Origin of the sequence: Streptomyces sp. NPDC091682 (genome assembly GCF_044756625.1) — a bacterium.
Classification (GTDB): domain Bacteria; phylum Actinomycetota; class Actinomycetes; order Streptomycetales; family Streptomycetaceae; genus Streptomyces.
Genome location: NZ_JBIVTH010000013.1, coordinates 1 through 108,999, shown reverse-complemented (window position 1 = coordinate 108,999; position 108,999 = coordinate 1). Strand labels below are relative to the sequence as shown.

Genomic DNA, 108,999 nt, shown 5'->3' with positions numbered 1-108,999 from the left:
ACAACCCGTGCCATCGCGAGCGCACTCGCCGACACCCTCCAGAAGGGCACCCCGCATGACCAGTGACACCGCCGCCGCGCTGCGGCTTCGACTCGTCGAGCAGCTCGTCGCCGAGGGCGTACTGCACGACCCCGAAGTGCGACGGGCGGCCGAGACTGTCCCCCGCGAGGTGTTCCTCGGCCCCGCGATCTACAAGCCGAGCAGTCCCCCGGGCGTCACGGTCTGGACGCCCACCCGCCGCGACGACACCCCCGCCGACGAGTGGCTGCGCCTCACCTATCAGGATCAGACCTGGGTAACCCAGATCGACGGCGTGCTCGCCGAGGACGCCTCCGGTCCCGTGACCGGAGGTAGCCCGACGTCGTCCTCGACCCTGCCGGGCGTCGTTCTCTGGATGATCGAGCAGGCGGGCGTCGCCCCGGGGAAGCGCGTGCTGATCATCGGCGCCGGAACGGGTCTCTCGACGGCCTACGTCTGCGAAGTGGCCGGCGAGGACAACGTGACCGCGATCGAGACCGACGCCGCCGCGGCAGAGCGCGCTCGAAAGGCTCTCGCTGAGGCCGGCTACGCCCCGACGCTCATCACGGCCGACGGCCTGCGCGGCTACCCCGACCGAGCCCCGTACGACATCGTGATCGCGTTCTGCTCGATGCGACACGTCCCCTACGGCCTTCTGCAGCAGATCAGGACCGGGGGAACCCTGCTCGTCACCCTCTCCGGGTGGGGAGTCGCACACGGCCTCGTTCACCTCAAGACTGAGGCGGCCGGCTTCGCGGAAGGCCGCTTCCTTCCCGGATACACCTCGTTCATGATCGCCCGCCCCCACGATCGGCCGACACACGGACCGTTCGAGCTGCTGTCTGGCGGTGAACGCCCGAGCCGGATCGACCCCACTTTGCTCGACGACTGGACCGGTCGATTCGTCGCACAGCTCGCCGCGCCCTCGGCCGAGCGCCTCGGCGCAGGAGTCGAGCAGGTCCTGCTCGACGTAGCCACAGGTTCGCAGGCACGGACTCGCGTGGCGGACGACGGGGAGGGCTGGACCGTTGTCCAGCGTGGACCGCTCAACCTGTGGACCGCGATCGAGGACTCGCTCATGGCGTGGCAGAGCTACGGCTCACCGCACCTGTCCGGCTTCGGAATGACGATCACGCCGGACACCCAAAGGGTCTGGCTCGACGTGCCGCACGGGCCGAGCTGGACGCTCCCCATCTAGTACGCAGGTAGACAGGGCTCCACCCGCCGGCGCAGCACGCGCTCGGCGGGCGGAGTCATGTCTACGGCGCAGGAGTCATTGCGCCGTAGACATAGACCGGACACGGGCGACTGACCGGTCGGCTCAGGCCTTCGGGGTCACCTTCGAGAGGCCGTTGATGATGCGGTCCATCGCGTCGCCGCCCGTCGGGTCGGTCAGGTTGGCGAGCATCTTCAGGGTGAAGCGCATCAGCACCGGGTGGGTCAGACCGCGCTGGGCGGCGATCTTCATGACCTTCGGGTTGCCGATCAGCTTCACGAAGGCGCGGCCCAGGGTGTAGTAGCCGCCGTAGGTCTCCTTGAGCACCTTCGGGTAGTTGTGCAGCGCCAGTTCGCGCTGGGCCGGGGTGGCACGGGCCTGGGCCTGCACGATGACGTCGGCCGCGATCTGGCCCGACTCCATGGCGTACGCGATGCCCTCGCCGTTGAACGGGTTGACGAGGCCGCCCGCGTCGCCGACCAGCAGCAGGCCCTTGGTGTAGTGCGGCTGCCGGTTGAAGGCCATCGGCAGGGCCGCGCCGCGGATCGGCTGCGTCATGTTCTCGGGGGTGTAGCCCCAGTCCTCCGGCATGGAGGCGCACCAGGCCTTGAGGACCTCGCGCCAGTCCAGCTCCTTGAAGGCGGAGGAGGAATTGAGGATGCCGAGGCCGACGTTGGAGGTGCCGTCGCCCATGCCGAAGATCCAGCCGTAGCCGGGCAGCAGCCGGTCCTGCGCGCCGCGCCGGTCCCACAGCTCCAGCCAGGACTCCAGGTAGTCGTCGTCGTGCCGCGGCGAGGTGAAGTACGTCCGCACGGCCACGCCCATCGGGCGGTCCTCGCGCCGATGCAGGCCCATCGCGAGAGACAGCCGGGAGGAGTTGCCGTCGGCCGCGACGACCAGCGGGGCGTGGAAGGTGACCGGGGTCTTCTCCTCGCCCAGCTTCGCGTGCACGCCCGTGATGTGACCGGTGCGCGCGTCGCGCACCGGCTCGCCGACCGTGCAGCGCTCGTACAGTCGGGCGCCGGCCTTCTGCGCCTGGCGGGCCAGGGTCTCGTCGAAGTCGTCACGCTTGCGGACGAGTCCGTAGTCCGGGTAGGAGGCGAGTTCCGGCCAATCCAGCTGGAGCCGCTGCCCGCCGCCGATGATCCGAAGACCCTTGTTCCGCAGCCAGCCGGCCTCTTCGGAGATGTCGATGCCCATCGCCACCAGCTGCTTGGTGGCGCGCGGGGTCAGTCCGTCGCCGCAGACCTTCTCGCGCGGGAACGCCGTCTTCTCCAGCAGCAGGACGTCCAATCCGGCCTTGGCGAGGTAGTAGGCGGTGGTCGAGCCGGCGGGCCCGGCCCCGACGACGATCACGTCCGCGGAGTGTTCGGAGAGGAGCTCGGTCACTGCGGGATCTCCCGAAGGCTCGATAAAGGGTGCCAGGCGGCACCGGACATGTGCAGTCTATGCAGCAAGAGAGATCACGATCCGAAGGGTGCCTCCGATGACCACCTCGCCGACCCGGCCGCTTCCGGCCGTACAGCTCCGCGTGCCCACCGACGAGGACGCGCACGCCTGGCACACGGCCTTCGCCGACCCCGACGTCATGGAGTTCCTCGGAGGTCCCGCGGAACTGTCCGCGTACGAGGAGATCACCGCGCGCCAGCGCATGCACGACGCCCAGCTCGGCTACTGCCTGTGGACCCTGCTGGACGGACAGGGTGCGGTGATCGGCTTCACCGGCGCGCAGCCGTGGCCCCGGGAGAAGGGGTGGGGGCCGGTCGGCGAGATCGAGATCGGCTGGCGGCTAGGCCGCTCCGCGTGGGGCCGGGGCTACGCGTACGCCGCCGCGCTCGCCACGGTGGAGCGGGTCCGCGCGGCCGGTGTCCCGCACGTGGTGGCGATGATCGACGCCCGGAACGCACGTTCGGTGGCGGTGGCGGAGCGTCTGGGCATGACCCTGGCCGAGGAGTTCACCACGCCGGCGGGGAATCCGGGGCGCCGTTACGTGCTGGACCTGCAGAGCGGGGTGCACTAGCCGATGTCCGACGACGGCAACGCTCCGCTGCGCGAACCGGCCGGCGGCCCCTCCACCACCGTCAGGCGACTGATCACCGGCCTTTCCCTGTGGTGGACGGCCGTGCCGGTGGTGTTCGTGGCGCAGGCGTACATCTGGTCCGCGGGGGTCCGCGGCCCGCTGGGGGAGGGTGTCGTCTTCGTGCTGCTGTGGGCGTGCATCGGCGGGGTCGTGCTCGCGCCCGTCCTCGGCTTCGCGGTGGCACAGGTCGCCGGGCACACCGAGGCGCGAAGGCGGTTCGTCACCATGGGCGCACTGTCCCTGGGCTTCTGCGTCCTCGTCGCCCTCTTCTTCCAGTTCGCCATGGAATGCGCTCCGGGGGACGGCGCCTGCCGTTAGAACACCGAAAGCCCCGTCAGGGTCGTGAACCGGTCGAGGGCGGCCACGCCCGCCACCGAGTTGCCGCGGGCGTCCAGGCCCGGGCTCCACACCGCGAGGGTGCACTGGCCCGGGACGACCGCGACGATGCCGCCGCCCACCCCGCTCTTGCCGGGCAGCCCGACGCGGTAGGCGAACTCGCCCGCCGCGTCGTACGTCCCGCAGGTCATCATCACCGCGTTGATCTGCTTGGCCTCGCTGCGCGTCAGCAGCCGCGTGCCGTCCGCGCGGAGCCCGTGCCGGGCCAGGAAGCGTCCGGCGCGGGCCAGGTCGGCGCAGCTCATCTCGATGGAGCACTGCCAGAAGTAGTGCTCCAGCAGCGCGGGCACCGGGTTGTCGATGTTCCCGTACGAGGCCATGAAGTGGGCGACGGCCGCGTTGCGGTCGCCGTGCTCCTGCTCGGAGGCCGCGACGTCGGCATCGAACCCTATGTCCGGGTTCTGGCTCTCCTGCCGCAGAAACTCCAGCAGCTCGCTGCTCGCGTCGCCCGTCAGGGTCTGGAGCCGGTCGGTGACCACGAGGGCGCCCGCGTTGATGAACGGGTTGCGCGGGATGCCGTTTTCGTACTCCAGCTGGACGAGCGAGTTGAACGGGTTGCCGGAGGGCTCCCGGCCCACCCGCTCCCACAGGCTGTCGCCGCCCTCCGCCAGGGCCAGGGCGAGCGCGAAGACCTTGGTGATGGACTGGGCGGAGAAGGGGACCCGCCAGTCGCCCACCCCGAAGACGTTGCCGTCGAGGTCGGCGATGGCCATCCCGAACTGCCGCCGGTCCACGGCGGCGAGCGCCGGGATGTACTCGGCCGGAGTACCGCTGCCGATCAGCGGAGCGATGTCGGCGGCGATCCGCTCCAGCAGGGGTCCGTAGTCCGTGGGCGCGACGTCTGGCACGGCCGTCAGTCCTTGATGCCCCGGTGCAGCGCGACGATGCCGCCGCTGAGGTTGCGCCAGGCGACCTTGGACCAACCGGCCTTCTGCAGCAGGGCGGCCAGCGCCGGCTGGTCGGGCCATGCGCGGATGGACTCGGCGAGGTACACGTACGGGTCGGGGTCGGACACCACCGTACGGGCCACCGGCGGCAGCGCCCGCATCAGGTACTCCGTGTAGACCGTGCGCAGCGGCGCCCAGGTGGGCTGCGAGAACTCGCAGATGACGACCTGCCCGCCGGGCTTCGTCACCCGGTACAGCTCGCGCAGCGCAGCGTCGGTGTCCTGGACGTTGCGCAGCCCGAAGGAGATCGTGACGGTGTCGAAGACGTCGTCCTTGAACGGCAGCTTCGTCGCGTCACCGGCGGTCAGGGGCAGCCAGGAGTGCTTCTTCTTGCCCTCCATGAGCATGCCCAGGGAGAAGTCGCAGGGGACGACGTACGCGCCGGTGGCGGCGAAGGGCAGCGAGGAGGTGGCGGTTCCGGCGGCCAGGTCGAGGACCACGTGCCCGGGGCGCGCGCCGACCGCCTTGGCGACCTCCTTGCGCCACAGCCGGGCCTGGCCCAGCGAGATGACGTCGTTGGTGAGGTCGTATTTCGCCGCGATGCCGTCGAACATGGAGGCGACTTCGTGCGGCTGCTTGTCCAGGGAAGCCCTTGTCACTGGCGTTCGCCCCTCGGTGTGCGATGCGGATCGGCGGGTACGCGCCCCATCCTCTCAGGCCCCGCCCCCCGCGAGCCGCGCGGGCTCCGCCACCCCCGGCCCCCCTTCCCATCGGACAGGTGTCGGAAACTGTTCCGAAGGACAGTTACGCCGCGCCCCGGCGGACACGTTGACTGACACGGTGCGGCCCGGTGAGGGTCACCCCCCGGATCGGTGACCGAATCGTGGCCGATCCGGTAGTGGCCGCCGCGAACAGGAAGCTTCACGATGCCGCCAGGCCATTCCACCGGTCGCTCCAGCCGCACCAGCCCGCGCGCCCAGCGCCGGGCCGAGCGGCGCAAGCGGCTGCGGCGCACGGTCCTCCTCGGCTCGGCGGCACTGGCCGTGGTCTCGGCCACCGCGTACACGCTGCTGCCCCAGGACGACGACGCGAAGGCCGCCGCGGGCCGGGCGGCGGCCAAACCGGACCCGACGACCGGGGAATCCGGCGACGGTTCCGCGAACGCGCTCCCCCAGGGCGGCCAGAAGTCCACCGCCCCCGAGCCGTCCACCTCACCCGCGGCGTCTCCCCCGGCCTCGCCCACGCCGTCGACCGACGCCGCGACACCCACCCAGCCGGGTGCCTTCAAGGCTTCCACCACCGCCGGCAAGGCGCAGGGCAAGGGGGCCGCGCGCCGCTGGCGGGTCGAGGTCGAGGAGGGCAGCGGGGTCGACCCGGAGTCGGCCGCCCGCTCGGTCGAGGCGATCCTCGGGGACCGGCGCGGCTGGACCCAGGACCCGAAGTACGGCTTCCAGCTCGTCGGGGCGGGCCAGCCGGTCGATTTCACCATCAAGATCGCTACGCCCAAGACCACCGACCGCCTGTGCAACGTGGAGACGCCCGAGCTCATCGGCGAGACCAACTGCAGCACGGCGGGGCACACCGTCGTGGTCAACCTCAAGCGCTGGAACGAGGGTTCGCCGCAGTTCGACGGCACGCCCGAGGAGTACCGGGCACTGATCGTCAACCACGAGGTCGGACACGAGCTCGGCCGCGGTCACGAGAGCTGCCCGGGCCCCGGAAAGCCCGCTCCCGCGATGATGCAGCAGATCAAGGGGCTCCTCGGCTGCAAGTCCAACGCCTGGCCGTACGACGCGAAGGGAACCTACCTGTCCGGTCCGTCCGTCCTATAGGGCGAGAGCCGACCACCAGGGCATGTCGGCCGGGGGCTAGGAGAAAACACGTGCGCGTCGTCAGCTTCAGCGTCCCGGCGTGGTTCCCCTCCTACGAGGAGCCGGGCGCGGGGGAACGGGCGCCGCACGAGGAGGCACCCGACTGCTCCGTGCCAAGCAGCTCCGTACCGGACGGCTCCGTCCCGGACGGGGACCGGCCCGCCGACGCCCAGCTCACCGAGCAGGAATCGGCGGTGTTCCTCTGCCTGGCCACCGGCGCCTCCAACCGGGAACTGGCCGGCGAGCTCCAACTCTCCGTCAGCACGGTGAAGTTCCACGTGGTCAACATACGGGCCAAGCTGGGCGGCATCAGCCGCCTGCAGGCCTGTCTGCTGGCCGCCCTCGCCCGGGAGGACACCCGGCGCGCCGAGGACACCGCCCGCGGCGGACGGAGCGGGCTCAGCGACGACGGTGGAGCAGCCGCCCGCCGATGACCGTGGCCACGCACGTGGTCGCACCCTGCGCCAACAACTCGGCCTCGTCCGCCACCGCGAAGACCGCGAAGCGCGCCGGAACCCCCGCTTCCAGGATTCCGTGGAAAGCCTCCGCCGCAGCGCCCCGCCCGGCGAACGGGTCCAGCGCGGGCAGCCCCTCGTAGGCGGTGGGCGGCAGGATCGTAAGCCCGGACCGGGACACCGCCGTGCGCACCGCCGGGCTCGTGAAGCGGCCGCAGACCGCCACCACTCCACGGGCCAGCAACCGCTGCGTGCCGCGCCGGGCGCTGTGGCCCCACCGCGGCTCGGTCATCTTCAGCGCCTCCAGCGCGGCCGCCCCCCGGATCGGGTCGGCGCCGAGCTCGGCGACCTCGTACGGGTCGTCCGGGTAGTACGTGCGCTCCAGCAGCTCGTCCACCCCGCGCACCACCAGCCCCGGGGTGATCGTCCCGGGCCAGCGGCGGGTCCGGGCGTGCGGGTGGGCCGCGGCGACCTCCTCGTACGGTCCCGTGCGGGCGATCCGGTCGCCGTCGACGAGGACCGCGCCGCCCGGCAGCGGCGCGGATCCCGGCCCGGGTACCAGGAGTTCGGCGGTGTGCAGCGTCAGCATCGGTCGGCGGGCGTCGTCAGTTCGTGGAGATGAGCTTCAGTTCGGGGTGCGCCGTTCCGCCCTCGATGGCGGTGGAGGAGATGTGCGAGACCACGCGCTCGTCGACCGGGTCGTTCGCCGGGTCGTCGTGCACGAGCAGGTGTTCGTAGGTCGTCGCGCGCTGCGCCGGGGTGCGGCCCGCCTTGCGGATCAGGTCGATGATCTCCTGGCGGTTGGAGCGGTGCTTGGCACCGGCCGAGGAGACGACGTTCTCCTCCAGCATGATCGACCCGAGGTCGTCGGCGCCGTAGTGCAGCGAGAGCTGGCCCGCTTCCTTGCCGACGGTCAGCCAGGAGCCCTGGATGTGGGCGATGTTGTCGAGGAAGAGGCGCGCGATCGCGATCATGCGCAGGTACTCGAAGATCGTCGCCTGGGTGCGGCCCTTGAGGCGGTTGTTCTCGGGCTGGTAGGTGTACGGGATGAAGGCGCGGAAGCCGCCCGTACGGTCCTGCGTGTCGCGGATCATCGCGATGTGCTCGATGCGCTCGGCGTTGGTCTCGCCGGTGCCCATCAGCATGGTGGAGGTGGACTCCACGCCCAGCTTGTGGGCGATCTCCATGATCTCCAGCCAGCGCTCGCCGGACTCCTTCAGCGGCGCGATCGCCGTGCGCGGCCGCTCCGGCAGCAGCTCGGCGCCGGCGCCCGCGAACGAGTCGAGGCCGGCCGCGTGGATGCGCTGGATGGCCTCCTCCGCCGAGACGCCCGAGATGCGGGCCATGTGCTCGACCTCGGACGCGCCGAGGGAGTGGATGACCAGCTGCGGGAAGGCCTGCTTGATGGCCGAGAAGTGGTGCTCGTAGTACTCGACGCCGTAGTCCGGGTGGTGTCCGCCCTGGAACATGATCTGGGTGCCGCCGAGCTCGACGGTCTCCGCGCAGCGGCGCAGGATGTCGTCGAGGTCGCGGGACCAGCCCTTCTTCGCGTCCTTGGGGGCCGCGTAGAAGGCGCAGAACTTGCACGCTGTGACGCACACGTTGGTGTAGTTGATGTTCCGCTCGATGATGTACGTCGCGATGTGCTCGGTACCGGCGTAGCGGCGGCGGCGCACGGCGTCGGCCGCCTGGCCCAGCGCGTGCAGCGGCGCGTGGCGGTAGAGGTCGAGCGCCTCTTCCTTGGTGATCCGGCCCCCCGCGGCGGCGCGGTCGAGGACAGACTGGAGAACGGCCTGGTCGGTCACCGGTGAGTCACCTTTCGGCGGTGTGTCTGTGTCAAGGTCCGGACCGATCCAGCCTACGCCAGGGTGTCGCGACGGGATTCAGGGGCTTCGGGTGAGATCGCCTTCGGGGTTTCCGGCCGGGGCGTCGGCCGACTTGTAGTGCAGTGTTCCGTTCTCGTTGAGGGTGAAGCGCTCGTCGGCGGAGCCGTTGGAACACATGCCGGGGGCAGGGTTGGGTCCGGCGGAGGTGTCCAGGACGAGGGACCGGTCGGTCGCCGCGGCGAGCCTCCAGTCACCGCTGCAATCGGTGCCGAGGACGGGGACGACCGACTTGTCGCGGGCGACGACGTCACCGACCTTGCCGGCCTTGATGGTGATCTCGAACTCGGTGGCCAGGCGCGTGTGCGCGGTGGTGACGGTGCCCTTCCACGTGCCGATGAGCTCCTTGGGAACGTCGGTGCGGGTCCCCTTGGGGGCGGCGCTCCCGCTCCCGGTCGGGGCCGAGGAGGGCGTGGCCGCCGGGGCCGGCGCGGACGCCGAGACGGAGGGGTGCGCTCCGGCGTCGGCCAGGTCCCGCTGGTCGCCACCCTGGCCCGGCAGCAGGTCCAGGAAGTAGATCCCGCCGGACAGCACCGCGAGGACGGCCGCCGCGGCCAGTACGACGGTGCAGCTGAACCGGCGCCCGGCGGCCCTGACGGTGACCTGCCGCCCGTCGGAGGGGGTCCGCTGCCCGGGCAGCCCGCTGCCGGCGGTCTCGGTCGGCGAACCGTAGGGGCCGGCCGCCGGGCCGGAGCCGCCCGTGGGAGTGCTCGCGTAGGGACCAGCCGCCTGGCCGGAACCGCCGGTGGGCGCGGTCCCGTAGGGGCCGGCCGTCCCGGGCCGGGCGCCGGGCGAGCCGGGCGGGGCGTACGGGGCGTACGGGCCGGCGGCGCCACCGTAGGAGGGGTCCGGCGCCCCGAAGCCCGCACCGACGGGGGTGTAGGACCCGGCGGTGAAGGGGACCGGGCCCGAAGCGGCCTCCGGTGCGGCCGCGCCCCCGGCTCCGGCCGGGGCCGGCCCGCCCCCTCCCGCACCGCCCTCGGCGGAATCGGCGGAATCGGCGTCCAGGTCCAACAGGGCCACGGCGGCCCGACTGGCCTCCTCCACCAGCGGCCCGGGCAGCCAGCCGGGGGCGCCCAACGCCCCGCCGAGGGCCGCCGCGACCGCCTCGGGAGCCGGCCGCTCTGCAGCCGTCTTGGCCAGGCAGGCCTCGATCAGCCCGCGCAGTTCCCCGACCGGGATCGCGCTCAGCTCGGGCGGCTCGTGGACCACCTTGTAGAGGAGGGTGGCCGAGTTGTCCCCGGTGAAGGGCGGCTGCCCGGTCGCCGCGAAGGCCAGGACCGCGCCGAGCGAGAACACGTCGGCCGCCCCGGTGATCCCCTTGCCGAGGATCTGCTCGGGCGACATGTAGCCGGGCGAGCCGACGGACACTCCGGTGGAGGTCAGCGAGGCGGTGCCGTCCGTGGCCCGCGCGATCCCGAAGTCGATGAGCCGCGGCCCGTCGAGGGTGAGCATCACGTTCGACGGCTTCACGTCCCGGTGGACCAGGCCCAGGCCGTGCACGGCCACCAGGGCGCGGGCCAGCCCCGCGCCGATGGCCCGTACCGACGCCTCGGGAAGCGGGCCGTGCGCGGCCAGCGCACGGTCCAGGGAGGGCCCCGCCACGTATCCGGTGGCCACCCACGGAACCGGGGCCCCGGGGTCCGCGTCCAGCACCGGCGCGGTCCACTCGCCGCCCACCCGGCGGGCCGCCTCCACCTCGCGGCGGAACCGGGCCCGGAACTCCTCGTCGGTGGCGAAATGCGGGTGCACGATCTTGACGGCGACGGTCCGGCCGCCCGCGCTGCGCCCCAGGTAGACGCGGCCCATGCCACCCGCGCCGAGCCGGCCGAGCAGCCGGTAGGCGCCGATGGTCCGCGGCTCACCGGCTTCGAGCGGCTGCATCGCGTCCCCCAATTCCCCGTGATCCCGGGCGCCTTGTGCCGCCCGACCGAGCAGCAGCCTAGGCGGTGCCGGGGCGGGGCGGGGGAAGGAGCGCAGTCACCCTTTTGCATTTCCACCTCAAGGCGAGAAATGCAAAAAGGGCGAGAATTCCCGGTAAACCTCACATTCGCCCGTCCACCCTTTGGACTACCGCGGGGTAAACGCGGTCAGCACTCCTGGACCACCGTGCTCAGCAGCTCCACGTCGACATCCGCGGCATACCCGGTCGTCGATCCCGTACGACGCGCGAATTCACGTACGCCGGCCAACTGTTCGGGACCGAAGCGGAAGTCGAGCGTCGTGAAGTACCGCTCCAGCAGCTCCGCGTCGAAGGCCTCCCAGCGGGCCGCCTGTTCGGCCACCTTGGTGACCTCTTCCAGGGAGACGTCCCGGGAGGAGAGGAAGGCCTCGTGGACCTCCCGCACGACGGCGGGCTCGCGGGCGAGGTAGTCCTTCCGGGCGGCCCAGACGGCGAAGACGAACGGCAGCCCGGTCCACTCCTTCCACATGTGCCCCAGGTCGTGCACGGTCAGCCCGAGGCGGGGCGCGTCGTGCAGGGAGGCCCGCAGCGCGGCGTCCCCGATCAGTACGGCCGCGTCCGCTTCCTGCATCATCACGCTCAGGTCGGGCGGGCAGGTGTAGTAGTCGGGGCGTACGCCGTACTGCTCGGAAAGCAGCAGCTGAGCGAGGCGTACGGACGTACGGGAGGTGGAGCCGAGTGCGACGCGGGCTCCGTCGAGCTGCTCCAGGGGGACCTGCGAGACGATCACGCAGGACATCACCGGACCGTCGCAACCGACGGCGATGTCGGGGAAGGCGACGAGCTGGTCGGCGTTGCGGAGGAACTCCACGAGGGTGATCGGGGCGATGTCCAGGTCCCCCTGGACGAGGCGCTCACTGAGTTTCTCGGGGGAGTCCTTGGTCAGCTCCAGGTCCAGCAGAGTGCCGGTTCTGGCCAGCCCCCAGTAGAGGGGCAGGCAGTTCAGGAACTGAATGTGGCCGACGCGGGGCCGGCTGCGATAGACGTCCACATCGCGAGACTAGCTGCCGGGTCTGCGTCAGCCTTGCGGCGGGTCTCAAACGTCCGGGTGACGTGATCTTTCCCTCTGGTCTCGGCCGCAGGGTGCGTGCTAGGCTCGACGCAAGTTGCAGTTTGGTTTCCCTTGCAGTACGAGGCCTGCGGAGAATGTGACCCGCAGGCTTTTGTAGTTTTCAGACTTCTTAGCAGGTTCTGGAGCAGGGCGACCCTTTGGCCCATAGGAGGGCTCATGGCTACCGGAACCGTGAAGTGGTTCAACGCTGAAAAGGGCTTCGGCTTCATCGCCCAGGACGGCGGCGGCCCGGATGTCTTCGTCCACTACTCCGCGATCAACGCCTCTGGCTTCCGCTCCCTCGAGGAGAACCAGACGGTGAACTTCGACGTCACGCAGGGTCCGAAGGGCCCGCAGGCGGAGAACGTCACCCCGGCCTAGTCGCCTGGGCCAACTCTCGCGGGTTGGAAAAGCAGTAACCAAGGAGCCCTGTCCCCTCTGCGCGAGCAGATCCGGCAGGGCTCCTGCCTTTGCGCCCCGGCCGCCCAGCGGCCAGGAGGGGCGACGCAGTGGCCCCCGGCACCGTTCGCACGGTGCCGGGGGCCACTGGCGTACGGCCTCAGGGGCGGGCCGGCCCCTTCGCGGGAACCGGGACCGGGTCCGGGGTCGGGTCCGGGGTCTGAGTCGGGGCGGGGGTCGTCGCCGGAGCCGTGACCTTGAGCTCCAGGACCAGGGTCACGTTCTCCTTGGTGGTCAGGCGCACGAAGTACGTGCCCGGGGCCGCGTCCGTGGTGAACAGCTCCGGCAGGACGATCTTGCCGTCGGCGCCCGCCTTGGGCAGCAGCCGGCCGAAGACCGGCTTCCCGGTCTCGTCCTTGAAGAACGGGCCCTTCGCGGTCTTCGGGTCCACCGGGACCCACTTGCCGTCCGCGTCCTTCACGACCAGGTCGGCGACGGCCTCCGTACCCGCGACGGCCTTGCCGCCGGCGGTGGCGAAGACCTCCACGCCGGTGAAGCTCTTGCCGGCGACGGCCTCCAGCGGCTTCGCGTCACCCGCACGGGCCAGCTTGTCCGCGACCGTCACCGTCACCTTGCCCTCGAACTTCACGGTGATCCTGCCCTGCGGGTCGTAGGCAGAGGCCCGCAGCGTGAAGGTGCCGGCCTTGGGGCCTGCCTTGAGTCCGGGCGCGGCGGCGATGCCGTCGGCGCCGGCCTTGACCACCAGGGAGTCCGCCGTCCCGAAGAGGGTGCCACCGGTGGTGTCGCCTTCGACCGCGAAGACCACCTCCTGGTTGACGGCGGGCTTGCCGTCGCTGAGGAGCACCTTGACCCGCGGGACCTCCGCGAAGGCCGCACCGGCCTCGGCCGTGAGCCCGGGGCCGCCGAGGACCGTCAGCTCCGCCAGGCGCGGGGTGGCCGGCTTCGGCTGCTCCGGGGTGGGGGTCGGCTTCGGCTGCTCCGGCGTCGGGGTGGGGGTGGGAGTCGGCTTGGGGGTGGGGGTCGGCGTGGGCGTGGGCGTGACCGGGTTCGACGGCGTGACCGGCACGCGCGGGGTGGGTAGGGTGCCCGGCGGCTGCGTCGGGTAGTCCCCGACGGGCGGGTTCGGCACCTCGCCGGCGCCACCGGCCTGGTACTGGCGCATGTACCCGAGCACGGTGTTGACGTACTCGCGGGAATTGTTGTAGCTGAGGATCGCCTCGTCGAGCTTGGCCGCGTTCGACAGGTCGCGGTCACCCGCGCACAGGTAGAGACCCGCGCCCAGGGCCGCGTCGTAGATGTTGTTCGGGTCCCGCTTGGAGTCACCGTTGCCGTCGGCACCCCAGGTGGCCCAGGTGGACGGAATGAACTGCATCGGGCCGACGGCACGGTCGTACACCGCGTCCGCGTCCCATTCGCCCTTGTCCGTGTCACGGATCTCGGCGAAGCCGTTGCCGTCGAGTCGGGGGCCGCGGATGGCCTTCTCGGTGTAGCCGTCCGCCTTCAACCCGTAGCCCGAGGCGTGGACGGACTCCACCCGGCCGATGCCCGCGAGCAGCTGCCAGGGCAGCTTGCAGCCGGGGAGGGCGGCGGCCACCGACAGCTCGGCGCGGTGATAGGCGTCGAGGGCGGTCGCGGGTATCCCGCTGGCCCCTTCCGGAGCGCCCACCCCGGTGGGCGGCGGGTCGGCGATGATGTCGGGCAGATCCAGCCGGGCGTCACCGCGGTCGGCGGCCTGCGGACTGTCCGGAGTGGGCTCGGACTCTCCCGCGTCGGCGGTCGACGGACTGGTCACGACCGCGGCGGTGGTCAGGCTGGCCGCGAGCGCGGCCGTGCACAGGACCTTGCGCGAGGTGTTGACGAGGTGGCGGTGAAGCGGCTTCACAGTGCGGCGATCCCCCCAAGGAGCCGTCGAACGTACATGGCTGGTCGAGCCGTGAATATCCACTGTCTATCAGGTATTCGCCCCCGACTCGCCGTCGCTCCGCGAGATGTGACGCACCATTCGTCTCGGCTTCACCCGGGTCTCATGACCGAATGGACAGGCGCCCCGAACCCCCGCCCGAATCACCCCGAAGACAGATCATTTCTACCACCTCTCGTTGATGATGTGACCCAGCTCACTCAACAAGGTTCGGCCGGGTGCGATGAATTGTGGGGAGCGTGGCGGTCTCCCTTGCGTACACACCGGCCCGAGGCAGAGGAACAGACCCATGCGCATCGTCATCACCGAGTTCATCAGCCTGGACGGCGTCGTACAGGCTCCGGGCGGTCAGGGCGAGGACAACGACGGCGACTTCGCCCACGGCGGCTGGTCGCACCCGTTCTTCGACCCGGAGGTGGTCGGCGGCTCCTTCACCGAGGCGATGGAGAACGCCGAGGCCCTGCTGTTCGGGCGCCGTACGTGGCAGACGATGGCCGCTGCCTGGCCGGAGCGGGCGGGCGACCCGTTCGCCGACCGGATGAACTCCGTACCGAAGTACGTGGTGTCCCAGACCCTGGGCGAGGCCGATCTCACGTGGAACAACACCACGCTCATCACCGGCGACAAGGCCGTCGACCACATCCGGGAGCTGCGCGGGGCCGAGGGCGGCGACCTGGTGGTCATGGGCAGCCCCACCCTCGTACGCACCCTGCTGGGCGAGGGCCTGGTCGACGAACTCCGGCTGATGGTCATGCCGGTGCTGCTCGGCGGCGGCAAGTCGATCTTCCCCAGCGACGGCGGGCTGCGCACGCTCGAACTGGTCTCCACGGCGATCAGCCCGGCCGGCGTGCACGTGTGCACCTACCGCCCGGCCGCCCGGGCCTAGTGCTGTGGCCGGAAAGGTTTGCCGGTTCGCGGCGTTCGGTGCGGTGCATCGCAAGGCGGAAGACCGCGGCTCGTACTGGACGTACTTGCGCGGTCCGACAACGCGGCGAGGTGCCGTACCGGGCGTCGTGAGCCGGTGAACCTTTCCGGTCACAGCACTAGTCAGAAGATCAGCATGCCGATCTCGACCAGGACTCCGGCGACGGCGGCCGGCACGATGGCGATCACCAGGCCGGCGAGGGCCACGAAGACGTAGCCCTCGCCGTCCGCCACCCGGCCCTGGCGCGCGCAGGCGAACAGCCAGGCCGCCAGGACCAGGAACGGCACGAGCAGCAGGCCGATGACGCTGCCGAAGCGGAACACGGCGCCGCCCGACAGTTCGTACGCCCGCCCCCGCGCCGTCCTGACCTCCACCCGGGTACCGGGCCGGTAGTCGTCGGCGGCCGTGTCCAGGACGATGTCGCGGGGCGGCCCGGCCGACCGCCGGGGGGTGTACCGGCCGGTGCAGTCGGTACCCGTCGCATAGCCCTCGGCGTCGCTCGCCTCGTAGCACTCCTGGATGGAGACGACCCCGTCGACGGGCCCGAACCCGAGCACGGCGGCCATCTGTGGCCCGGGCAGCAGCCACGTCAACCACCCGGCGAGGGCAAGGGTCACCACGACCCCGACCCCGGCGGCCCCCCGCCCCACCACCCGCACACCCCGTCGCACCACGCCCCGCCCCCTCGGTCCGTCGAATGGCGCATACCCACGCACGCGCGAGCCGACGCGGGGGGGGGCTCCACCGGGCAGGACCCGGCCGGTCGGGGGCAACGGGCCCCGCGGACAGCGGCTCGGCAACGCTCGCAGAAAGAGAAGGAGTTGCTGCGCTGCGCGTTGGTGAGCGAGTCCTGCGGAAGGGCCCGCTGCTGCTACCGTCATCCGTTCGCCGAGGAGGTCATGATGGCTTTTCCCCTGCCTTTCGCTACCCGAGTGGACCTGCGCCGTCAACCGGCCGACGACGTGCTGGCCCGTGTGGAGGAGGCGCTGCACACGCGGTTGGACCGGGAGACCCTGGTGCGCAAGCGCCGCTCCTTGGGAGGCCGTACGGAGCGGGGTACGTGGGTGCGTATCGAGCGGCGGGGATTCGAGCGGATCGGCCCGCAGGGCTGGAACGGAACCGAGGCCGCTGCCGTGCTGCAAGGGGTCGCGATGCCCGAGTGGTACCAGGGTGTGGCGTGGCGTGAGCCTGGGCAACCGGTGATGTGGCGTGCGGATGAGCTGGAGCTGCTTGCGTCGCCGTCTGTGGCCAAGGGCGCCTTGGTGCTCGACGACCCGGGCCTGCCCGATGCGTGGTGGTCGGCCCTGAACTCCTCTTTGGACGCCCTCGCTGGACAGCAGACGCCGCGAATCGCGACGCCGGACACGGTGACGATCACCCAGGAGCAGGTGACGCAGACACTCGGCGAGGTCTTTCCCGGCATCACTGATACGCGGATCGAGCGGTGGGTTCCCGCTCATGCCGATCTGACCTGGGCCAACGTGATGGGGCCGGAGTTCTCCATCATCGACTGGGAGGACTGGGGCATGGCACCCCGGGGCCTGGACGCCGCCACCCTGTGGGGTAACGCGCTGGCCGTCCCGGCGCTCGCGGACCGCGTCCGCCATGAGCGACGTGCGGACTTGGACAGCCGGGACGGCAAGCTGATGTCGCTGTTCTTCCTGTCGAAGATCGTCGGGCCTCACGCGTACGAGGAGGATCCGCTGCTGGCGCCGGCCCGGAAGGACGCCGAGCGCTTGGTGGCCGACCTTCAGGTCTGACGGTGTCCTTGGTACCTGTCGTGGCTGGCATCGGCGTACCTGGACGCGGGAGAGGTCGAGCACTCGACCGCGATCACGGCGCGGGTGTTCGACCTCTCCGAGGGACTGGCGTCGATCGGACCGATGGCGCGGGCCCGTCTGATGGCCGAGCGGTTGGAGCCGCACCGGTCCCTCACCCCGGTCGGCGCGCTGCTGGAGCGTGCCAGGGGCTAGCGGGTGGCTCGGGTGATCCAGTCAAGGTACTCGGCACGGCCGGCGTCGATCGTGAACGCGATGACCTCAGGCGAGTCGTAGGGGTGGTTGTCGACCAGGTGCTTCTCCAGTGCCTCGCGCCGGTCACCGGTCGTACGGAACGTCACCTGATACTCGGTGCCCTCGGAGACCTCGCCGAGGTGTCGGTACGTCGTTTCGATGGGCCCGGTCACCTGCCCGGAAGCGGCTAGGCTCGCCTCCACCGCCGAGCGCGACAGCTTCCGCGCAGCGTCCTGATTGTCCACGGTCGTGATCACGATCAAGAAGTCAGCCATGGGGGCAACGTACCCGCCCAGGCGTCGCGCCCACATGGGTCCAGTGGACCAGGCGTGGATCGCCGGAGGACCCGAGGGGCCGGGAGGGCGGGGAACGAGCAGGTCGGGCGGGGAACGAGCAGGTCGGGCACACAGCGAACGCGCCTCCCGCAGCACTCTCTTGAAAGCCGTCGTGGCAGCGGATCGCGGCGGGTCAGTCTTCGGCGGGGCAGGAGCGGGTTCCGGACGGGAGGCGGCCGTGGAGGAGGAAGTCGTCGACGTACTCCTGGACGCAGCGCGAGCTGGAATAGCCGGTGTGGCCCTCGCCCTTGTGGTCCACGATCACCGCCGAGCCCAGCCGCTCGGCCGTCTCCTCCGTCCACTCGTACGGCGTCGCCGGGTCGCCGCGGGTGCCGACCAGGAGCATCGGCGGTGCTCCCGGGTGGTCGATCTTACGGATGAAGTCGGTGCCGGCGGGCCGCCCGTAGCACGTGAGTACGGACAACAGCTGTGGCACCCCGAACACCTTCGAGACCTCGAAGAACTCCTGCGCCCGTTCGTCGAGCTCCTTCTCCAACGCGGCCGGGCTGAACTTTTCGATCGACCGGTCCGGGTCGTCGGCGCAGTTCACGGTGGCGAGGGCGGCGGCGAGGTTGTCGGCGGGCACCGGGTCGGATCCGCCGGCCTCGGGTGGATCGGTCGGGTCGGTGGGATCCGTGGGGTCCGTGGGGTCCGTCGGCTCTGCCGCCAAGCCGAGTAGCGCCAGCAGCCCGGCCGGGTCGTGCTCGCGCTCCGCCTGCGCCAGCGCCTTGGCCAGCGCGGGCCACGTGCTCGTCGAGTACAGGGCCTGGCCTATCGCGAGGACGGTGACCAGGCCGCCCACCTCCGTGCCGTCGTCGCCGACCAGCGGCTCCGTGTCGGCCCGCTCCACCAGGGCGGCCACCTTCTCCTTGGCCGTACGGGTGTTCGTCCCGTAGACGCAGTCGCTCTGGTGGGCGCACCAGGTCAGGAAGTTGTCCAGGGCCCGCTGCTGACCGCGGGCCGACACCAGGGCCTGCTCCATCAGCGGTTCGGTGAGCGTGTCGACGCCGTCCAGGACCATGCGGCCGGTGTCCCGGGGAAACAGGGCCGCGTACACGGCCCCGAGCCGGCTCCCGTAGGAGAAGCCGAGGAAGTTGAGCTTCTCGTCCCCGAGGACTCGGCGCATCACGTCCATGTCGCGGGCGACGTCCACGGTTCCCATGTGGGCGAGGACCGGGCCGGAGTTGCGCTCGCAGCGCTTGACCTCGTCCCGCAGGGCGGCCATCGCCGTGGCGGTGTCGGCGTGCGGGTCTCCTACGGTTTCGCCGGCGCCGGCGCCGCAGGAAACGGGGTCGCTGTGGCCGACGCCGCGGGGGTCGAAGCCGATCAGGTCGTAGCGTTCGCCGAGGTCGGCGAACGCCTTGGGATCCATGGCGAGGCCGGCCAGGCCCGGGGCGCCGGGGCCGCCGAAGTTGATCAGGAGCGAGCCGATGCGTCGGTCCGGGTCGGTGGCGGGGAGCCGGCCGAGGGCCAGCTTGACCGTGCCCTTGCGCGGGGCCGCGTAGTCGAGCGGGACCTCCACGACGGCGCACCGCATCTCGGCGGGCACTGGCTTCTCCGGGCAGACGCCCCAGCGGACGCGCTGGGCGTGGAACCGGGCCAGGGGGTCGTCGCCCCCGGTGGGCGCAGGGCTCGACCCGGGCGCGGGGATAGGAGTGGGGGCCGGGGCCGCCCCCAGTGAGGCCAGGAGCATCGCACCGGCGGCCACGCCCGCGGCCATGGCCCTACGGACTCGGGAACGGTGCACTGCGCCCTCCTCGGGCGGCCCCCCGGACCCATCTGTTCACCATAGACCTGCTCCTCGGTGGCCGCCGCTCAGGCTTCGCGCGGCCCCCGGTACAGCTCCTGGACCTGCTCCGCGTAGTCCCGGGCGATCGCGCCCCGCCTGAGTTTCAGCGACGGGGTCAGGTGGCCGCGCGCCTCGGTGAAATCGCCCGGCAGGACGGCGAAGCGGCGGATCGACTCGGCCCGCGAGACCAGCCGGTTCGCCTCGTCCACCGCCCGCTGGAGGTCCGCCCGCAGTTCCTCGTCCCGCACCAGCTCGCGCATCGGCACGTTCTGCTTCTTGTGCATCTGGCGCCAGTGCTGCAGACCGTCGGGTTCCAGGGTGATCAGGGCGGTGATGTAGGGCCGGTTGTCGCCGACCACCATGCACTGGCCGACCAGCGGGTGGGCCCGCAGCCAGTCCTCCAGCGGCGCCGGCGCCACGTTCTTGCCGCCGGAGGTGATGATCAGGTCCTTCTTGCGGCCGGTGATGGTGAGGTACCCGTCGGCGTCGAGCTCCCCGATGTCGCCGGTGGCGAGCCAGCCCCCGTACGGGGCCGCCTGCGCGGCGTTCCAGTAGCCGGCGAAGACGTGGCCGCCGCCCAGCAGCACCTCCCCGTCGTCCGCGATCCGTACGGCCGTGCCCGGCAGCGGCCAGCCGACCGTGCCGAGGCGGGGCCGCAGCGGCGGGGTCACGGTGCTCGCGCCGGTGGTCTCCGTCAGCCCGTAGCCCTCGAAGACCTCGATGCCGGCGCCGGTGTAGAAGGCGGCGAGCCGCCGGCCCAGGGGCGAGCCGCCGCTCAGGACGTAGCGGACGCGGCCGCCGAGCGCCGCCCGGATGCGCCGGTAGACGAGCGGGTCGTAGAGGGACCGGGCGAGGCGCAGCACGAGCCTGGGGCCCCTGGCCTCGGTGGTCTCGGCGAAGCGCTGCGCGATGCGGGCGGCCCGGTCGAAGGAGGAGGCCCGGCCCATCTTCTCGGCGGTGGCCCGGGCGGTGTTGTAGACCTTCTCCAGTACGTAGGGGATGGCCAGGAGGAAGGTGGGCCGGAAGCCGGCGAGGTCGGCGAGGAGGTCCTCGGTACGGATGCTGGGCGCGTGCCCGAGCTTGACGCGGGCCCGCATGCAGCCGACGGCCACCATCCGCCCGAAGACGTGGCTGAGCGGCAGGAACAGCAGGGTGGAGGCGGGGTCCTTGCTGACGGACTTGAAGACGGGGTGCAGCAGCTCCACCGCATTGTCCACCTGGGCGAAGAAGTTGCCGTGGGTGATCACGCATCCCTTGGGCCGCCCGGTGGTGCCGGAGGTGTAGATGAGGGTGGCGACGGAGTCCGGGGTGCGGGCGGCCCGGCGGTGGTGGACCAGCGCGTCGGGGATGCGTTCCCCGGCCTTGATCAGGCGGGCCACCGCGCCGGTGTCGAATTCCCACAGGTGGGTCAGCCAGGGCAGGTTGCCGCGCTCGGCGCTGATCAGGCGGGCCTGCGCGGTGTCCTCGACGGCGCAGGCCACGGCACCGGAGTCGTGGATGATCCAGCGTGCCTGGAGGGCGGAGGAGGTCGGGTAGATCGGTACGGTGACCAGGCCGGCGGCCCAGCCGGCGAAGTCGAGCAGGGTCCACTCGTAGGTCGTACGGGCCATGATGGCGAGCCGGTCGCCCTCCCGGAGCCCTTCGGCGATCAGTCCCTTGGCCACGGCGAGCACCTCGGCCGCGAACTGTTCGGCCGGGACGTCGTGCCAGACTCCGTCCTGGTCCTTGCGGGCGAGCACCGCCTCCCCGGGGGCCTCCCAGGCGTTCTGGAAGGGGATGTCCCCGAGGGATCCCCGGTCCGGAGGGCCCACCAGCGCGGGCACCCGTACCTCGCGGACCACCCCGTCGATCATGGTCTTGACGGGTTCGACCGGTTCTACGGCCCGGACCGGCCTCAGCTCGGCTCCCACGGCGCACTCCTTGGCTCGGCACGAGGTTACCGCCGGTAATTTACGTAGCAGTAACCCGCTCCGACCAGCCCCTGGAGCCGTTCTTCACGGACGCTCCACGCCACCGCCACCGCCACCGCCACCGTCACTGACACCGTCACCGCCACCGCCACCGGCCCATACCCCGGATGCGGCAGCAGTCCGCACGTAGTCGTTGAAGTCACGGGGTTCCCGGCCGAGCACCCGCTGCACGCCGTCGGCGAGGGTGGCGAAGCGGCCCTCCGCGATCCAGCCGTAGAGCAGGTTCAACAGGCCGACGAACTCCTCCGGCACGTGCTGTCCCACGGCGTGGGCGGCGAACTCGTCCGGCGGGAGCGGACGGTAGGTAATGACCCGGCCGGTGGCCCGGGCGATCTCGTCGGCCACGGAGTCCAGGCTCAGTAGCCGCGGCCCGGACAGCTCGTAGGCCTGCCCGCCGTGCCCCTCTTCGGTGAGAGCGGCCACGGCGACCTCCGCGATGTCCTCAGCGTCGATGAACGGCTCGACGCCGTCCCCGGCCGACATCACGAGCTCGCCGCCCTGGACCTGCGCCCGGATGAACGGGTCCTCGCTGAAGTTCTGGAAGAACCAGGACGGCTTGAGGATGGTCCACTGCGCGCCGGACTCGCGAACCGCGCGCTCACAGGGGAGCTTCTCCTCGCCTTCCGGCACCACCCAGTCGCGGGCGGACAGCAGCACCAGCCGCTCGATACCGGAGGCCACGGCCAGCTTGCCGAAGGCGCGCATCGACTCGGCGGCGTCGGGGAGCTGCGAGTCGACCAGGTAGGCCGCGCCGACCCCTTCCAGCGTCCGCTCCCAGGTGTTCTCGTCGGTCCAGTCGAAGGCGACCGGCCCCTTGCGGGAGGCACCCCGGACCCGGTGGCCGCGCTGCCGCAGCTGCGCGGCCACCCGGCTCCCCGTCTTGCCGGTGCTGCCCAGGACCAGGATCGGCTTGGTCGTCGTGCCGGCCGTCGTGTTGGTCGTCGTCGTGTTCTTCGGCGTCGTCATGCGACCAGTCAATCCGGCGGCGCCCGGACGCGACATGGTCGTCCCGCTCAGTTACATGTCCGAGCGTCTAGGCTCGGTCTTCATGGATGCGCTGGCGAGCCTGCTGTACGAAGTGCGCTCCGACGGCGCCCTGTTCAGCCGCAACCTCCTGGCCCCGCCGTGGTCGATCCGCATCGCCGACCCGACGCCGATCACCCTGGCCACCATGCTGCACGGCACGGGCTGGATCGTTCCGGGCGGCGGCGAGGAGCCCGTCGCGCTCGGCGAGGGCGACGTGGCCATCGTGACGGGATCGCGCCCGTTCACCCTCACGGACACCGCCGACGGGGACCTGCGGACGCCGGCGCTGTGGGTGGTGCACGGGCCCGACCGCTGCACGACCGCCGACGGCGCGGAGATCAGCGAAGGGGTCCTGCTGGGCCTGCGCACCTGCGGGAACAGCACGGACGGCCCGAACGGCCGTGGACGGTGGCGGCCCTGGCCGAGGAGGCCGGGGTCTCGCGGGCTACGTTCGCGCGCCGCTTCGGCGAGCTGGTCGGCAGGCCGCCGATGGCCTACCTGGCCCACTGGCGCCTGGTGTTGGCGGCTGACCTGCTGGTACGCACCGAGGACACGGTGGAGTCGATCGCCCACCAGGTCGGCTACCGCAGTGCGTTCGGCCTGAGCGTGGCCTTCCACCGCGTCCACGGGACCCGCCCCGGCCATCACCGGGCGGCGGCCGCCGCCCGACGGGCCGGCCAGGAGGGCGGGACCACGGGGAAGGGCAGTCCGCGGACTGTCGGCGGCGGAAGGTAGCGTAGGGGCGACGTAAAGACCACGGGCAGGCATGCGTCGGTGCGTTGCGACTGCCGGGCCGTTGTTGCGTTCCACCCTCTGAGCAAGGAGCTCCACGCGCATGTCCATACCACCGCAGCCCCCGTCGTCCCCCGGTCCGTACGGACAGCCCGGACAGCCCGGATCTTACGGATATCCGGGACAGCCCGGACAGCCGGGACAGCCCGGACAGCCGCCGAACGCCGGCGGGCCGCAGGGCTGGTACCCGCAGCAGCAGAAGACCAACGCGCTGGCCATCGTCGCGTTCGTCATGGCGCTCGTCTGCGGGATCCCGCTGGTCCCGCTGATCCTCGGCATCGTCGCCCTCTCCCAGATCAAGTCCCGCGGTGAGAAGGGCAAGGGCTTCGCCATCGCGGCGATCGTCGTTCACAGCCTGAGCCTCGTGTTCATCATCATCGTGGTGGCCCTCGGCCTCACCGGATCGCTGGGCGACGACGACGCCCCGCTGAAGCGCGACACCACCGGCCAGTTCACCGGCCCCGCCGCCACCGGACCGGCGACCACCGGACCGGCCACCAAGGGACCGGCCTCCGCCGGCGTGACCGAGATCCGCAAGGGCGACTGCTTCAACACGAAGGACGATCTGGCCCAGTACGGCGACGAGGACGGCACCCAGGCCGCCCGCTCGGTGAGCATCGTGCCCTGCACCCAGCCGCACAAGGGCGAGGCGTACGCCGTCTTCAACCTGGACGCCGGAACGTACCCCGGCACGGAGAAGGTCACCGCGACCGCCGAGGAGAAGTGCAGCGGCACCGCGCTCACCTCGTACGTGGGCAACGGCCCCAAGGTCTCGGACAAGCTGGAGATCTACTACTACTACCCGCAGGCGGCCAGCTGGCTCCTCGGCGACCGCGAGGTCACCTGCTTCGTGGGCGACCCCAGCGGTCCGACCACCGGCTCGATCCGCACCGCCGGCTGAGGAAGCCGGCGGGAGCGGACCCGCTCACGCCGCCGCGTCCTCCTCCGGCGGGCAGTCCCGGCAGCGGCCGGGGTGGGGGGCGCGGAAGGCGCGGTCGCAGCCGCTGCAGTTCTGCAACGGGTCGGGCCGTCTGTCGTCCCGACCCACCCGGTCCGCCGGCGCCGCCGGGGCCGGGGGTAGGTGCGGTGGGAGCAGCTCGGCGAGGCGGTACGCGAGTACGGACGCGGGGCGCCGCATCCTTTCGGGGAGGTCCGCGGACAGCACCCTCGCGACCACCGCGGGGGTGACCCCGCGCTCCAGCCAGGTCGACACGTCCGGCGCGAGCCGGCGTACGTCGCGCTCGGAGAGCAGGAGCCGCGAGTCGTAGCGCCGCAGCCCGACGAGCAGTTCGACCGCATCGGGGTGCACGGGCCGGCCGGGCGGCGGGGCCACGGCTTCCGGCCCGGGTCCGCACCCGGGCGTCGGCTCGACTTCCGGCCCGGGCGCGGATTCCCCGGCCGGCAGCGGAGGCGGGGGCAGCGGAGCCAGGGGTGGCTGAGGTGCCGGGGGCGGGGTCGGCTCGACCCAGGTACTCCCCGGCTTGTTGTACGAATACGTCCGGGTCACCACCCGCCCGGTCGCCAGCCGCTCGCGCCGCCGCTCCAGGTATCCGTGGCGCTCCAGCTCCCGCAGGGCGGACCCGATCCGGATCTCCCCTTCCGGGAACCGTGCGGTCAGGGTCTTGATGCCGATCGGCGCCCCCTCCGGCAGCGACTGGATGTACGCCGCGACCCCGATCGCCGTTGCCGACAGCTCCCGGTGCTGGAGGAGGTGGTTGCCGACCACGGTGTAGTGACTCGCGTGCCGCGCGTTGACGTGGATGACACCGGATCGGGGGATCGCGGAGGGAACAGCGGACGAGGAGCGCGCGTGCGCGCTAGGGTTCTGGTGAGCCATGGGGAAGTGGGTAGCTTCCTTCGTTGGTCAGGCCCTCGGCCGGGATTGCGAGTCCCGCCGGGGGCCGTCTCATGTCTGCGGTGGTCGAGGCGAGCATATGCCCGCCAACCCGTATGAAATCCAGCCCAGTTGGCACGATTCACCCGACCGAGCGACACGCTCCCCGGCTGCCGGGGTGGGGTTGGGTCGGTTGGTTCTTTCCCCAGGTCCTTTGGATCCTTATGCGTCTAAGCACTCCGGATCGCGGTTTCCCGGGACCCGGTCCAGGGGCCGTCGTCCCCACATCGCCCGTGGGCCGCGTCGCGGACTCCCACGACCCGGCCCGAGCAGCCGGAAGGCGCGAGCGGAACGGGAGTTGGGCGGGGAAGGCGGCGGCCACGGTGCGGCCGGCCACCAGCGAGGCGGAACCGGACGATCGCCCACCGCGTCTCCGGTCCATATCGGCACCGCGAGGTTCCGTATGCGGAAATCCCCGTATTAGCATGCACATGACCAGCTGATTCTGGCCATGTTCAGTTATCAACTATTCAGGGGATACATGTCGTTCGACGCGGAATGGGCCGAACACAAGGCCGCCGTCCTCGCACAGCAGTCACCCGTCATGCGCCTCAACCACGCGCCGGCGAACGGCGGCGTTCCGGGGAGCCCCGCCGGGAGCCTGGTGGCCGGGGCCGCCTCCATCAACGGCAACGCCAACCTGCTGATCGAGATCGCCGCCCTCCTCCACGAGGGCCGGCCCGACGGCGACGCCGGCACGATGGCCCGCGCCCCGCGCGCGCACGCCGACGTCTCGGCGCAGGTCCTGCGCTTCGCCCAGTTCGCCGACGACCAGTTCAAGGACACGATCGGCCTGTTCGCCGCCCTGGCCACCCGTCTGAAGACGACCGGCACCGACTTCGCCCGGGTGGACGACGGCACCGCCCGGTCCTTCCTCGCGGGCCTCCTCGAATCGGGTCAGTACGTGAAACCGGAGGCCAAGTGAGCGGGCTCAGCCACCGCAAGGACGTCCAGTTCCTGGAGGAGTGCAACCCGGCGCTGGTGGAACGCAACGCCGCCGAGTTCAAGCGCTTGCGCGATCTGCTCGTTCAGGTCGAGGAGCCCGCCCGGCGCGCCGAGACCGGTACGGAGTGGCACAGCGACGGCAGCCACGCCTTCACCGCGCGCCTGTCCGAGGCGCGGCAGCTCGTGCAGCACATCGCCGAGGGCTACGACAAGGCCGCGAGCGCCCTGCACGCGTACGCGGCGGCCCTGACCACCGCCAAGTCCCACTACGCGAACGGCAAGGGCTCCGAACGCAAGCTCGCCGCCCTGATCGCCACGAAGGGCACCGCGATCACCCGCACGGCCCAGGAGGCGGAGCCGATGTGCCAGTGGGAGGACATGCGGGCGACGACCGGGTTCCTCGACGGTCTCGCCGAGCTCACGATGGACGTGGACGACATCCGTGACGAGGCGAACCGCCTCCACGACGACGCGGGCGGCAACTTCCAGCTGGCGAAGACCACCGAGCAGGAGGCGCGCGCCTCCTGCGTCCACGCGCTGAAGCAGGCGTACGAACTGCTGCCCGAGTTCCGGCTGAAGGGCGGTGCGAGCGGGGTCGACCTCTACGCGGCCATGGCAGACATGCGCCGCGAGGCGGCGGAGGCCCGCACCAACCCCCTGACCCGTCTACCGGGCAGCGGCCCGAAGAAGGACATGACCGGCCCCGTGGGGCCGGACACCCCGATCTCCCCGCAGCTGCGCGACATCCGGGTGCGGGTCGCCGGGCTGCCGGGGGACGCCGCCGACAACTATTGGATCCCGCTGGTCTCGGACGGCCAGCACGCCGACTGGATCTCCCAGAACAAGGAGGTCCTGCGGGCGGCGGCCAAGAACGCCGGGCTGCCGGAAGAGCTGGTCGCGGGCGTGGCCTGGCAGGAGATCGGCGGCTACCAGCCCGGGCTGCTGGACGACGTGACCGGCACGATCCGCGAACAGGCCGCGGCCCCGTGGGGGCTGAGCCCGGTCGCCCCCGAGAACCTTCCGTGGCGGCTCGGCGGGAAGCTGGACGAGACCTCGTACGGGCCGATCGCCATCCAGCTCCGGCGCGGCGCCGAAGTGCTCGGCTACGACCCGGCGAACCTCACCGACCACCAGCGGACCCTGGTGGAAGAGGCGCTCCAGGACCCCAAGCAGAATGCCTTCATAGCGGCCGGTTTCCTGGCCCAGATCAAGGCGGAGAGCGGTCTCGCCGACGTGCCGGCCGATCAGATGACGGAGGCCCAGATGCGGGAGATCGCCGCCCGCTACAACGGAGGTCCCTACTGGGACCTCCCCAAGGCCCAGGGCTACGGTGACCGGTTCGTCGGGAACCTCGCCCAAGCGAAGGACGCAATGCGATGACGTACCCCCGTGAGGGCATCGACCTGCCCGAGGACCAGGGCTGCCTGCGGTGGGTACTGGGCGTTCCGCTCGGGATCATCCACCTGCTCAACGGTGCTGCCGTGTTCGGGGCCCTGTTCGCCGGGCCCCGGGGCGACTGGGACGACCAGGGCTACGAGAACGTCGGCGCGCTGTGCCTCGTCTCCGTGTCCCTGAGCGTGCTCGGCCTGCTCATCACCGCCGTACCGAGCGTGCGCCGGGCCATGGGTCCGTGGTGGTTCGCGCCGCCCCTCCTCCTCGGGCTGACCGCGTTCCTGCGCGGCTCGACGCTCGGGTGAGGTCCGGATGAGGCTCCCGCGCGAGACCATCGACCTGCCCGAGGACCGCGGCTGCTTGCAGTGGGTCCTCGGCATACCGCTCGCCCTCTCCTACGTCCCCGCGGTGTTCACCTGCTACGCCGCGCTGACGCTGCGGCCGGAGCCCGGTGACGGCCTGCTGCGCGAGGACGTCCGCTTCCTGTCCGGCTGCTGCCTGGTGCTGTGCCTCGTAGGACTCCTGATCACCATCACCCCGCTGTACCGGCGGACCATGGGCCGGTGGTGGTTCGCCCTGCCGTTCCTGCTGGCGACGGTCGCCTACGTGCGCGCGCAGACGGTCTGACCGAAGGACGGTCGCAGCTCCGCGCCCGTCGGCGCACGGCATGTCATCCGATGCTGATCACGGCGTAGCCCTCCCCGTTCGCCGGCGGCCGCCGCCACGAGCGGGTGGTGAACGTGTGCAGCCGTCCGACCGTCAGGGCGTGGCGCGGCAGTCGGACACCGAACTCGCCGGCCAAGGCCTCCATCAGCGACCGTCCCGCCCGGGCGCGGTCCTCCCGGGAGCCGAAGAACCGGTCCGGGTCCAGTGCCCCCGGTATCTCCCCGGTCCGGTGGACCTCGCCGTCCGTGTACGTGAACGCGTACTGCTCGGCTCCGTCCTGTGCCACGGACAGGTGGAAGAACGGGTCCCCGCGCCAGTCCCGCAGACCGTTCCACACGACCACCGCGCGCGTGTCCGCGCCGGTGGCCGCGGCAGCAGCCGGGGAGACGAACCGCTGCGGGTCGAAGTACGGAGGGTTGCCGTCGAAGGCGAAGCTCCACCGGGTACCGGCCCGGCCGACCGCGACGTGGGCCTCGTCGTCGTAGGACGAGAACTCCCGCTGTCCGTTGATCTGCCGCAGGCGCGCTTCGTCGTTGGTCACGGGAGCGCCGAGGACTGCCCCGTCGCCGTCCGCGAGGCGTCCGGGAAGTTCCTCCGGCTCCACGCCTTCGACCAGGACGAACCGGTAGGACGTGAGGCTGCCGTGGGGGTCCAGGTCCGCGAGCCACGCCAGGCCGTCCGGGTCGAGGCCGGCGCTCGGGCTCGGCGCCGCACCCGACTGCCCGCCCCTGGGGGTCGACAGCAGCTCGCGGCCCCGCTCCGGGGTCAGCAGGGCGCCGAGCAGGGGGTCGGCCACCCACCCCAGCGGCGCCAGGAGGTCGGGGCCCGGCGGCTGCCACACCGGCAGGGCGTCCAGCAGCGTCCGCCACGCCCCGTCGGTGTCGCCCCACCGCGCCAGCTCCCGGGCCCGCTCGACCGCTTCCCCGAACGGTCCGGCCGCCGTGTACCGGTACGTGCCGCCGCGCACCTGCTCCAGCGTCGCGTGCGCCTGCGCCAGGACGTCGTCGCCGGCTCCCCGCAGGTGGTACTCCAGCGTGGCGTCGTCCCTGTACGACTGGGCCGCGTGGTCGGCGACCAGTACCGGCAGCAGCTCGGGCGCGTACCGCGGGTCGATCACCACGTCCTCGAAGTACACCATGTAGTTCTGTCCCAGCAGGCGGCGCATCTGGTCACCCAGTCCACGGGCCCGCGGTCGGCCGTACTCCTTCGCCTCGGCCAGCTGACGCCCGGCGCGCTCCCACTCGCCGCGCAGCGCCTCCAGTCGGGCCTGCTCCATCAGGGCGTCCAGCTCGCGCGTCGTGTCGTTGGCGAACTCCGGCTCCCCGTTGACCGGACGGGCGTGCAGGCTGTGGAACTCCCGGTACATGTCCCGCATGAACTCGGCGAAGTTCGCGTGCCGCTCGGGTGCCTCGCCCCGCCAGCTCGCCCACGTGTAGACGGCCCACTCGCCGTCCTCGTCCACGTCCTCGGGGTCCAGGAGGACGTGGGTGATGTCGGACTCGACGTCGAGCTGGAGCCCGCGCCGCCAGATGTCCGCGTTCCGCCGCTCGTCGGGTCCGGCATCGTCGTCCAGGTACTCCTCGAACAAGTCCGCGAGCCCTGACTCGTTGTCGTGCCGACGCACGTCCGCGGTCCCCGCCAGCAGCCAGACGAACCCGCCGGCGTGCCGCCACCCGTCGCTGACTTCGAGGAACTCCCGGTACGACGGGGGCATCCGTCGGCCGAGGCGCTCCTCCAGGGCCGCGATCCGCTCTTCGGACGCGGGCGGGAACCCCAGCCACCGATCCTGCCGGGCGGCTTCGTCCTCCTTGCTGAGTCCGGCGTCGTCGGGCAGGGAATCCGCCCACTCCCCGCTCCAACGGAGCAGGAACGGGCGCCAGTCGAACGGTGTCGCATCCGTCTTGGTCATGCTCCCGATGCTGCCATCCGCCGCTGACAGTGCTCCCGAGCTGGCCGTCGCGGGAACGCGGGAACGCGGGAACGCCGCAGCCCCCGCCCGGTCGGGGCGGGGGCTGCGGCAGGCGGTGTGCGGTGTGCGTGCGCGGTGTGCGTGTGCGTGTGCGGTGCGGGTCAGGCAGCGACCGCGACCGGCTCGGCGGCCGGGGCGGGCTCGTCCAGCGGGGAGGCCGAGGCGGAGGCGTAGGCCTCCTTGTCCAGGATCCCCTCGCGGGCCGCGACGATGACCGGGACCAGGGCCTGGCCGGCCACGTTGGTGGCGGTGCGCATCATGTCCAGGATCGGGTCGATGGCCAGCAGCAGGCCGACGCCGGCGAGCGGCAAGCCCAGGGTGGACAGGGTCAGCGTCAGCATGACGGTGGCGCCCGTCAGACCGGCCGTGGCGGCGGAGCCGATGACCGAGACGAAGACGATGAGCAGGTACTCCTTGATGCCCAGCTGCACGTCGAAGATCTGCGCGATGAAGATGGCGGCGAGGGCCGGGTAGATCGCGGCGCAGCCGTCCATCTTGGTGGTGGCGCCGAACGGGACGGCGAACGAGGCATATTCCTTCGGGACGCCGAGGCGCTCGGTGACCTTCTGGGTGACCGGCATGGTGCCGACCGAGGAGCGGGAGACGAAGGCCAGCTGGATGGCGGGCCAGGCGCCCTTGAAGAACTGGAGCGGACTGACCTTGGCGACCGTGGCGAGGAGCAGCGGGTAGACGCCGAACATCACGAGGGCGCAGCCGATGTAGATGTCGGCGGTGAAGGTCGCGTACTTGCCGATCAGGTCCCAGCCGTACGTGGCGATCGCGGTGCCGATGAGGCCGACGGTGCCGATCGGGGCGAGGCGGATGACCCACCACAGGGCCTTCTGGAGCAGTTCCAGGGCGGACTCGGCGAGGTCGAGGACCGGCTTCGCCTTGCCGCCCAGCTGGAGGGCGGCGATACCGGCGACGACGGCCAGGAAGACGATCTGAAGGACCTTCAGCTCGGTGAACGGCGTGACGATGTCCGTCGGCACGATCCCGGTGAGGAAGTCGATCCAGGAGCCGGTCTTCTTCGGGTCTTTGCCGTCGGCCGCGGTGAGGCCGGTGCCGGAACCGGGGTCGGTCAGCAGGCCGATGGCGATGCCGATGCCGACCGCAATCAGCGAGGTGATCATGAACCAGAGGAGGGTGCGGGAGGCGAGGCGCGCCGCGTTGTTCACCTTCCGCAGGTTGGTGATCGACACCAGGATCGCGAAGAAGACGAGCGGGGCGATGGCCAGCTTCAGCAGCTGGACGAAGAGGTCGCCGGTCTTCTCCAGCGTGGTGGCGAGCCAGCTGACGTCGTAGCTGCGGGCTATCCAGCCGAAGAGGACACCGAGGGCGAGACCGGCGACGATCTGGGCCCAGAAGGGGAATTTGAACGAGGCCTTGGCAGGGGCCTGGGGGGTCGCGGACACGGACACTCTCCGGAGGTGGCGCACGAAGACAGGGGGGGAAGTACTGCGGTGAAGCGGTGCGGCAGCAGCCAGAAGGGCCGGCCGGGACGGCTGCTGTATCGATTCAGCTCAACAGCAACGGGCCGCGGGCGCGCGGCGGCAGAGGTCGACGTGCAGGCGCATCGCGAGCGGAACGCTCGTGATCATGGGGTGCGCAACTGTGGTCAACATGTTGAACACGCTAACACTTCCCCTTTGGGAATCTCAAAGGGGTGCTTTGAGACAACGGCGCACGAGGCCCTCTTGCGCCGACCCGAAAAACACCACCGCCCCAGCGGTTACGGGCGGTATACCCGATGCTGGGGCGGTTCGATGTGTGATGAAGCCAACTGCGGCGTTATGAGGTGACGCGCGCCGCGTCGTCAGCCTGGTCCTCCTGGCTGCGGTTCGCGGCGAGCCGCTCCTTCGCACCCGCGACGCGCCCGGAGATCTGCGTGGACATCTCGTCGCGCTGCTTGCGCAGGAGGACGAAGGAGAGCGGGGCGGAGATCACGATGGCGAGCAGCACGACCCAGGCGACGTTGGCCTCCCCGAGCCCCGCGGGCACCCAGCCGAGCCGGACGAGGCCCGCGACGGCCACGAGGCATCCGACGAAGATGCCCAGGCGCATCGCGGTGTAGCGGATCGTTGCGCTCGGCTTGAGGGACACGGTGACCCCTTCTCTCTCGTCGTGGTCTGCGGCGGCTGGTGCCCGTCCAGTGAAGCACGCCGGAACCCGCCCCCCGCCCTCCGGGGTCCGGCGGCGGGCCCGACGGCGGGCCCGGCCGCACGTCAGTGCAGCGGCAGCAGCATCGTGATGTCGTCGCGGTCGTCGCCCGGGGCCACCCGGACAGCGCCGGGGACGCGGCCGACCTCCTTGTAGCCGCAGGAGGCGTAGAAGTGCTCCAGGCCGAGACCGCCGCGGCAGCCGAGGCGGATCGCGTCGATGCCCTCGATGGAGCGGGCCGCGGCTTCGGTCCGGGCCATCAGCTCGCGCCCGTACCCCTTGCCCTGGTGCCGCGGATGGACCATCACCGTGTAGGCCCACAGCCAGTGGAGCTGGAGCCGGTGCGCGTTGAGGGCGAGGAACGCGGTCGCGGCGACCGCCCCGTCCCCGTCGTGCCCGACCAGCAGGCGGCAGCTCCCGTCGGCGACGCCGGCGAGGTGCCGGTCGAGCGAGGGGCGGATGTCGTCGGGGGTGACCGGGGGCACGAAGCCGACGGCGCCCCCCGCGTTGGAGACGTCGGCCCACAGCGTCAGGATCCCCTCGCGCAGGGAGGGGTCGACCACCGGATCCAGGGTGAAGGTAAGGGCCATCGAGGAAGTTTATCTATTACTCGATCGGCTCGTCCAGAAAAAGCCGAACCCCGGCCCACGGGCCGGGGTTCCACTCACCTGGTACGGGTCGGACGAGGCGTCAGACGCGCATAGCCTGCGGGGTCTCGCGCAGGTTCGCGTCCGGGCCGGGGTACTCGCGGATGATCTCGTAGCGCGTGTTGCGCTCGACCGGGCGGAAGCCCGCTTCCCGGATCAGGTCCAGAAGATCGTCACGGCCCAGCTTGTTGGGGGTGCCGTAGTTGTCCGCGTCGTGCGTGATCTTGTACTCGACGACCGAGCCGTCCATGTCGTCCGCGCCGTGCTGCAGCGCGAGCTGGGCGGTCTGCACGCCGTGCATCACCCAGAAGACCTTGACGTGCGGCACGTTGTCGAAGAGCAGTCGCGAGACGGCGAAGGTCTTCAGCGCCTCGGCGCCGGTCGCCATCGTCGTGCGCGCCTGGAGCTTGTTTCGCACCTTGCCGTCCTGCATGTCCACGAAGTCGTGCTGGTACCGCAGCGGGATGAAGACCTGGAAGCCGCCGGTCTCGTCCTGGAGCTCGCGCAGCCGCAGCACGTGGTCCACGCGGTGGCGCGGCTCCTCGATGTGCCCGTACAGCATGGTCGAGGGGGTCTTGAGACCCTTCTCGTGCGCGAGCCGGTGGATGCGCGACCAGTCCTCCCAGTGGGTGCGGTGGTCGACGATGTGCTGCCGGACCTCCCAGTCGAAGATCTCCGCGCCACCACCGGTGAGCGACTCCAGGCCGGCCTCGATCAGCTCGTCGAGGATGTCGGAGGCCGACATCCCCGAGATCGTCTCGAAGTGGTGGATCTCGGTCGCTGTGAACGCCTTCAGCGAGACGTTCGGCAGCGCCTTCTTCAGCTCGGAGAGCGAGCGCGGGTAGTAGCGCCACGGCAGGTTCGGGTGCAGACCGTTGACGATGTGCAGCTCGGTGAGGTTGTCGTTCTCCATGGCCTTGGCCAGGCGCACGGCCTCCTCGATGCGCATCGTGTACGCGTCCTTCTCGCCCGGCTTGCGCTGGAACGAGCAGTACGCGCACGAGGCGGTGCACACGTTCGTCATGTTGAGGTGCCGGTTGACGTTGAAGTGGACGACGTCACCGTTCTTGCGCGTGCGCACCTCGTGGGCGAGGCCACCGAGCCAGGCCAGGTCGTCCGACTCGTAGAGGGCGATGCCGTCCTCACGGGTCAGCCGCTCGCCGGAGCGGACCTTCTCCTCCAGCTCACGCTTGAGCCCAGCGTCCATGTGCCGGTCGCCTCCTCTAGATGCCTCTGCCTGTCCTGCGAACCCTGGTCAACCGTACTCTCAGGCTTCCTCGGGAAGTTCCCCGACCCGGTTCTCCCACTTGGTGGAGAGCACGATGGTGGTCCGGGTGCGCGAGACGCCCTTGGTACCGGAGAGCCTGCGAATGATCTTCTCCAGGCCGTCCACGTCGTTGGCGCGCACCTTCAGCATGAAGGAGTCGTCGCCCGCGATGAACCAGCAGTCCTCGATCTCCGCGAGGTCGCGCAGCCGCCGGGCCACGTCCTCGTGGTCCGCGGCATCGGACATGGAGAGTCCGATCAGCGCCGTGACACCGAGGCCGAGCGAACGCGAGTCCACCGTCGCGCGGTAGCCGGTGATGACGCCGGCCGTCTCCAGCCGGTTGATGCGGTCGGTGACGCTGGGGCCGGAGAGGCCCACGAGACGGCCCAGCTCCGCGTACGAGGCACGACCGTTTTCCCGGAGTGCCTGGATGAGCTGCCTGTCCACCGTGTCCATTTACGTGGAGCCTTCCATTATTCGGCGATCCTGCAAGTCTAGGTATAGAATCTAAGGTACACAGGGTCAACACCCTGTGAAATCTTATCGCTGATCAATGACGATCTTTGGAGTGGTTCACCGTGTTCACGATCGAGATGGCCTACGCACACATGCGGGAGCTCCAGGAGCTGGCCAACCGATCCCGTGCCCACCAGCCCGCCGCCGCCCTCCGCGTCGACAAGGCCCGCAAGCCGCTCGGCCGCAAGAAGAAGGCCTAGTCACCGGCGCTTGCCTCCCGGGCAGTACGGGAGCCTCCCAGCTCCCCCTCCCAGCGGCGGTACAGCTGGTGCGGCACCCCTGCCGCGTCCAGCACCCGCCCCGCGACGAAGTCCACCAGATCCTGGATGTGCGTCGCACCCGCATAGAACGCCGGAGAGGCGGGCAGCACGATCGCGCCCGCCTCGTCCAGCGCCACCAGATGCCGCAGCGTCTGCCCGTTCAGCGGGGTCTCCCGCACCGCGACCACCAGCCGGCGCCGCTCCTTGAGCGTCACGCTCGCCACGCGCTGGAGCAGGTCCTTCGACAGTCCGAGCGCCACCCCCGCCACACAGGCCGTGGACGCGGGGACGACGAGCATTCCCTTGACCGGATACGAGCCCGAACTCGGGCCCGCCGCCAGGTCCCCCGCACCCCAGTACCGGACGTCGTCCAGTTCCGGCCGCGCGAAGGTCCCCGGCTTCCCGTCGGCTCCGCGCCCCAGCCACTCCCCCAGGTCCTCGCGCCAGTGGGCGTCACGGAAGGCGATCCCCGTCTCGTCCAGCAGGGTGAGGCGCGAGGCGCGGCTCACCACCAGGTCGACACTCTCCCCCGCGGCCAGCAGCCCGCGGAGCACCGCCGCCGCGTACGGCGTCCCGGACGCCCCGGAAACCCCGACCACCCACGGGGTGCGCTTGCGCTCAGTCATACCTCCGAGACTATCCGGCCACCACCGATGGGCACTCAGTAAGGTGTCGGGACGTTCCCCTGACGGGACGCGGCGAGGGGGCAAAGATGAGCACGACGGTGGAACAGAGCTGGACGCAGGCCGACCGGGCCGGGGCGGCGGCCAAGCTGATGCTGGGCTGGGTGGCCCTGCTGTGGGCCCTGGAGGCCGTCGACCACGCCACCGGCCACGCCCTCGACCAGTACGGGATCGTCGCCCGCGACCCCGACCGGCTGGTCGGCATCGTCGCCCACCCCTTCCTGCACTTCGGCTTCGACCACGTCGCGTCCAACAGCCTGCCGCTGCTCGTCCTCGGCTTCATCGCCGCCCTCAGCGGCATCCGCCGCTTCCTGGCCGTGAGCGCCCTGAACATAGCCGCCGTCGGGATCGGTTGCTGGCTGATCGCCCCGCCGCACACCGTCGGGGCCGGCGCCTCGGGCCTGGTCTTCGGCCTCTTCGGCTACGTGGTCGTCCGCGGCTTCGTCGAGCGCAAGCCGCTGAACGCGGCGGTGGGCCTGGTCGTCGGCGGTCTTTGGGGCAGCACGGCCCTCCTGGGCATCCTCCCCACGGACCCCGGCATCGCCTGGTACGCCCACCTCATCGGCCTCGTCGCGGGCGTCGTCACCGCCCTGTACTACCGCCGCCCGGCCCGCCGGCAGCCGGCCCTCACGGGCTGACGACGGCGCCCTCAACCAGCTCCGTCCGGTGCCCCGGGAACATGTCCTCGAAGCGGCTGAGCCGGGAGGGCGGGCCGTCGGCGTCCGGGTCGTGCATGCCGGCCTCCCTGTTCACGCACGTGATGGTGGGCCGGACGATACCTACACGGTCAGACCGCGGACCACCAGATCGGCCAGGGCGCACACGAACAGGGCGATGCCGATGAAGCCGTTGACCGTGAAGAAGGCCCGGTTCAGGCGGGACAGGTCGTGCGGCTTGACGATCGTGTGCTCGTAGAGGAAGGCGGCGACGACGACCGCCAGACCGGTCCAGAACAGCACGCCCGCGTCGGTCGCCAGCGCGTACCAGGCCAGCAGGGCCGTGGTCACGACGTGCGCGGCGCGCGCGCCCCAGAGGGCGGCCGGGACCCCGAAGCGGGCCGGGACGGACTTGACGCCCTCCGCACGGTCGGCGGCCACGTCCTGGCAGGCGAAGATCAGGTCGAAGCCGCCGATCCACACGCCCACCGCCAGGCCCAGGAGGACCGCGTCCCAGGACCACTCGCCGGTGACCGCGAGCCAGGCCCCGACCGGGCCCATCGCCTGGGCCAGCCCGAGGATGGCGTGCGGGAAGTTCGTGAACCGCTTGCCGTACGGATAGACCACCATCGGGATCACGGCGACCGGCGCGAGCGCCAGGCACAGCGGGTTCAGCAGCGCCGCCGAGCCGAGGAAGACCAGGAGCGCGATCCCGGCCCCGGTCCAGGCCGCGCGGACCGACACCGCGCCGGTGACCAGTTCACGGCCGGCCGTCCGCGGGTTACGGGCGTCGATCTCGCGGTCGATGATCCGGTTGGCGGCCATCGCGAAGGTCCGCAGCCCCACCATGCAGATGGTGACGAGCAGCAGGACGCCCCAGTGGACGCGCCGGTCGAGCTGGAACATGGCGGTGAACGCCGCGATGTAGGCGAAGGGCAGCGCGAAGACCGAGTGCTCAATCAGTACGAGTCTCAGGAACGCCTTGACCTTGCCGGTCGGCTGTGGCGCCGGGTCCCGCCCGATCACCTCGTCGGCGGTCGTCATCATGCGAGGGCTCTCCGGAAGTCTTCGAGGTCGGCCAGCAGTTCCGCGGCGGGGAGCGGGCCCAGGTCGAGGGTGTGCGGGGCGCCGTCGCTGTCCTCGGGCGGGGTGACGTGCACGGTCAGCCGCCAGGCGTCGGCCGCCGGGCCGGCGTCGATGCGCAGGAAGTCCCCGGCCTCGACCGCGAACGGCTCACCCGATGCCAAGGCGGCCTGGAGCTGCTCCGCGAAGCCGTCCGCCTCGACGTCCCGGGCACCGGGGAGCTCGAACTCGCCGTAGCCGGAGCCGTCCTCGTACATCAGCGCCCAGACGTCGCCGGGTCCGGCGAACTCCTCGGGCGAGACGCCCGCCTGCTCGGCGGCCTGCCGCACGCCCGGGTCAGCCGGGTCGATCTCCGGGCGCAGCAGGGCCACGTAGACGCCGCCGGTGCCGAGGAAGAGCTCGGGACCTCCGACCACGATGGGGCTCACAGGCCGTACTCCTTCCAGCGTCGGTCCACCAGGGCGGCGGTGTCCGGGTCGGACTCGACCATGTCGGGCCAGCCGCCGTCGCGGGTGTAGCCCTCCTCGGGCAGCTTCTTGGTGGCGTCGATGCCCGCCTTGCCGCCCCAGAACTGCTGGTACGAGGCGTGGTCCAGGTGGTCGACCGGCCCCTCGACGACGGTGAGGTCGCGGGAGTAGTCGGTGTTGCCCAGCGCCCGCCAGGAAACCTCGTGCAGGTCGTGGACGTCGCAGTCCTTGTCGACCACGATGATCAGCTTGGTCAGCGACATCATGTGCGCGCCCCAGATGGCGTGCATGACCTTCTGGGCGTGCTTCGGGTACTTCTTGTCGATCGAGACGATCGCGCAGTTGTGGAAGCCGCCCGATTCCGGGAGGTGGTAGTCCACGATGTCCGGCACGATGATCTTGAGCAGGGGCAGGAAGAACCGCTCCGTCGCGCGGCCGAGGGGGCCGTCCTCGGTCGGCGGCCGGCCGACGACGATCGACTGGATGAGCGGACGCTTGCGCATCGTCACGCAGTCGATCTTCAGGGCCGGGAAGGGCTCCTGCGGGGTGTAGAAGCCGGTGTGGTCGCCGAAGGGACCCTCCGGGAGCATCTCGCCGGGCTCCAGCCAGCCCTCGATCACGACCTCCGCGTTGGCCGGGACCTGGAGCGGGACCGTCTTGCAGTCGACCATCTCGATCCGCTTGCCCGCGACGAAGCCGGCGAAGAGGTACTCGTCGATGTCGCCCGGCAGCGGCGCGGTGGACGCGTACGTCACCGCGGGCGGGCAGCCGAAGGCGATCGCGACCGGCAGCCGCTCGCCCTTCGCCGCGGCGACGGCGTAGTGGTTGCGGCTGTCCTTGTGGATCTGCCAGTGCATGCCGATGGTGCGCTTGTCGTGGCGCTGGAGCCGGTAGAGGCCGAGGTTGCGCACGCCGGTCTCGGGGTGCTTGGTGTGGGTCAGGCCGAGGTTGAAGAAGTCGCCGCCGTCCTTGGGCCAGGTGAAGAGGGCCGGGAGCTGGTCGAGGTCCACGTCGTCGCCGGTGAGGACGACCTCCTGGACGGGCGCGGAGTCGCCCTTCACCTTCTTCGGCGGCACGTGCACCATCGAGCCGAGCTTGCCGAAGGCCTCGCGGACGCCGATGAAGCCCTGCGGGAGCTCCGGCTTCAGCAGGCCGCCGATCTTCTCGCTGATCTCGCCGTACGACTTGAGGCCGAGGGCCTTCAGAAGGCGGCGGTCGGTGCCGAAGACGTTCATGGCCAGCGGCATCGCCGAGCCCCTGACGTTCTCGAAGAGGAGCGCCGGACCCCCCGCCTTGTTCACTCTGTCGACGATCTCCCCGACCTCCAGGTACGGGTCGACTTCGGCCTTGATGCGCTTGAGGTCGCCCTCTCGCTCCAGAGCCCGGAGCAGCGAGCGGAGATCGTCGTAAGCCATAGGGGTCAGTATCCGTCACCAACTACCCTGGAGGCGTCACCGGGGCCCTGACGCGGGCCCCCCGTCACTGACCTGGGAGTCGGTCCCACACCGTGCTGCGCTATCTGCCGTTCCTGCTGATCCTCGCGCTGACCATCTACGCCTTCATCGACTGCCTGAACACTCCGGAGCCGGAGGTCAAGCACCTCCCCAAGGTGGTCTGGGTGATCATCATCCTGCTCTTCTCCATCGTGGGGCCGGTCGTGTGGCTGTTCGCGGGCAAGGACCGGGTGGCCGCGGGCGGGAACCGGACGCGCCGGGCGCAGTGGGTGGCGCCCGACGACAACCCGGAGTTCCTGAAGTCGCTGCGCGACGATCAGGAGAAGAAGGACAAGGACCAGGACAAGGACCAGGGCCAGGGCTAGGCCCTCCCCTCCGGGTCCGCGAGGTGGGCGGCCTAGCGGGCCCACGGCAGTACGCGGGTGCCCTCCTCCCCCGGGACCGAGGCCACGCCGTCCGCGCGCATCACGACGTGGGCCTCGAAGGCCTCGGCGGCGTGGATGCGGCGCAGTGCGTCCGGGGGCAGGACGAGGGTCTGGCCGGCGGCCACCTTCTCGATGCGGCCGGCGCAGGTGACCTCCAGGGAGCCGGCGGTCAGGGTCCACACCTGCTCGCGGCTGACGGAGTGCTCGGGGCCGGTGCTGCCGGCGGGCATGGCCACGTGCCAGCTGCTGAGCTCGGAGCTGCCGCGGCTGGGGGCGGCGAAGCCGGTCATGGTGGCGTTGGGGGTGGCGGTGACATTCTCGGGGGAAGCGCTGATCACGTGCAAGGCGGGTCCTCGTCTTCTCGTGGCATGCGAGTAAAGCTGCTTTACTTCTAGCGAGTAAAGCAGCTTGACCCAGCCGTGTCACCATGTTTGCGTGACGAGAGACGAGAACGAGGGCGTCGAGCTGCTGTTCCTGCTCGGCCTGGGCTTCCAGACGCTGCTGGGCGAATTCACCCGGCGCGTCGCCGAGGCCGGCTATCCGGACCTGCGGCCGGTGCACGGCATGGCCTTCCAGGCCCTCCAGGGCGACGGCGCCACCGCCACCGAGCTCGCCGAGCGGCTCGGGGTGACCAAACAGGCCGCCGGACAGATCGTGGACGACCTGGAGAAGCGCGGCTACGTCCGCCGGGAGCCGCACCCCGGGGGCGGCCGCCGCAAGCTGGTGGTCCTGACCCGGGCGGCCCGTGACCATCTCGCCGTCGCGGGCCGGATCCTGCACGAACTGGAAGCCGAACTGGGCCGTGGCACCGACCTCACCGCCCTGCGCGAGGGCCTCGGGGAGGTCGTGCGCACCTTCCACGGGGAGGGCCCGCTCCCGCCGCTGCGCCCGGTGTGGTGAGGGTCTAGGCCCGGGCGAGGGAGGCGTAGGCCTCGCGGAGGGTCGCCCAGCGGATGTCCGTCCAGGTGGACCAGTCCGCCGGCCGGCCGGCCAGGGCCGCGTCCAACAGCTCGAAGTGCTCGTGCCAGCCCGCCAGGCAGTCCAGGCGCTCGTCCTCGGTCCCGCCGCGCTCGTTCACGAACCGGATCACGGTCGAATCGGTCCCGACCGGCTCCAGGTGGAAGCGGATCCGCCCGTGCTCGGTGACCGTGTACTCGGCGACCCGCTCCACGTCCCAGGCGGTGACCCGCCCGGCCGCCACGGTGCCGGTGTTCAGCCAGCGCAGCGTGACCGCCCCGCCGAGCCTGCGCTCCAGGACGTCCGCCGCCGCCAGCCAACCGCGCAGCCCGTCGGGTGTGGTCACGGCGGGCCACAGGCCGGCGTAGGCGTGCGGCAGGTGCAGTTCGAAGCGGAGCAGCCAGTGGTCCTCGCCGCGCTGCTCGCTGGTGGCATGGCTCACGAGGGACATGCCACCAGCGTCCCACTCCCGCCGGTCAGACGCCCGCGTACGAGTGCTTGCCGCTGAGCAGGATGTTCACGCCGTAGTAGTTCCAGATCCAGCAGGCGAAGGCGAAGAGCGCCAGGTAGGCGGCCTTGCGGCCCTTCCAGCCGGCGGTGGCGCGGGCGTGCAGGTAGCAGGCGTAGGCCACCCAGGTGACGAAGGACCAGACCTCCTTGGGGTCCCAGCCCCAGTAGCGGCCCCAGGCGTCGCCGGCCCAGATCGCGCCCGCGATGATCGTGAAGGTCCACAGCGGGAAGACGGCCGCGTTGATGCGGTACGAGAACTTGTCGAGGGAGGCCGCCGAGGGCAGCCGCTCCAGCACCGAGGTGCGGAACTTGCCCGGTGTGCGGCCGGCCTCCAGCTGGCTCTCGTAGGAGTCCCGGAAGAGGTAGAGGACCGCGCCCGCGGCGCCGATGTAGAAGACGGCGCCGCAGAAGATCGCGGTGGAGACGTGGATCCACAGCCAGTACGAGTGCAGGGCCGGGACCAGCTGGTCGCTGTCGGTGTAGAGCCAGGTGACGGCGATGCCGAGGTCCAGCAGGACCGTGGTGACGAGGATCAGGCCGAGCCAGCGGACGTTCTTCTTCAGGGCGAGCAGCACCAGGTACGCGCCGACGGCCACCGTGGAGAAGGTGATCGAGAACTCGTACATGTTGCCCCAGGGGGCACGCTGCACCGACAGGGCGCGGGCGACCACCCCGGCCGCCTCCACGAGGAAGGCGAGCGCGGTCAGCGAAACCGCGATCCGCCCGTACAGGTCGCCCTGCACGGTGCCGCCGGCGGCGCCGGGGCCGTCCGGGACGTCGCGGGTGCCGGCGGCGGAACGGGTGGTGACCTTGGGCCGATCCAGTACGGCGGTGGCGCCGCCCTTGCCGCGCACCTGCACGGCCGGGGCCGCGGCCGCGTCGGCGCCGGCGCCGGTCAGCGCGGCGGCCGTGCGCCCCACCTTGCTGCGGCTGCCGAAGGTCCACTCGGCGATGTGCGCGAAGAAGGCGAGCATGTAGACCGCCATCGACGAATAGATCAGGTAGTTGCTGATCTCAGCCAGGCTCTCGTTGGCTGCGGCTGCGAGCGGCGTCATTCGCGCTCTCCTTCAAGGGTTTCTTCAACAGGATCAGACGCCGTGGGCGCCTGCTGGTGCAGCGTGGCGGCGAGGTCCGCCAACTCCTCCGGGAGCTTGGCGGACTCGCTGCGGCCCAGGCCCGCCATCTCCACGACGGTCACGCCGTCCTTGCCCGCCACCGCGCGCACCCAGATCCGGCGGCGCTGGATGAACAGCGATCCGGCCAGGCCCGCGATGGCGGCGATCGCACCCGCGAGGGCCAGGCCGCTGCCGGGCTGGTGGGTGACGGAGAAGGTGGCCCAGCGCTCGATGCCCTCGAACTTCACGGTGCCCGCGCCGTTCGGCAGGGTCATCGTGTCGCCGGGCGCCAGCTTCTGCTTGAACTGCTGGCCCGACTCGTCCTTGAACATCTCCATCTTGGAGGTGTCGAGCCGGTAGACGTTCTGCGGCAGACCCGAGTCCACGCCGAGGCTGCCGTGCCAGGCGTTGAGCATCAGCTGCGGGTTCAGGAGGGCGGGGAACTGCGAGAACATCGTCCCCATGCCCTCGCCGGCGAAGCTCGGCACGAAGACCGCGTTGAAGCCGAGCTGCTCCTTCTTGCCGTCCTTGTCCTTGTATCCGTCGGTGACCTTGACGGCTCCGGTGGAGGTGAGGTTGGCGTCCTGCGGGAGCACCGGGACGGCGTCCTTGAAGATCACCTTCCCGGTGGGGTCGGTCACCGAGAGGATCGGCGCGTAGCCGTGGCCGAGCAGGTAGACCTTGGACCCCTCGATCTCCAGGGGCTTGTTGACCTGGATCTCGCGCTTCTGCGGCGTTCCGTGGGCGCCCTCGCTGAGGGTGACGTACGCCTTGAAGTCGCGCGGGGTGCCCCGCTGCGGCCCGGTCATCTCGTAGGTGGCGTCGAAGCGGTCCAGCGTGAAGCTGAACGGCGGCAGGTCGTCCGGGTGGAAGAGCGTGCCGGGCTTGAAGTCGTCGTACTGGGTGAGCGTGTTCGAGAAGCCGGTGCCGCGCAGGACCAGCTTGCCGCCCTCGGACTTGAAGTACTGGCCCCAGGCGAAGGCCACCAGCATCACGATCAGCGCGACGTGGAAGATCAGGTTCCCGGCCTCGCGGAGGTAGCCCTTCTCCGCGGCGACGTGGCCGTTGCCCGCCTCGATGCGGAAGCGCTTCCCGCCGAGCAGCGTCCTCGCGTACGAGAGGACCTCGTCGGGGGTCCTGTCGGTGCGCCAGGTGGTGTGGGCCGGCAGCCGGTCGAGCCGCTTGGGGGCGGCCGGCGGGCGGCCGCGGAGCTGGCCGACGAACTGCCAGGCGCGCGGGACGATGCAGCCGATCAGCGAGATGAACAGCAGCAGGTAGATCGCGGAGAACCACACCGAGCTGTAGACGTCGAAGAGCTGGAACGCCTCCGCGACGCCGACGTAGGACGGGTTGTCCCGCTTCCATTCGGCGACCTTCATCGCGTCGACGTTGGTCTGCGGGACGAGGGAGCCGGGGATGGCGCCCAGGGACAGCAGGAAGAGCAGGATCAGCGCCACCCGCATGGAGGTGAGCTGCCGCCAGAACCAGCGGGCCCAGCCGATCACGCCGATGCCGACGGGACCGCTGTCCTCGACGGGTGCGGTGGAGAGCTGGGAGCCGGCCGCGGTCTCGGCGGGGTCCGCCGGTGCGGGCTCGGGCGATGCCTCGGTGGGCGCTTTGTCTGTCGTACTCATGTCCGTCGGTTCCTCAGATCCCCACCGTGAAGCCTTGGGTCCAGCTCCGCATGTCACCGACGATGCTGTCCCACAAACCTGTGACGAGCAGCAGGCCGGTGAGGACCAGCATGCCTCCGCCGATGCGCATCACCCATGCATAGTGCTGCTTCACCCAGCCGAATGCACCGAGCGCCTTGCGGAAGGCGATCGCGGCGATGATGAAGGGCACGCCGAGGCCCAGGCAGTAGACGACCGTCAGCAGGGCGCCGCGGCCGGCGCTCGCCTGATCGAGGGAGAGCGTGCTGACGGCGGCGAGGGTCGGGCCCATGCAGGGGGTCCAGCCGACGCCGAAGAGCACGCCGAGCAGCGGAGCGCCGAGCAGGCCCGCCGTCGGCTTCCGGTGGAAGCGGAACTCCCGCATCGTCAGGCCGGGGATCGCTCCCATGAAGAAGAGGCCCATGAGGATCACCACGCCGCCCAGGACGCGGGAGATGATGTCGGTGTTCTCCCGGAGGGTCTGGCCGAAGTAGCCGAAGAGCGCGCCGGTGGAGACGAAGACGGCGGTGAAGCCGGCGATGAACAGCAGCGCACCCGCCAACATCCGCCCGCGGCGGGCCTCGGCGAGGTCGGCGCCGCTGACGCCGGTCACGTAGGAGAGGTAGCCGGGGACCAGCGGCAGGACGCAGGGCGAGAAGAAGGAGACGAGTCCCGCGAGGAGCGCGATCGGCATCGCCAGCAGCAGTGCGCCGTTCAGGACCGTCTCGTTCACACCCGTGGCCTCGGCGGCGAGGACATACTCGACCACGAGGTCACTGCTCCGCGAGGACGGGGTCGATCATCGAACGCAGATTGTCCTCGCCGAGGGGGGCCAGGGTGCGTGCCGCGATCTTGCCCTCCCGGTCCAGGACGAGCGTGGAGGGGATGGCGTTCGGGTTGAGGCTGCCCTTGGGGAAGCGGAGCAGCAGCTTGCCGTCCGGGTCGTAGAGGCTCGGGTAGGTGATCCCGAAGGTCTCCTCGAAGGAGGCGGCGTTCTGCTTGCTGTTGTCGCGGACGTTGACGCCCACGAAGACGACGTCCTTGCCGGCGTCCGCGAGCTCCTTGGACACCTTCGCGAAGGCCGGGGCCTCGCCACGGCACGGCGGGCACCAGGAGCCCCACACATTGAGGACGACGACCTTGCCCTTGAGGGTCGTCGTGTCGAGGCTCTTGCCCTCGACGGTCTCGCCGTCGAGCTTGGGGGCCTCGGTGCGCTCGCCCTTGGCGGAGGTGGAGATGCCGCTCGCGCCCGTGACGTAGTTGCCGCCGGAACCGGTCGGCTTGCCGCTGTCCGAACCGCTGCACGCCGTGAGCGTGAGGGCGCCGGCGACGGTCACCGCGGTCAGCAGGAGGGTGCGGCCGCTGGGTGAGCGGCGTCGGGGGGCGCGGCTAAGGCTCATGTGAAAAGTTTCGCATGAGCAATTCGCGGATTTTCCGCACCCCCCGGCCGGGAGTCAATGCCCTGGTCAGGCGATGGTTCAGGCGGCGGTCATGTACGCGCTCCAGCCGCCGGCCGGTGGCTGGCCGGGGCCCAGGCCCCGGAGCCTGGCGAGCACCTTGGGGTCCTGGACCTCCAGCCAGTCGGTGAACTGCCGGAACGATACGAGCCGTACATCCCTTTTGTCCGCCATACCCTTGAGCGCCTCCTCGACGGCGTCCATGTAGATGCCGCCGTTCCACTCCTCGAAGTGGTTGCCGATGAACAGGGGTGCTCGGTTGGTCTCGTAGGCCCGCCGGAAGCCGCCCAGGTAGGTGGCCGTGGCCTGGGTGCGCCACCCCGGGTAGTGGGCGGGCACGCCCCTCGTCGTGCTCTTCGACTGGTTGGCCAAGATGTTGTAGTCCATCGAGAGGACCTCGAAGGAGTGCCCGGGGAACGGCAGGGACTGCAGCGGCAGGTCCCAGACGCCGGACCTGCGCACCGGCCAGACCTGGAGGCCGCCGGGAGAGCTGGAGTCGTAGCGCCAGCCCAGCCGCTGGGCCATCGGCAGCAGGGCGTCCCGGCCGAGGAGGCAGGGGGTGCGGGCGCCCTTCAGCTCCTTGCCGTAGTCGAAGGGCAGGGGTTCGAGGTCGGTGAATCCGGTGTTCGTGCGCCAGTTGGTGACGAACGACACGGCCTGGTCGATCTCGCTCTGCCAGTCGTCCGGCGTCCACCTGCCGACCGAGCCGGAGCCGGCGCAGAAGTGGCCGTTGAAGTGGGTGCCCACCTCGTGCCCGTCGAGCCAGGCCTGACGGACGCAGCCGAGGGTGGAGCGGACGTTCTCGTCCTTGAGGTAGCCGATGTCCGAGGCCCCGACGGGGTTGTTCGGCGGCCGGTAGAGGTGCCGCTTCGACTCGGGCAGCAGATAGATGCCGGAGAGGAAGAAGGTCATGGACGCGCCGTGGTCCTTGGCGAGCTTGAGGAAGCGCGGGAAGAGACCGTTGCCGATCTCCCCCGCGCCGTCCCAGCTGAAGACGACGAACTGGGGCGGGGTCTCGCCCGGCTGGAGCGGCACGGGCGCGTCCGGCTGGTTCGGCTGCGGGCCGGTGTCGGCGGTGGAGCCGTCACCGATGGGCCTGGCCGCCGGCTTCTCGCCGGGCTTCGGGTTCTTCGGGTTCCTGGCGGGTCCGGGAGCGCCGGGACCGGACGTGTCCGGTGCGCCGCAGCCCGCGGTTCCCACCGCGGCGGCCGCACCGAGCCCCAGTCCCAGCAACCCCCTCCGACTGACTCCCCTGATGTCGCGCATGTCACCGTCCCCACTGTCGATCACCCATACCGACCTGAAGCCCATATAAACGGACAATCAGATGAGATATGCGAGCTGACACGGTGATTCCCGCGCGACCCCTCTTTAGTTGGGCAGAAACGTAACGCCCCGTAACAGTCGGTCGATCAAGACCCGATCAGGGAGCCGCGCCTCCGATCAGGCGCCGAACGCCTTGGACGCACCCTTCACCGGCTTGGCCCCGGCCAGCAGATGGGCCGGGACCAGGTCCCGGGCCGGCTCGCTGTAGCCCACCGACACCAGCTTGTCGCCCTGGAAGGTGAAGGAGGTCATCGAGGCCAACGTGCACTGCCGGCGCCGCGGGTCGTGCCACAGCCGGCGCTTCTCCGCGAAGCTGCGCACGATCCAGATCGGCAGCTGGTGGCTGACCGCCACCGCCTCACGACCGCGGGCCGCGTCGCGCGCCGCCTCCAGCGCGCTCATCATCCGGACCACCTGCTCGACGTACGGCTCGCCCCAGGACGGCTTGAACGGGTTCGTCAGGTGCTTCCAGTTGCCGGGCTTGCGCAGCGCGCCGTCACCGACACCGAAGGTCTTGCCCTCGAAGACGTTCTCCGCCTCCAGCAACCGCGCGTCGGTCGCCAGGTCCAGGCCGTGGACCTTGGCGATCGGCTCCGCCGTCTCCTGCGCGCGCTCCAACGGGGAGGACACCACGTAGGCGATGTCCCGGCCCTTCAGGTGCTCGGCGACCCGGTCCGCCATCTGCCGGCCCAGCTCGGACAGGTGGTAGCCGTCACGGCGCCCGTAGAGCACGCCCTCGGGGTTGTGCACCTCCCCGTGGCGCACCAGGTGCACGACGGTGAGCTCGGGCGTGGCGGGCGTGGCGCTGTTGCTCATGCGGTGGCCTCCGCAGCGGCTCGGGCGGCGGCCGGCAGCGCCGCCGCGATGCGCTCGATCGCCTTCTCGTCGTGGGCGGTGGAGACGAACCAGGACTCGAAGGCGGACGGCGGCAGGTAGACGCCCTGCGCCAGCATCGAGTGGAAGAACCCGTTGAAGCGGAAGCTCTCCTGCTTCTTGGCGTCGTCGTAGTTGCGCACCTCGTCCTCGGTGAAGAAGACGGAGAACATGTTGGACGCGGTCTGCAGCCGGTGCGCCACGCCCTCCTTGGCGAGCGCGCCGGTGACCAGGCCCTGGATCTCCTTCGAGACCGCGTCGACCTTCTCGTACGCGGCCGCGTCCAGCAGCCGCAGCTGCGCGAGACCGGCGGCGGTGGCGATCGGGTTACCGGAGAGCGTACCGGCCTGGTAGACGGGGCCGGCGGGGGCCAGGTGGCCCATCACGTCGGCGCGGCCGCCGAAGGCCGCGGCGGGGAAGCCGCCGCCCATGACCTTGCCGAAGGTCATCAGGTCGGGCTTGACCCCGTCGACGCCGAACCAGCCGGCGCGGCTCGTGCGGAAGCCCGTCATGACCTCGTCGGAGATGTAGAGCGCGCCGTTCTCCCGGCACAGGTCGGCGAGCCCCTGGTTGAAGCCCTCGGCGGGGGTCACCACGCCCATGTTGCCGGGCGCGGCCTCGGTGATCACACAGGCGATCTCGCCCGGGTGCGCTGCGAAGGCCGCCCGTACCGCTTCGAGGTCGTTGTAGGGCAGGACGATCGTGTCGCCGGCCTGCGCACCCGTCACACCGGGGGTGTCCGGAAGCGCGAAAGTCGCCAAACCGGAACCGGCGGCGGCCAGCAGAGCGTCCACGTGACCGTGGTAGCAGCCGGCGAACTTCACGACCTTGGCGCGACCGGTGAACCCACGGGCCAGCCGGATCGCCGACATGGTCGCCTCCGTCCCGGAGGAGACCAGGCGGACCTGCTCCACGGGCTCGATGCGCGCGACGATCTCCTCGGCGAGCGCCACCTCTCCCTCACCGGGCGTACCGAAGGAGGTACCGCGGGCGACGGCCGCCTGGACGGCCTCAATCACCTCGGGGTGCGAATGACCGAGGATCATCGGCCCCCACGAGCACACGAGGTCGACGTACTCACGCCCGTCGGCATCGGTGAGGTACGGACCGGTCCCGGACACCATGAACCGGGGCGTACCGCCCACGGCGCGGAAGGCGCGCACGGGGGAGTTCACGCCGCCGGGGGTCACGAGGGAGGCGCGCTCGAAGAGCGTCTGCGAAACTGGGGCTTCATACGGGTACGGGTAGCTCACACCAGCCATGGTCTCAGAGGCCGCGACAGACTTGCGGGCGGGCGTTTCACCGCGTCGCCGCGGGGGAGGTCACTGCCATGATGATCAGGCTGCGTGGCGGGGGCCGCGGGGCCGGGGCGAGCAAGACCAGTCGGGTGGAGATATGCAACGCGGTGGTGGACCGGGCGAGGGTACGGACGGCCTCGATCCGCAGCGCGCCCGCGAGGCCCGCCGCCGGGGCAAGCACCGCCGCCACGGCATGGAGGCGGCCGACGCCGCCCCCGGACCTGCGACCCCGCCCGAAGACCTGCCCAAAGGCCGCGGCATGGGAGTGACGTACAAGTACTTCGGCGCCCCCGACGGCGCCACGGCGGCCCGGGTCCCGGTCACGATGCGGCCGGAGGAGCTCGGCGGCGACGAGCTCGGCATGGGCGGCCTCTTCACCAAGATCAAGCCGGAAACGGTGGCCGCGATGGTCCTGACCGGCATCGAAGGCATACCCCTCCACAAGGTGCCCCCGCTGGAGCTGGTCGTCCTCCACCCCGACTACGCGGTGGTCAAGCTCCCGATGACCGTGGTCGACCCGCTGCGCGGGATCGGCGAGGAATCGGTGGGCGCGGCGGCCTTCATCTGGTCCACGGTCCCGGACCGCGGCGGCCCGAGCGACGCCTTCAACGTCTACCAGCTGCTCCACGAGTGGCAGGATTTCAGCCACCGCCTCCACGAGGCCGGCCACCAGCCGTACTGCCTGGTCTGGCCCTGACCTGGCCTTTCGTCAGCCGCGGGCGGCCCTCTGAGAGGCCTTCCCGGCCGCGCGGGCCTGGACCAGCGGGCCCCGCCCGTCGAGGGCGAGCGCGATCGGGCGGACCATGACGAGGCTGACCGGCTGCTGGACGGCGCCGGGTGGTGTTCACCCGATCCGGCGGCCTCCTTGGCCAGGCCGAGGAGTTCGGCGAAGGCGCACTCACGCCCGGCGCCGGAGAACGTCACCGTCTCGGCGTCTTGGTCCACCCGAGCGCGGGGCACGGTGACCCGATGAACTGGACGATGCCCCGCCGGTTCTCCAGCGGGTCAACTGCCGTACGCGTTTGGACGGATGGGCCAGAAGGCATGGCCATTCCGGGAACACGGCCAGGTTTATGGCCACGCTGGGATCCGGGCTCTGCGAACGGTCGAGGGATGGTGATGATGACCACGAACGAGGGCGACGGCGTGGAACCGATCGGGCCGTTGCTGCGGCGCATGCGGATGGCCGGCGGGCGCACGCACGAGGGGCTGGCGACCGATCTCCCGCCCGGACCACGCCGCGCAGGACGGCGCGCTGGAAGTGCCAGGTCAGCCCGAAACCGATGCGACGTTCATCGATCGATTGGTATGCACCCAGCAGCACGGCCACAGCGGCGACCACCAAGACGACCTTGAGCGGACCTGGCAGCAGGCGGATCTTTCGGTCTGACCTTGCGATTCCTCCGGCACCTTGCTGGACCGGATACTCGTCGCGAACCCGTCAAGCCTCGGCCCTTAAAGGGGTGGCCCGCCTTCCGACGCTGACACACAGGGGCGGGGCGTCATCCGTGTGCCTCGCTTCGCGGTCGACATGATGCAGACCGTCGCGGCGCGTGTCAGCGTGAACGAAGGGGGAATCCGTACCCCACGCATGAAGAGGAGTCACCGTCATGGACGGTAGGCAGGACAAGCGCCAGGAACCGGGCAAGGGACGCGAGGCGCAGGAACACCGTCGTCCCGGCGACCCTGCGCAGCCCCAGCCGGGCAAGGCATCCCGCGAGAAGGGACAGAAGTCCGGCCCGAAGGAGACCTCGCGCCGCCGCGAGGACGACCTGTTGCGCGAAGAGGACCTGCACGACGAGGGGCTCTGACCGGCGCACCGCTCGGCCACTCGGGACTCCGGTCAGCCCGCCGCCTCGGCGGCGCCGTCCTCAGGTTCGGGTGTGGTGGCGATGAGGATCTGAGTGGCCTGCGTGATGTTGTCGGCGCGGACAGCGCGGGCCATCGCTTCGCGGGCGGCGTCGGCGGTGGTGTCCGGGGGGACCACCAGTAGGGCGAAGTGGTCGTTGTGGCCGCGAGTGACGAGGACCGTGTCGTCGCCGACGGGGTCGGCGTCGAGGTGCACGACCTGGCCGTCGATGACCAGACGGGTCGGGACGTCCTGCCAGGCGGAGGTGTCCAGGCCGACCCGCGTGATGGGCCCGAGGTGCGCGGTCAGTGCCGTGATCAGTGCGGGCAGCTCGATCGTGACGTCCCTGGAGCGCGGCCACCAGGCGCCGTCCAGGAGCCCTTGGCGGGACCGTGTGGTTTCCAGCCGGAGCAGGGCGGCGCCCGGCTTGACCGCTTGGTGGATGGCGTCCGGGAGGAGCTTCAAAGGGTCGGGGTTGTCGGATGCGGCCATGGTGATTCCGCCTGTCTCGTGGTGCGGCGGCACCCCGTTCGATGGCCGGCAGCGGCGTCGAAAAGGCTGTTGAGCTGTGGAACGTCTCCGTCGTTTCACGGTACTCCGCCCACCCGCACGGTGCGGCGCGGGGAACCGACTGCGCCGCGCTCTCCGTCTGCGCCGGAAAAATACCTGGTCAGAAGCGGCTTCCTGGATCGCGAACCGGAGTACGGTGAAGGGACCGGGAGTATTTCGCACACCCGCTCCCACGCGGACGTCGTTTCCGGCGATCACTGCACCGGGCCGTTCGCGAACGGTCCGGGGACGGGTCCGCGACATGACCAAGACCCTCGACCGCGCTGCGCAGCCGGCTGTTGTCCTGCGCCCGGCCCGCCTGTCCCTCACCCCGAAGACCACCCTCGCAGGTCAGCTGGACGGCGCCTGGTGGCCGTACTCACGTGACCTCGAAGCCGAGCTCCCCGCTCTCGCCGCCGCTCTGGACGAGACCTGGGGGCGCATCACCCGCGTCAGCGTGAACCCCAGCCGCTGGCCGGTCGTCCCGCGCACGGTTGCCGTGGCCGGGCACCTGTTGCACGTGGGCTGGTTCACCGAACAGGACCCCGACAAGCTGATCCTGCTCTCCTACACCGTCGGCCGCTGGGACCTCCTGGTCATCCCGCCCGAGACCGAGCCCGCGGCCGCGGCCCGGCTGATGGCCGCCGCCGCGATCCCGGGCAGCGTCCTGGCCGCAGACGTCCTGATGGCCAACGAGACCGTCATCGGGCGCGGCATCCGCGACGCCCGCCGCCGGGAAGCCACCTGGGAGGGCGAAGGCGGGGCCTGCATGTCCCCCTTCGGGGAGCCGATGGAACGAAGCGCCCTGCCGCTGCCGGGAAACGGCTGGAGGTGAGCTCCGTGGAGACCATCGTCCTCATCACGGTGATCATCCTCATGATCGGCATCGGAATGCGCTGGATCCACCTGCTGAACGCCCAGCACGACGCACGGATCGAGGCCTACCGCTTCAGCGACCCCCTGCCGAGGCCTCCGGGCCTGCCGGACGACACCGGTCGTCGAGCCCACCACACGGGTGCCGACCGGTGAGGAACAGACCGTCCTCCGACCGGGGGCAGCGGGCGGGACGCCTCGGCGCCCCGCTCCGCCGGCCTCTCACCCACTCAGAAAGGGAACACGCCTACGTGAAGTACATCGAGCCCCAGACACTGCCCTCGCTCGGGCACGCCGAGGTCCGGATCATCGCGCGCACTCCGGAAGCCGCCCGTGCGGTCGCGGAGGCGCTCCGCCGCTGTTTCGCAGGCGCGGAACAGCGAAGTTATCCCGCCCTCGACGGCGACACCCGCCTCCACCTCACCGTGGACACGGCGACACCCGCCGGCCCCGCCCGCTCGTGGCTGGCCGCCAGCAGGACCCCCGCCGGCACCGGCGCGCACTCCGACGAGATCTGAGAACCCCGACCGGCCCCGGAGCCCACGCCACCCCACACACGAAAGGACGCGGTCATGGCCACACTGCGCGAACGCAAGACCTACCGCGACCAGGTGCTCCGGGTCCTGTACGAAGCCGTCGAGGGCAACCGCCTCCTCGGCATCATCGGAGCACAGCTGCGGCGCGACCTCCACGTACCGGAACAGGACCTGGCCGCCGCCTGCACCTACCTGGCGGGCGAAGGACTGATCACCGTCGACTGGGACCCCGGCAACACCCCCGCGATGGTCACCCTCACCCACGAGGGAATCCGGCGCATGGAGGCAGAGGAGGAGACGGCCACGGGCCCGGCCTGATCCGTACGGCACACCTAGATGCGGGCGAACTTCTCGGTCTGCTGGGCGAACTCCTGGGCCATGGCCGAGCTGACCGTGGGCCTGGTTTCGCCGATCGTGCGCAGGTAGTCCTCGGTGGTGGGGCGGGCCCGGGTTCCGGTGTCGAAGGTGTGCTCGAACTGGACCTGGGAGACGGTGCGCGCCACATGGGCGATGTCGGCGGGGGTGAACCCCTCGCTGGCGTCCGCCAGCGCCGCGCTGTCGGCCCGCGCGCCCGCCCGGGCCAGGTAGCTCTCCCACAGCGCGGTCCTGGCGCGGTGGTCCGGGGGGCCGATCGGCAGTACGTAGTCGAAACGGCCGTGCCGCAGGAACGCGGAGTCGAGCGTGGTCACGTCGTTCGTGGCGCAGACGAGCAGCCGCCCGTCCTGGCCCCGGAACCGGACGATCGCCTTGAGCAGTTCGTTGACGACGCCGACCGCGGTCGCGTCCGCGCCGCTGCGGGTCCCGGCGATCTCCTCGACCTCGTCGATGAAGACCAGGACGTGGTCGAGCCCGGCGATCTCGTCGAAGCGCCGGTTCAGCCCGCTCGCCAGTCCGTACTCGGCGGCCAGCCGGGCGGGGAACAGTTCGAGGAAGGGCCATTGCAGGCGGCTGGCGATGGCGTGCGCGAACGTGCTCTTGCCGGTTCCGGGCGGCCCGAACAGCATCACGGCCCGCGGCAGCTCCACGCCGTGCTGGGCGGCCATTTCGGGATGGGCCAGTGGCAGGACCAGACGCCGCTCGATGAGCTCCTTCTCCCGCTGCATGCCCGCGACCTTCTGCCACAGCCCCCCGGGCGGCAGCTCCGCTCCCAGCGACGCGAGCGTGCTGACCGCCTGAGGGGTCACTCGCCCGCGCTTCTCGAAGAAGACCAGGCCCGGACGGGCGCCGAAGCCGCAGTTGTACAGGGCGGCGGCACCGGTCTCGCCGTCGGGCAGGACCGCGTGCACCGTTCGGACGCCACCGGCGAACAGCCGGTGCTCCAAGGCCGTGATCAGGCCACTGCCCAGCCCCTTGTGCCTCCAGGCGGGCGCCATGCTGATGCGCAAGATCCACGCCCGGTCACCGTCCACCCTGCTCACCGCGGCACCGACCACCACGTCGTCCGCCGTGGCCACCACCGCCGGATGGAGGGCCTGGAGGGCCGCCACGGCGTCCGAGAGCGGAAAGAGCGGTGGCTCTTCGGTCGTGCCGCTCTCGGCGTCGACTCGGAGCACCGATTCGAGATCGTCCTGGGTGTAGTCCCTGACACGCCACCCCGTCATGGTCAGCTCCGCGTGTTCGGCCGTACTCCCATCATCAGCCGATGCGAGCCGGGGCGCGCGCGGCAGCGACGGCGCGCGCCCCGGCAGTGCCGTTGAGGACGGAGCATCGAAGCCGTGTGGCGTGCCCGGTCGCCGGGGAGCATCCTGGAAGCCACGCCGCCCGCGCAGCCGGACGCCGCCCGCCGCCTGGTTGGAGGCAACAGGATGACCGCTGGAGGCCGCGCGTATCCGGACCGCTCGGAGAGCTTCGGGGAGGAACTGCTCGGGGTGCTCCTGGACGGGGCGCACGAGCTGCCACCCCATCTGGTCGGCCCGCTCGTCGCCGAGACGGTGGCCCGGATGGGGGGACGTGACCCGCAGATCCTGCTTCAGGACTACGGACAGCAACAGCTGGTCCCCCTGCCCGCCGACGGCGTGGCCGCCGGTGATCCGCTGCCCATCGACCGGTCCGAAGCCGGCCGGTGCTTCCTGGAGTCACGCCCCGTCGAAGTCCTGACGCCCGATGGCGTACGGGTCCACCTGCCCCTGCTGGACGGCGGCGACCAGGTGGGGGTGCTCGCGGTCACCCTGGACAGGGTCGACGACGACACCCGCCGCCTCCTGTGCAGGATCGCGGGCCTGGCGGCCGACCTGCTGCAGACCAAGAACGGCTACACAGACCTCTTCTTCCGGACCCGCCGCGGTGAACCGATGAGCGTGGCTGCGGAGATCCAGTGGTCCCTGTTGCCACCGCTGTCGATGGTGATGCCGCACGTCGCGGTCGCCGGAGTTCTGGAGCCCGCCTACGCCGTGGCGGGGGACAGCTTCGACTACGCCCTGAACGGCGACGTCCTGCACCTCGCCATGGTCGATGCCATGGGGCACGGCCTGGACGCGGCCACGATGGCCACGGTGGCCATCGGCGCGTACCGCCACGCCCGCCGGATCAGCATCGAACTGTCCGAGATCTACCTCTTCATGGACCGGGCCGTCGCGGAGCAGTTCGACCCGGACCACTTCGTGACCGCCCAGATGATGCGCCTGGACACGGACACGGGGCGTCTCCAGTGGGTCAACGCGGGGCATCCCGCACCGATGCTGATCCGCGCACACCGCGTCGTACGCCGCCTGGACAGCCCCACGACCCTCCCCGTCGGCTTCGGAGGGGCCCAGCCGCAGGTCAGCGCGGTGGCGCTGGAGCCTGGCGATCGCGTCCTCTGCTTCACCGACGGCCTGATCGAAGAACACGAAACCGGGCAGGAACAGTTCGGCGAGAAGCAGCTGATCGACTGGGTGAACCAGCTGGAGCAGGCCGACCACGGGATCCGCGCGGTGGCCCGGGACCTGTCCCACACCCTCAAGAGGGCACGCGGCGAAACCACCTCGGACGACGCGTCGCTCGTCCTGTTCGAATGGCGTGGATGACGGAAGGCCGTGCCACAACATGCCAGCAGGAGCGGCGAACGGTGGGCAACCTCGATGACCACAGCCGGCGCCCAGAGCCCGGCACCTTCACCTACGACCAGGCCCCGGCAGCTTGCGCCTCACCCGCAGAGCCGACCCTCTCCTGAGCACCGGCGAATGGGCGCAGGCCAGATCGTGCCAGAGGGCGCACCGGTCTGCTGCCCCGCCCCCTCCGCACGAGTGGCAGGATTTCAGCCATCGCCTGCACGAGGCCGGCCACCAGCCGTACTGCCTGGTCTGGCCCTGACCTTCGAAGGCATCCGACCGCGGGCATCCCTCAGACACCCGCGCGCAGGGTTTCGGCGGGCAGGATGCGGGCGGCCGCCAGGGCCGGGTAGAGGCCTGCCGCCAGGCCCACCACCAGGCCGACCAGCGGTCCCGCGGTGGTGAGGGCGGGGTCGAGGACCACCAGCCAGTTCTTGGCCAGGCAGGTCACCGCGGTGATCTGGATGCCGAGCACCGTGCCCACCACGCCGCCGGCCAGCCCGACCAGACCGCTCTCGATGCAGAACTGTCCGGCGACCGCCCGCCGCGAGGCGCCGAGCGCCCGGCGCAGGCCGATCTCGGAACGCCGCTCCAGCACGGACACGTAGGCGGTGTTGCTGACACCGAGCGCACCCACGCCGAGGGAGACGGCGGCCAGGCCCAGGAACAGGGCCCGGGTCTGCGACTCGACCCCCCGGCGCAGCGACCGGGGGTCCGGCGGCACCAGCGCGACGAGCTTGTCCGGGGCGCCCGGGGCCAGGGCGAAGGGGGCCTCGTCGCCGACCTGGTCGGCGGCCCCCAGATCCGTACGAATGATCATTTCAGCGGGGGCGAAGCCCAGCCCCGCCGGGTCCTGCAGGGCGGCCCAGTAGGGGATGACCACCGAACCGGTGAGGTTCGTGTCGCCGGTGGGGGCCCGGAAGACGCCGAGCACGCTGAAGGCCACCCCGTTCACGTGGATCACGGAGTTGCCGGCCCCGCCGTCCACGGTCAACCGGGAGGCGGCGGCCGTGTCGATCAGGGCCACCCGTTCGCGCCGGGCGTCGTGCCCCGTGTCGAACCAGCGGCCCTGCGTGAGCTCGGCCGACATGGCGAGCAGCGCTTCGGGCTGCGCGGCCATGACCGTGCCCTCGGGCAGGTCGTTCTCCTTGCCGCCGGGCAGCCGCGAGAGCGCCGGCTGCTCGCCGGCCCTGCTGACCAGACCGGCGCTGCGGACGCCGTTGAGGTCGCGCACCCGCTGGGCGTCGGCGCCGTCGGGCCGCGGCCGGACCCCGGCCACGGCCTCCGACGGGTACTTGACCGTCACCCGCGTCGCCTTGAGGGCGTCGAACTGGTCGGAGACGGCGCCGGCCGCACTGGCCGTGATGCCGAGCGTGGCGAGGGCGGCGGCCAACCCCACGGAGATGCCCACCATGGTGAGCAGCGTGCGGAACCGGCGGCCGAACAGCGCGAGGAACGCCTGGACGAGCAGGTCCGCCGCCGACGTACGGGGGTGCCCGGGCGGCCGGCCCTCGGCGCGTCTACGCAACACGGCCGTCCACCACCTTGAAGACGCGGTCGGCCCTCGCCGCGACATCGGGTTCGTGCGTGACCACGACCACGGCCCGGTCCTGCGCGACCAGTCCGGTCAGCAGGTCCATGACGCGGGCCGAATTGGCGGTGTCCAGGTTGCCGGTCGGCTCGTCGCACAGGACGACCGCGGGCCGGTGGACGATGGCCCGCGCGACCGCGACCCGCTGGCGTTCTCCGCCGGAGAGGGTGGTGGGCTTCACGTCGAGCCGGTGCCCGAGCCCCACGGACTCCAGCGCCCGTACGGCCTGCGGCCGCCGCTGGGCGCGCGGCACGCCCAGGTGCACCAGTGGCAGGGCCACGTTCTGCACGCAGGTCAGGTGCGGGACCAGGTGGAACGCCTGGAAGACGAAGCCGAGCGTCTGGGCCCGCAAGGCGGTGCGGGCCCGTTCGGACAGGGCGATGGTGTCGTTGCCCTGGAGCAGGTACCGGCCGCGGGTCGGGACGTCGAGCAGCCCGAGCACGCTCAGCAGCGTGGACTTCCCGGAGCCCGAGGGGCCCACGATGGCCGCGAGCCGGCCGGGCCGGATGTCGAGCGTGACGTCGGCCAGCGCGTGCACGGGAGGCGGCCCCGGATACGTCTTCGCGATGCCGGTCATCTCGATGACCGGGGGCGGAGCGTCTCCGGTCGGCGGAGCGTCCTCAGCCATCGGTACCGCCGGAGGCGCCGTCGGAGGTGCCGTCCGAGCCGCCCGCCGGGTTTCCGCGGCGGACGAGGACGAGCGTCTGGCCGACGGCGAGGTTCTCGTCGAGCGCGCGAACCGCACTGAGGCCCTCGTGGGTGAACAGCACCTCGACCGGAATGTTCCGCTCCTTGCTGCCCTCGGCGACGGTGACCGTGGACGAGCCGCCGAGGTCGGTCCAGACGGCCGACACCGGAACGGTCAGCGCCCCCTTGGGGCTGCGCCGCAGTTCGACGCTGATCTGCTGGGTCGAGCCCTCCTTGGCCTCCGCGCCGGTGGGCACGAACAGCGCCTCGTGCTGGCCGCCGGAGCCGCCCGCGCCACCGCCGCTGCCGCCGGCACCCGCTCCCGTGCCCGCCGTACCCGCCGTGCCCGCCGTGGCCGCGCCGTCCTGGCCCCCGCTCTTGCCCTGCTGGTCGCCGCTCTTGCCGTCCGAGGGGCTGGTGAGGGAGCCCAGGGTGCCCTCCCGGCCCTCGTACGGGCCGGTGCCGAAGCGGATGACCGCGTCGGCCGGCAGATCGCGCAGCTGCGTGCGCTGGTCCGCGCTGACGGCGGCCCGCACCTGACGGCCGCCGCTGCCGAGCACGACGAGCGGCTTGTCCGCCGCGTCGCCGACCGCCGCGGTGACCTGCACCACCGCGGCCGGCAGGGCGCTGACGTACGCGACCTCCGCAGCCGGCAGCAGCTCGCCGGGCTTGGCCGGACCGGTCCCGGCGGGCGGCGCGTCCGGACCGCGGGCGGGCGGCGCGCTCGTGCCGTTGCCGCCGCTCGTGCCGTTCGTACCGCTCGCACCGGGGGCCGCCCCGGTGCCGCCGTCGGTCTCTGCGCCGCCCCGGGGAGCCGTGCCGCCTCCCGGGGACGCCCCGCCCCCGCGGGCCGTACCGGAGGTGGAACCGCCACCCCCGGGGGTGCTCTGCCCCTGCCCTGCGGGCGCCTCGTACCCGGCCGCCGCGTACAGCTTGCGCACCGCCTCGACGGTGGCCGGGCCGTACGTGCCGTTCACCGCCGTCCCGTACAACGGCTGCAGCGCGCGCTGCAGTTGCTGCACGTCCGGCCCCTTGTCGCCCGCCTTCAGGTCCCGGTAGGCGGGGAAGCGCCCCGGGAGCAGCAGGACCGGGCGGCCCGACACCTCCGCGACGACCGCCCCGGCCTTGAGGCTCTTGCCCGCGGCCGCGGGCAGGGCCGTGACGACCGCACGACTGGTGCCCTGCGGCTGGACGCCGGTGATGGTGGTGCGGGAGGCCGTCTCGACCTTCCCGGTCAGTTCCATCTTCTCGACAAGCTGCTGGTCGGAAACCTTCCCCGTGATCTGGGAGGGCGGGGGCGCGGCGGCGTTCGAGGCACGCTGCTCCGGGGTCCTGGCCTGGGAGGCGATCCACCAGACGGAACCGGAACTGCCGAACAGCACGACGGCGACGGCGGCGACGACCAGGCCCCGCCTGGACCTCTGCCGCGCACTCGTCGCCCGCCCGCCGGACGGCCGGGCCACCTGTGTCTCCACCTGTGTCTCATCGGGGTGTTCGAGGCTCATGACAGTATTAGGACGTCTCTCGCAGTAGATCCTGGGCCTTGCCCTTGGCCTTCGTGATCAGTTCCAGCCACGCCGTGATCTCCGCTTCGTGCTTCACCAGCGAAGCCGCCGAGGCCTTGCTCTTGGCCTCCCGCGCCTTCGTGTTGAGACCGACCTTCGTCGCGCACTCGGCATCGGTGGTGGCCTGCTTGATCTCGGCACGCTGGGCATTGTCGAGCGCCGCGGTGTCAGCGCCGGGAATGTTCGCGTAATGCGAGAGCGCCGATTCCCTGGCCTTCTCCGGCGTCTTTATTTCCGGATAGCCGCCGGACTTCATGCAAGAGGCCCATTCGGAAAGCGACTTCTGATATCCGTCGTCATCGGCGAGGATGTGCGCGCTGTTCTGCTTGACGCTGTTGTAGACCGTCCAGTTGAGCCGGAGGTATTCCTTCACGTCCCCGTACACGGCCTTGAGCGTTTCACCGCGACAGCCCTTCGACGGCACCATGACCTTGCCACCGCCGAAGTCGAACTCCACACCGCCCTCGGGCTTGTCGACGTACCCGTCCATGGCCATGCTGTGGGCCCGCTTGACGTCCTCGGGCAGCGCGTCGAAGTCGTCCGGGCCCTCCTGGGCCTTCTGGTTGTCCGACCTGCGCGGGTCCGCCCCGTAACCCACGGTGCGCGCGGTCTCGGCCGACGGGGAGAGGTCCTCGCTCCGCTTCTTGCCGCTGTTGGTACCGGAGCCGCCCGCCGGGAAGACCTTGAAGCCCTTGTCGTTCATGCACTTGCGGATCAGTTTGAACTCCGCGTCGCGCTCCTGGTCCAACGCCGCGTTGGCACTGTCGAGGGCCGTCTGCGCCCTGCGGGCCGTCTCCAGGTCCTGCGGGGCTTCCTCCGAACAGGCAGCGGAGGCGGCGCCCAGCAGCACCGTCACCGCGATGGCCGTCATGCCCCGGGTGCGCTTATTCAATGTCCGTGTCCGTGTCCTCTTGAAGGTGCGGCCGGGCCGCCTCCGCGACGCGGGGCGACCCGGCCTTCAGGCGTTGATCAGCAGCCGTTGCCGTCGTTCAGGGTGTTGCTCGCTCCGTCGTCATTGGCGTCCCAGTAGTAGTTCACGGAACCGCCGGGGATGAGGCAGATCTCCACGCCCCACGACATCCAACGACCGCCGTAGGTCTTGGAGGACTGGCTGCGGCGGTTCCACCAGGAGCTGTCGTTCTCGTAGACGGCCGGCATGTCGATGTCCCAGCGGGCGGACTCGTACTTCGTCCGGTACATCGAGTTGTTGGTGCTGTAGTTGCTGTCCTTGTAGATGCAGAAGTTGCCGTCGTAACACGTGCGGTCCACGGCCGCTGCGGACGGCGCCGCGGCGATGACGCCGGCCACGGCCGCCATCGCGATGAATCCGGCCGAAATCCTCTTACTGAGCACTCGTGACTCCCCCTTGTCGGGTGGTGACTGATGCTGTGAGAGGGCAGGGCAGCCGAAGCCCTTCCCCCCGGTCGGCTGAGATCAGGCTAGGCCACGCCCACCGGAAACAAAAGGTCAATTCCCTTTAACCAAAGGGCTGTTGGCGATTGGAAGTGATCATTCAGTGGCCAATTCCCGATGCGTGAATCCATCATTCCGGCGCACCGCCACCTCACTGGAAAGGCGGTCGGTGCAGGTCAGCCCGGCGGACGCCGGGACGGGGTGGCTGAGCGGTGCCGGAGCCGCGCCGCCCGGACCCCCACGGTCCGGATGAACCCCGAACACGGCCTGAAAATCGACGCGTTCGCGACCGCGCCACGCCCTGGAGGCCGAAACCCGTGGGCCGGCCGCGCCCGCCTCCGTAGGGTGGCCCGATGGAGACCCACGTACGGCTGGAGCCCTGGTCCGCCGGCGACTTCTGGCTGCTGGAGCGCAAGAACGAGCCGGCCATGACCCGGTTCCTGGGCGGCCCCGAGCCGGCCGCGAAGCTCGTCGACCGCCAGCGCCGCTACGAGGCCCTGAGCGCGCGGGAGCCGGCCGCCGGCCGGATGTTCCGCGTCGTGTGGACCCCGGCCGGAGCGGGCCCCGGCGACAACGGACGCACCGGAAGCGGCGGACGCACCGGAAGTGTCGGACGCCCCGAGAGCGTCGGATCCGTCGGCTTCTGGGAGCGGGAGTGGCGGGGCGAGCCGGTCTACGAGGCCGGCTGGGGCGTCCTGCCCGAGTTCCAGGGCCACGGTCTGGCCGTGGCAGCGCTCACGGAACTCCTGGCGTACGTCAGGGCCCACGGCTCCCGCAACAGCGTCCACGCCTTCCCCGGCACCGACCACCCGGCGTCCAACGCGGTGTGCCGGCGGGCCGGTTTCGAGTACCTGGGCGACGTCGACTTCGAGTACCCGCCCGGCGTGCCCCACCCGAGCTGCGACTGGCGCTACCGGGTGGGCCGTCCGCAGGACGGCCTCACGCCGTCAGGATGATGCGGCCGCGGACCCCGGACGCCCCGAGGTGGGCGTGGGCCTCGGCGGCCTCGCCGAGCGGGAAGGTGTCCGCGACCCGGAGGGTCAGCGCGCCCGCGTCGACCAGGGCCACCAGACGGGCCAGGTGCGCCCCGTCCGCCGCGACCTCCTGCTCCACGACCCGGACACCGCGCTCCGCGGCCGGGGCGTGGTTCGGGATCAGGCCCACGTAGACCCCGCCGTCACGTACGGAGTCCAGCGCGGCCGCGCCCAGCACCGCCGCGTCCAGGACCCCGTCCACGGGCCCGGCCGGAGCCTCGCCGCGCGGGACGAACCCGGTCGCGCCCAGGGACCGTACGAGCTCCTCGTCGTCGGCGCCCGCCAGGGCCGTCACCGCCAGACCGGCCCGGGCGGCGAGCTGGACGGCCAGGCCGCCCACGACGCCCGCGGCTCCGGTGATCAGCACCGAGGAACCGGGGGCGAGCCCCAGCAGGTCCACGGCGCGGGCCGCGGTGAGACCGGCGAGCGGAAGCCCGGCCGCGGTCACCGCGTCCACGGCGGTCGGGGCGGACGCGACGGCGGTGGCGTCGAGCACCACGTACTGCGCGTGCGTGCCCAGCGGCTTCACCGGCCCGTAGTGCAGGCCCACGACCCGGTCACCGGCGCTCCAGCCGGTCACCCCGGCGCCGACCTCGTCGATCTCCCCGGACACGTCCCAGCCGAGGCCGAGCCGCTGTCCGGCGCCGCCGAAGATCCCTGCGACGACCGCGCCGTCCACCGGGTTGAGCCCGGCGGCGGCGACCTTGACGCGGAGCTGGCCGGCCTCCGGGCGGGGTACCGGGACCTCGGCCAGTTCGACCCGCTCCGGGCCGCCGAACTCGCTGACCACGGCCGCCAGCATCGTCTGCTCGCTCATCTTCATCTCTCCCGTTCGCTGCTTCGCTCGTTCGCTGCTTCGCTCGTTCGCGTGCTCTCGCGTTCTCGCGTTCTCGCGTTCTCGCGTTCTCGATGAGCACTAACCTAGGGAGAGGTACTCTCTTTTCGTAAGTACGCACTCCAAGGTGCGTACCCGACCCGGAAGTGGGGCACCCATGGCCACCAGCACCGCCGCGGACCGCCGCGAGGAAGCCCGCTCCGCCTACGATGCCTTCCTCAAGGAATGCCCCACCAGCCAGCTCCTGGCCCGCATCAGCGACAAGTGGGTCGGCCTCATCGTCAGCGCCCTCGGCCAAGCCGAAGACCGCTCCATGCGCTACAGCGACCTCGGCCGCAAGATCCCCGGGGTCAGCCAGAAGATGCTCACCCAGACCCTCCGCTCCCTCGAACGCGACGGCCTCGTCACCCGCACCGTCACCCCCACCGTCCCCGCCCGCGTCGACTACCGCCTCACCGACCTCGGCAGCAGCCTCGGCTGCCTCCTGTCCTCCGTGAAGCTCTGGGCCGAGAACCACTTCGACGAGGTCAGCACCCACCGCAACACCTACGACCACGCCACCGCGACGTCATAATTCGGCCGCGGCCGCTGGCACGGAACTGGCATGCTGAACGGGTGAACGGACCCGGCATTCAGCTCACCCTCGCCCCCGAACTGCGCCTCTTCGCCCCGCCCAGCCGGCGCGCCGAACGCGTACCGACCGCGACCGACGGCGCCTCCAGCCTCGGCCACGTCGTCGAATCGGCCGGCGTCCCGCTCACCGAGGTCGGCCGCCTCCTCGTAGACGGCCACGAGGTACCCGTCTCCTACGTGCCCCAGGACGGCCAGAACGTCGAGGTGTACGGCGTCGAGCGACCCCAACAGGTCCCCGGCGCCCCGCTCCGCTTCCTCCTCGACGTCCACCTCGGCACCCTCGCCCGCCGCCTGCGCCTGCTCGGCGTCGACGCCGCCTACGAGAACGAGGACATCGGCGACCCCGCCCTCGCCACCCGCTCCGCAGCCGAACGGCGCGTACTGCTCTCCCGCGACCGCGGACTGCTGCGCCGCCGCGAACTGTTCGCCGGCGCGTACGTCTACAGCGACAACCCCGACGAGCAACTGCGCGACGTGCTGGGCCGGTTCGCACCCGCCCTCGCGCCGTGGACCCGCTGCACCGCCTGCAACGGCCCGCTCCACGAGGCGGACAAGGAGAGCGTCGGCGACCGCCTGGAACACGGCACGCACCGCTCCTACGACGTGTTCGCGCAGTGCACCGAGTGCGAACGCGTCTACTGGCGCGGCGCCCACCACGCCCGCCTGGAACGGATCGTCGACGAGGCCCTCGTGGAGTTCGGCACGGCCTGAGCCGTGCCCGGGCGGGCCGGGGGCGGACGGGACCGGCCGACCCGCGGTGCCGTACCGGGCGTCGCAACCCGGTGGACCCGGCCGGTCACAGCGCTAGAACGCGTAGGCGTCGCCCGTGTCCAGCGCCAGCACCACGTGCTCGTTGTTCGCGCGGTTCCGGTCCGTCGCACCGCCGTTCCACCACGTGTCGACCCGCACCGCCACCTCCGGCGCCCGATCCCGCAGCCCCAACAGCAACCCGATGTGGCGCCCCTGCCCGTGCAGCGGCAACGACCCCGTCTCGCACACCACCTCGCGCAGACCCGCCCGGGCACAGCCCTCCGCCAGCTCCTGCCGGTCCGCGAGCTCCGCCGACAACCGCACCCGCACCGTCGCGTTCGGCAGCGCGGCGGGCCCGTCGTTCTCCGGGACCATCCAGATCCTCAGCCGCGCCCCCGACAGGGCCACCCGGCCGTGATAGGCCACATCGGCTTCCGGCCCGTCCCACGCCGACACCGACGCCTGGGCCGACCCGGGGACACCCGCGCCGAGCGCCAGCAAACCCGCCACCACCACACTTCGTACGGCACCACGGCGCACCGACACCACCTCCTCGCGCGGAGGCTAACCACCGCCGCCCCCGACCGGTCGGACCATCACACGAACGAGGGCGTGCCCACCCCCAACTGCCGTGGTCACCTCCGGAGCGTCCGCACACACCGGGGCCGGGCCGGATCATGCACGCCCCGCGCGGCCCCTGAGCCGCGCCTATGCTGGCGGGTAATCGCCCGTACGAACGACCTACGAACGACCGAGGAGCCCGCACATGAGCACGGCCGCCACCCGAACCGCCGTAGTCACCGGCGCGAGCAGCGGCATCGGCGCGGCCACCGCCCGCCAGCTCGCCGCAGCCGGCTACCACGTCGTCCTCACCGCCCGCCGCAAGGACCGCATCGAGGCCCTCGCCGCCGAGCTCACCGAGGCCGGCCACCAGGCCACCGCGCACGCCCTCGACGTCACCGACCGCACCGCCGTCGACGCCTTCGCCGCCTCCCTCGACCGCTGTGACGTCCTCGTCAACAACGCCGGCGGCGCCATCGGAGCCGAGCCCGTCGCCACCGGCGACCCCGCCGACTGGCGCACGATGTACGAGGTCAACGTCATCGGCACGCTCCACGTCACCCAGGCCCTGCTCCCCGCCCTGACCGCCTCCGGCGACGGCACGGTCGTGGTCCTCTCCTCCACCGCCGGCCACTCCACGTACGAGGGCGGGGCCGGCTACGTCGCCGCCAAGAACGGCGCCCGCGTCCTCGCCGAGACCCTGCGCCTGGAGATCGTCGGACAGCCCGTACGCGTCATCGAGATCGCCCCGGGCATGGTCAAGACCGAGGAGTTCGCGAAGACCCGCTTCCGCGGCGACACGGAGAAGGCCGAGAAGGTCTACGCGGGCGTCGCGGAACCCCTGTCCGCCGACGACGTGGCCGACACCATCACCTGGGCCGTGACCCGCCCCAGCCACGTCAACATCGACCTCCTGGTGGTCCGCCCCCGCGCCCAGGCCTCGAACACCAAGGTCCACCGCGAGCTCTAGAGCACTCCCGCCGCCTTCAGGTGCGGCACGAGGGCCGCCGGCTTCAGCCCGGCGGCCCTCGCCGCGTCCAGGGCCCGCTGGAGGTCCGCCGCCAGCGTCGGCGTGAAGTGCAGCAGCACGATGTCCCCGGCCTGCAGCCGCGGCGCGGGCGGGGTCCCGCCCCCAGGTGGTGAAATCGTGCGTCCAGGTGATCAACGCCTTCACCCCGCACGCCTTGGCCGCGAGCCGCACGTCGTCGTTCACCGCCCCGTAGGGCGGCCGCAGCAGCTTCGGCGTCCGCCCGAAGGTCGCCTGGAGCCGCTCCCCCGCCCCGCACACCTCGGCATCCTTGCCGGCCGCGTCGAGCGTGGTGAGGTCCGGGTGGTTGACGGTGTGGTTCTCGACGGTGGCCCGCCCCTCCTCCGCGAGCCGGGTGAAGTACCCGGTGTCGTACGAGGTCGCCCCCGGCAGCAGGAACAACGAGGCGGGCACCCGCTTGTCGAGCAGGATCCGGGCCGCGGCCGGATCGTGGTTCCAGCCGTCGTCGATGGTGATGAAGACGACCTTCTCCCGGGTCGGCACGTGCGACACGACAGGCGGCAGCCCCACCTTCGCCTGGGCGGACCCGACGGCCCCGAGGACGAGCGACAACGACGCGAGCGCGGCGATTAGCACGCGGGATCTCCACATGCCGCACACCCTGGTCTAGACCAAGATGCGGGTCAACCCTCCCGCCACAAACGGAAGTTGACGCACCACATCCGAGTGCGTGCGGCGCAATGTGAAATTCCATCGCACGTTCGAGTGGCCCTCGGGAAATCGGCCAGACCGGCCAGGAATCCGCACCTAAGTTCAGCCGCAACACGAACAGCCCCCGCCCGGGATGGCACTCCCGGCCGAGGGCCTCACCAACAAGGAAGAAAGGCTTCCTCATGGCTGAACAGGACCCTACCGCCGCCGCGCGCTTCATGGACCTCACCGACCCCCGCTACGCCTACATGTTCGGCTTCCTCCAGGCCGACGGACACTTGTCTCAGCAGAGCCGACAACGTGGGCGCCTCACCGTGGAGCTCAACGTCCGCGACATCGACCTGCTGCACGAGTTCCAGCGCCTCACTCCGTACAACAGCTCCGTCACCGAGCGCACGCGGGCCACGAACTTCGCCTCCGCATCACACGCCGCCGTCTGGGCCTGCAGTGCCCTGGAAGCGCGCACCATCATCAACGAGCTGGGGATTCCGTACGGGCGCAAGTCCAAGACCATCGCACCGCCCCGCGTCGACTTCTCCCGCCGCGACTACATCCGCGGCGTGATCGACGCAGACGGTTCAGTCGGGTACACGGGGAAGGGCTTCCCCTTCGTCTCGCTCACGACCGCCAGCACGGCGATCGGTGCATACCTCTGCCACTACGCCAAGAAGATCACCGGAGCAGAGCGCACCATCAAGCGCAATGCACGAGATGGCGTCTACAACATCCTCTACACCAACGAAGCAGCCGTTGAGCTGGCCTCACATCTGTACTACGGCGGCTGCCTCGCCCTGGAGCGCAAGAAGGCCGCAGCAGGCTCCCTGGGCGCGTGGACCCGACCTGCGGACATGCCCAGGATGACCCCACGCCGCCGCTGGGCTGTGGCAGAGGACCTCAAGCTGCTCGACATCGGTGACGCCGCTGCCGCGGCCGTCGAACTGGGCCGCAGCGAATCTGCCTGCAGGCAGCGCCTCACACGCCTCCGCACGGGCTGCGGCCCGTGGCCCGCGCGCTGACCCGCCTGACACGCTAAGGCCCGGAACCCCACAGGGTTCCGGGCCTTCCGCTGTTTCGGCAAACCGCCGGCTCAGCCCTTGACGCAGATCAGCGCCTTGAGCTTGGCCACGACCCGCACGAGGTCCGTCTGCTGGTCGATGACCGCCTCGATCGACTTGTACGCGCCCGGGATCTCGTCCACGACGCCCGAGTCCTTGCGGCACTCGACGCCCTTGGTCTGCTCCGCCAGGTCCCGCGCCGAGAACCGCTTCTTCGCCGCCGTCCGGCTCATCTTCCGGCCCGCGCCGTGCGAGGCCGAGTTGAAGGACTTCTCGTTGCCGAGCCCCTTCACGATGTACGAGCCCGTCCCCATGGAGCCCGGGATGATCCCGTAGTCACCGCTGCCGGCCCGGATCGCGCCCTTGCGCGTGACCAGCAGGTCCATGCCGTCGTACCGCTCCTCCGCCACGTAGTTGTGGTGGCAGCTGATCTCGCGGTCGAAGGAGACCTTCGCCTTCCGGAACTCCTTGCGGATGACCTCCTTGAAGAGGCTCATCATCGCGGCGCGGTTGTACTTCGCATACTCCTGCGCCCAGAAGAGGTCGTTTCGGTACGCCGCCATCTCGGGCGTGGCCGCGAGGAAGACCGCGAGGTCCCGGTCGACCAGGTTCTGGTTGTGCGCAAGGCCGCGGGCCACATTGATGTGAAAGTCCGCCAGCTCGTTCCCAATGTTCCGTGATCCGGAGTGCAGCATGAGCCAAACCGCCCCGGACGCATCAGTTGAAAGTTCAACGAAATGATTCCCGGACCCGAGCGTTCCGGTTTGCCGCATGGCCCGGTCCCGCCGGAACTTCACCGCATCCGTGATGGAGTCGAAGCGCTCCCAGAGCCCCTCGTACCCCTCCACCGAGAACCCGTACAGCCGCGCCGGGTCCACGGCCTCCTTGTGCATCCCCGTGCCCACCGGGATCGCCCGCTCGATCTTCGACCGCAGTCCCGACAGGTCCCCCGGCAGGTCGTTCGCCGTCAGGGACGTCTTCACCGCCGACATGCCGCAGCCGATGTCCACGCCCACCGCCGCCGGGCAGACCGCGTCCTTCATGGCGATCACCGAGCCGACGGTGGCCCCCTTGCCGTAGTGGACGTCCGGCATGACGGCCAGACCCTTGATCCAGGGGAGGGTGGCGACGTTGTGCAGCTGCTGCATCGCGCTGTCCTCGACCGACGCCGGGTCGGTCCACATCCGGATCGGGATCTTCGCCCCGGGTACCTCTACATACGACATAAGGAATCAATCCCCTGAAAATCACAGAAAAGTCAGAATGCGCAAAAGCCTCGCTCTTGATCCCAAATACGACAGGGGACCGGCGCCAGCACCAGCGTGTGCGATAGACATTGTGTCCAGCCGCGCCCAAGTCGCGGCAACGCATTTTCCTGACCGTCGGGGGGCCCGCCGGTCGAAGGGAGCCAGTGGACGTGCAGCGCAAGGCGGTACGGGGGCGAGTCCTGCCGGGCATCGCGATGCTCACCGCGCTCGCCGCCGGGGCGGCCGGTCTGACCGGGTGCACCAGCGGCAGCAGCGGCGGAAGCACCAGCGACTCGAAGGCCGGCGGCACCGCCGCCGCACCCGCCCAACCAGGCAAGTACCGCAGTCTGCCCTCGCCCTGCAAGGCCGGCGCCGACAGCAAGAAGCTCAAGGGCATGCTCCCGGCCGGGGACAGCCTCACACCCGAGCAGCGCGACCAGATGTACGCCGGTGTCGCGGACGCCTCGTACGACGGCGACCGGCACGTCGGCTGCCGCTGGACCGGGCAGAGCCCCGAGGAGACGCGGCTGCTGTCGGTCGGCTTCGAGCGCGTGGTCTCGTACGACCGGACCACCACCAGCGACGACGACAAGGCCAAGCAGGTCTACGTCCGCCGGCTCACCGACGCGAAACTGCCCTTCCCCGGCCCGACCGCGAGCCCCACCCCGGCGGCCCCGACCCAGGGCGCGCCGACCCCCGGAGCGCCGACCCCCGGAGCGCCCGCCCCCGGAGCGCCCGCCCCCGGAGCGCCCGCCCCCGGAGCGCCCGCCCCCGGAGCGCCCGCCCCCGGAGCGCCCGCCTCCGGAGCGCCCGCCTCCGGAGCGCCGGCGTCCCCCGCCGCGAGCCCGTCGGCGCCGGTCGAGCTCGGATCGCGCGTCTTGGAGGGCCCCGGCAACGACGCCTTCCTGGAGGACAAGCTCAGTCCGGCCGGGGCCAGCGCCGCGCAATCCCGCACCGTGCGCATTGTGTTCCGTACCTCGAACGTCATCGTCACCATCGAGTACAGCGTGCAGCCCGCGCTGCCCGGCACGGTCCCGCCGAGTACCGAAACCCAGGACAAGGCACGGCAGTTGGCGCAGGCCCTGGCCGAGCGTTTCAGCGAATAAGCGGTGTGCGCCGGGCTCCCGCGTGACGGCGCGCACAGCAGGCGGGTACCCGGTCGGGCTACCGTTGCCCGGGTCCCGCGTCCGAAGAACAACCGACAAACGTACTGAAGGAACCATGCACCGATCAGCCTCGCGCCTCACCCGCGTCCTCGCCTGCGCAGCCGTCCCGGTGATCCTCACCGTCGCCGGGTGTTCGTCCGACTCGGGCAAGGACACGAGCTCGAACGGCGACAAGAAGTCCGGTTCGTCCTCGTCCGCCAAGCCGAACCCGAAGTCCTCGAAGACCCTGGAGAAGGCGGCCTTCGCCACGCTCCCGGACCCGTGCAAGGCGCTCCAGACGCCGACGATAGACACGCTCGTCCCGGAGGCGAAGGACAAGAACGGGACGGCGCCCAAGTCGAACGACGTGGCCACCCGTACGAGCTGCTCCTGGAACGGTCTGGACGAGGACGGTCTGAAGGGCTCGCAGTACCGCTGGCTCTCGCTGTCCTTCTTCCGCTACGACTCGCAGGCCACCCTCGGCGATGCCAACAAGCGCGCCGAGGAGCAGTACAACAAGGAGTTGGAGGCCGCGAAGACCGCCGAGGGCGCGCAGGACCCGAAGGCGGAGGCGGTGGCCGAGATCGGTGACCAGGGGACGTCGGTCATCTACAAGGTGAAGAAGGACGGCAACGACCACTTCAACACGACGGTCGTGGCGCGCACACAGAACGTGGTGGTCACCCTCGATTACAACGGTGCGGGGTTGGAGGGGGCGGCTGCGCCGGACCACGCGAAGCTGCTCCAGGACGCGATCACGGCCGCCAAGGAGGCCGTGACCTCGGTGGGCGCGGCGAACAAGGCGCCGGCGGAGCAGCCGCAGTCCCCGCAGCCCCAGTAGGAACGGGCGCGGGGCGGGGCCTCCTGGGGCACTGACATCCGGTCACCCGTACGCTGTGCGTGCCGCAGCTTGGTAAAGGCGCGGTAAGTACCCAGTACTGAGCATCGGCACGCTCCGCTCGGTACGTGCTCGACAAGGGGAGGGGATCGCGGGTGGCCGCGATGCAACTGACTCGTACGCACCGGATCCTCATAGGCGTGGTGGTCGCGGGAGCCGTGGTCATCGCGGGGATCGGGTTCGCGGGCTCGTACTCCGCGGTGCGTGCCCTCGCCCTGCAGAAGGGGTTCGGCAGCTTCTCGCTGGTGTTCCCGATAGGTATCGACGCGGGCATCTGTGTGCTGCTCGCGCTGGACCTGCTGCTGACGTGGCTCCGGATCCCCTTCCCCTTGCTGCGTCAGACGGCGTGGCTGCTGACGGCGGCGACGATCGCCTTCAACGGTGCGGCCTCGTGGCCGGATCCGCTCGGTGTCGGGATGCACGCGGTGATCCCGATGTTGTTCGTGGTGACGGTGGAGGCCGCCCGGCACGCCGTGGGCCGGATCGCGGACATCACTGCGGACCGGCACATGGAGGGTGTGCGCATCACGCGGTGGCTGCTGTCGCCGGTGCCGACGTTCAAGCTGTGGCGCCGGATGAAGCTGTGGGAGCTGCGCTCCTACGAGCAGGCGGTCGGTATGGAGCAGGACCGGTTGATCTACCAGGCCCGGCTGCAGGCGCGGTACGGGCGTTCGTGGCGGCGGAAGGCTCCGGTGGAGGCGCTGATGCCGCTGAAGCTGGCCAAGATCGGTGTGCCGCTCGCGGAGACGACTCCGGAGGCGCTGGCGGCGACGGGCATCGAGCCGGCGGTGCTGCCGCCGGTGGAGCAGCAGGCGCAGCAGGTCCAGCAAGCTCCGCAGGCTCCGGCGCTGGCGGCCGCGCCCGAGCTGGCGCAGCAGGGCCAGCAGGTCGCCCAGCAGGTGCAGGATCCGGCCGGCGCGCCCGGTGTTCCGGGTGTTCCCGGTGTTGCCCAGCACGTCCCGCCGGCGTTCGCGGTGGACCCGACGGCGATGCCGGCGGCGCACAACAGCGCGTGGTTCGCCGCGCCGCTGGCGCCGCAGGCGGCGTACGAGGGCGGTTACAACCCCCAGTACGTGGAGGGCTTGGAGCCGACCCCGGTGCTGCCCCCGATGGGCCCGGACGAGGAGCAGTCCGTGTCCGCGCAGCAGGATCCTTCCATCCCGGCTCAGCGCCAGCAGGAGGTTCCGGCCGAGGGTCCCGAGACTCCTGACGAGGCCGAGTTCGCCGAGGCGGCGTACAAGGTGTTCTGTGCGCTGGTCGACGAGAAGCAGGACTACCCGTCGGCCGAGGCGCTCGACATACACCTGTCGGACGGTTACGGCGTGACGCACCCGCGCAGCGGTTCGCTGCTGCGCCGCATGATCCCGGCGTTCAAGCAGCGCCATCACAAGGACCGCGAGGCGGAGCACATCGCGTGACGTGACGGCCGTGGACGGCGGAAGGGCCCGCACCCCGAGGGGTGCGGGCCCTTTCGCGTGCCGGGTGGGTCGGCTCAGACGGCGAGCAGTTTGCGCACGCGGTCGGCGCCCACTGCCAGGAGCAGGGTGGGCAGTCGCGGTCCGGTCTCCCGGGTCACGAGGAGCCGGTAGAGCAGGGCGAAGAAGGTGCGCTGCGCGACCTTGAGTTCCGGCGTGGGCTTGGCGTCGGGTTCGAGGCCGGCCATGACCTTCGGGACGCCGTAGACGAGGGTGGTCAGCCCGTCGAGGGACCAGTGCGAGTCAAGGCCTTCCAGGAGGAGCCGGAGCGACTCGCGGCCCTCGTCGTCGAGGGACGACAGGAGCTCGGTGTCGGCGTCCTCGCGTACGAGGGTGCGCTGGTCGGCCGGGACCTGGGTGGTGATCCAGTTCTCGGCGCGGTCCAGGCGCGGCCGTACCTCGTCGAGGGAGGTGAGCGGCTGCGTCGGGTCGAGGTCGGTCAGGATGCGCAGGGTCTGCTCGTCGTGGCCGGCGGTGATGTCGGCGACGGAGGCGAGCGTCCGGTACGGGAGCGGGCGCGGGGTGCGCGGCAGCTCGGCGGCGGCGGTGCGCACGGCGCGGGTGTGCGCGGCGGCGTCGGCGGGCAGTACGGAGCCGTCGGCGACCTTGGCCTCCAGCTTGTCCCACTCGTCGTAGAGCCGCTGGATCTCCTGGTCGAAGGCGATCTTGAAGGACTGGTTGGGGCGGCGGCGGGCGTAGAGCCAGCGCAGCAGCTGCGGCTCCATGATCTTGAGCGCGTCGGCCGGGGTGGGGACCCCGCCCTTGCTGGAGGACATCTTGGCCATGCCGCTGATGCCGACGAACGCGTACATCGGTCCAATCGGCTGTTCGCCGCCGAAGATGTGCACGATCTGGCCGCCGACCTGGAAGGACGAGCCGGGTGAGGAGTGGTCGACGCCGGAGGGCTCGAAGATGACGCCCTCGTAGGCCCAGCGCATGGGCCAGTCGACCTTCCAGACCAGCTTGCCGCGGTTGAACTCGCTGAGCTTGACCGTCTCGGTGAACTCGTCTTCGGTGCAGACGTAGGTCATCTCGGTGGTCTCGTCGTCGTACGAGGTGACCTTGGTGAAGTCCTTGCCGCACTGGCCGCAGTAGGGCTTGTACGGGAAGTAGCCGCCCTCGCCGGTGCTGCCGTCGTCCTCGGCGGCGGCGCCGGAGCCCTCGGCGGCTTCCAGCTCGGCCTCGTCGACCTGCTTCTGCTGGGGCTTCTTGCCGCCCGGCTTCTGCTTGGTGCGGTACTGGTCGAGGACGGCGTCGATGTCGCCGCGGTGCTTCATCGCGAACAGCACCTGCTCGCGGTAGACGCCGCTGGTGTACTGCTCGGTCTGGCTGATCGGGTCGTACTCGACGCCCATTTCGGCCATGGCCTCGATGAAGGCGGCCTTGAAGTGCTCGGCCCAGTTCGGGTACGCGGATCCGGCCGGGGCGGGCACTGAGGTCAGGGGGCGCCCGATGTGCTGGGCCCACGACTCGTCGATGCCGGGCACGCCGGCGGGCACCTTGCGGTACCGGTCGTAGTCGTCCCACGAGATGAGGTGGCGGACCTCGATGCCCCGGCGGCGGATCTCGTCCGCGACCAGGTGCGGGGTCATGACCTCGCGGAGGTTGCCCAGGTGGATGGGGCCGGAGGGGGAGAGTCCGGACGCGACGACGACAGGTTTGCCGGGTGCTCGGCGCTCCGCCTCGGCGATGACCTCGTCCGCGAAACGGGAGACCCAGTCGGTCTCGGTGCTGCTCTGAGCCACGACACGTCCTTCTATCTCGAATGCTGGCTTCAGCCATTCTCCCAGACGGAAGGGGTCGCTCCGAGGTTGCTTTTTCACCGGGAAACGGTTTGCCCCCGCGTGGGATACTCGGCTCTTGTCGGAACAACCAAGTGCACTCACCGGCACGACCTCACAGGAACGGCAGCTCATGGCCTCGGTCCCTTCCCTCGCTTCTTCCGTCAATCAGCGCGTCGCGGACGCCCTTGCCTCCGCCCTGCCGGAGGCCGGTGGCGCGGACCCGCTGCTGCGACGAAGCGACCGGGCCGACTTCCAGGCCAACGGCATCCTGGCGCTCGCGAAGAAGGCGAAGGCCAATCCGCGCGAGCTGGCGGCGACCGTGGTCGGGGGCATCCAGACCGGTGACCTGATCCAGGAGATCGAGGTCTCCGGCCCCGGTTTCCTCAACATCACCATCACCGACCGGGCGATCATCGAGACGCTGGCCGCGCGGGCCGGCGACGACCGTCTGGGCGTCCCGTTCGCGGCGAACCCGGGCACCACGGTGATCGACTACGCGCAGCCGAACGTGGCGAAGGAGATGCACGTCGGGCACCTGCGGTCCGCCGTGATCGGTGCGGCGATGGTGGAGATCCTGGAGTTCACGGGCGAGAAGGTGGTCCGTCGCCACCACATCGGCGACTGGGGCACCCAGTTCGGCATGCTCATCCAGTACCTGCTGGAGCACCCGCAGGAGCTGGACCACAAGGGCGGCGCGGACGCCGACGAGCAGGCCTCCGGCGAGGAGGCCATGTCCAACCTGAACCGGCTCTACAAGGCCTCGCGCGCGCTGTTCGACTCCGACGAGGAGTTCAAGACGCGGGCGCGGGCCCGGGTGGTGGACCTCCAGGCGGGTGAGCCGCAGACGCTGGAGCTGTGGCAGCGGTTCGTGGACGAGTCGAAGATCTACTTCTACTCCGTCTTCAACAAGCTGGACATGGACATCCAGGACCCGGACGTGGTCGGCGAGTCGGGCTACAACGACATGCTGGTCGAGACGTGCGAGCTGCTGGAGGAGTCGGGCGTCGCGGTCCGTTCGAACGGCGCGCTCTGCGTCTTCTTCGACGACGTCAAGGGCCCGGACGGCAACCCGACCCCGCTGATCGTGCGGAAGTCGGACGGCGGTTTCGGCTACGCGGCGACCGACCTGTCGGCGATCCGCGACCGGGTGGGCAAGCTGGGCGCGACCGAGCTGATCTACGTGGTCGACGCGCGGCAGTCGCTGCACTTCAAGATGGTCTTCGAGACGGCGCGCCGGGCGGGTTGGCTGAACGACGGGGTCAAGGCCGTGCAGCTGGCCTTCGGCACGGTGCTCGGCAAGGACGGCAAGCCGTTCAAGACCCGTGAGGGCGAGACGGTCCGGCTGGTGGACCTGCTGGACGAGGCCGTGGAGCGGGCGACGGCCGTCGTGCGCGAGAAGGCCGAGAAGGTGGGCCTGACCGAGGCGGAGATCGTCGAGAACGGCCAGTTCGTCGGCATCGGCGCGGTGAAGTACGCCGACCTGTCGACCTCGGCCTCGCGCGACTACAAGTTCGACCTGGACCAGATGGTCTCGCTGAACGGCGACACCTCGGTGTACCTGCAGTACGCGTACGCGCGGATCAAGTCGATCCTGCGCAATGCGGGCGAGCGCAAGCCGGGCGCGCACCCGGAGCTGGAGCTGGCCTCGGCCGAGCGCGCGCTGGGCCTGCACCTGGACCAGTTCGGCGAGCTGATCGCCGAGGCGGCCGCGGACCACGCCCCGCACAAGGTGGCGGCGTACCTCTACCAGTTGTCGTCGCTGTTCACGACGTTCTACGACCAGTGCCCGGTCGTGAAGCCGGAGCCGGAGCTGGTGGTGGGCGAGAACCGGCTGTTCCTGTGCGAGCTGACGGCCCGCACGCTGACGAAGGGGATGTCCCTCCTCGGCATCCGGACCCCCGAGAAGCTCTGACATCGCTCGATCGGCACGACCGCACAACCGCACAACCCGCACCAAATGTGTACGGCCCCGGCGGCTACTGCTGGGGTCGTACGCATTTCGTGATCTCCGAGGCCCCCCACGATCCCGTCAACCCCACTAATCTGATCGTGTTCAAAACTTAATGGGGGGGAATTTCGTGAAGAGCATCAAGCGCATGGCCGCCGTGGCCGCGGTGGCCGTGGCCGGCCCGACCATCCTGACCGCGACGCCCGCGATGGCCGCTGACCAGCCGGCCGTCATCGTCCCGGACGTGGCACCGAAGGACGACGCCGCCGACGCCGGTACGCCGGCCCCGGCCGTGCCGGACGTCAAGGCCCCGGCTCCGGTCGTACCCGCTCCGGCCGTCCCTGCTCCGGCCGTCCCGGACGCGCAGGCGCCCGCACCGAAGCCGGCGCCGGCGCCCGCCGCCGACAAGGCGGCGAAGGACGCCAAGAGCGACGAGGACACGCAGGGCGCCGAGTCCGACGGGATCCTCATGGGTCCCGAGGTCACGGTGGCGGGCATCCCGAAGAACGGTTTCAAGGCCGACGGCGGCTGGACCCCGCTGCAGGTGACGGTCGACAACGGCGGCCACGTCGCCGTGCCGAACTACACGCCCAGCATTTCCGTCGACGGGTACGGCGCCGAGTTCAAGCCCTCCCAGGTCAAGGTCGAGTGGAAGGCCGCAGGCGGCACCTGGCAGCCTGCCAAGCTGGCCCAGGGTGAGGCGCTCGGCTCCAGCCTGCAGTACAGCTTCGGGACCAACCCGTCCCTCGCCAAGGGCACTTCCTACACGGTCGACGTGCGGATCGCCTTCGCCGCGGACACCCCGGTGGTGCCCTTCGACCTGACCTCGGCCGGCAAGAGCCGCGTCGGGAACCACGTCAACCACTCGCCCACCTCCTGGTACAACACCACGATCACCGGTGCGGTCGACGACCGCGAGAACCCCTTCGTCGAGGGCCCCGCGCTGACGGTGAACGGCGTGCCGGAGACCATCAAGGCGGGCGGCGACTGGACGAACCTGTCCGTCCACGTGGACAACGGCGGGAAGGAGGCCCTGAAGGGCTTCGACGTCGGCATGGTCCTGGCCCGTCCCGACTGGGTCAAGATGAAGCCCTCCCAGATCAAGGCCGAGGTCCTGAGCAAGGACAAGGACGGCAAGGTCGGCTGGCACGCGGCCGAGATCTGGGCCGAGGAGGAGGGCGTCTTCTTCGGCATCGACCTCGCGGGTGGCCCGGTCCCGGCCGGCAAGAGCTTCGACGTCCAGGTCCGGATCCGTTTCACCGCCGACGCGCCGCTCGGCCCCGTCAGCATCTTCTCCTGGGGCTCGTCCAACGTCGGCCTGGGCAGCCCGAAGCCGTGGGCGGACTCGCGTTCCAAGGTCCGCCTGACGGACATCGTCGCCGCCTCCACGGACACGGGCGGCAACGGCAACCAGCCGAAGCCGAACGGCGGCGCCAAGCCGATCACCGACACCAGCAGCGGCACGGGCACCACCGGAAACACCGGCACCACCACCACCGGTGGCGAGCTCGCCGCCACCGGCAGCGACCCGGCCACCACCTGGGCCCTCGGCGGCGCGGGTGTCGCCCTCGCCATGGGCGCCGCCCTGGTCGCGGGCACCGGTCGCCGCCGCCGCACCACCGCCTGAGGTCTGGGGCACGGCACGCGTTCACCCGTACGGCCCGATTCGGGCCGTACGGGTCGTACGGCCCGTCTCGGCGGACCGCACATACTTCGCAATCCTGTAGCCCTCTGCAAGCTCCTCCCGCCTCACTAACCTTGGCGCCTCCCAAGGGGTTTGGGGCGGCTCCGGACATGTCCGGAGCTCGGGGAGGTAAAGAGCATGCAGTTCAAGCGCATGGCCGTCGTGGCAGCAGCCGCGGTGGCCGGCCAGACACTCCTGATGGCCGCACCCGCGGTGGCCGAGGATCATCCGGCGGTGACCGCGCCGGACGCGGTACCCGTGGACACCGCCGGGCCGTCGGACGGGGCGCAGGCACCGGCGAAGGAAGAAGCCCAGGAGCAGCCGGAGGAGAAGACCCCGGCCGAGGACGCCGCCGCGCAGCAGCCCGCCGTACGGGCCGTGGCCGCACCGGCGGTGCCCGACACACCTGTTGTCCCGCCCGCACTGGAGGCGCAGGTGCAGGCCCAGGCCCAGACGCCGGCGCAGGCGCAGGCGCAGGCGGCCCCGCCGGAGGCCCTCGACGAGGGTGAGGACAGCGGGTCCGACCGGATCCTGATGGGGCCCGAGGTCACGGTCCAGGGCATCCCGGCGGCCGGATTCAAGGCCGACGGAAGCTGGACCCCGCTCACCGTGACCGTCGACAACTCGGGCCACCTCGCCGTGGACGAGTACACCCCGTTGCTGGGCGTCTCGCAGGCCGCCGGACAGTTCGGGCCGGCCCACATCAGCGTCGAGCACCGCACCGCGGGCGGGCCGTGGACGGCCGCCGTGCCGGTCCAGAGCGCGGCCCCCACACTGGGCTACGCCCTCGGCAGCGCCGCCGCGGTCCCCGCCGGCCAGATCCGGACCATCGACGTCCGGATCAGCTTCGCCGCGGACACCCCCGTCGTACCGTTCGACCTGACGGCGGACGGCAGGGGCCGGGTCGGGACCGCCACCGGCAGCTCCCCCACGTCCTTGTACGCAACGAGGATCACGGGCGCGCCCGGCGGTGACGAGGACCCGGTACGGGTCGAAGGTCCCGCCCTGGCGGTGAGCGGGGTCCCGGAATCGGTGCGGGCGGGCGGCGACTGGACGGAACTCTCCGTCCGGGTGGACAACGCCGGAAGGGCCGAGCTGGCCGCCTTCGACCTGGGTCTGGTTCTGGCCCGGCCCGACTTCGTCCCGATGCAGGTCTCGCAGATCACGGTCGAGGTCCTGCGGCCCGGCGTGGACGGACAGCCGGCGGCTGCCTGGCAGTCCGTCGAGATCGTCTCGGACGAGGACGGCTACTTCTTCGCGGGCGGTCTCGTGCGCAGCCCGATCGGCGCGGGCGCGGCCTTCGACGTCCCGGTCCGCGTCCGCTTCTCCGCCGACGCCCCGACCGGATCGGTCTCCTTCTTCGCCTGGGGCACGTCCCAGGTCGACGCGGAAACACCCCCGCCGTGGGCCGACTCCCGCTCGCCCCGCCGCCTGACCACCCTCCTGGAACCGGCCCCCGCCCCCACCCCCGGCGGCGAAACCCCGGGCGGGGGGACCTCCGGCGGCGGCACGCCCGGCGGCGAAGCCCCGGGAAGCAACACCCCTGGAGGCGGTACCCCTGGCGGGGAGACACCCGGCACCCCCGGCGGAGGCATCCCCGGGGACGGGACACCCGGAGGCAGCACGCCCGGAGGGGAGACTCCCGGCGGCGAAGCCCCGGGAGGCGGTGCGCCCGGTGGCAACGGGCCCGTGCCGAACGGCGGCACCGGGACCACGCCGATCAGCACCGTCCCCACCAGCGCGAGCAACACCGGCGCCCCCGCCCTCGCCGCCACCGGCGCAGACCCGGCCACCAGCTGGGCCCTGAACGGCGCGGGCGTGGCCCTCGCCATGGGCGCCGCCCTGGTCGCGGGCACCGGTCGCCGCCGCCGCACCACCCCCTGACCCGCTCGGCCGCCGACTCGGCCCCGTCACCCGCACGGGTGGCGGGGCCGCCCGCGCGGGACGCGCCGGAAGCCGTCGCGTTCCCCGGAGCGGGCCCGAGCCCGACGGCTAGGGTGGGCGGCGTCCGATCCGAGGAGAAACCGGAAATGCCCACCGCGACGCCTGCACGCGGCGGTTCAGTGCCGCCGATGCCTGAGTACACGCCGAAGGCCCTGCGCGCCGCCATCGCCGCCCGCACCCCGGCACTCCTGCCGGGTTTCGACGCCGCCTGGCGACAGCAGATCGCCGACGCGTACGACATCGGGCCCGTTCCCGCGTTCATGGCCCGCTGGTGGGGCGAGTACGCCCTCGCGCGCGATCCCGAGCTCGACCACCGCGTGAATGACCTCGAAGCCCGGGCGGCCGAAGCCGCGAACGCCGAGACGGCCCGCGAACTCCTCGACGAGGCCTCGCGCATCCGCCACGAGCTGCGCGACCTGGAACCCGGCGAGTGAGCGGGGAGTTCACCGGGCCGATAGAACTGCTGGCCCTGCTGCGCGAACTCGATGACCCGGAGCGGCTGGAATGGCCGCTGCACTACGACCGCGCGACGACCGGCGTCAAGTTCGGCGGGCTGGTGCGTCGGCTCGAAGCAGACTTCGGTACCTCGTGCGAGTCCGAGCGGGACACCCAGGACTCCAGCGAGTACGGGCGTGTCCACGTGCCCGCGGACGCGACGGTCTGCGGGACGCGGATCGTGGTCTGCGTGAGCAAGTTCGGCTCCCTCGCAGAGGTCTGCGCCGACAATCCGGGGGCCTTCCTCGGCACGGACGATGCCCAAGAAGAAGGGGCGCTGGACCTCGGCGACCTCGCCACCGTGGAGCGGGCGCTGGCCGACCTCGGCTACGTGAGTGTCCCCGAGGAACTGCTGGAGAGCGACTACGAGGGCCCCAGCGCGCTGGAGGACTTCGCGGCCCGGCCCACCTGGTGGACACGGTTCTTCGGCATCCGGTGACCCGCCCGCCCGGCCTCCACCCTCAGCCGGCCTCTGGCCTCTGGGCGCCGACTGCGGCCCAGGGGGCCCCTCGGCAAGACCTTAACGGGACGGCCTCACACACCACGGCCGGTGGATATCACCCGTTCGGCCCGGTTCGGGGTGTAGCGGCCGGGTAGGGGATGGCCCGTCCATCCCCCATAGGCGCCACAGATCCCCGGAGGCCTCCGTGCCCGACATGAACGGCCCCTACAAGCCCGGCACTCCCTGCTGGATCGACCTGATGGTCCCCGACCAGCAGGCCGCCCTCGACTTCTACTGCGACGTGTTCGGCTGGCAGGGCGAGGTCGGCCCGGCCGAGCAGGGCGGATACTCCGTCTGCACCCTCAAGGGGCAGCCGGTCGCCGGCATCATGAAGGCGATGAACCCGGACGGCACCGTCCCGGACCCGATGCCGCCGACCGCGTGGACCACGTACCTGGCCACCGACTCCCTCGACTCCACCCTCAAGTCGGTCACCGACTCCCACGGCACGGTCATGATGGGCCCGATGGACGTCATGGACCTCGGCCGGATGGCCGTGATCGCCGACCCCACCGGCGCCGTCGTCGGCCTGTGGCAGGCCGGCACCTTCGACGGCGCGGGCATCGTCAACGAACACAGCGCGCTCATCTGGAACGAGCTGAACACCCCCGACGTCCCCGCCGCGGCCGCCTTCTACACCGCCGTCCTGCCCGTCACCACGACCCGGTCCGAGATGCCGGGCGCCGGGGAGTACACCGAGTTCAAGGTCGGCGACCGCGCGGTCGGCGGAATGATGGACCTCGCCAAGCTGCCCGCCGGGGTGCCGCCGCACTGGATGCCGTACTTCCACGTGGACAGCGTCGACGAGATCCAGGCCGCCGTCGTACGGGCCGGCGGCAGCGTCATGGCCCCGGCCTTCGACATGGTGGCGGGCCGGATGGCCGTCCTCGCGGACCCCCAGGGCGGCACCTTCTCGGTGATCACTTCGACGGTGACGGAGCAGCCCGTCTGACGTTTTTCGGGTGCACAGGGCATGTTCCCCGCCCCCTGTGCACCGCCTCCTTCCGTCTGCCACGTCATCCGCGGCGGACGGAAGTGCCCTGAACGTGAATGCCCCCCGACTGATTTCGGCAGTCGGGGGGCATTCACTCGATTACAGTCCGCGCAGCATTCTCAGACCGGGGCGCGAGGCGATATCAACATCACCCCGAACATTGATCAAACAGGCAACCAAAATCCGCCCGGGTCGCGCCGGCGAGAATTCTGCGCACCTTGACGCGATCGGATCAGATGTGCTCACTGGGGTTGGCCGGCTGGTAGAAGTTCCAGCTTCCCGGGCCGTGGTGCTGCCCGTCCGGGGAGTTGCCGGAGGGGCACGCTCCGTTGTCGGAGCGGCCGTTCCACCACATGGAGCAACAGTGGTTACAGAAGCGCCAGTTGTCCTGGAACGCCGTCACGTCGTTGGGGAGGGGGAGGGCCACGGCGGCCTTCTTTCTGGAGTGGAGATGACGCGAACCCCTACGCAATCAGCCCGATACGGCGGGCCTACACACGGGGGCCGCGATCCGAACAAGGGAATAGTACGCACCAAATGCCCGGAATTCGGGGATGCCCCGCCGCCGTGTCGGCATTTCGATTCCTCCCCGTGCGCTATCATTCCCGGAGAAACGAATCTCTTGAGGGTGGAATTCATTCCCACCTAAGAATTTCAGGAAAGCCCATTCTGGGAAGATGTCACGGGCGCCCGATTCGGAACTCGCACCAGACGACCTTTCCGGGGGTCCGCGCCAGCACCCCCCACTCGTCGGCGAGCGCAGTGACGAGGGTGAGGCCCTGACCGTGCGGCCGGTCGCGGAGCCGCGTCGCTCCGGGCCCGCCGTCGTGCACCTCGATGCGGACGGTCGCGTCCTCGAAGCCGTACAGCCGCAGCAGGTAGCCGCGGCCGGGCGGGACGCCGTGGCGCAGGGCATTGGTGGCCAGCTCGCTCACACAGAGCAACATTTCGTCGTGGCGTTCGGTCACCACCCACGCCTGCAAGGTGTCACGTGTGAACTGGCGCGCAGCCGCGACCGTTCGAGGTGAGCGCAGGTAGAGCCGCTCGCGCACGAGCGCCGCCTGAATAGTTGGATTCACGGGACGATCGTCGCGTTGCGTGACTAGCGTGTGGCTGAGCGCCGACCCGTACTCCTTCATGAGTACGGGTCTGCACGGGGTATTCCGCGTGCGCGGGTGGGGAGTTCGCTGTCATGCCACCGAGGAAACGAGTACGGCCGAACGCGACGACCATGAAGATGGTCGGCGCGATGGTGGCCGCCGCCCGCATCGCCAAGAACCTGACCCAGAAGCAGCTCGGAGAGCTGGTCCGGCTCGATGCGGAGACCATCGCGTCCATCGAGCAGGGCCGGCGCGCGCTGATGCCGAACGTCGCGGAGCTGATGGACTTCCACCTGGGCCTGCCGGGTCTACTGACCGTGGCGGCGAACGAGATGCCGGCCGTCGACGCGACCCCGCCGTGGGCCGAGGAGTACATGGACCATGAAGCGCGTGCGATCGCGCTCTCCTGGTTCGACAACCAGGTGGTGCCGGGTCTTCTCCAGACCGAGAGCTACGCCCGGGCCGTCTTCAGGTGCCGCGTCCCGGCCCACCCCGAGGCGGAGATCGAGGCGCTGACCGCCCGGCGCATCGCACGCCAGGAAATCCTGCACCGCGCCTCGCCACCGACCCTGAGCTTCGTGATCTGGGAGGCCGTGCTCCGCGACCGCCTCGGCGGGGACGAGGTGTACGCGGAGCAGCTGCGCCACCTCCGCGCCTGCGCCGACCTACCGGACGTGAGCCTCCAGGTGATGCCGCTGGGCCGCACCTCCCACGCGGGCCTCAACGGCCCGTTCATCCTCCTGGAAACCCCAAATCATCAGCACCTCGGCTACACCGAAACCCAACGCGGCAGCCATCTGATCTCGGACCCCAGTGAGGTCAGCATCCTGGCGCGCAAGTATGCAATGCTGCGGACTCAGGCCCTCAACGCCGAGCAGACACGGGGCCTGTTGGGCCGCCTGCTAGGAGAGACATGAGCGCCACGACCGCACTGAAGTGGTTCAAGTCCAGCTACAGCGGCGACGAAGGCGGCGCCTGCCTGGAAGTCGCCGTCGCCTGGCGCAAGTCCTCGTACAGCGGCAGCGAAGGCGGTCAGTGCGTCGAGGTTGCCGCCTGCACCGGCACGGTCCACGTCAGGGACTCGAAGGTCCAGGACGGCCCCGTCCTGGACCTCGCCCCGGCGAGCTGGGCGCAGCTGACCGGCTGGGTCAGCCGGTAGCGGCAATGCCGGCGGCGGTCACCCCGCCCGCTCGGCGACCAGCGGGGCGAGGCCGTCCAGGATGCGGTCCAGGCCGAAGCGGAACTGGTAGTCCGGCTCGCCGGATCCGGTGAACGCGTCGGAGTCCAGCAGTCGCGTCACCGCCGGGTGGCTGTCGGGGCCGGCGAGCAGCCGCAGGGTGCGGACGTACTGGGCCAGGGCCTGCTCCGGGGCCGTGCCCGACTTCACGATGGCGTCGATCATGTCCGCGGCCATGGTGGCCTCGTTCCGCACCAGGCCGCCGATCAGGATGATCGTGGAGAGCTTCTCGCCCTCCTTCAGGCCCGTACCGGCCATCGCTGCGAGCCCCCGGTCCATCCAGGCCAGCTGGTTCGGGGTCGCGGGCGGGGCCGTGATCGGGATGCGCAGGATCCAGGAGTTGGCCATGAGCACGGCCCGCTGCGCGTACGCCCAGTTCGTCAGCAGCTCGCGCCAGTCCCACCCGGCCGCCTCTGGCGGCAACGGCGGCGGGGTGCCGACCCCCGCGTCCGACATGAGGACGTACAGCTCCTCCTTGGCTGCGACGTACCGGTAGAGGGACATCGTCGAGACGCCCAGCTCCTTGGCCACCCGGCCCATGGAGACGGCGTCCGTCCCCTCACCCGCGGCCAGCGTCACGGCCGCCTCCACGATCTTCGGCAGGGTGAGCGTGGGGCGCGGCCCCTTGCCGGGGCGTTCGCGCAGGCCCCAGGCCATCTCCAGGCTGGCCGGGAGCCCGGTCCCGCTGCCCTCGTCGTCCTCGTCCGCCATGACCGCCCACTTCTCGATTGCCCCCATCCTAGTTCTGTGTATTACTTACACAGAAGAGCGTAAGGCATACGCAGAAGCTTGGAAGGGAGCACCGTCCCTCATGACCACGCACGCCTCCGGCGAATTCGGCATCCACGCCGCCGGCCTCACCAAGTCCTACGGCGACCTCCGCGTCCTGGACGGCATCGACCTGTCCGTCCCGCGCGGCAGCGTCCTCGCCCTCCTCGGCCCCAACGGAGCCGGCAAGACCACCACCGTCCGGATCCTCGCCACCCTCACCGCCGCGGACTCCGGCACCGTGCGCGTCGCCGGGCACGACACCGTGACCGCACGCTCCCGGGTGCGCGAACTCATCGCCCTCACAGGCCAGTTCGCCGCCGTTGACGAACTCCAGACCGGCACCGAGACCCTGCGCATGATGGGCCGCCTGGCCGGGCTCTCCCCGCGCGCCGCCCGCACCCGCGCCGACGAGCTCCTCACCCGGTTCGGCCTCACCGAGGCGGCCGCCCGCACCGCGAAGACGTACTCCGGCGGCATGCGCCGCCGCCTCGACCTCGCCGCGAGCCTGGTCTCCCGGCCCGAGGTGATCTTCCTCGACGAGCCGACCACCGGGCTCGACCCGCGCAGCCGCCAGGACCTGTGGGAGCTCGTACGGGAACTGCGCGCCGACGGTACGACCGTGCTGCTCACCACCCAGTACCTGGAGGAAGCGGACCAGCTCGCCGACCGCGTCGCCGTGCTGGCCGACGGACGGATCGCCGCCGAGGGCACCCCCGCCGAGCTCAAGTCCCGTGTCGCGGGCCACCGGCTGGACCTCACGTTCGCCACCCGGGCCGCCTACGAGGCGCTGGCCCCGCGCGCGGTGCACCGCGCCCCGGAAGAGCTCACGCTCGGCCTGGCCACCGACGGCACCGCCGCCCACGTCCGGACCCTGCTCGACGAACTCGACCCGGACCGCACCGACATCGACCGCTTCGCCCTGCGCAGCGCCACCCTCGACGACGTCTTCCTCGCCCTGACGGGAGCCGACCGATGACCGCCGTACCCGTGAACGCCTTCACCCTGGCCGGCCGCAGCCTCCGCATCAGCAGCCGGCGGCCCGACGCGCTGATCGCCGCCCTGATGCTGCCCGTCATGCTGATGCTGATCTTCGTCTACTTCTTCGGCGGGGCCATCGACACCGGCACGGCGTACGTCACGTACGTGGTGCCCGGCGCCATGCTGCTCTGTGCCGGCTTCGGGGCGGCCTCCACCGCCGTCAGCGTTTCCGAGGACATGAGGGACGGCGTCGTCGACCGCTTCCGCTCCCTCGATGTCGGCGGCATCCCGATCCTCGCCGGGCACGTGGCGGCCTCGGTGGTGCGCAACCTGATCTCCACCACCCTGGTCCTCGCCGTCGCCGTCGCGATCGGCTTCCGACCCCAGGCGGGCCCGGCCGCCGTCCTCGCCGCGGCCGGCCTGCTGTTGACGTACATCACGGCGATCTCGTGGCTGGCCGCCGCACTCGGGCTGCTCGCCAAGTCCCCCGAGGCGGCGGGCGGTTTCACCTTCCTGATGATGTTCCTGCCGTACCCGTCCAGCGCCTTCGTCCCCATCGGGACCATGCCCGGCTGGCTCCACGGCTTCGCCGACCACCAGCCGCTGACCCCGGTGATCGAATCCCTGCGCGCACTGCTCCTGGCGCAGCCCGCGGGCAGTGCGCCCTGGGTGGCCCTGACCTGGTGCGCGGGCATCACGGCCGCGGCCATGGCCCTGGCGGCGGTTCTGTTCCGCAGCAGGACCCGCTGAGGGGCCCCTGTTCGGAGCCCCTCAGCGGGCCTGTGAACCTGCCGCTCAGCTCAGCGGTTGAGCGGGTAGGAAGTACGGCCCGTTGCCTCGTCGATCTCCGAGTGGGCCTTCTGCAGCATCTGCGAAGCGAGATCCATGAGCGCGCGAGCGCCCGCGATCTCTTCCCCGACCCTCAACTGCTCCGGGTCGGAGGGGTGACGCAAGGCATAGCCTCGCGCCTTGATCTCGGAGCCGTCCCCGAGCCTGACCAGGGCCGCCGCACTGGTGCGGTGGCCCTCCTCGGTGAATTCGAGCTCCACATGCCACCCGACGAGCGTGGCCATGGTGCATCACCTCCAGGGGGTCACCCTTCCCTCCAGGGTGCGCCCGCGCCCGTTCCGGCGCGAGCGGGGACGGCCGAGCACTGCGGGGGCCGGCTGACCGCGTTGAACGACCTCAGCAGTCGAAGGTCCAGAACAGCCCGACCTCGGTGTCGGAGACGATGACCAGGCCGGCGTCCTCCCAGTAGAAGGTCATCGGGGCATAGCCCCAGTGGGACGCCCCGAAGTCCAGCGTGCCGTTCCGGCCCGCACCGACGGTGACGTTGGTGTAGCACGCGAACGTGTGCCCGTAGCGGGCGAGGACGGTGCGGGCTGTGTCCTGCAGCTCGTCGAAGCCCTCGGTGAACCGTTCGAGGTTCCGGAGGGTGCAGCCGCCGTCGGTGAGTGCGAGGAGGAGGTTCTCGGCGCTCGCACGGTCGATCTCGTGCAACCGTTCCCCGACGTCGGCCGGGGTGAGCCGACGCCGGGGATCGGCCCCGTGGGGCGGGCGGAAGGGAAAGGCGGGCACTTCCGTCGTGCGCTCGTCCGCGGTGTCGTCGAGCCCGACCCAGCCACGCGGGTCGGGGACGGCGCGTTCCATGACGGCGAGCACGTCGGTCCGCCAGTCCTCGTGCTCGCGCGGACCGGTGGCGCTGAACGTGAACGCGTCCTCGTAGAGGTGCCGGACCGCCGCCTCCCAGGACGCCCGGTCGATCGACAGATCGCCCCCTTGGATGTCGCCCCCCTTGATACCGACGTGCCGAGTGCGCACGTACACCTACGAAATTGGCAGTCCTCCGGGCCGCGCACATGAGTACGCGCACTCATGTTCGCGATCATCCGGCGGAGTTCACTGAAGCCATGCCCCTGACTCCGGACACCGCCGCCCGCCACCCCCGCGCGTTCGTCGCGCCGCTCGTCTCCACCCTGCTGACGCTGCCGGCGGCCGCCGTCGCGTTCTTCTTCGTCGGGCTGTCCCCGATGGCCTGCGACTCCTGCGGCGATGCGGCGAGCGACCGGTTCGACGCCTCGTACGACGTCGCCTTCCCCGTCTTCGGGTTCGGCCTGCTGCTGGTGCTGGTCGTGCTGGTCGCCGCGTGGGGGCTGCCCTGGCAGCGGCGCTACGCCGCCGCCAGGGTGTGGTGCGCGGTGACCGCTCCGGCCGCCGTCGTCTTCGACTTCATCGTCTTCCACGGCCTCGTCGACTGGCCGTAGGTGCGGACCGGACCGTCAGCGGGTCTCTCGCAGCCAGCCCGCGACCTCGGTCGCCCAGTAGGTGAGGATCGTGTCGGCACCCGCCCGCTTAATGCCCAGCAGGGTCTCCAGGATGGCGCGGTCGCGCTCGATCCAGCCCTTCTCCGCCGCCGCCTCGACCATCGCGTACTCGCCGCTGATCTGGTACGCCGCCACCGGAACGTCCACCGCCTGCGCGACCCGGTGCAGGATGTCGAGGTAGGGGCCGGCCGGCTTGACCATCACCATGTCCGCGCCCTCCTCCAGGTCGAGGGCGAGCTCCCGCAGGGACTCCCGGGCGTTCGCCGGGTCCTGCTGGTACGTCTTGCGGTCGCCCTGCAGCGAGGAGGCGACGGCCTCGCGGAAGGGACCGTAGAAGGCGGAGGAGTACTTCGCCGTGTAGGCGAGGATCGAGACGTCCTCGTGCCCGGTCTCGTCCAGCGCGTCCCGGATGACGCCGACCTGTCCGTCCATCATCCCGCTCGGCCCGACCACGTGGACGCCCGCGTCGGCCTGGACCTGCGCCATCTCGGCGTAGCGTTCCAGCGTCGCGTCGTTGTCGACCCGCCCGTGCTCGTCCAGCACGCCGCAGTGGCCGTGGTCGGTGTACTCGTCCAGGCACAGGTCCGACATGATCACCAGGTCGTCCCCGACCTCGGCCTTCACATCGCGGATCGCGACTTGGAGGATCCCGTCCGGCTCGGTGCCCGCCGTGCCCAGCGCGTCCTTGTTCTCGTCGGCCGGGACACCGAACAGCATGATCCCGGAGACCCCCGCCTCGACCGCCTCGACGGCGGCCTTCCGCAGCGTGTCCCGGGTGTGCTGCACGACGCCCGGCATCGCGGAGATCGCCAGGGGCTCGCTGATGCCCTCCCGGACGAACGCCGGGAGGATCAGGTCCGAGGGGTGCAGCCGGTTCTCCGCGACCATCCGTCGCATCGCCGGGGTGGTGCGCAGCCGGCGGGGCCGCGAACCGGGGAAGGATCCGTACGCGCTCATCTTCAGTCGCCTCTTCGAGCATCGACAGCAGTCCGGACAAGGGTAGGGCCCGGACTCCCCGCTCCCGGGCCCCGCCCGGCTCCCGGCCGGCCGTCGGTCACTGCGGGACCTCGACCGTCAGGTACGGCGCCAGCGCCCGCAGGAAGTCCGGTGCGTCGAACATCGCCGCGGCCGAGGCCACGCCCGTCGTCCGGGTGCGCCCCGCCAGGATGCGCTCGACGGCCTCCACCGCCAGGGGCGCGGTGACCGCGTAGATGTCCTGGCCGTGGGCGGTGGCACGGCGTTCGACGCCGCCCGCGCGGACCAGGACGTCGACGACGAAGGTCTGGTCCGACCGTCCGAGGTCGTCGACCGCCTCCGGCGCCGGCGTGTCCGCTCCGGCCAGGTCCCGCGCTGCCTCCACCGCCATGTACGTGCGCACCTCGGGCACGGCCACGTGGCTGGGCACGGTGACGACGTCGGCCATGGTGAACTCCGCGATCACCGTCCGCCGGCCGAGCGGCTCCGGGAAGACCCAGTCCCGCTGCGACAGCTGGTCGTCGTGGTACTGCAGGGCGCCGTCCGTGAACCTCACTCGGCGGCCCCCGCGGCGCTCGTGGGACACCTCGCCGGCCTTCCTGGTGCCCGCCGTGGGCTGCCAGCTGCTCAGCCCGTAGGCGACGTGCACTTCGTCCGCCGCGGTCCACTCGCCCATCGCCGCGCCGACCAGCAGGTCGCCCAGGCCCCCGTAGAAGGCCATGGCCGGCACCACGGGGACCTCCGCCGTGCGGGCCGCTTCCGTGTGGTCGGCGAACATCGCCGCGTTCGCCTCGATCTCCGCCGCGACGTCGACGTAGGGGATCCCCGCGCGCAGGGCCGCCTCGACGACGGGGCCGCCCGTCACCGCGAACGGTCCGGCGGCGTTGACGACGGCCGCGGCTCCGGCGAGGGCGCGGTCCAGGGAAGCCGGGTCGTCCACGGCGGCCGGGCGGACCAGCAGGTCCGCGTCCTCGGCCGCCAGCTCCTCCAGCCGGGCTCCGTCGCGGCCGGAGACGACGGTGGCGATGCCGCGCCTGCGCAGCTCGGCGACGATGAAACGACCGGTGTGCCCGGTCGCCCCGTACACCACCACCGGCCCCGCCGTACGCGTCTCGCCGGCCGTTCCCGCCGTACCCACCGTGCTCATCGCTCTCCCCGTCCCGTGTGCCCTGTGCGGCTCGATGCACTCAGTCTCGGCGCGGGCCGGGCCCGAACGTGATGGTCCGGAACGACATCACCCATACACTTTCGGACATGCCCACTGTCGCCCTGGCGGCCGCCGGTCACCTGCTGCACTTCGAGCTGGCGGTGGCACACGAGATCTTCGGCAATCCCCCGCCCGACGCCCCGCAGGGCTGGTACGACGTACTGCTCTGCGGCCCCGGCCCGGTGCGCGTCGGCCCGTTCACCGTCGAGCCCGACCACGGCCTGGAGCGCCTGGTCCGGGCCGACACCGTGATCGTGCCCGCCTGCGCCGACGTGGACGAGCCGCCGCCGCCCGAACTGGTCGACGCCGTGCGCGCCGCCCACGCGGCGGGTGCCCGGGTCGCCTCGCTGTGCACCGGGGCCTTCGTGCTCGGCGCCGCGGGCCTGCTCGACGGGCGGCGGGCCACCACCCACTGGGCGCACGCCGCTGAGCTGGGCGCACGCCATCCGCTGGCCGAGGTCGACGCGGACGTGCTCTACACGGACAACGGCAGCGTGCTCACGGCCGCGGGCAAGGCCGCCGCCGTGGACCTGTGCCTGCACCTGATCCACCTCGACCACGGCGCCGCCGTCGCCAACGCCGTCGCCCGCCGCCTCGTCATGGCGCCGCACCGGCCGGGCGGCCAGGCCCAGTTCGTGGCCACCCCGGTGCAGGTCACGGGCGGCGACCACCAGCTCGCCGGACTGCTCGCCTGGGCCCAGCAACGCCTCGACCGGCCGCTGACCGTCACCGACATGGCGCGCCGGGTCAGTACGAGCCCGCGCCACCTGGGACGGCAGTTCCGGGCGGTCACCGGCCAGACCCCGCTGCAATGGCTGCTGACCCAGCGCGTACGGCGCGCACAGGAGCTGCTGGAGGCCACCGACGAGACGATCGAGGCGGTCGCCGTCGCCACCGGCATGGGTACGGCGACGACGCTGCGCCGCCAGTTCAAGCGGGTCGTCGGCGTCCCGCCCGACAGCTACCGCCGCGCGTTCCGCAGCGCGAACCCCACCTGACGGACCGCCCGACGGTCCGCCTGACGGACCGGTCGCCCGCCGGCCGGATCCGCGTCCGGACCCCCCGGTCCGACGCCCCGGACCTCGCGTTCACCCGACGGGACGGTTGCGGTACCTCCACCGCCACAGCCCGTCGACCCGGTGGTCTCCGGCGAGCTCCGGGCCCAGCGGGCCCACCTTCTCGTACGCCTCCGGCGTGCCCGGGTGGTCCCGGCAGGCCAGCGCGTAGGCGGCCATGAGCCGTTCGTCCTGCTCGTCGGCGTCGAGGAGCTCCACCAGCGCCGCGGTGACGGCCGGCGAGCGGTCGCGTCCCGACCTCACGGAGTACGCGGCCCGCACCCGCACCAGCGAGCTCTCGTCCCGGAGCAGGGCGAGCAGCACCTCGCGGTCCTCCGCCACATCGCAGTCGAGCACCTCCGCCGCCCACGACCGCACCTCGCCGTCCGGGTCCCGGCCGAGGCCGCGCACCACCCGTGCCGTCTCCGGGTCCCCCGGCACCTCGAACATGCGCGCCACCTGGCAGCGCACCCCGGGGTCCGGGTGTCCGGCGTACCGCAGGCCGAACCCCCGCGCCCGCGGGTGGCACGCCTCGCTCAGCAGGCGGAGCACCGCCGCCAGCACCCCGCCGTCCGGTTCCACCGCCGCCCAGCCGGGGAGCAGTTCGGCGATCTCCTTCTCGTACCAGCGGTGGTGCGGGGGCGATCCGGCCATCGGCGCGCCCAGGCTCAGGAAGTCGGCGACGAAGGCCCGGTACGCGGGTGAGGGGTGCCGGTGGAAGTCCACCACCGCACGCCAGGTTCCGGCGCCCCGCCGCGACAGGAGGGTCCAGCGGGCCGCGGACCGGTCTACGTGCTCCTCGTCCCCGCACGCGTCGGCCTGCCGTACGGCCCGGGCCACCAGTTCCCCGACCGGCGGCAGGATCCGGAGATCCCGTTCCAGGACGGTCATGATCGCGCCGTGCCCGTCCCGTACGGTCCGCCCGCCGAGGGTGATCTCCCGGATCCGGTCGGACTCCCCGTCCCGCACGATCCCGGTCCGTGCCGGTCCGTCCGCCCCCGCCAGCCGCCGCAGTTCCGCCTCCGCGCCGGCCTCGTACCACCGCCGGGCAGCGGCGAGCAGCCGCTCGGGTTCCCGCACCGGCGCGGGGCCGCGTACCGCCTCCCACACCGCCGGGGAACCTCCCTCGACGGCCCGCAGCAGCGGGGTCGTCCCGTCCGGCAGGACCCGGTCCGGGTCCGCGCCGCCCTCGACCAGTGCCCCCGCCGCCGCGGACGCGTACGCCGCGACCGCCGCGCACAGCACCGGCAGCCCGTCCCCGCCCGGCGCGTCCGGGTCCGCGCCCTCCCCCAGCAGGGCGCGGACCGTCTCCGCGTCCCCCGCCGCCACGGCATCCGCCAGCCGGGCGTCCAGCTCCGTCATGAGTCCTCCCCCGTCCCGGCGGTGATCCTCGCCGGGACGGGGGAGGGCCGACAACCGGATTCCGTCCGTTCTCCAGACCGTGTCCGGCCCTTAATCCGCTCACGTCGTACGACGCCGCCGCGCCCCCGGCCGTCGCTCGCTCGGCCGGAACACCGTCTCGCCGGCCTCCTTGGCCGCCTCGCGGCGCGCCGCACCGTACTCGGCGAGGGCCTCCGCCAGCTTCGACACCGACGGCTCCGGGGACAGTACGTCCACGCGCAGCCCGTGCTCCTCCGCCGTCTTGGCCGTCGCCGGCCCGATACAGGCGATGACGGTCACGTTGTGCGGCTTCCCGGCGATCCCGACCAGGTTGCGGACCGTGGACGAGGACGTGAAGAGAACGGCGTCGAAGCCGCCGCCCTTGATCGCCTCGCGCGTGTCCGCCGGCGGCGGCGACGCGCGGACCGTCCGGTAGGCGGTGACGTCGTCGACCTCCCACCCGAGCTCGATCAGCCCGGCGACCAGCGTCTCGGTCGCGATGTCGGCGCGCGGCAGGAACACCCGGTCGATCGGGTCGAAGACCGGGTCGTACGGCGGCCAGTCCTCCAGCAGTCCGGCCGCGGACTGCTCACCGCTGGGCACCAGGTCCGGCTTCACGCCGAACTCGACGAGGGCTGCGGCGGTCTGCTCGCCCACCGCGGCGACCTTGATGCCCGCGAAGGCGCGCGCGTCGAGACCGTACTCCTCGAACTTCTCGCGGACGGCCTTCACGGCGTTGACCGAGGTGAAGGCGATCCACTCGTAGCGGCCCGTCACCAGGCCCTTCACCGCGCGCTCCATCTGCTGCGGGGTGCGCGGGGGTTCCACGGCGATGGTCGGCACCTCGTGGGGCACCGCGCCGTACGAACGCAGCTGGTCGGAGAGCGAAGCGGCCTGCTCCTTGGTGCGCGGTACGAGGACCCGCCAGCCGAACAGCGGCTTCGACTCGAACCAGGACAGGTCCTCGCGCCGCGTGGCGGCGCTGTGCTCACCGACCACGGCTATGACGGGGCGGGCGCCCTCGGGCGAGGGGAGCACCTTGCCCTGCTTGAACACCTGGGCGATGGTGCCCAGCGTCGCGCACCAGGTCCGCTGCCGCGTGGTGGTACCGGCGACGGTCACGGTCAGCGGGGTGTCGGGCTTGCGCCCGGCGCTCACCAGCTCGGCGGCGGCCGCCGGGACGGTCTCCAGCGTCGCGGACACGACGAGGATGCCGTCGCTCGCGCCCACCTCGCTCCAGCAGCGCGCCGAGGCGGTCTTCGCGTCGACGAACCGCACGTCCGCGCCCTGCTTGTCGCGCAGCGGGACACCGGCGTACGCGGGCACGCCCACCGCGGTCGCAACACCCGGCACCACCTCGAAGGGGATGCCGGCGGTGGCGCAGACGAGCATCTCCTCGGCGGCGTTGCCGTCGAGCCCGGGGTCGCCCGTGACGGCACGCACGACCCGCCTGCCGGAGCGTGCGGCCTCCATGACAAGATTGGCCGCGTCCCGGATCACCGGGACCCCGGCGGCTGCTGACACTTCATCAGCAATCGTCAGCTGCGGCGTGTCGACGTTCGCCCGCGCATGAGTCCGCACGACCTCGAGCACCTCGGGCTCCGCGATCAGTACGTCCGCGGCGGCGAGCGCCTCGACGGCGCGCAGCGTCAGCAGACCCGGGTCGCCCGGGCCGGCACCGAGGAAGGTGACGCGTCCGTGGGCGGCGACGGCCGGATAGGCGGAGGTGGTCGGAATTGAGGGGTTCAAAGCGATCGCTCCCCCATCAGACCGGCCGCGCCCTTGGCCAGCATCTCGTCCGCGAGTTCGCGGCCGAGCGCCATGGCCTCGTCGTACGACTGGGGCACGGGACCGGTGGTGGACAGCTGCACCAGCGTCGTGCCGTCGAGGGTTCCGACGACGCCGCGCAGGCGCATTTCATTGACAATCTCCCCGTCGGCCAACAGGTCGGCGAACGCGCCCACGGGTGCGCTGCAGCCTGCCTCCAGGGTGGCGAGCAGGGAACGCTCGGCGGTCACGGCGGCCCGGGTGTGCGGGTCGTCGAGTTGACCGAGCGCGGCGATGAGGTCCGTGTCGGACGCGAGGCACTCCACGGCCAGGGCGCCCTGGCCGGGAGCCGGCAGGACGCTGTCGACGGACAGCAGGTCGGTCGCTTCCCCGCCGCGGCCGATCCGGTTCAGACCGGCGGCGGCCAGGACGACGGCGTCGAGCTCGCCGTCGTGGACGAAGCCGATCCGGGTGTCGACGTTGCCGCGGATGGGCACCGTCTCGATCCGCTTGCCGAGCGCCAGCGCCAGGTGGTTGAGCTGGGCGGTGCGCCGGGTCGAGCCGGTACCTATGCGGGCACCTTCGGGCAGCTGCTCGAAGGTCAGACCGTCCCGGGCGACGAGCGCGTCCCGCGGGTCCTCGCGGCGCGGCATGGCCGCGATCACGAGGTCGTCGGGCTGCGCGGTCGGCAGGTCCTTCAGCGAGTGCACGGCGAAGTCGACCTCGCCGCGCAGCAGCGCGTCGCGCAGGGCCGTGACGAAGACGCCCGTCCCGCCGATCTGCGAGAGGTGCTCGCGCGAGACGTCGCCGTAGGTCGTGATCTCCACGAGCTCGACGGCCCGGCCGGTGACGGCCCGTACCGCGTCGGCGACGTGCCCCGACTGGGACATGGCCAGCTTGCTCCGCCGCGTACCGAGCCGCAGCGGCTGGTCGGGACGTGTGTTCATGATGCCCGTCCTGGGTCGTCGTCGTTCATCGGATCGGCCGCGTCCGCCCGGCTGACGGAAGCAACCGTCTGAGGGTCGAGGTCGAAGAGTTCGCGCAGTGCGTCGGCGTACCCGGCGCCGCCGGGCTCGCTGGCGAGCTGCTTGACGCGCACGGTCGGCGCGTGGAGGAGCTTGTCCACGACGCGGCGCACGGTCTGGGTTACCTCGGCACGCTGCCGTTCGTCGAGGTCGGGGAGCCGTCCGTCGAGGCGGGCCACTTCCATGGCCACGACCTCGGCCGCCATGGCGCGCAGGGCGACGACGGTGGGCGTGATGTGGGCGGCCCGCTGTGCCGCGCCGAAGGCGGCGACCTCCTGGGCGACGATCCCGCGTACGGCGTCGACGTCGGTCGCCATCGGGGCGTCGGCGGACGCCTCGGCGAGGGATTCGATGTCCACGAGCCGGACGCCCGGGATCCGGTGCACGGCCGCGTCGATGTCCCTGGGCATGGCCAGGTCGAGCAGCGCGAGCCGGACGTCGGTGGCGTGGGACTGCGTACGGGTGCTCCTGCGGGGCTGTCGCTGTGCGGCGGCCTCGCCCTGGTCGGCCCAGGTCCCGTGCAGTTCGAGGGAGTTGGCGTCGACCCCGGTCAGCGCGGAGCGGCCGTCCGGGCCGACGGGGCACCCGTCGGCCTCGGCGTTCCCGGGCATGGCCCGCACGGCTCCGGCATCGGCGATCCGGCCTCCGGCCCGGGCCGCGGCAACCAGCCGTGCCAGCACCTCGGCGTCCTGCCCCGCCAACCCCGGCCCCGCCGGCGCCGCATCCAGCCCCGCCAGGGGGCCCTTCCCAGCGGTAGCCGGGGAAGTTTGGGGCGCGGGGTCCGGGGCGGAGCCCCAGGAGACGGCGGCGAGAACGTCGTCGGCGGTCAGCACGAGCCCGGTGGCGCCGGTGCAGGACACGACCACGTCGACTCGTGTCAGCTCATCGGCCACCCGAGCCATCGGCACGGCCACCGCCGCGACCCCGGTGCCCGAGGCAACCAGAATCTCCGCGAGCCGTTCCGCCCGGTCGGCGGTCCGGTTCGCCACGACGATCTCGGCGACCCCGACCCGCGCCAGCGTCGCCGCGGCCAGCGAGGACATCGACCCGGCGCCGATGACCAGCGCCCGCTTGCCTGCGGCCCACTCGCCCACCGGCACGTTCACGGCGAGCTGCTCCAGACCGAAGGTCACCAGCGACTGCCCGGCCCGGTCGATCCCGGTCTCGGAGTGCGCCCGCTTGCCGACCCGCAGCGCCTGCTGGAACAGGTCGTTGATCAGCCGCCCGGCGGTGTGGAGCTCCTGCCCCAGCGCCAGCGCGTCCTTGATCTGGCCGAGGATCTGTCCCTCGCCCACGACCATCGAGTCCAGTCCGCACGCCACCGAGAACAGGTGGTGCACCGCCCGGTCCTCGTAGTGCACGTACAGGTACGGGGTGAGCTCCTCCAGCCCGACCCCGCTGTGCTGCGCGAGCAGGGTGGACAGCTCGGCGACGCCGGCGTGGAACTTGTCCACGTCCGCGTACAGCTCGATCCGGTTGCAGGTGGCCAGCACGGTCGCCTCGGTCGCCGGTTCGGCGGCGAGGGTGTCGTGCAGCAGCTTCACCTTGGCGTCCACGGACAGCGAGGCCCGCTCCAGCACGCTCACGGGTGCGCTGCGGTGGCTCAGCCCTACGACGAGCAGGCTCATGCCGGCATCACCGCCGGCACGTCGCCCTCGGGCCCGCCCTTGCGCTGCTCGGCGGCGGTCCGCCCGGCCGGCGGCACCACGGCCGCGGCAGGTGCGGCGCCGCCCACGGAGGAGCTGCCGGCGGCAGCGGCGGCCGCTTCCTCACCGGCCTTGCGCTGCTCGTGGAAGGCGAGGATCTGGAGCTCGATGGAGAGGTCGACCTTGCGCACGTCCACGCCCTCGGGCACGGACAGCACGGTGGGCGCGAAGTTCAGGATGGAGGTCACGCCCGCCGCGATCAGCCGCTCGCTGACCTGCTGCGCCGCGCCCGCGGGCGTCGCGATCACGCCGATCGAGACGCCGTTCTCCGAGATGATCTTCTCCAGATCATCGGTGTGCTGCACGGCCATGCCGGCGACCGGCTTGCCGGCCATCGCCGGGTCGGCGTCGATGAGGGCCGCGACGCGGAAGCCGCGCGCGGAGAAGCCGCCGTAGTTGGCGAGGGCGGCGCCGAGGTTACCGATGCCGACGATGACGACCGGCCAGTCCTGGGTCAGGCCGAGCTCGCGGGAGATCTGGTAGACGAGGTACTCGACGTCGTAGCCGACGCCGCGGGTCCCGTAGGAACCGAGGTACGAGAAGTCCTTGCGCAGTTTCGCGGAATTGACTCCGGCGGCGGCCGCGAGCTCCTCGGAGGACACCGTGGGCACCGATCGCTCGGAGAGCGCGGTGAGGGCACGCAAGTACAGCGGAAGCCGGGCGACAGTGGCCTCGGGAATACCTCGGCTGCGGGTCGCCGGTCGGTGAGTTCGGCCAGTTGCCACGATGCTCCTGCGGGATGAGCGGGGCTGCAGGCGGCCACTTGTCCCAGGACCGCCCCGTCGACAGCAGGCTATGCCTTTGTGAACGCGTGCACAAAGATTGTGTCCGGTTTGTCCGTCCAAAGTGACCGGGGTCACGCGACTCCGGCACGTAAAGCCGGAACCATCGGCACGTCGAACCCGTTCAAATCCGAAAGGGGGCAAAACCGTGCACACTCCTCACAGATACGCCCCCGAGACCCCATAAATCGCCCATGATGGTAACCGGGAAGAAGGTCAGGCCCCCAACGCCCGCCGGAGCCGGTCGGGGTTCACCCTCCAGAAGGTGTGCTGCTCGCCGTCCACGAGCACGACCGGAATCTGCTCCCAGTGCAGCCGGTAGAGCTCCTCGTCCTGCGAGATGTCCTTCTTCTCCCACTGCGCACCCGTCTCGGCGCACACCTTCGCCACCACCTCCTCCGCCTCGTCGCACAGGTGACACCCCGGCTTCCCGATGAGCGTCACCGTCCGCTCCCCGGGACTCTTCTTTTCTTTGCGGCGCAACAAAGGGCTCATGCCACCCATTCTCCCGCGCCCTCGCGTAACAGCAGCGCCTCGAAGAGTTCACACCTCGGCATCCCATCGGTTCGGGAACTCCCGAACACAGTGGCTATGCTCGCGTCATGGCCGCTCTCGGATGGCTCCCCCCTCGTCGACGCTCCGCCACTGCACGCAGCGTGCTGGCGGGCGAGGCCTCGGCCGAGGCCGCCCGCAAGACCGCTCTGGCCGAGGCCCCAGCGTTCACCGAACCCGGAACGGAACCGGAAACGGAACCGGAAGCCCTCGCCGAAGAGGGCCCGGAGCAGACCCCGGACGAACCCGTCTTCCCGGTCGCCGGCGACGATCTCGCCGCCGCCTTCTTCGACCTCGACAACACCGTCATGCAGGGCGCCGCGATCTTCCACTTCGGCCGCGGCCTCTACAAGCGCGAGTTCTTCCGGCGCCGCGAGCTCGCCCGCTTCGCCTGGCAGCAGGCCTGGTTCCGGCTCGCCGGGGTCGAGGATCCCGAGCACATGCAGGACGCCCGCGACAGCGCGCTGTCCATCGTCAAGGGCCACAAGGTCTCCGAGCTGATGGCGATCGGCGAGGAGATCTACGACGAATACATGGCCGAGCGGATCTGGCCGGGCACCCGCGCCCTGGCGCAGGCCCACCTCGACGCCGGCCAGAAGGTGTGGCTGGTCACCGCCGCCCCCGTGGAGACGGCCACGATCATCGCCCGCCGCCTCGGCCTGACCGGGGCCCTGGGCACCGTCGCCGAGTCCGTCGACGGGATCTACACCGGCCGCCTGGTCGGCGAGCCGCTGCACGGCCCCGCGAAGGCGGAGGCGGTCCGCGCCCTGGCCGCCGCCGAGGGGCTCGACCTCGAACGCTGCGCCGCCTACAGCGATTCACACAACGACATCCCGATGCTGTCACTGGTCGGACATCCGTACGCGATCAATCCCGACACAAAACTGCGCAAGCATGCCCGCACCAACGACTGGCGACTGCGCGACTATCGGACCGGCCGCAAGGCCGTGAAGGTCGGCGTCCCGGCAGCCGCCGGCGTCGGCGCGATCGCGGGCGGCGCGGCCGCGGCCATCGCGCTGCACCGTCGCCGCAAGTAACAACACCAGGCCCGGGGCCCAAGAGCCCCGGGCCCGCCCGGGCCTCGACTCCGCTCCGGAGCTTCGCACCCCTCTACCCGCGCCCCCGGCACGGCACTCCGGCATGCCCGACTCGGTCGCGGGACCACTTGGAAGCGTCCATTCCGCGCATCCAAGCGATCAAGAATCGATCACCAACTGCGACCGAATATGCCCTCGACACGCAACAGAAGTGTCGGAACCGGTGATTTGAGCAACTGGGTGTAGTGCTGCCTGTACGAAGCGTTATTCTCCTCAAACGCATGCCACCGGCCATCTGTCGCCACGACGGGTGAACGGTTCCGCACTGCACGTGATGGAAGCTCTGCCTCTGGGAGTCCCGTGTACCCATCTGTCGGGGTTGACGCCTCGGGCCTGGCTCAGCTGCGCGCAACGGTCCTCGACCACCTGCGCGGCTTCGTCCCCACCGCGTACGCCGCCCCCGCCTTCGCCGCCGCGGTCCCTGCCGGCCTCGGCCCGGCCGGTCCTTGCTATGCCCTGACCGACGGCGGCGCGACGGTGGGCAGACGAGGTCGCGCCGCCGGCAGTTCGAACGCCTCCGGCGCCGGCACCCAGACCACCCACCGCCGCCCCACGGCGGACAGCGACCAGGCCCGCATGATGGACCTGGTCGAACGCGCCCAGGCGGGTGAGGCCGAGGCCTTCGGTCGCCTCTACGACCAGTACAACGACACGGTCTACCGGTACATCTACTACCGCGTCGGCGGCAAGGCGACCGCGGAGGACCTCACCAGCGAGACGTTCCTGCGCGCCCTGCGCCGGATCTCCACCTTCACCTGGCAGGGCCGCGACTTCGGCGCCTGGCTCGTGACGATCGCCCGCAACCTGGTGGCGGACCACTTCAAGTCCAGCCGGTTCCGGCTGGAGGTCACCACCGGCGAGATGCTCGACGCGAACGAGGTCGAGCGCAGCCCCGAGGACTCCGTCCTCGAATCCCTCTCCAACGCGGCCCTGCTGGAGGCCGTGCGCAAGCTCAATCCGCAGCAGCAGGAGTGCGTGACCCTGCGCTTCCTGCAGGGCCTCTCGGTCGCCGAGACGGCCCGGGTGATGGGGAAGAACGAGGGCGCCATCAAGACGCTCCAGTACCGGGCGGTGCGCACCCTGGCACGCCTCCTCCCCGAAGACGCCCGCTGACCCTCCGACCCCAGACAACCTCACATTCGGTGACCCCTCGATGACGCTGTGGTCAGATCATCCTTCGTCCGTAACCCAAGTGCCGCGACGCTCGTTGTGCGGAATGCAGGCTCCCTGTGGACACGCCTCGCCCGAAGCCGCTCACTCGAAAGTGTGGATGCGCTCAAGGAAGGCAACCTTCCGGACACCTTGGGGAGTCGATCGTCATGACGAGAGGAGGTGCCGCCAGTGATCGCGAACGTGACCCCGCACCGGCGGGCGAACGCCTTCGCCCAGGCCCTGGAGGATCGGACCCCATCCGACCTTCCAGATCCGGACTCGGCGGCCGAGCAGTCCGAGGCACCTGCCGAACCTGCCGACCACGACCGGCTGTTGGACCTGGCGAGCGTGCTCGGCGAAAGAATGCCGCGCCCAGTGCTGGACCCCGAGGTCAAAGTGGTGCAACGAGCCCAGCTCATTGCAGCCATGGAGGCCATGGTGCTGGAGGAGAGGGCCGGGGGCGGTGCCGCCTCGGACCCTCAGGTGCCCGAACAGCGGACCGGCCGCGGCGCCCACCGGGCGACCCCGCTCCGGAAATTGCGGCCACGCTCCCGCTGGTCCAAGGGCATCGCAGCGGGCGGCCTCACCGTGGGTGTGGCCGCGGGAGCCTTCAGCGGAGTGGCCGCTGCCAGTACCGACGCCCTGCCCGGTGACCACCTCTACCCCGTGAAGCGGGGCATGGAGGACCTGAAGCTGGGGATGGCCGACGACGACTCGGACCGGGGCGAGCTCTATCTCGACCAGGCCTCGAACCGCCTGTCGGAAGCCCGTCGGCTGATGGAGCGGGGCCGGCTGGGCGACCTGGACCACGAGTCCCTGGGCGCGATCCGCCGCGCCCTGGCGGGCGTGAAGCACGACGCGGAGGAAGGCCACCGCCTCCTCCAGGCCGCGTACGAACGGGACGGCTCGCTCGGCCCGATCCAGAAGCTGTCGTCGTTCTCCCGCTCCCACCGCGACGCGTGGGGCAAGCTCCGCGAAAAGCTCCCGGCACAGCTCACGGACGTGGGCGGTGAAGTGGAGTCGGTCTTCCAGGCCATAGACCAAGACGTGGCGCCGCTGCAGAGCCTGCTCCCCAAGGCACCGGAGAAGACCCGCAGCACCGGGGGCACCCCCGGCTCGTCCGCCAAGCCGGGCACCCCGAGCGGCACCCATCCGTCCGCCCCGGCGGCCGGCAGCACGCCGTCCGGCAGCCCCGCGGCGCCGTCCCCCTCGGGCAGCTCCCGGCCGCCCGCCGGCGGCCTCCTGGGCGGCACGGGCGACCTGCTCAACCCGCCCGCGGGACAGTCGGCCCCGCCCCCCTCGGGCACGTCGGAGACCCCGAAGCCGGACATCACCATCCCGCCCCTGCTCCCGGGGCTCCTCCCGGGCCTGGGCTTGGGCGCGGAGGACGCCGAGTAACAGGAAGGGCGGGGCTGCCGAGGCAGCCCCGCCCTTTCCCCTGCGCCACCGGTCCTTCGACCCTGCCGCCGTTCGGCCTTCCGCCGACAGCGCGTCAGAAGAACACGGACCGCCGCTGGACCAGCAGCTTGTAGAGCGTGTGCTGGATCTGCTCCCGCACCTGGTCCGTCAGGTTGAACATCAACATCGGGTCCTCCGCCGCCTCCGCGGCGTACCCGTCCGTCGGGATCGGCTCCCCGAACTGGATCGTCCACTTCGTCGGCAACGGCACCGCGCCCAGCGGCCCCAGCCACGGGAAGGTCGGCGTGATCGGGAAGTACGGGACCCCCAGCAGCCGTGCCAGCGTCTTCGCGTTGCCGACCATGGGATAGATCTCCTCCGCCCCCACGATCGAGCACGGCACGATCGGCGTCCCCGCCCGCAGCGCCGTCGACACGAAACCGCCGCGCCCGAACCGCTGCAACTTGTACCGGTCCCCGAACGGTTTCCCTATCCCCTTGAAGCCCTCCGGCATCACACCGACCAGCTCTCCGGCCTCCAGCAGCCGCTGCGCGTCCTCCGCGCACGCCAGGGTGTGCCCCGCCTTGCGGGCCAGCTCGTTGACCACCGGCAGCATGAACACCAGGTCCGCCGCCAACAGCCGCAGGTGCCGCTCCGCCGGGTGGTGGTCGTGCACGGCGACCTGCAGCATCAGCCCGTCCAGCGGCAGCGTCCCGGAGTGGTTCGCCACGATCAGCGCGCCGCCCTCCGCCGGGATGTTCTCGATGCCCTTGACCTCGACGCGGAAGTACTTGTCGTACAGCGGCCGCATCAAGGACATCAGGACCTGGTCCGTCAGCTCCTTGTCGTAGCCGAAGTCGTCGACCTCGTAGTCGCCGGTGACCCGCCGCCGCAGGAACGCCAGCCCGCCGGCGATCCGCCGGTCCCAGCTGTCGCCGGGCACCGCGGCCGGCGCCGGCTCGGGAGCCGCCGGGGGCTCCACCACCGGCTCGGCAGCGGGCACCGCCCGCACACGGCGGGGGATCCGCCGCCGCGGCCGGTCCTCGTCGAACGGAATGACCTTGGCGTCCGCCACTATCGCTTCGCTCCTTCAACCGCGTAGGCGTCGTCCTTGAGCCCGTCTGCATCCAGCATGGCCGCCACCCGATCCACGACCCGTCCGACCCGCTCCGGCGGCAGCAGCCCGGTCCCCCGGCTCCGCGCGAAGTCCGCGAAGGTCTCCGCGGTCGTGTAGAGCGGCTCGAAGCCGAGGACCTCGCGCATCTGCGCGGTCTCCACGACCCGGCCATGGGTGAGCAGCCTTATCTGCTCGGGCGAGAAGTCACTGGCCCCGACCGCCCGCAGCGCGGCGCCCACCCAGTTCAACGCGGGCAACAGCAGCGGCAGCGTGGGCCGCCCGAGCCGCCGCGAGCACTGCGACAGCAGCAGCACGCCGTCACCCGCGATGTTGAACGTCCCGCTGTTCAAGGTCCCGCGCCTGGGCTCCCCCGCGGCCAGCCGCAGCACTTCGAGGACGTCGTCCTCGTGCACGAACTGCAGCCGCGGGTCGTACCCCAGCACGGTCGGCATCACCGGGATCGAAAAGTACTCGGCGAGCGCCGAGTCCGCGAAGGGCCCCAAGATGTTCGCGAACCGCAGGACGCACACGGCGACGTCCGGCCGCCTGCGCGCGAAGCCCCGTACGTACCCCTCGACCTCGGCGGCGTCCTTGGCGAAGCCGCCCGCCGGCAGGGACTTCGGCTCCGTGGTCTCGGTGAACACGGCCGGGTCCCGGGGGGTTCCGCCGTACACGCTGGTGCTGGACTTCACCACGAGCCGTCGTACCGTCGGCGACTTCTGGCAGGCTCCGAGGAGCTGCATGGTGCCGATGACGTTGGTTTCCTTGACGGTGCTGTGCGCACCGCCCGTTCCCGCGCTTCCTCCGGTGACCGCCAGATGGACCACCGTGTCCACGGCGTGCTCGGCCAGCACTCTGGCGATCGCCGACTGTCTGATGTCCGTACGGACGAACTCCGCCGATCCGAGCCGGTGCGGCGGCGTCACGGCGTCCACCGCGATCACCCGCTCGACGTCCGGATCGCGCTGGATCCGGCGCACGAAGCGGCCGCCCAACTGCCGGGCAGCCCCGGTGACGAGTACGACCTTCCCCACGAGCTCAGCGCCTCCCTCGAGAAGTCCCCCGGCTGCACCGCAGCCCCTCCACCAAGAATGGTGGAGGGGCTGCGGAGAACACGTACAGCTGCCGTTTACTTCTTGTTACGGCGCTGGACGCGGGTGCGCTTGAGCAGCTTGCGGTGCTTCTTCTTAGCCATCCGCTTGCGCCGCTTCTTGATAACAGAGCCCACGACTACCCTCGCTCACTTCTCTTCACTGGTGCGGGGCGTCTGGGCCCACACGACCTACGTCGGCCTAGCCTACCCGCCCGAGCTCTGAGCTTGTAATCCGAGCGCTTCCGCGTCGTAGCCAGGGGCGTCCCGAGCCTCAGTCTCAGGCCGACTCCACCCCCACGTAGGACTCTCGGAGGTACTCGTGGACCGCGTTCTCGGGGACCCGGAAGGACCGGCCCACCCGGATTGCGGGCAGATGACCGTTGTGCACCAGCCGGTACACGGTCATCTTCGACACTCGCATCACCGAGGCGACCTCCGCCACGGTCAGGAACTGAACCTCACTGAGAGGCCTCTCGCCAGCAGCCATGACACACCTTGACCTTCCGCGCATGACGGGCACCGGCTTCCCCTCCGGTTACTCCTCGTCGTCGCACGCTCACTCCCCAGAGTAGGGGCGCGTGATACGAGTGGGGAAGAGGAGCTACGGCCACTCCTGCCGTCCCGTCAGACTCGCGCGGCCGAGCACGTACCGCGCGAGCGGTCGGTAGTAGTCCGCTCGCACCGCGTCATCAAGTGGAACGGCCACCGAGACCCGCCCCTCGGCCTCCCCGACGAACAGCGCGGGATCATCCGTATCCGCCAACCCGATGGCCTCCACACCGAGCTGACCTGCACCGCAGACCCACCCGTGGTCCCCCACCACCAGCTCCGGCAGCGGCCCGCCGGCCTCCGCGAGGGCCCCCAGCGCCACCCGAACCGGCAGCGGCGAATGGGTGTGCACGCCGGTCGCACTCCCCGGCACCCGCACGCCGGGTTCCCGCACCAGTGCGACCCCCCGTACGTATTCGATGCTGTGCGTGCGTACGCCGAACCGCGTCGCCATGTCGACACTCACCCCCTGCGCCGGGGTGAGGACAACACATCCCGCCGCCGACAGCGCCTCCGCCAAACCGGCGTAGAAACCCAGGAGTCGGTGTGGATGGCCCGTCCCGAACAGCACCGGCGACCGCGCCCTCGCCGCCTCGCACAGCCGTCCCGCGAACGCCTCCAGTGCGGCCACCGTCCGCTCCGGATCGATCACGTCCGGCCCGCTGACGTGCGCCGGATCCGCCGAGACCCCGCACTTGTCCGCCATCAGCCTCAGCAGATCACCCTCGCCCCACGCCCACTCCGGATCCAGCCCCAGCATCACCCGCGGATCCCGCGCCGCGAACAGCCGGTAACTGCGCAGGCTCTCCTCCCGCGACGTGGCGACGGGCCCGGCCAACCGGGCGGCCAGCAGATGCGCACGCAGCGCACCGGTGCTCAACACCCTCCGATGCTGCCCCAACCCCTCTGGCGGGTCATCAATTCCACCCAACAGCCCCACAGTTGGCGTAACGATGCGGCAGGCCGGCACCGCGCGCTCAGGTCAGCATGCCGCGCAGCGGGAACACCGCCCTGCGCGTCGCCAGAACGGCCTGGTCCGTCCGGTCCGCCGGGTCGTAGCCCGCGTCCCAATCCGGCCACGACGGGGTCCGCCCGTCCGTCATCCGGGCCGGCGCCAACTGTCGCGTCCGTGCGTACACCTCGTCCCGCCACGAGGCGGGCACCGCCGTCTCGGGATCCACCGGCCGGTGCGCGGCGATCCCCACCAGATGCGTCCACGACCGCGGGACGACGTCCACCACCGCGTACCCGCCCCCGCCCAGCGCCAGCCACCGCCCGCCCGCGTGCTCGTGCGCGAGCCGGTGACAGGCCTCCTGGACGGCCCGCTGGGCGTCCAGCGAGACCGCCAGGTGGGCGAGGGGGTCCTCGAAGTGCGTATCGGCCCCGTGCTGGGTCACCAGCACCTGCGGCCGGAAGTCCGCCAGCAGCTCCGGCACGACCGCGTGGAAGGCCCGCAGCCAGCCCGCGTCCCCGGTCCCCGCGGGCAGCGCGATGTTCACCGCCGAGCCCTCCGCCCCCGGGCCGCCGGTCTCCTCGGGCCAGCCGGTCTGCGGGAACAGCGTCCGCGGGTGCTCGTGCATCGAGATGGTCAGCACCCGCGGGTCGTCCCAGAAGGCCGCCTGCACGCCGTCCCCGTGGTGCACGTCCACGTCCACATAGGCGACCCGCTCGGCCCCCAGCTCCAGCAACCGCGCCACCGCGAGCGAAGCGTCGTTGTAGACGCAGAAGCCGGCCGCCCCGCCCGGCATCGCGTGGTGCAGCCCGCCGGCGAAGTTCACGGCGTGCTCGGCCTCACCGTGCCAGAGCGCCTCCGCACCCGCCACGGACTGCCCGGCGATCAGCGCGGACGCCTCGTGCATCCCGTGGAAGGCCGGATCGTCCAGGGTCCCCAGCCCGTACGAACCGTCCGCGACCCCCGGGTCTGCGGACACCTCGCGCACCGCCGCGACATAGTCCTCCCGATGGACGAGCCGCAGCGTCGAGTCCCCGGCCGCGGGCGCCGCCCGTACCTCCATCTCCCGGTCCAGCCCGAAGGCGCGGACCAGGCCCATGGTCAGCGCCAGGCGCACCGGGTCCATCGGATGGCTCGGTCCGAAGTCATACCTCGTTACCGCCTCGTCCCACATCAACAGCCCGGTCACCGGCTCGCCGCTCATGCCGCACACCGTATCGGGCGCCCTCGGAACCGAATGAGCGGGCTTGGAAGAGCGTCACCAGGACCAGCGCCATCGGCACCAACATCGCGCCCCGGTAGCTCCAGGCGTCGCCGATCGCCCCGACGAGCGGAGACCCGATCAGGAAGCCTACGTAGTTGAAGATGTTGAGCCGCGCGACGGCCGTGTCGGACGCCCCCGGGAACAAGCGTCCCGCCGCGGCGAAGGTCTGCGGCACGATCACGCACAGCCCGATCCCCAGCAGCGTGAAGCCGAGCATCCCCACCCACGCCCCCGGCGCCGCCGCCACCACGGCGAACCCGGCGGCCGCCACCAGCGTCCCGGCCCGCACCACGGCCGCCGCCCCGAAGCGCCGCACGCCCAGGTCCCCGACGGCCCGCCCCACGAGGGTGGTCACCATGTACACGTTGTAGGGGACGGTCGCCATCTGCTCCGAGCTCCCGAGCACGTCCTGGAGGTACTTGGCACTCCAGTTCGCCACCGTGGAGTCCCCGATGTACGCACACGCCATCACCAGGCAGAGCGGCAGCAGCAACTTGAACCCGCCGGCCCCCGTTCCGGCCCCCGTTCCCTTCCCGTCGGTCGCCCCCCGGCCCGCCGTCCCGTCGACGTAGCGCCGGCTCCCCAGCAGCGCCATCGGCAACAGCACGACCACGGCCGGCAGGTAGCTGACGAAGAGGTTCAGCTCCCAGTGTGCCCCCGCCCACGCGGCCGAGGCCCCCAGGATCCCGCCGAGGCTGTACGCGGCGTGGAAACCGAGCATGATGCTCCGCCCGTACGCCCGCTGCAGGCTGACCCCGAGCATGTTCATCGAGGCGTCCAGCGCACCCACCGACAGCCCGAACGCCCCCAGGGCCACCGCCACGTGCCACATCTGGCCGCCGGCGCCGACACCCAGCAGGGACAGCAGCACCAGCGGCTGCGCCCATCGCAGTACGACGCTGGGCGGCACCCGCTTCACCAGGTGCTCGGTGGCCACGCTCGACGCCCCCGCGAGGACCGGCACGGCGGCGAGGAAAGCGGGCAGCAGGCCGTCGGATATCCCGTACCGGTCCTGGATGGCCGGGATCCGCGTCACGAGCAGCGCGAAGGCGACGCCTTGCACGAAGAAACTGAACCCCAGAGCGCCGCGGCCGCGCCGCAGCCGCACATCATCCGTCATGGCGGGTCAGCGTAGGGCCACGGGCTACCCGTGGGTAGAGAGATCACATACCGAGTCCGGCCTCCAGCCCGAGCAGCCCGGTGAGCTGCTTCATGTCACCGAAGTGTCCGGTCGCTCCGGGGAGCCGGTCGGCGGGCACCATCGCGGTGAACCCGTACACGTCCATGCCCGCGGCGACGGCGGCCTGGACGCCGAGCGGACTGTCCTCGATGACGACGCACCGGGAGGGCTCCACGCCCATCTGCCGCGCCGCGTGCAGGTACAGGTCGGGAGCAGGCTTCCCCTGGCCGACGTCCTGCGCGCTGAAGATCCACTCCTCCTCGAACCACCCGTCGAGCCCGGCCACCCGGTGCCCGACCCGGATCCGGTCGTGGCTTCCGGAGGAGGCCAGGCAGTAGCCGACCCCCTGCGCGGTCAGCGCGCCCAGCACCTCCTCCACGCCGGGGACGGGCTTCAGCTCCTGCTCGAACGCGGCGACGGTCCGCGCGTGCAGGGTTTCGTCGAAGTCGGCCGGCAGCTGCTGCCCGGTCCGCTCGACGACGAGGTCGTGCACCCGGTGCACGGCGGTCCCCATGTAGTCGCGGACCGACTCCTCGTAGGTGGTCGGGTGCCCCAGCTCGGTCAGGTACCCGGCGAGGATGCTGTTGGCGAGCGGCTCGCTGTCCACCAGCACGCCGTCGTTGTCGAAGATGACGAGGTCGTAGCCCATACCCCCACAGTACGAACTAAAGGGACGTAGGGCCCGTCTCGCCGGGCCGCCGACGACGCGTCACCGGGCTGCTGCGGCCATTCGGACGACAGACGGGAAGCACACGGCCGGCTCGATCGGGCCGGATCCGGCCGGTAAACGCAGAAAAGCCCCGCACCGAACCCATAAAGGGCTGGTGCGGGGCTTCCGCAATAATTGTTCGGCGGCGTCCTACTCTCCCACAGGGTCCCCC

Annotated in this window: 117 protein-coding genes and 2 pseudogenes (1 of these 119 only partly in view); 51 read left to right on the top strand and 68 right to left on the bottom strand. The window is 71.2% G+C overall.

Annotated features, from left to right (window positions below; translation table 11 throughout):
• Together tgmB and tgmC are read left to right on the top strand one after the other, a co-directional pair.
• Positions 1–66: the final stretch of an ATP-grasp ribosomal peptide maturase gene (tgmB, locus tag ACIQK6_RS27770; RefSeq protein ID WP_329099678.1), read on the top strand. Its footprint begins 906 nt before the window's first position; 66 of the gene's 972 nt are visible here — the last part of the coding sequence; its start codon lies beyond the left edge, outside the window; the stop codon is at positions 64–66.
• Positions 56–1,216 carry an ATP-grasp peptide maturase system methyltransferase gene (gene tgmC, locus ACIQK6_RS27765; RefSeq protein WP_329099679.1) on the top strand — a complete coding sequence of 387 codons (1,161 nt, stop codon included), beginning with the start codon at positions 56–58 and terminating at the stop codon, positions 1,214–1,216. Before tgmB ends, tgmC begins: the two co-directional genes overlap by 11 nt.
• Positions 1,217–1,339: 123 nt before the next feature.
• On the opposite strand, the gene ACIQK6_RS27760 is transcribed toward tgmC, so the two are convergent.
• Positions 1,340–2,623, bottom strand: coding sequence for a geranylgeranyl reductase family protein (locus tag ACIQK6_RS27760; RefSeq protein ID WP_402695662.1), 1,284 nt, complete (start codon positions 2,621–2,623; stop codon positions 1,340–1,342).
• A gap of 97 nt (positions 2,624–2,720) precedes the next feature.
• Between ACIQK6_RS27760 and ACIQK6_RS27755 the strand changes: the two genes are divergently transcribed.
• On the top strand, positions 2,721–3,254 hold the full coding sequence (locus ACIQK6_RS27755; protein WP_329099680.1) for a GNAT family N-acetyltransferase: 534 nt from the start codon (positions 2,721–2,723) through the stop codon (positions 3,252–3,254).
• 3 nt (positions 3,255–3,257) lie between these two features.
• On the top strand, positions 3,258–3,632 hold the full coding sequence (locus tag ACIQK6_RS27750) for a hypothetical protein (RefSeq protein ID WP_329099682.1): 375 nt from the start codon (positions 3,258–3,260) through the stop codon (positions 3,630–3,632).
• On the opposite strand, the gene ACIQK6_RS27745 is transcribed toward ACIQK6_RS27750, so the two are convergent.
• Together ACIQK6_RS27745 and ACIQK6_RS27740 are read right to left on the bottom strand one after the other, a co-directional pair.
• Positions 3,629–4,525 carry a glutaminase gene (locus ACIQK6_RS27745; RefSeq protein WP_402695705.1) on the bottom strand — a complete coding sequence of 299 codons (897 nt, stop codon included), beginning with the start codon at positions 4,523–4,525 and terminating at the stop codon, positions 3,629–3,631. The two genes, ACIQK6_RS27750 and ACIQK6_RS27745, sit on opposite strands and share 4 nt — an antisense overlap.
• Before the next feature lie 38 nt (positions 4,526–4,563).
• Positions 4,564–5,256, bottom strand: coding sequence for a demethylmenaquinone methyltransferase (locus ACIQK6_RS27740; protein WP_329099684.1), 693 nt, complete (start codon positions 5,254–5,256; stop codon positions 4,564–4,566).
• Positions 5,257–5,523: 267 nt separating this feature from the next.
• Between ACIQK6_RS27740 and ACIQK6_RS27735 the strand changes: the two genes are divergently transcribed.
• The gene (locus ACIQK6_RS27735; RefSeq protein WP_329099685.1) at positions 5,524–6,429 is read left to right on the top strand and encodes a DUF3152 domain-containing protein; all 906 of its coding nucleotides are present in this window, start codon (positions 5,524–5,526) and stop codon (positions 6,427–6,429) included.
• 50 nt (positions 6,430–6,479) lie between these two features.
• Positions 6,480–6,902, top strand: a complete 423-nt coding sequence (locus tag ACIQK6_RS27730; RefSeq protein ID WP_329099686.1) for a helix-turn-helix transcriptional regulator — start codon at positions 6,480–6,482, stop codon at positions 6,900–6,902.
• Here the strand turns inward: ACIQK6_RS27730 and ACIQK6_RS27725 are convergent.
• From ACIQK6_RS27725 to ACIQK6_RS27710, 4 genes are all read right to left on the bottom strand, one after another.
• Entirely contained in the window at positions 6,868–7,512 is a 645-nt protein-coding gene (locus ACIQK6_RS27725) for an imidazolonepropionase-like domain-containing protein (protein ID WP_329099687.1), read from the bottom strand. The genes ACIQK6_RS27730 and ACIQK6_RS27725 overlap by 35 nt on opposite strands.
• Positions 7,513–7,528: 16 nt before the next feature.
• Positions 7,529–8,728 (bottom strand): cyclic dehypoxanthinyl futalosine synthase, encoded by a 1,200-nt coding sequence (gene mqnC / locus ACIQK6_RS27720; RefSeq protein WP_266603701.1) that lies wholly within the window; start codon positions 8,726–8,728, stop codon positions 7,529–7,531.
• Between the two features lie 78 nt (positions 8,729–8,806).
• Positions 8,807–10,690 (bottom strand): serine/threonine-protein kinase, encoded by a 1,884-nt coding sequence (locus tag ACIQK6_RS27715; RefSeq protein ID WP_402695661.1) that lies wholly within the window; start codon positions 10,688–10,690, stop codon positions 8,807–8,809.
• A gap of 206 nt (positions 10,691–10,896) precedes the next feature.
• The gene (locus ACIQK6_RS27710; protein ID WP_329099688.1) at positions 10,897–11,760 is read right to left on the bottom strand and encodes a menaquinone biosynthesis protein; all 864 of its coding nucleotides are present in this window, start codon (positions 11,758–11,760) and stop codon (positions 10,897–10,899) included.
• Between the two features lie 237 nt (positions 11,761–11,997).
• On the opposite strand from ACIQK6_RS27710, the gene ACIQK6_RS27705 reads away from it, so the two are divergent.
• Complete coding sequence (locus ACIQK6_RS27705) at positions 11,998–12,201, top strand: cold-shock protein (RefSeq protein WP_030012116.1); 204 nt, start codon at positions 11,998–12,000, stop codon at positions 12,199–12,201.
• Between the two features lie 178 nt (positions 12,202–12,379).
• Here the strand turns inward: ACIQK6_RS27705 and ACIQK6_RS27700 are convergent, their stop codons facing one another.
• Positions 12,380–14,122 carry a lytic transglycosylase domain-containing protein gene (locus ACIQK6_RS27700; protein ID WP_329099689.1) on the bottom strand — a complete coding sequence of 581 codons (1,743 nt, stop codon included), beginning with the start codon at positions 14,120–14,122 and terminating at the stop codon, positions 12,380–12,382.
• A 328-nt stretch (positions 14,123–14,450) separates the two neighbouring features.
• On the opposite strand from ACIQK6_RS27700, the gene ACIQK6_RS27695 reads away from it, so the two are divergent.
• The gene (locus tag ACIQK6_RS27695) at positions 14,451–15,047 is read left to right on the top strand and encodes a dihydrofolate reductase family protein (protein ID WP_402695660.1); all 597 of its coding nucleotides are present in this window, start codon (positions 14,451–14,453) and stop codon (positions 15,045–15,047) included.
• A gap of 161 nt (positions 15,048–15,208) precedes the next feature.
• On the opposite strand, the gene ACIQK6_RS27690 is transcribed toward ACIQK6_RS27695, so the two are convergent.
• A complete protein-coding gene (locus tag ACIQK6_RS27690; RefSeq protein WP_402695659.1) occupies positions 15,209–15,760 on the bottom strand; it encodes a hypothetical protein in 552 nt (183 codons plus the stop codon).
• Between the two features lie 228 nt (positions 15,761–15,988).
• Between ACIQK6_RS27690 and ACIQK6_RS27685 the strand changes: the two genes are divergently transcribed.
• Positions 15,989–16,846 carry a hypothetical protein gene (locus tag ACIQK6_RS27685; RefSeq protein ID WP_402695658.1) on the top strand — a complete coding sequence of 286 codons (858 nt, stop codon included), beginning with the start codon at positions 15,989–15,991 and terminating at the stop codon, positions 16,844–16,846.
• An 84-nt stretch (positions 16,847–16,930) separates the two neighbouring features.
• A complete protein-coding gene (locus ACIQK6_RS27680; RefSeq protein WP_402695657.1) occupies positions 16,931–17,059 on the top strand; it encodes a hypothetical protein in 129 nt (42 codons plus the stop codon).
• Here the strand turns inward: ACIQK6_RS27680 and cutA are convergent.
• From cutA to ACIQK6_RS27660, 4 genes are all read right to left on the bottom strand, one after another.
• Positions 17,056–17,373: a divalent-cation tolerance protein CutA gene (cutA, locus tag ACIQK6_RS27675; RefSeq protein ID WP_329099693.1), complete on the bottom strand. Its 318-nt coding sequence runs from the start codon at positions 17,371–17,373 to the stop codon at positions 17,056–17,058. The genes ACIQK6_RS27680 and cutA overlap by 4 nt on opposite strands.
• 193 nt (positions 17,374–17,566) lie before the next feature.
• Positions 17,567–19,180, bottom strand: a complete 1,614-nt coding sequence (locus ACIQK6_RS27670) for an alpha/beta hydrolase (protein ID WP_329099694.1) — start codon at positions 19,178–19,180, stop codon at positions 17,567–17,569.
• 68 nt (positions 19,181–19,248) lie between these two features.
• Complete coding sequence (locus ACIQK6_RS27665) at positions 19,249–21,075, bottom strand: AMP-dependent synthetase/ligase (protein WP_402695704.1); 1,827 nt, start codon at positions 21,073–21,075, stop codon at positions 19,249–19,251.
• 141 nt (positions 21,076–21,216) lie between these two features.
• Positions 21,217–22,158, bottom strand: a complete 942-nt coding sequence (locus tag ACIQK6_RS27660) for an NAD(P)H-binding protein (RefSeq protein ID WP_402695656.1) — start codon at positions 22,156–22,158, stop codon at positions 21,217–21,219.
• On the opposite strand from ACIQK6_RS27660, the pseudogene ACIQK6_RS27655 reads away from it, so the two are divergent.
• From ACIQK6_RS27655 to ACIQK6_RS27645, 3 genes and pseudogenes are all read left to right on the top strand, one after another.
• Positions 22,157–22,489 (top strand): annotated as a pseudogene (locus ACIQK6_RS27655) (cupin domain-containing protein); the annotation flags it as partial. The gene ACIQK6_RS27660 and the pseudogene ACIQK6_RS27655 overlap by 2 nt on opposite strands.
• 17 nt (positions 22,490–22,506) lie before the next feature.
• On the top strand, positions 22,507–22,953 hold the full coding sequence (locus ACIQK6_RS27650; protein ID WP_402695703.1) for a helix-turn-helix transcriptional regulator: 447 nt from the start codon (positions 22,507–22,509) through the stop codon (positions 22,951–22,953).
• A gap of 100 nt (positions 22,954–23,053) precedes the next feature.
• On the top strand, positions 23,054–23,911 hold the full coding sequence (locus ACIQK6_RS27645; RefSeq protein WP_402695655.1) for a DUF4190 domain-containing protein: 858 nt from the start codon (positions 23,054–23,056) through the stop codon (positions 23,909–23,911).
• 24 nt (positions 23,912–23,935) lie between these two features.
• On the opposite strand, the gene ACIQK6_RS27640 is transcribed toward ACIQK6_RS27645, so the two are convergent.
• Positions 23,936–24,847: a helix-turn-helix domain-containing protein gene (locus ACIQK6_RS27640; protein ID WP_402695654.1), complete on the bottom strand. Its 912-nt coding sequence runs from the start codon at positions 24,845–24,847 to the stop codon at positions 23,936–23,938.
• Between the two features lie 538 nt (positions 24,848–25,385).
• Between ACIQK6_RS27640 and ACIQK6_RS27635 the strand changes: the two genes are divergently transcribed.
• Genes ACIQK6_RS27635 through ACIQK6_RS27620 form a run of 4 tightly spaced genes read left to right on the top strand, consistent with a single transcriptional unit; the run spans position 25,386 to position 27,868 of the window.
• Positions 25,386–25,829 (top strand): hypothetical protein, encoded by a 444-nt coding sequence (locus tag ACIQK6_RS27635; RefSeq protein WP_329099699.1) that lies wholly within the window; start codon positions 25,386–25,388, stop codon positions 25,827–25,829.
• Positions 25,826–27,229: a hypothetical protein gene (locus tag ACIQK6_RS27630; RefSeq protein ID WP_402695653.1), complete on the top strand. Its 1,404-nt coding sequence runs from the start codon at positions 25,826–25,828 to the stop codon at positions 27,227–27,229. The genes ACIQK6_RS27635 and ACIQK6_RS27630 overlap by 4 nt, the downstream gene beginning before the upstream one ends.
• A complete protein-coding gene (locus ACIQK6_RS27625; RefSeq protein ID WP_329099701.1) occupies positions 27,226–27,546 on the top strand; it encodes a hypothetical protein in 321 nt (106 codons plus the stop codon). The genes ACIQK6_RS27630 and ACIQK6_RS27625 overlap by 4 nt, the downstream gene beginning before the upstream one ends.
• Before the next feature lie 7 nt (positions 27,547–27,553).
• Positions 27,554–27,868: a hypothetical protein gene (locus tag ACIQK6_RS27620; RefSeq protein ID WP_329099702.1), complete on the top strand. Its 315-nt coding sequence runs from the start codon at positions 27,554–27,556 to the stop codon at positions 27,866–27,868.
• Between the two features lie 43 nt (positions 27,869–27,911).
• Here ACIQK6_RS27620 and ACIQK6_RS27615 read toward each other — a convergent pair whose 3' ends face one another.
• The 6 genes from ACIQK6_RS27615 to ACIQK6_RS27590 all read right to left on the bottom strand — a co-directional run bounded on the left by ACIQK6_RS27615 (position 27,912) and on the right by ACIQK6_RS27590 (position 34,406).
• Complete coding sequence (locus ACIQK6_RS27615) at positions 27,912–29,816, bottom strand: SMI1/KNR4 family protein (RefSeq protein ID WP_329099703.1); 1,905 nt, start codon at positions 29,814–29,816, stop codon at positions 27,912–27,914.
• A 161-nt stretch (positions 29,817–29,977) separates the two neighbouring features.
• Positions 29,978–31,297: a dicarboxylate/amino acid:cation symporter gene (locus tag ACIQK6_RS27610; protein ID WP_328789282.1), complete on the bottom strand. Its 1,320-nt coding sequence runs from the start codon at positions 31,295–31,297 to the stop codon at positions 29,978–29,980.
• Between the two features lie 370 nt (positions 31,298–31,667).
• Positions 31,668–31,940, bottom strand: coding sequence for a DUF4229 domain-containing protein (locus ACIQK6_RS27605; RefSeq protein ID WP_402695702.1), 273 nt, complete (start codon positions 31,938–31,940; stop codon positions 31,668–31,670).
• 161 nt (positions 31,941–32,101) lie between these two features.
• The gene (locus ACIQK6_RS27600) at positions 32,102–32,626 is read right to left on the bottom strand and encodes a GNAT family N-acetyltransferase (RefSeq protein WP_402695652.1); all 525 of its coding nucleotides are present in this window, start codon (positions 32,624–32,626) and stop codon (positions 32,102–32,104) included.
• Between the two features lie 100 nt (positions 32,627–32,726).
• On the bottom strand, positions 32,727–33,890 hold the full coding sequence (gene mqnE, locus ACIQK6_RS27595) for an aminofutalosine synthase MqnE (RefSeq protein WP_327383866.1): 1,164 nt from the start codon (positions 33,888–33,890) through the stop codon (positions 32,727–32,729).
• Positions 33,891–33,950: 60 nt separating this feature from the next.
• Entirely contained in the window at positions 33,951–34,406 is a 456-nt protein-coding gene (locus ACIQK6_RS27590; RefSeq protein WP_030388096.1) for an Lrp/AsnC family transcriptional regulator, read from the bottom strand.
• Between the two features lie 122 nt (positions 34,407–34,528).
• Here ACIQK6_RS27590 and ACIQK6_RS27585 point away from each other — a divergent pair, with 122 nt between their 5' ends.
• The gene (locus ACIQK6_RS27585) at positions 34,529–34,666 is read left to right on the top strand and encodes a hypothetical protein (protein WP_329099706.1); all 138 of its coding nucleotides are present in this window, start codon (positions 34,529–34,531) and stop codon (positions 34,664–34,666) included.
• Here the strand turns inward: ACIQK6_RS27585 and ACIQK6_RS27580 are convergent.
• Positions 34,663–35,352: a UbiX family flavin prenyltransferase gene (locus ACIQK6_RS27580; protein WP_402695651.1), complete on the bottom strand. Its 690-nt coding sequence runs from the start codon at positions 35,350–35,352 to the stop codon at positions 34,663–34,665. The genes ACIQK6_RS27585 and ACIQK6_RS27580 overlap by 4 nt on opposite strands.
• Before the next feature lie 86 nt (positions 35,353–35,438).
• Here ACIQK6_RS27580 and ACIQK6_RS27575 point away from each other — a divergent pair, with 86 nt between their 5' ends.
• Positions 35,439–36,047, top strand: coding sequence for a rhomboid family intramembrane serine protease (locus ACIQK6_RS27575; RefSeq protein ID WP_329099708.1), 609 nt, complete (start codon positions 35,439–35,441; stop codon positions 36,045–36,047).
• Here ACIQK6_RS27575 and ACIQK6_RS27570 read toward each other — a convergent pair.
• The 4 genes from ACIQK6_RS27570 to ACIQK6_RS27555 are packed head-to-tail and all read right to left on the bottom strand — an operon-like array spanning position 36,037 to position 39,030.
• Positions 36,037–36,162 (bottom strand): hypothetical protein, encoded by a 126-nt coding sequence (locus tag ACIQK6_RS27570; RefSeq protein ID WP_329099709.1) that lies wholly within the window; start codon positions 36,160–36,162, stop codon positions 36,037–36,039. The genes ACIQK6_RS27575 and ACIQK6_RS27570 overlap by 11 nt on opposite strands.
• A gap of 26 nt (positions 36,163–36,188) precedes the next feature.
• On the bottom strand, positions 36,189–37,112 hold the full coding sequence (gene mqnP, locus ACIQK6_RS27565; protein WP_329099710.1) for a menaquinone biosynthesis prenyltransferase MqnP: 924 nt from the start codon (positions 37,110–37,112) through the stop codon (positions 36,189–36,191).
• The gene (locus ACIQK6_RS27560) at positions 37,109–37,576 is read right to left on the bottom strand and encodes a hypothetical protein (protein WP_329099711.1); all 468 of its coding nucleotides are present in this window, start codon (positions 37,574–37,576) and stop codon (positions 37,109–37,111) included. Before ACIQK6_RS27560 ends, mqnP begins: the two co-directional genes overlap by 4 nt.
• A complete protein-coding gene (locus ACIQK6_RS27555) occupies positions 37,573–39,030 on the bottom strand; it encodes a menaquinone biosynthesis decarboxylase (protein ID WP_329099712.1) in 1,458 nt (485 codons plus the stop codon). Before ACIQK6_RS27555 ends, ACIQK6_RS27560 begins: the two co-directional genes overlap by 4 nt.
• Positions 39,031–39,122: 92 nt before the next feature.
• On the opposite strand from ACIQK6_RS27555, the gene ACIQK6_RS27550 reads away from it, so the two are divergent.
• Positions 39,123–39,434 carry a PLD nuclease N-terminal domain-containing protein gene (locus tag ACIQK6_RS27550; RefSeq protein WP_329099713.1) on the top strand — a complete coding sequence of 104 codons (312 nt, stop codon included), beginning with the start codon at positions 39,123–39,125 and terminating at the stop codon, positions 39,432–39,434.
• A 32-nt stretch (positions 39,435–39,466) separates the two neighbouring features.
• Here ACIQK6_RS27550 and ACIQK6_RS27545 read toward each other — a convergent pair whose 3' ends face one another.
• Positions 39,467–39,832 carry a cupin gene (locus tag ACIQK6_RS27545; RefSeq protein WP_329099714.1) on the bottom strand — a complete coding sequence of 122 codons (366 nt, stop codon included), beginning with the start codon at positions 39,830–39,832 and terminating at the stop codon, positions 39,467–39,469.
• Positions 39,833–39,929: 97 nt separating this feature from the next.
• On the opposite strand from ACIQK6_RS27545, the gene ACIQK6_RS27540 reads away from it, so the two are divergent.
• Complete coding sequence (locus tag ACIQK6_RS27540) at positions 39,930–40,394, top strand: MarR family transcriptional regulator (RefSeq protein ID WP_329099715.1); 465 nt, start codon at positions 39,930–39,932, stop codon at positions 40,392–40,394.
• 4 nt (positions 40,395–40,398) lie between these two features.
• Here ACIQK6_RS27540 and ACIQK6_RS27535 read toward each other — a convergent pair whose 3' ends face one another.
• From ACIQK6_RS27535 to hemL, 8 genes are all read right to left on the bottom strand, one after another.
• Positions 40,399–40,902: an SRPBCC domain-containing protein gene (locus ACIQK6_RS27535; RefSeq protein WP_329099716.1), complete on the bottom strand. Its 504-nt coding sequence runs from the start codon at positions 40,900–40,902 to the stop codon at positions 40,399–40,401.
• 25 nt (positions 40,903–40,927) lie between these two features.
• Positions 40,928–42,016, bottom strand: a complete 1,089-nt coding sequence (gene ccsB / locus ACIQK6_RS27530; protein ID WP_328789295.1) for a c-type cytochrome biogenesis protein CcsB — start codon at positions 42,014–42,016, stop codon at positions 40,928–40,930.
• Positions 42,013–43,710, bottom strand: coding sequence for a cytochrome c biogenesis protein ResB (locus ACIQK6_RS27525; RefSeq protein ID WP_329099717.1), 1,698 nt, complete (start codon positions 43,708–43,710; stop codon positions 42,013–42,015). Before ACIQK6_RS27525 ends, ccsB begins: the two co-directional genes overlap by 4 nt.
• Positions 43,711–43,723: 13 nt before the next feature.
• On the bottom strand, positions 43,724–44,497 hold the full coding sequence (locus ACIQK6_RS27520) for a cytochrome c biogenesis protein CcdA (protein WP_329099718.1): 774 nt from the start codon (positions 44,495–44,497) through the stop codon (positions 43,724–43,726).
• 4 nt (positions 44,498–44,501) lie between these two features.
• The gene (locus tag ACIQK6_RS27515; protein WP_329099719.1) at positions 44,502–45,128 is read right to left on the bottom strand and encodes a TlpA disulfide reductase family protein; all 627 of its coding nucleotides are present in this window, start codon (positions 45,126–45,128) and stop codon (positions 44,502–44,504) included.
• Positions 45,129–45,206: 78 nt separating this feature from the next.
• Positions 45,207–46,442 carry a hypothetical protein gene (locus ACIQK6_RS27510; RefSeq protein WP_329107732.1) on the bottom strand — a complete coding sequence of 412 codons (1,236 nt, stop codon included), beginning with the start codon at positions 46,440–46,442 and terminating at the stop codon, positions 45,207–45,209.
• A gap of 186 nt (positions 46,443–46,628) precedes the next feature.
• Positions 46,629–47,327, bottom strand: a complete 699-nt coding sequence (locus tag ACIQK6_RS27505) for a histidine phosphatase family protein (RefSeq protein ID WP_329099720.1) — start codon at positions 47,325–47,327, stop codon at positions 46,629–46,631.
• Entirely contained in the window at positions 47,324–48,646 is a 1,323-nt protein-coding gene (gene hemL / locus ACIQK6_RS27500) for a glutamate-1-semialdehyde 2,1-aminomutase (RefSeq protein ID WP_329099722.1), read from the bottom strand. Before hemL ends, ACIQK6_RS27505 begins: the two co-directional genes overlap by 4 nt.
• Positions 48,647–48,779: 133 nt before the next feature.
• On the opposite strand from hemL, the gene ACIQK6_RS27495 reads away from it, so the two are divergent.
• Together ACIQK6_RS27495 and ACIQK6_RS27490 are read left to right on the top strand one after the other, a co-directional pair.
• Complete coding sequence (locus ACIQK6_RS27495; RefSeq protein ID WP_329099723.1) at positions 48,780–49,379, top strand: hypothetical protein; 600 nt, start codon at positions 48,780–48,782, stop codon at positions 49,377–49,379.
• 913 nt (positions 49,380–50,292) lie between these two features.
• The gene (locus ACIQK6_RS27490) at positions 50,293–50,493 is read left to right on the top strand and encodes a hypothetical protein (RefSeq protein WP_329099724.1); all 201 of its coding nucleotides are present in this window, start codon (positions 50,293–50,295) and stop codon (positions 50,491–50,493) included.
• A 32-nt stretch (positions 50,494–50,525) separates the two neighbouring features.
• Here ACIQK6_RS27490 and ACIQK6_RS27485 read toward each other — a convergent pair whose 3' ends face one another.
• Positions 50,526–51,023 carry a DUF5994 family protein gene (locus tag ACIQK6_RS27485; RefSeq protein ID WP_329099725.1) on the bottom strand — a complete coding sequence of 166 codons (498 nt, stop codon included), beginning with the start codon at positions 51,021–51,023 and terminating at the stop codon, positions 50,526–50,528.
• Between the two features lie 319 nt (positions 51,024–51,342).
• Here ACIQK6_RS27485 and ACIQK6_RS27480 point away from each other — a divergent pair, with 319 nt between their 5' ends.
• The 4 genes from ACIQK6_RS27480 (at position 51,343) to ACIQK6_RS27465 (ending at position 52,807) form a co-directional block, all read left to right on the top strand.
• A complete protein-coding gene (locus ACIQK6_RS27480; RefSeq protein ID WP_329099726.1) occupies positions 51,343–51,915 on the top strand; it encodes a DUF5994 family protein in 573 nt (190 codons plus the stop codon).
• 5 nt (positions 51,916–51,920) lie between these two features.
• Positions 51,921–52,109: a hypothetical protein gene (locus ACIQK6_RS27475; RefSeq protein ID WP_329099727.1), complete on the top strand. Its 189-nt coding sequence runs from the start codon at positions 51,921–51,923 to the stop codon at positions 52,107–52,109.
• A gap of 95 nt (positions 52,110–52,204) precedes the next feature.
• Entirely contained in the window at positions 52,205–52,471 is a 267-nt protein-coding gene (locus ACIQK6_RS27470) for a hypothetical protein (protein ID WP_329099728.1), read from the top strand.
• 54 nt (positions 52,472–52,525) lie between these two features.
• Positions 52,526–52,807 carry a hypothetical protein gene (locus ACIQK6_RS27465; RefSeq protein ID WP_329099729.1) on the top strand — a complete coding sequence of 94 codons (282 nt, stop codon included), beginning with the start codon at positions 52,526–52,528 and terminating at the stop codon, positions 52,805–52,807.
• 14 nt (positions 52,808–52,821) lie between these two features.
• On the opposite strand, the gene ACIQK6_RS27460 is transcribed toward ACIQK6_RS27465, so the two are convergent.
• On the bottom strand, positions 52,822–54,090 hold the full coding sequence (locus tag ACIQK6_RS27460; protein ID WP_329099730.1) for a bifunctional GNAT family N-acetyltransferase/ATP-binding protein: 1,269 nt from the start codon (positions 54,088–54,090) through the stop codon (positions 52,822–52,824).
• Between the two features lie 204 nt (positions 54,091–54,294).
• Here ACIQK6_RS27460 and ACIQK6_RS27455 point away from each other — a divergent pair, with 204 nt between their 5' ends.
• Complete coding sequence (locus tag ACIQK6_RS27455; protein ID WP_402695650.1) at positions 54,295–55,494, top strand: PP2C family protein-serine/threonine phosphatase; 1,200 nt, start codon at positions 54,295–54,297, stop codon at positions 55,492–55,494.
• A gap of 316 nt (positions 55,495–55,810) precedes the next feature.
• Here the strand turns inward: ACIQK6_RS27455 and ACIQK6_RS27450 are convergent, their stop codons facing one another.
• From ACIQK6_RS27450 to ACIQK6_RS27430, 5 genes are all read right to left on the bottom strand, one after another.
• Entirely contained in the window at positions 55,811–57,049 is a 1,239-nt protein-coding gene (locus ACIQK6_RS27450) for an ABC transporter permease (protein WP_402695649.1), read from the bottom strand.
• On the bottom strand, positions 57,039–57,737 hold the full coding sequence (locus ACIQK6_RS27445; RefSeq protein WP_329099733.1) for an ABC transporter ATP-binding protein: 699 nt from the start codon (positions 57,735–57,737) through the stop codon (positions 57,039–57,041). The genes ACIQK6_RS27450 and ACIQK6_RS27445 overlap by 11 nt, the downstream gene beginning before the upstream one ends.
• Positions 57,730–59,301: a peptidoglycan-binding domain-containing protein gene (locus ACIQK6_RS27440; RefSeq protein ID WP_329099734.1), complete on the bottom strand. Its 1,572-nt coding sequence runs from the start codon at positions 59,299–59,301 to the stop codon at positions 57,730–57,732. Before ACIQK6_RS27440 ends, ACIQK6_RS27445 begins: the two co-directional genes overlap by 8 nt.
• 7 nt (positions 59,302–59,308) lie before the next feature.
• Positions 59,309–60,232, bottom strand: coding sequence for a hypothetical protein (locus tag ACIQK6_RS27435; RefSeq protein ID WP_329099735.1), 924 nt, complete (start codon positions 60,230–60,232; stop codon positions 59,309–59,311).
• A gap of 98 nt (positions 60,233–60,330) precedes the next feature.
• On the bottom strand, positions 60,331–60,714 hold the full coding sequence (locus ACIQK6_RS27430) for a peptidase inhibitor family I36 protein (protein WP_329099736.1): 384 nt from the start codon (positions 60,712–60,714) through the stop codon (positions 60,331–60,333).
• Between the two features lie 413 nt (positions 60,715–61,127).
• Here ACIQK6_RS27430 and ACIQK6_RS27425 point away from each other — a divergent pair, with 413 nt between their 5' ends.
• A complete protein-coding gene (locus ACIQK6_RS27425; protein WP_329099737.1) occupies positions 61,128–61,730 on the top strand; it encodes a GNAT family N-acetyltransferase in 603 nt (200 codons plus the stop codon).
• Here ACIQK6_RS27425 and ACIQK6_RS27420 read toward each other — a convergent pair.
• Entirely contained in the window at positions 61,714–62,610 is an 897-nt protein-coding gene (locus tag ACIQK6_RS27420) for an NADP-dependent oxidoreductase (protein WP_329107734.1), read from the bottom strand. The genes ACIQK6_RS27425 and ACIQK6_RS27420 overlap by 17 nt on opposite strands.
• Before the next feature lie 190 nt (positions 62,611–62,800).
• On the opposite strand from ACIQK6_RS27420, the gene ACIQK6_RS27415 reads away from it, so the two are divergent.
• Together ACIQK6_RS27415 and ACIQK6_RS27410 are read left to right on the top strand one after the other, a co-directional pair.
• Positions 62,801–63,217 carry a helix-turn-helix domain-containing protein gene (locus ACIQK6_RS27415; protein ID WP_329099738.1) on the top strand — a complete coding sequence of 139 codons (417 nt, stop codon included), beginning with the start codon at positions 62,801–62,803 and terminating at the stop codon, positions 63,215–63,217.
• 41 nt (positions 63,218–63,258) lie between these two features.
• Entirely contained in the window at positions 63,259–63,987 is a 729-nt protein-coding gene (locus ACIQK6_RS27410; protein WP_328789309.1) for a Mut7-C RNAse domain-containing protein, read from the top strand.
• A 93-nt stretch (positions 63,988–64,080) separates the two neighbouring features.
• On the opposite strand, the gene ACIQK6_RS27405 is transcribed toward ACIQK6_RS27410, so the two are convergent.
• Positions 64,081–64,536: a hypothetical protein gene (locus ACIQK6_RS27405; RefSeq protein ID WP_402695648.1), complete on the bottom strand. Its 456-nt coding sequence runs from the start codon at positions 64,534–64,536 to the stop codon at positions 64,081–64,083.
• 256 nt (positions 64,537–64,792) lie between these two features.
• On the opposite strand from ACIQK6_RS27405, the gene ACIQK6_RS27400 reads away from it, so the two are divergent.
• Positions 64,793–65,557, top strand: a complete 765-nt coding sequence (locus ACIQK6_RS27400) for an SDR family oxidoreductase (protein WP_329099741.1) — start codon at positions 64,793–64,795, stop codon at positions 65,555–65,557.
• Here the strand turns inward: ACIQK6_RS27400 and ACIQK6_RS27395 are convergent.
• Together ACIQK6_RS27395 and ACIQK6_RS27390 are read right to left on the bottom strand one after the other, a co-directional pair.
• A complete protein-coding gene (locus ACIQK6_RS27395) occupies positions 65,554–65,676 on the bottom strand; it encodes a hypothetical protein (RefSeq protein WP_402695647.1) in 123 nt (40 codons plus the stop codon). The genes ACIQK6_RS27400 and ACIQK6_RS27395 overlap by 4 nt on opposite strands.
• Positions 65,677–65,812: 136 nt before the next feature.
• Positions 65,813–66,226, bottom strand: a pseudogene (locus tag ACIQK6_RS27390) (polysaccharide deacetylase family protein); the annotation flags it as partial.
• A 242-nt stretch (positions 66,227–66,468) separates the two neighbouring features.
• On the opposite strand from ACIQK6_RS27390, the gene ACIQK6_RS27385 reads away from it, so the two are divergent.
• Positions 66,469–67,302, top strand: coding sequence for an LAGLIDADG family homing endonuclease (locus ACIQK6_RS27385; RefSeq protein WP_402695646.1), 834 nt, complete (start codon positions 66,469–66,471; stop codon positions 67,300–67,302).
• A gap of 71 nt (positions 67,303–67,373) precedes the next feature.
• Here the strand turns inward: ACIQK6_RS27385 and ACIQK6_RS27380 are convergent, their stop codons facing one another.
• On the bottom strand, positions 67,374–68,567 hold the full coding sequence (locus ACIQK6_RS27380) for an RtcB family protein (protein ID WP_329099744.1): 1,194 nt from the start codon (positions 68,565–68,567) through the stop codon (positions 67,374–67,376).
• 191 nt (positions 68,568–68,758) lie between these two features.
• Between ACIQK6_RS27380 and ACIQK6_RS27375 the strand changes: the two genes are divergently transcribed.
• The 3 genes from ACIQK6_RS27375 (at position 68,759) to ACIQK6_RS27365 (ending at position 72,049) form a co-directional block, all read left to right on the top strand.
• Complete coding sequence (locus tag ACIQK6_RS27375) at positions 68,759–69,694, top strand: DUF3558 domain-containing protein (RefSeq protein ID WP_402695645.1); 936 nt, start codon at positions 68,759–68,761, stop codon at positions 69,692–69,694.
• 115 nt (positions 69,695–69,809) lie between these two features.
• The gene (locus ACIQK6_RS27370) at positions 69,810–70,574 is read left to right on the top strand and encodes a DUF3558 family protein (RefSeq protein ID WP_329099746.1); all 765 of its coding nucleotides are present in this window, start codon (positions 69,810–69,812) and stop codon (positions 70,572–70,574) included.
• A 161-nt stretch (positions 70,575–70,735) separates the two neighbouring features.
• Positions 70,736–72,049: a DUF2637 domain-containing protein gene (locus ACIQK6_RS27365; RefSeq protein WP_402695644.1), complete on the top strand. Its 1,314-nt coding sequence runs from the start codon at positions 70,736–70,738 to the stop codon at positions 72,047–72,049.
• A 74-nt stretch (positions 72,050–72,123) separates the two neighbouring features.
• On the opposite strand, the gene lysS is transcribed toward ACIQK6_RS27365, so the two are convergent.
• On the bottom strand, positions 72,124–73,851 hold the full coding sequence (gene lysS / locus ACIQK6_RS27360) for a lysine--tRNA ligase (RefSeq protein ID WP_329099748.1): 1,728 nt from the start codon (positions 73,849–73,851) through the stop codon (positions 72,124–72,126).
• A gap of 169 nt (positions 73,852–74,020) precedes the next feature.
• Between lysS and argS the strand changes: the two genes are divergently transcribed.
• From argS to ACIQK6_RS27330, 6 genes are all read left to right on the top strand, one after another.
• Complete coding sequence (argS, locus tag ACIQK6_RS27355; protein WP_402695643.1) at positions 74,021–75,802, top strand: arginine--tRNA ligase; 1,782 nt, start codon at positions 74,021–74,023, stop codon at positions 75,800–75,802.
• A 166-nt stretch (positions 75,803–75,968) separates the two neighbouring features.
• Positions 75,969–77,465, top strand: a complete 1,497-nt coding sequence (locus tag ACIQK6_RS27350; RefSeq protein ID WP_402695642.1) for a hypothetical protein — start codon at positions 75,969–75,971, stop codon at positions 77,463–77,465.
• 195 nt (positions 77,466–77,660) lie between these two features.
• The gene (locus tag ACIQK6_RS27345; protein ID WP_402695641.1) at positions 77,661–79,406 is read left to right on the top strand and encodes a hypothetical protein; all 1,746 of its coding nucleotides are present in this window, start codon (positions 77,661–77,663) and stop codon (positions 79,404–79,406) included.
• A 188-nt stretch (positions 79,407–79,594) separates the two neighbouring features.
• A complete protein-coding gene (locus ACIQK6_RS27340) occupies positions 79,595–79,900 on the top strand; it encodes a DUF6247 family protein (protein ID WP_329099752.1) in 306 nt (101 codons plus the stop codon).
• The gene (locus ACIQK6_RS27335; RefSeq protein ID WP_329099753.1) at positions 79,897–80,400 is read left to right on the top strand and encodes a hypothetical protein; all 504 of its coding nucleotides are present in this window, start codon (positions 79,897–79,899) and stop codon (positions 80,398–80,400) included. Before ACIQK6_RS27340 ends, ACIQK6_RS27335 begins: the two co-directional genes overlap by 4 nt.
• A gap of 217 nt (positions 80,401–80,617) precedes the next feature.
• Positions 80,618–81,415 (top strand): VOC family protein, encoded by a 798-nt coding sequence (locus tag ACIQK6_RS27330; protein ID WP_402695701.1) that lies wholly within the window; start codon positions 80,618–80,620, stop codon positions 81,413–81,415.
• Positions 81,416–81,689: 274 nt separating this feature from the next.
• Here ACIQK6_RS27330 and ACIQK6_RS27325 read toward each other — a convergent pair whose 3' ends face one another.
• Both ACIQK6_RS27325 and ACIQK6_RS27320 read right to left on the bottom strand, forming a co-directional pair.
• Positions 81,690–81,884 carry a hypothetical protein gene (locus ACIQK6_RS27325; protein WP_402695640.1) on the bottom strand — a complete coding sequence of 65 codons (195 nt, stop codon included), beginning with the start codon at positions 81,882–81,884 and terminating at the stop codon, positions 81,690–81,692.
• Between the two features lie 253 nt (positions 81,885–82,137).
• Complete coding sequence (locus ACIQK6_RS27320; RefSeq protein WP_329099754.1) at positions 82,138–82,536, bottom strand: ATP-binding protein; 399 nt, start codon at positions 82,534–82,536, stop codon at positions 82,138–82,140.
• A 113-nt stretch (positions 82,537–82,649) separates the two neighbouring features.
• Here ACIQK6_RS27320 and ACIQK6_RS27315 point away from each other — a divergent pair, with 113 nt between their 5' ends.
• Both ACIQK6_RS27315 and ACIQK6_RS27310 read left to right on the top strand, forming a co-directional pair.
• Positions 82,650–83,474 carry a helix-turn-helix domain-containing protein gene (locus ACIQK6_RS27315; protein WP_402695639.1) on the top strand — a complete coding sequence of 275 codons (825 nt, stop codon included), beginning with the start codon at positions 82,650–82,652 and terminating at the stop codon, positions 83,472–83,474.
• Positions 83,471–83,716, top strand: coding sequence for a DUF397 domain-containing protein (locus ACIQK6_RS27310; RefSeq protein ID WP_402695638.1), 246 nt, complete (start codon positions 83,471–83,473; stop codon positions 83,714–83,716). The genes ACIQK6_RS27315 and ACIQK6_RS27310 overlap by 4 nt, the downstream gene beginning before the upstream one ends.
• An 18-nt stretch (positions 83,717–83,734) precedes the next feature.
• Here ACIQK6_RS27310 and ACIQK6_RS27305 read toward each other — a convergent pair whose 3' ends face one another.
• Positions 83,735–84,532: a TetR/AcrR family transcriptional regulator gene (locus tag ACIQK6_RS27305; protein WP_402695637.1), complete on the bottom strand. Its 798-nt coding sequence runs from the start codon at positions 84,530–84,532 to the stop codon at positions 83,735–83,737.
• A 73-nt stretch (positions 84,533–84,605) separates the two neighbouring features.
• Here ACIQK6_RS27305 and ACIQK6_RS27300 point away from each other — a divergent pair, with 73 nt between their 5' ends.
• Together ACIQK6_RS27300 and ACIQK6_RS27295 are read left to right on the top strand one after the other, a co-directional pair.
• On the top strand, positions 84,606–85,541 hold the full coding sequence (locus ACIQK6_RS27300) for an ATP-binding cassette domain-containing protein (RefSeq protein WP_329099758.1): 936 nt from the start codon (positions 84,606–84,608) through the stop codon (positions 85,539–85,541).
• Complete coding sequence (locus ACIQK6_RS27295; RefSeq protein WP_329099759.1) at positions 85,538–86,293, top strand: ABC transporter permease; 756 nt, start codon at positions 85,538–85,540, stop codon at positions 86,291–86,293. The genes ACIQK6_RS27300 and ACIQK6_RS27295 overlap by 4 nt, the downstream gene beginning before the upstream one ends.
• A gap of 50 nt (positions 86,294–86,343) precedes the next feature.
• Here ACIQK6_RS27295 and ACIQK6_RS27290 read toward each other — a convergent pair whose 3' ends face one another.
• Both ACIQK6_RS27290 and ACIQK6_RS27285 read right to left on the bottom strand, forming a co-directional pair.
• On the bottom strand, positions 86,344–86,616 hold the full coding sequence (locus ACIQK6_RS27290) for a DUF1876 domain-containing protein (RefSeq protein WP_329099760.1): 273 nt from the start codon (positions 86,614–86,616) through the stop codon (positions 86,344–86,346).
• A gap of 112 nt (positions 86,617–86,728) precedes the next feature.
• Positions 86,729–87,364 (bottom strand): hypothetical protein, encoded by a 636-nt coding sequence (locus ACIQK6_RS27285; protein WP_402695636.1) that lies wholly within the window; start codon positions 87,362–87,364, stop codon positions 86,729–86,731.
• Positions 87,365–87,453: 89 nt separating this feature from the next.
• Between ACIQK6_RS27285 and ACIQK6_RS27280 the strand changes: the two genes are divergently transcribed.
• Entirely contained in the window at positions 87,454–87,807 is a 354-nt protein-coding gene (locus ACIQK6_RS27280) for a hypothetical protein (RefSeq protein ID WP_329099762.1), read from the top strand.
• 15 nt (positions 87,808–87,822) lie between these two features.
• On the opposite strand, the gene hemB is transcribed toward ACIQK6_RS27280, so the two are convergent.
• Complete coding sequence (gene hemB / locus ACIQK6_RS27275; protein WP_329099763.1) at positions 87,823–88,824, bottom strand: porphobilinogen synthase; 1,002 nt, start codon at positions 88,822–88,824, stop codon at positions 87,823–87,825.
• Between the two features lie 97 nt (positions 88,825–88,921).
• The gene (locus ACIQK6_RS27270) at positions 88,922–89,989 is read right to left on the bottom strand and encodes a saccharopine dehydrogenase NADP-binding domain-containing protein (RefSeq protein ID WP_329099764.1); all 1,068 of its coding nucleotides are present in this window, start codon (positions 89,987–89,989) and stop codon (positions 88,922–88,924) included.
• Positions 89,990–90,096: 107 nt separating this feature from the next.
• On the opposite strand from ACIQK6_RS27270, the gene ACIQK6_RS27265 reads away from it, so the two are divergent.
• Entirely contained in the window at positions 90,097–91,047 is a 951-nt protein-coding gene (locus ACIQK6_RS27265) for a helix-turn-helix domain-containing protein (RefSeq protein WP_329099765.1), read from the top strand.
• Positions 91,048–91,137: 90 nt separating this feature from the next.
• Here the strand turns inward: ACIQK6_RS27265 and ACIQK6_RS27260 are convergent, their stop codons facing one another.
• The 6 genes from ACIQK6_RS27260 to ACIQK6_RS27235 form a co-directional block, all read right to left on the bottom strand.
• Positions 91,138–92,466, bottom strand: coding sequence for a HEAT repeat domain-containing protein (locus ACIQK6_RS27260; protein WP_402695635.1), 1,329 nt, complete (start codon positions 92,464–92,466; stop codon positions 91,138–91,140).
• 99 nt (positions 92,467–92,565) lie between these two features.
• Positions 92,566–94,233, bottom strand: a complete 1,668-nt coding sequence (locus tag ACIQK6_RS27255) for a bifunctional uroporphyrinogen-III C-methyltransferase/uroporphyrinogen-III synthase (RefSeq protein ID WP_329099767.1) — start codon at positions 94,231–94,233, stop codon at positions 92,566–92,568.
• Positions 94,230–95,198, bottom strand: a complete 969-nt coding sequence (hemC, locus tag ACIQK6_RS27250) for a hydroxymethylbilane synthase (protein ID WP_329099768.1) — start codon at positions 95,196–95,198, stop codon at positions 94,230–94,232. Before hemC ends, ACIQK6_RS27255 begins: the two co-directional genes overlap by 4 nt.
• Complete coding sequence (locus ACIQK6_RS27245; protein WP_329099769.1) at positions 95,195–96,904, bottom strand: glutamyl-tRNA reductase; 1,710 nt, start codon at positions 96,902–96,904, stop codon at positions 95,195–95,197. Before ACIQK6_RS27245 ends, hemC begins: the two co-directional genes overlap by 4 nt.
• Positions 96,901–97,707, bottom strand: a complete 807-nt coding sequence (locus ACIQK6_RS27240; protein WP_150258652.1) for a redox-sensing transcriptional repressor Rex — start codon at positions 97,705–97,707, stop codon at positions 96,901–96,903. Before ACIQK6_RS27240 ends, ACIQK6_RS27245 begins: the two co-directional genes overlap by 4 nt.
• Before the next feature lie 273 nt (positions 97,708–97,980).
• A complete protein-coding gene (locus tag ACIQK6_RS27235; RefSeq protein WP_030012801.1) occupies positions 97,981–98,268 on the bottom strand; it encodes a glutaredoxin family protein in 288 nt (95 codons plus the stop codon).
• Between the two features lie 98 nt (positions 98,269–98,366).
• Here ACIQK6_RS27235 and ACIQK6_RS27230 point away from each other — a divergent pair, with 98 nt between their 5' ends.
• The 3 genes from ACIQK6_RS27230 (at position 98,367) to ACIQK6_RS27220 (ending at position 101,963) form a co-directional block, all read left to right on the top strand.
• Positions 98,367–99,353, top strand: a complete 987-nt coding sequence (locus ACIQK6_RS27230; protein WP_329099770.1) for an HAD-IB family hydrolase — start codon at positions 98,367–98,369, stop codon at positions 99,351–99,353.
• Between the two features lie 360 nt (positions 99,354–99,713).
• On the top strand, positions 99,714–100,526 hold the full coding sequence (locus ACIQK6_RS27225; RefSeq protein ID WP_329099771.1) for an ECF subfamily RNA polymerase sigma factor, BldN family: 813 nt from the start codon (positions 99,714–99,716) through the stop codon (positions 100,524–100,526).
• A gap of 228 nt (positions 100,527–100,754) precedes the next feature.
• Complete coding sequence (locus tag ACIQK6_RS27220; RefSeq protein WP_329099772.1) at positions 100,755–101,963, top strand: DUF5667 domain-containing protein; 1,209 nt, start codon at positions 100,755–100,757, stop codon at positions 101,961–101,963.
• Positions 101,964–102,057: 94 nt separating this feature from the next.
• Here the strand turns inward: ACIQK6_RS27220 and ACIQK6_RS27215 are convergent, their stop codons facing one another.
• The 8 genes from ACIQK6_RS27215 to ACIQK6_RS27180 form a co-directional block, all read right to left on the bottom strand.
• A complete protein-coding gene (locus ACIQK6_RS27215; RefSeq protein ID WP_329099773.1) occupies positions 102,058–103,038 on the bottom strand; it encodes a lysophospholipid acyltransferase family protein in 981 nt (326 codons plus the stop codon).
• Positions 103,038–104,114 carry an NAD-dependent epimerase/dehydratase family protein gene (locus ACIQK6_RS27210; RefSeq protein ID WP_329099774.1) on the bottom strand — a complete coding sequence of 359 codons (1,077 nt, stop codon included), beginning with the start codon at positions 104,112–104,114 and terminating at the stop codon, positions 103,038–103,040. Before ACIQK6_RS27210 ends, ACIQK6_RS27215 begins: the two co-directional genes overlap by 1 nt.
• Before the next feature lie 95 nt (positions 104,115–104,209).
• Entirely contained in the window at positions 104,210–104,308 is a 99-nt protein-coding gene (locus ACIQK6_RS27205; RefSeq protein ID WP_003948845.1) for a 30S ribosomal protein bS22, read from the bottom strand.
• Between the two features lie 142 nt (positions 104,309–104,450).
• The gene (locus ACIQK6_RS27200; protein WP_008738568.1) at positions 104,451–104,660 is read right to left on the bottom strand and encodes a helix-turn-helix domain-containing protein; all 210 of its coding nucleotides are present in this window, start codon (positions 104,658–104,660) and stop codon (positions 104,451–104,453) included.
• 114 nt (positions 104,661–104,774) lie between these two features.
• Complete coding sequence (locus ACIQK6_RS27195) at positions 104,775–105,605, bottom strand: phosphatase (RefSeq protein WP_402695634.1); 831 nt, start codon at positions 105,603–105,605, stop codon at positions 104,775–104,777.
• Between the two features lie 94 nt (positions 105,606–105,699).
• A complete protein-coding gene (locus ACIQK6_RS27190) occupies positions 105,700–106,848 on the bottom strand; it encodes an acetoin utilization protein AcuC (protein WP_329107738.1) in 1,149 nt (382 codons plus the stop codon).
• Positions 106,820–108,058: an MFS transporter gene (locus ACIQK6_RS27185; RefSeq protein WP_402695633.1), complete on the bottom strand. Its 1,239-nt coding sequence runs from the start codon at positions 108,056–108,058 to the stop codon at positions 106,820–106,822. Before ACIQK6_RS27185 ends, ACIQK6_RS27190 begins: the two co-directional genes overlap by 29 nt.
• Positions 108,059–108,101: 43 nt before the next feature.
• Positions 108,102–108,767, bottom strand: coding sequence for an HAD family hydrolase (locus ACIQK6_RS27180; RefSeq protein WP_329099779.1), 666 nt, complete (start codon positions 108,765–108,767; stop codon positions 108,102–108,104).
• Positions 108,768–108,999 lie beyond the last annotated feature (232 nt).

Excerpts from the sequence above, each read along its gene's own strand:
- tgmC (WP_329099679.1), top strand. The coding sequence starts at position 56 with ATGACCAGTGACACCGCCGCCGCGCTGCGGCTTCGACTCGTCGAGCAG.
- ACIQK6_RS27755 (WP_329099680.1), top strand. The coding sequence starts at position 2,721 with ATGACCACCTCGCCGACCCGGCCGCTTCCGGCCGTACAGCTCCGCGTG.
- ACIQK6_RS27750 (WP_329099682.1), top strand. The coding sequence starts at position 3,258 with ATGTCCGACGACGGCAACGCTCCGCTGCGCGAACCGGCCGGCGGCCCC.
- ACIQK6_RS27735 (WP_329099685.1), top strand. The coding sequence starts at position 5,524 with ATGCCGCCAGGCCATTCCACCGGTCGCTCCAGCCGCACCAGCCCGCGC.
- ACIQK6_RS27725 (WP_329099687.1), bottom strand. The coding sequence starts at position 7,512 with ATGCTGACGCTGCACACCGCCGAACTCCTGGTACCCGGGCCGGGATCC.
- ACIQK6_RS27715 (WP_402695661.1), bottom strand. The coding sequence starts at position 10,690 with ATGCAGCCGCTCGAAGCCGGTGAGCCGCGGACCATCGGCGCCTACCGG.
- ACIQK6_RS27705 (WP_030012116.1), top strand. The coding sequence starts at position 11,998 with ATGGCTACCGGAACCGTGAAGTGGTTCAACGCTGAAAAGGGCTTCGGC.
- ACIQK6_RS27695 (WP_402695660.1), top strand. The coding sequence starts at position 14,451 with ATGCGCATCGTCATCACCGAGTTCATCAGCCTGGACGGCGTCGTACAG.
- ACIQK6_RS27685 (WP_402695658.1), top strand. The coding sequence starts at position 15,989 with ATGGCTTTTCCCCTGCCTTTCGCTACCCGAGTGGACCTGCGCCGTCAA.
- cutA (WP_329099693.1), bottom strand. The coding sequence starts at position 17,373 with ATGGCTGACTTCTTGATCGTGATCACGACCGTGGACAATCAGGACGCT.
- ACIQK6_RS27665 (WP_402695704.1), bottom strand. The coding sequence starts at position 21,075 with ATGATCGACGGGGTGGTCCGCGAGGTACGGGTGCCCGCGCTGGTGGGC.
- ACIQK6_RS27660 (WP_402695656.1), bottom strand. The coding sequence starts at position 22,158 with ATGACGACGCCGAAGAACACGACGACGACCAACACGACGGCCGGCACG.
- ACIQK6_RS27645 (WP_402695655.1), top strand. The coding sequence starts at position 23,054 with ATGTCCATACCACCGCAGCCCCCGTCGTCCCCCGGTCCGTACGGACAG.
- ACIQK6_RS27640 (WP_402695654.1), bottom strand. The coding sequence starts at position 24,847 with ATGGCTCACCAGAACCCTAGCGCGCACGCGCGCTCCTCGTCCGCTGTT.
- ACIQK6_RS27635 (WP_329099699.1), top strand. The coding sequence starts at position 25,386 with ATGTCGTTCGACGCGGAATGGGCCGAACACAAGGCCGCCGTCCTCGCA.
- ACIQK6_RS27625 (WP_329099701.1), top strand. The coding sequence starts at position 27,226 with ATGACGTACCCCCGTGAGGGCATCGACCTGCCCGAGGACCAGGGCTGC.
- ACIQK6_RS27620 (WP_329099702.1), top strand. The coding sequence starts at position 27,554 with ATGAGGCTCCCGCGCGAGACCATCGACCTGCCCGAGGACCGCGGCTGC.
- ACIQK6_RS27615 (WP_329099703.1), bottom strand. The coding sequence starts at position 29,816 with ATGACCAAGACGGATGCGACACCGTTCGACTGGCGCCCGTTCCTGCTC.
- ACIQK6_RS27605 (WP_402695702.1), bottom strand. The coding sequence starts at position 31,940 with ATGCGCCTGGGCATCTTCGTCGGATGCCTCGTGGCCGTCGCGGGCCTC.
- ACIQK6_RS27600 (WP_402695652.1), bottom strand. The coding sequence starts at position 32,626 with ATGGCCCTTACCTTCACCCTGGATCCGGTGGTCGACCCCTCCCTGCGC.
- mqnE (WP_327383866.1), bottom strand. The coding sequence starts at position 33,890 with ATGGACGCTGGGCTCAAGCGTGAGCTGGAGGAGAAGGTCCGCTCCGGC.
- ACIQK6_RS27590 (WP_030388096.1), bottom strand. The coding sequence starts at position 34,406 with ATGGACACGGTGGACAGGCAGCTCATCCAGGCACTCCGGGAAAACGGT.
- ACIQK6_RS27580 (WP_402695651.1), bottom strand. The coding sequence starts at position 35,352 with ATGACTGAGCGCAAGCGCACCCCGTGGGTGGTCGGGGTTTCCGGGGCG.
- ACIQK6_RS27575 (WP_329099708.1), top strand. The coding sequence starts at position 35,439 with ATGAGCACGACGGTGGAACAGAGCTGGACGCAGGCCGACCGGGCCGGG.
- mqnP (WP_329099710.1), bottom strand. The coding sequence starts at position 37,112 with ATGATGACGACCGCCGACGAGGTGATCGGGCGGGACCCGGCGCCACAG.
- ACIQK6_RS27555 (WP_329099712.1), bottom strand. The coding sequence starts at position 39,030 with ATGGCTTACGACGATCTCCGCTCGCTGCTCCGGGCTCTGGAGCGAGAG.
- ACIQK6_RS27535 (WP_329099716.1), bottom strand. The coding sequence starts at position 40,902 with ATGTCCCTCGTGAGCCATGCCACCAGCGAGCAGCGCGGCGAGGACCAC.
- ccsB (WP_328789295.1), bottom strand. The coding sequence starts at position 42,016 with ATGACGCCGCTCGCAGCCGCAGCCAACGAGAGCCTGGCTGAGATCAGC.
- ACIQK6_RS27525 (WP_329099717.1), bottom strand. The coding sequence starts at position 43,710 with ATGAGTACGACAGACAAAGCGCCCACCGAGGCATCGCCCGAGCCCGCA.
- ACIQK6_RS27515 (WP_329099719.1), bottom strand. The coding sequence starts at position 45,128 with ATGAGCCTTAGCCGCGCCCCCCGACGCCGCTCACCCAGCGGCCGCACC.
- ACIQK6_RS27505 (WP_329099720.1), bottom strand. The coding sequence starts at position 47,327 with ATGAGCAACAGCGCCACGCCCGCCACGCCCGAGCTCACCGTCGTGCAC.
- hemL (WP_329099722.1), bottom strand. The coding sequence starts at position 48,646 with ATGGCTGGTGTGAGCTACCCGTACCCGTATGAAGCCCCAGTTTCGCAG.
- ACIQK6_RS27495 (WP_329099723.1), top strand. The coding sequence starts at position 48,780 with ATGCAACGCGGTGGTGGACCGGGCGAGGGTACGGACGGCCTCGATCCG.
- ACIQK6_RS27490 (WP_329099724.1), top strand. The coding sequence starts at position 50,293 with ATGGACGGTAGGCAGGACAAGCGCCAGGAACCGGGCAAGGGACGCGAG.
- ACIQK6_RS27485 (WP_329099725.1), bottom strand. The coding sequence starts at position 51,023 with ATGGCCGCATCCGACAACCCCGACCCTTTGAAGCTCCTCCCGGACGCC.
- ACIQK6_RS27480 (WP_329099726.1), top strand. The coding sequence starts at position 51,343 with ATGACCAAGACCCTCGACCGCGCTGCGCAGCCGGCTGTTGTCCTGCGC.
- ACIQK6_RS27465 (WP_329099729.1), top strand. The coding sequence starts at position 52,526 with ATGGCCACACTGCGCGAACGCAAGACCTACCGCGACCAGGTGCTCCGG.
- ACIQK6_RS27460 (WP_329099730.1), bottom strand. The coding sequence starts at position 54,090 with ATGACGGGGTGGCGTGTCAGGGACTACACCCAGGACGATCTCGAATCG.
- ACIQK6_RS27455 (WP_402695650.1), top strand. The coding sequence starts at position 54,295 with ATGACCGCTGGAGGCCGCGCGTATCCGGACCGCTCGGAGAGCTTCGGG.
- ACIQK6_RS27445 (WP_329099733.1), bottom strand. The coding sequence starts at position 57,737 with ATGGCTGAGGACGCTCCGCCGACCGGAGACGCTCCGCCCCCGGTCATC.
- ACIQK6_RS27440 (WP_329099734.1), bottom strand. The coding sequence starts at position 59,301 with ATGAGCCTCGAACACCCCGATGAGACACAGGTGGAGACACAGGTGGCC.
- ACIQK6_RS27435 (WP_329099735.1), bottom strand. The coding sequence starts at position 60,232 with ATGACGGCCATCGCGGTGACGGTGCTGCTGGGCGCCGCCTCCGCTGCC.
- ACIQK6_RS27425 (WP_329099737.1), top strand. The coding sequence starts at position 61,128 with ATGGAGACCCACGTACGGCTGGAGCCCTGGTCCGCCGGCGACTTCTGG.
- ACIQK6_RS27420 (WP_329107734.1), bottom strand. The coding sequence starts at position 62,610 with ATGCTGGCGGCCGTGGTCAGCGAGTTCGGCGGCCCGGAGCGGGTCGAA.
- ACIQK6_RS27415 (WP_329099738.1), top strand. The coding sequence starts at position 62,801 with ATGGCCACCAGCACCGCCGCGGACCGCCGCGAGGAAGCCCGCTCCGCC.
- ACIQK6_RS27400 (WP_329099741.1), top strand. The coding sequence starts at position 64,793 with ATGAGCACGGCCGCCACCCGAACCGCCGTAGTCACCGGCGCGAGCAGC.
- ACIQK6_RS27385 (WP_402695646.1), top strand. The coding sequence starts at position 66,469 with ATGGCTGAACAGGACCCTACCGCCGCCGCGCGCTTCATGGACCTCACC.
- ACIQK6_RS27380 (WP_329099744.1), bottom strand. The coding sequence starts at position 68,567 with ATGTCGTATGTAGAGGTACCCGGGGCGAAGATCCCGATCCGGATGTGG.
- ACIQK6_RS27370 (WP_329099746.1), top strand. The coding sequence starts at position 69,810 with ATGCACCGATCAGCCTCGCGCCTCACCCGCGTCCTCGCCTGCGCAGCC.
- ACIQK6_RS27365 (WP_402695644.1), top strand. The coding sequence starts at position 70,736 with ATGCAACTGACTCGTACGCACCGGATCCTCATAGGCGTGGTGGTCGCG.
- argS (WP_402695643.1), top strand. The coding sequence starts at position 74,021 with ATGGCCTCGGTCCCTTCCCTCGCTTCTTCCGTCAATCAGCGCGTCGCG.
- ACIQK6_RS27345 (WP_402695641.1), top strand. The coding sequence starts at position 77,661 with ATGCAGTTCAAGCGCATGGCCGTCGTGGCAGCAGCCGCGGTGGCCGGC.
- ACIQK6_RS27340 (WP_329099752.1), top strand. The coding sequence starts at position 79,595 with ATGCCTGAGTACACGCCGAAGGCCCTGCGCGCCGCCATCGCCGCCCGC.
- ACIQK6_RS27330 (WP_402695701.1), top strand. The coding sequence starts at position 80,618 with ATGAACGGCCCCTACAAGCCCGGCACTCCCTGCTGGATCGACCTGATG.
- ACIQK6_RS27315 (WP_402695639.1), top strand. The coding sequence starts at position 82,650 with ATGCCACCGAGGAAACGAGTACGGCCGAACGCGACGACCATGAAGATG.
- ACIQK6_RS27310 (WP_402695638.1), top strand. The coding sequence starts at position 83,471 with ATGAGCGCCACGACCGCACTGAAGTGGTTCAAGTCCAGCTACAGCGGC.
- ACIQK6_RS27305 (WP_402695637.1), bottom strand. The coding sequence starts at position 84,532 with ATGGGGGCAATCGAGAAGTGGGCGGTCATGGCGGACGAGGACGACGAG.
- ACIQK6_RS27300 (WP_329099758.1), top strand. The coding sequence starts at position 84,606 with ATGACCACGCACGCCTCCGGCGAATTCGGCATCCACGCCGCCGGCCTC.
- ACIQK6_RS27295 (WP_329099759.1), top strand. The coding sequence starts at position 85,538 with ATGACCGCCGTACCCGTGAACGCCTTCACCCTGGCCGGCCGCAGCCTC.
- ACIQK6_RS27290 (WP_329099760.1), bottom strand. The coding sequence starts at position 86,616 with ATGGCCACGCTCGTCGGGTGGCATGTGGAGCTCGAATTCACCGAGGAG.
- ACIQK6_RS27280 (WP_329099762.1), top strand. The coding sequence starts at position 87,454 with ATGCCCCTGACTCCGGACACCGCCGCCCGCCACCCCCGCGCGTTCGTC.
- hemB (WP_329099763.1), bottom strand. The coding sequence starts at position 88,824 with ATGAGCGCGTACGGATCCTTCCCCGGTTCGCGGCCCCGCCGGCTGCGC.
- ACIQK6_RS27270 (WP_329099764.1), bottom strand. The coding sequence starts at position 89,989 with ATGAGCACGGTGGGTACGGCGGGAACGGCCGGCGAGACGCGTACGGCG.
- ACIQK6_RS27265 (WP_329099765.1), top strand. The coding sequence starts at position 90,097 with ATGCCCACTGTCGCCCTGGCGGCCGCCGGTCACCTGCTGCACTTCGAG.
- ACIQK6_RS27260 (WP_402695635.1), bottom strand. The coding sequence starts at position 92,466 with ATGACGGAGCTGGACGCCCGGCTGGCGGATGCCGTGGCGGCGGGGGAC.
- hemC (WP_329099768.1), bottom strand. The coding sequence starts at position 95,198 with ATGAACACACGTCCCGACCAGCCGCTGCGGCTCGGTACGCGGCGGAGC.
- ACIQK6_RS27245 (WP_329099769.1), bottom strand. The coding sequence starts at position 96,904 with ATGAGCCTGCTCGTCGTAGGGCTGAGCCACCGCAGCGCACCCGTGAGC.
- ACIQK6_RS27235 (WP_030012801.1), bottom strand. The coding sequence starts at position 98,268 with ATGGGTGGCATGAGCCCTTTGTTGCGCCGCAAAGAAAAGAAGAGTCCC.
- ACIQK6_RS27230 (WP_329099770.1), top strand. The coding sequence starts at position 98,367 with ATGGCCGCTCTCGGATGGCTCCCCCCTCGTCGACGCTCCGCCACTGCA.
- ACIQK6_RS27200 (WP_008738568.1), bottom strand. The coding sequence starts at position 104,660 with ATGGCTGCTGGCGAGAGGCCTCTCAGTGAGGTTCAGTTCCTGACCGTG.
- ACIQK6_RS27190 (WP_329107738.1), bottom strand. The coding sequence starts at position 106,848 with ATGTGGGACGAGGCGGTAACGAGGTATGACTTCGGACCGAGCCATCCG.
- ACIQK6_RS27185 (WP_402695633.1), bottom strand. The coding sequence starts at position 108,058 with ATGACGGATGATGTGCGGCTGCGGCGCGGCCGCGGCGCTCTGGGGTTC.
- ACIQK6_RS27180 (WP_329099779.1), bottom strand. The coding sequence starts at position 108,767 with ATGGGCTACGACCTCGTCATCTTCGACAACGACGGCGTGCTGGTGGAC.